The organism is Synechococcus sp. BMK-MC-1, assembly GCF_014279955.1.
GTDB lineage: Bacteria > Cyanobacteriota > Cyanobacteriia > PCC-6307 > Cyanobiaceae > Synechococcus_C.
Window position 1 is genome coordinate 916450 of the sequence record NZ_CP047939.1, and the last position, 100498, is coordinate 1016947.

A 100498-nucleotide genomic window follows, 5' to 3' on the forward strand; every position below is an offset into this window, starting at 1 on the left:
TGGTTGCTTCAAGGAAGCCTTGAGACTAGACAAGGATCAGTTCATGCAGCCTGAAGGGATAACATTTCTGTCTACCGGGGAACTTGTGATTTCCAGTGAAGGGAAAAAGGGCAAAAAGGCTGAGATCCTGACCTTTGCTCTATCTCAACAATCCTGATCCGACTGATGCAACTCCATCGATCCAGATCCATGGATGATCAAGGCCACTCAAGATCGTGACAGCATTCATCCATCGCCACTGGCTCAGTCTCAGCATCATCCTGCTTGGATGCATCACCGCTCTATCGCTGAACCCACTCAGCACTCTTCCAGAGGCTCCAGGCTCCGATAAAACCCATCATTTGATTGCCTACGCAGTGCTTGCTTTGCCGACGGCACTGCGAAGGCCAAAGCGCTGGCCATTGATCATCCTCTGTTTTGCGCTTTACAGCGGACTGATTGAACTGATTCAGCCTCGCGTCAATCGCTACGGTGAATGGATGGATTTCATGGCCAATGTTGTCGGCCTGCTGATTGGCGTTTGCCTGTCTTTTCTGATCAACAAGCTACGGTTAAACCAGAGGATTCATTGATTGCTTCAGAACCTGTGCAGTCCCATCGTTGCCTGAAGAACTCGCTTCGAGGCTGACCAGGCTGATAGAAGAAGGCGAATTAATCCAATCGAAATTTTTATGCCGGCACTATGCTTGATCGCAGATATTCATTAATGCCACCCCAGCATCAAGGAACTTTTGACGATATTTTGATCCTTTTCCTAAGAGAAGAAAAGCAAGCAGATCAATGAATGAACAAGTGCTTTTCCTCTCGAAGATTCCTGATATTTTGGGTGAATGACCTTCCATGAGAGCTGAAAGATGAGTAGCTTTCATCTTGCAATATCAAATCACTTTGGACTGATTGATTCGCTCTGGTCCTCAATCCGTGGAGTTTTGAGCGCTTTCTGATCCATCCACCAAAGCAGACCATACCCCGGCAAAAGCATCAGAAACGACCATTCCCACCAAGCGGGAGACAGGAAGAGAGACACACCAACACTCAACAGGCAAACCCCTGGCTCAAGAGCCAGTTCAAACAACAGATGCCATCGATGCTGGACCTGCAATGGTTCAGCCAACAACTCGGGTCGACGCCATCCATGCACAAGAGTCAGAAGATCGAAGAAGCCGATCTGGACCAGAACCAGGCTGTAAGCCACCTGGATCGATGACTGCAATGGCATTAATTCCAGAAGGTCATTCACAAAGGGAAGCAATGCCACCCCCATCAGACCACCCAATTGCAACCATCGGTGCGTTGCATCGGAGCGCACGAAACGGCTCGCCATGAAGAGGTGCGATTGCCAATAAAAGCCCACTAAGACAAAAGTTGTTAGATAAATTCCGAGCGATGGCAACTGATCATTGAGATAGCGATTAAGGGATTCAGAAGAGAGCAACACGGCCGGATCAGGCCGGTCGATCTGCAGCAAAATCAACAGAAAACTAAGGCCATAAATAACATCTGTGAGGCGTTCGATACGAGCAAGAGATCGGACTGCTGGATCCATCGTTTGACGCTCAAAAGTTTCGACGTTCGGCATCGCTCATCAGATTCATCTCTGCTGATTGTGGAGCGGATGCCCACAGGGCACAAGCCTCAGTCCCTTTTCCTGAGAGGGATGCCAAGGTGGGATTTAAAAATTGATCTTGTATGTCATCAAACAGAAGACAAGTATTGCAGATAATTGCAGGAAGCCTTGGGGCATGCACGGCACTGCTGCTGCGTGATTTCACCTCTGCATTAGCTGGATCGAATTCTGCAGTTGCCAGGCCCTTATCTCTTGATAGAGGTGGATTGATTGACGCATCAACATCTGATCTTCTCGAGCATTTTCAACGTCGTGAGCTTTCGCCAGTTGAGGTTCTTGAGGCTCAGGTCGAGCGCTACAGCCATAGTGAGCCACTCATCAATGCTCGCACCGAGACACACGTTGACTCAGCACGAAAGGCAGCCAAAGAGTCTGAAGAAAGAGATCAAAACAGAACCGCTCGTCCACTGGAAGGAATCACAGTGGTGCTGAAAGATGAATATGACGTTAAGGGCTGACTCACGACAGCAGGCTCAAAAGTCTTGAAGGCCAACGTGGCCAGCAGCAATCACCCTGCAGTAGACAAGTTGATGAAAGCCGGTGCCGTTCTGCACCTGCAGACAACCATTCCAGAGATGTCTTTGGCGGGTGTGGCCTGGACTGATCTCTGATAGGTCACACGAAATCCATGGCATTTCAAGTACACAGTTGGCGGATCTTCGGGAGGTTCAGGCGCAGAACTTGCGGCAGTGATGACGACTCCTGCCACCGGGTCAGACAAGGGATGCGAATCGCTTTCGGCATGAACCAAAGATGGGCTTAAATCGATGTGAATACGCCAGCGAACACCCCGGAGGCATTACGGGTGTTGGAGCGTCAGGGAGCTGTAATTGAGGAGGGTGACCTGAATCTCGGGGTGGACGGCCCCGCACTTCGCACCGCCCTCGTCAAGGCTCTGCTGAGCGGGGGCCTTCGGGGAGGATTTGAAGCAGCTCGACGTCTACAGCGACCAGCTCACCAGCTACGGCCGGTACTTCTCCGAGATTGCCATGACAGCTCATGGCAGCGCCGAAGCCAAGCAAGCAGAAAACATGATCAATGCGCTCTACAAACGGATTCAGGATGCTGTTTCCCTGAATGGGTACAGCGCTGTGCTGATGCCGACACCGGCTACCAGCGATCTCGCAGCCGACTTCAACCCAAACCCAACGTGGGCTGGGTCTTCACAGCTCGTTGGAATCTCCTGAATTAGAACCCGGTTGCGTCTTCAGATCTGCACAACCACCTATGACAATGCAACCGCGATGCGAATTGCTTCGGCCTTTGGCTCGGAGACTCCACCATTCTTCACGGGAAGACGATTGCCTGAATTCCTGAACCAATTGGCCGTCATCTGAATGCGACTCACCACAAGGACACACGTTCAGCGACTGTCGTGATCTGAACTGCCATGTCCCCGTAGGTCGCTGAAGCGCAACAACGTGAGGAGAACAGCCGCCAGGGCCAGCAGCACATACCAACCTCCCGGTCCCAAAAGGCCGCCAACCGGTCGCAAGCCAAGGTCAATGACCACCAAGAACACAATTGCCAGCACTGCGGCACCGGCCCACAGCGCCAGCGCACGCTGCTTGCGCCGATGAGCGACTCGCTGCAAACGCGGAAGCCCACCGCACATCAGAGGCAGAAGCAGCAGCAGAAGGGGCAAGCAGGAGCGGTTCTCCGCCGCACCGACCAGAGGTGCCAACCAAAGCAGAGCCATCACGCCACGGTGGAGATTGATCACCCAGCTCATCGCCATGCAGTCACAATTTCAAGCTTCTCGGGAATGGAAGCAGCGAGGTTAAAGCCACATCTGCGTGGCCTGTTGGGACGATCACTGGTTGTTGTGAGCCTGAACTGATCTCTCTGCTACACGACCACAACATGAGGTTCAACTCGCGGATGGCCAGAGCAGCACAATGGAGAAGTTGAGAACTGCCGGAATCGTTCCTTGGACTCGGGTGTGGACCTAGGGGGCGATCAGCCATTGGCAACTTATACAGAAAACGCTGAACTCGCAGCAGCTTCTGCGGTCCGCCTGAATCCTGTTCCGATGGCCCATAGGGTGCCGAGGCGCGAGGCTTTCTGGTTCATCTCGTTGTGATCCTGCAAATTTCAATCGTCGAGACGCAGCGGATCCATGCATTAGTTGAAATCTTTCATGCCCGGCCGACCCGCTCAGCATGTTCTCAATGACCGCCTTCGCGAAACGACAAGCGTTGGTTGAACACGTCACTGGGAACATTCCAGAGCCGATGACCAGCGATCAGCCAATCAAAAGACTGGTGGGTTTCGATAGCGCACCGGTGTGGATGTCACCTGAATCGATTCCCATGTCGGTGGATGGCATCGCCACAAAGTGATGAACTGAGTGGCTTTGGCTCTGCTGCGGGGAACCCTCAAACAGAACCAAAAACCACATGCATGAGCGGTTCAGAGCGATCGCCAAGGCTGATTGAGCGCTACCGGCAGGAACTGCAGGTGCGCCATTACGCCCGACGCACGGTGAGCACCTACACGCAGTGGATCAGACGTTTTCTGCGCTTTCACCGCTTACGGCATCCAAGGGACATGGGCAGTGATGAGGTGAACACCTTTCTGAGCCATCTCGCCACGACCGAACAGGTGAGCGCGTCCACTCAGAACCAGGCTTTGGCCGCAGTGCTGTTTCTGTATCGCGAACTGCTGGGGCAACCCTTGGCGCTCGATTCCGTCGTCCGGGCTCGAACACGGAAACGTCTGCCTGTGGTTTTGAGTGTGGCTGAAGTGCGTGCCGTGCGAGAGCAACTGGAGGGTTCACCAGCACTGGTGGTGGGATTGCTGTACGGCAGTGGGTTGCGCTTGATGGAGGCCTTGAGGCTGCGCGTCAAGGACATCGACATCGGGCGGCGAGAGCTCTGCGTGCGCGATGGCAAAGGGGGGAAGGATCGACTGACGCTCTTGCCACAAAGCCTGATTCCTGCCCTGGAACAGCATCTGATTGATGTTCGCCAGGTGCACCAGCGTGATCTGGAGGTCGGCTGGGGAAGGGTGCTGATGCCCTATGCGTTAGGTCGCAAATACCCCAATGCCGAGCGCGAATGGGGCTGGCAGTGGGTGTTTCCGCAACAGCATCGTTGGACCGATACCAGCAACGGCTGCCAGGGGCGGCATCATCTGGATCCCAGCGTGGTTCAAAAATCGGTGAAACGCGCTGTGGCGGCAGCTGGCATCGCCAAGGCAGCCAGCTGCCACACCTTCCGGCACTCCTTCGCAACGCACCTGTTGGAACGGGGGCAGGACATCCGCACGATTCAGGAACTGCTCGGTCACAAGGATGTGAGCACCACCATGATCTATACCCACGTCCTGAATTCAGGCCCCCTCGGCGTACGCAGCCCCGCAGACATTGATTAGTGCTGTTCAACAACAAAAAATGCATCGATTTGGTCGATATACATTTATTGCCGGCAATCTTTTTACCCCGCATTAGCATTCTGCACTAGAAAGCAGCCCCAAGGTGGTCATAAGTCTCGTGACGGCTCATGCATCCGAAATGCTGTTCGCCATTCGACATGACTCAAACCCATGGGAAGGCCAATCAGCTGCCGCCAAAAGGTCTCAGCACAGCAGGGCGGGTTATCGGACCCGTGAACCATGGCTAGCATCGTGGCAGGATTCTGCAAAAGCTATGTCATCCAAGCGATCTGAGCAGCGCCAGACCATGAAGGCTTTGTGGTTCACGGAAAGCAAAGCCTGCTCAGAGGTGGTTATCGGAACCGTCCAATAAATAGTTAGATAAGAAAAAGGAAGCGGTATGGCATCAATTTCGTTAATGGAAATTCGAATTTCGAATTATCGAAGCATTAAGGATGAGCAAATTCTGCAATTGGGAGGGGAAGCCACCCTAATCGGACCAAACAATTCCGGAAAAACCAATGCATTACGAGCGATTTTTACGCTTTTTGGCGGTTATGAAAATAGTTTTGGATACGATATAGAAGCAGATCTTCCATTTGATCGACAATCCAAGAAAACATCTATAATTGGTTTATTTGAAATCGATGAAACTGAGAGTTGGTTTTGGGAGTCTCTCGATAAATTACACCAAATGCAGGGAACGACAAGGTCAGACAACAAGATTTCACTATACCTATACTTCACTGGAACGAATACGCCCGTATACAGCTTCTTTGCCAATGTCAAAAGACCACAAGACAAAAAGGCAGACTACAGTCGAATCCTTCGCGGCCTAATTTCCGAGTTTATTTCTCGCTTCCAGATTATCTATATCCCAAGTGAAAAGGGCATTACAGAACTTTACAGTCAACTTCTTGCCCCAAGAGTGAGCCAAAAAGCAGCGGCCATCCTGAGTTCCGCAATGGGTAATCTTGAGGATGAACTGAAGAAAATCAATTCATCTATAAACGATACCTTGAAGGAGTGTCATATCGCTGGCGCAGAAGTACAGATCGAAGTTCCTGGTGGAAAGCTAGAGAATATTATCGGTCAGTTTAGTCTCGCCGTTACGGACGAAGTTAAAACCTCTTATATGAGTAAAGGGCGAGGCCTTCAAGCAGCTATTTTTTATGCGAGCTTGCATTGGGTGGATGAGCGAATCAAGGAAGCCGGGCAACACCCTGTATGGCTAATCGAAGAGCCAGAAAGTTATATGCATCCTGAGCTTGCGAAAAACAGCAAGGACATGGTTCGAAAACTTGCTCAAAAAAGCATCGCAGTAATCAGCACCCATTCTATGCAATTCATGCCGCGAGCAACTGAAGGAATTCACGGATTCACGATAGAGTCCGGTGCGACGATTATCAATCGTTACATTAAATACGAGGACGCTTGTAATTCATTGAAGAGGTCACTGGGGTTGAGGTTTAGTGATTACTACAGCTTGGCCGACTGCAATGTGTTCGTGGAAGGAAAATGGGATGTCTATGTTCTTCGGGAATGTTTACCAAAGGTCCAAGAGCTTACTGGAAGCGAGCTAAAGCATCTGAGAGATTCTCTAATCATCGACAAGGAAGGTGTAACTGGGTTGGCGGGATTCATCAAGGCGGTTTACGAACATGTGAGAAAAGAAGTGGCTGCCGTTACGGTAATTGATGGAGACCCAGCGGGCGTAAAAATTCGGAAAGAGCTGCAAGGCTTCTTTTCTGGTAGAGGAGAGTTTCAAGCTAACCGAGATTTTGTTTCCGTTAGAACCGGGCATGAAATGGAGGGAATGTTCCCCGATGCCTGGATCGCTGAATGCCAGGGAGTCCATCCCGGATGGTTTGATGGGTGGAGTGTCGATTCCATGAACAATGTTGAGCCATTTTCGATAAGAGATGATAAGAAAGAAAGTTATGCCAAACATATGCATGGCAAGCTTCAAGAAATACCATCCGCTGCAGAAGTACCAGAGGAATTATCAAGTCGCCTATTTAATCTTTTTATAGTTATAGATCATGCGCTAGAGTCGCAGTTAGAAAAATTGATAGAGAATGGAAATATCTAACAAGGCAAATAACCGGACGCAAAAACGCATAGCGGTTTTGCGTCCGGTTATTTGCGTCGTTAGGCGAATTTTGAAGGCCGCTTTCAGATGCAAGCAACGTTCGGACAGCATGGAGCGCGGTTCTCAACTTTGTGCACTAGTGATCAGTTGGTTATCGGACCCGTAAACCATGGCTACCATCGGATCAGGATTCTGCAAAAGCCATGCCACCAAAGCAATTTGAGCAGCGCAAGGCCGTGAGGGTCTCGTGGTTCACGGAAAGCGAGGCCTGCTCAGAGGTGGTTATCGGAACCGCCCAATAACTAGTTAAGCAGTTGAACGATTATGAACGACTTCATTGATCAGGTTGAACGCTCTCTTGACCAAGGCACCTATTACCTATCCTTAATGGGCGCACTGGCCATGCCAGATATTGCAGGTGCTGTTCAATCCACAAATGGCGAAGCTAGCAGTCAGAAGTATATTGACTGGTATGAAACGTGGGCCCGCCCTCAGTTCGCCAAGCGAATGAAGCAAGCTCTGCCACCAGGCATGCGAGAATTTGCACAGCCGGAAAATCCTTTATCTGGCGACGCTTGTTATCGTTTTCGTTGCTCAATGCTACACCAGGGGACAACGCAACACCCCAGAAGCCCATTTACACGGATTATATTCATAGAGCCCGGCGCTTGTGATTCAGTCTTGCACTACAATATTCTCAATGATGCCTTAAATATCGACCTTCCACAGTTTGTAGGCGAAATGGTGAGCGGAGCGCGTGAGTGGTTGGCTCATATTGAACATGATGCAACTTTCATTGCCAACTCTGAGAGGTCGGCAAGGCGTTATGAGAATGGGTTGCCGCCCTACATATCAGGAGTAGCAGTTATTTCATGACTACACTGCTTAACAACCAGATGCAGAAGACGGGGGCAGGTGGGAGATGCTTCCACGCCGGACCGTTTTCGCCCCGCTTCTGATCTGGAGCGTTAAATGGAGCAATGCATTCCTGATCCGAGACTCCCAAGACAATGCCTTCAAAATAGTGTTAGTATAACTCTATGAATTTCAGTCGCGCCCTCCATGCTAAATAATATCGTCTTTATCAATAGGCTGCCTGCTGGTTCGCAGGAGATAGATATTTTTCGTGGAGAGTCTCGGCAAATCATTCAAGAAGCGATACGAGATAATAAATGGCGCTTTGGAAGTGCCGCACACTTTGAAAAGGATGGCGAAGGTCTTCTATATCCTGGGGAATCGCAAGCGGTGGATGAGTTCTTTCAGCTCGACACCGATTCGTCAAGAGCTGACGCACTTGCATCTCACCAGATACACGATTCAATAAATGATTCTCTCAAGGATCAATATAATTCTTGTTGGAGCACCTCTTTGGAAATCGCACGCCAATTCGGGCAAAAACACAGCGACGGGGTTGTCATTAGCGTAAAGGCGAAAGCGTTTGCCGACAGGTTTAGTGCTCTAGCTCAAGAATGGACTATCAGCGCCAATCAAGCTCGCACAGATGACCTTTGCTCTTTATTAGCTGCGAATCAAGCTGAAATGCCAGGCACTGGGTGGGGACGAATCCATGCTAGTGCGACATTCATCGATTACATACCTAGTGATTACCATCATCCTGGGACCCGCGACACAAACGTAGGCAATAGGTTCATAAGCCAAGTTTATCGGAACATGCGACTTCCTGAAAGCTATCGCGGGAAAGATCTGCAAGCTGAGAAAGAACTAAGATTCTGTTTAGACCTTTCAAATTCTGATGGATGTAGCATACGCAATCCAGAGGGGGTAGCCAATTCACTTGCACCCATGATTACTGAGGCCTTTGAAGCAGAAGGAAGAAAGATCGGTATATGGCTTCACAACTTTTGCATAACTTCAATAGGAGGCTATACGCTGACTAACGCATGGGAGTAACCTGCCGGCTACTTATCCATTTTGGAATGATGCGATCCGGGTGAATAAGGCAACCATCGGAATACAACTTAATAATCGCATAAACCCCATCTAACATTGCCATTCACCTGAGCCGCCCCCTAATGATCATTGTTCACCTTGCTGGCACTTTGCGGCCAGGTGATGACAAGCGTTAGGCGTAGAACCAATGAAGCACATCAAACTTAAGACCATTAATCTACGCGGGAATCCGGCACTTGATGAGCGCTGGCTGCAGGACGTTATCGCCGACGACCCAACGATCCTTGGCCTTGGCGACGTCGTGCTCAAGGATAAGGAGCGTATTCACCGTGGTCTCGGTCGACTCGACTTACTTCTTCAGGACGCTGACGGTCACGGTCGATATGAGGTCGAAATACAGCTAGGGGCGACAGATGAATCGCACATTATTCGGACACTTGAGTATTGGGATGTCGAGAAGCGCAAGTATCCGCAGTATGACCATGTTGCCGTGATCGTCGCGGAGGATATTACCAGCCGCTTCCTCAACGTGATCAGCCTTTTTAATGGGTTTATCCCGTTGATGGCAATACAGGTTACTGCAATTGAGACATCTGAGGGTGTAGGGCTACAGTTTACGAAAGTGTTGGATACCGTGCGGCTTGGCTTTCTTGATGACGACGAAGAGACAAGCGAGCCAACTGATCGGAACTATTGGGAGACTAAACGAGGAACAAAGCAGACTGTTGCCTTGGCTGATCGAGTTTGTGAACTGGCCAAGACCTTTGCGCCTTCAGCCGAGCTCAACTACAATAAGCATTACGTCGGGTTCACAATCGACGGACGATCGTTGAACTTCGCTGTGCTTCGCCCTCGAAAAGGCGCTCTGAACGTCGACGTTAAGCATTCTCAAACCGAGGAACTCGACACCGCACTTTCAGAGTCGAATCTCGACATCTTGGATTACGACAAGCGGTGGGGCGCTTATCGGATTAAGTTAAGTAAGAAAGACATCGAAGACCAGAAAGAATTTATTACTAGCCTCTTAAGCAAGGCTTTCGAGCAAAGGAAGAGCGGCTAACAAAGCCGTGAACCGGAGCACTCATTCACGCGGCAATTGAAATCAAAGTCTTCCGTTCGTGCCCGGTTACGGCAGACGTTGAGCGCAGACCTGGAGCACATCCGTTCAGCCAAGGAGGCATTGAGCCAGCGGACTGCTGAGGTCTCAGAGATGTTGCGGTCACAGGAAAGCCAGACCCAGTTCCTCGAGCAGGCCCGCACGGATCTGCTCATCCAGTTCCGCTCGCTGAGTGGGCAGATGCTGGATGGCTCCCGCGAAGCGCTGCTCAAGAGCACCAAGGAAACGGTGAGTGAGCCGTTTGCCAAGGAGGTGCTGCAGTTGCGCCAGCAGGTGGAGGCCTTGCAGAAGGACTCCAACGCCAAGCTCACGGTGCTGGCGGAAACCACCCGCGATCTGCGCCAGCGCAGTGAAGACGTGCAGGGGGCAGCCCAGCAGCTCACCTCCGCCCTGCGTTCCCCGAATGTGAAAGGCCAGTGGGGGGAGGTGAACCTGCGCCGGATCCTGGAGTTTGTGGGCTTGATCGCCTACTGCGACTTCGACGAGCAGGTGCATGTGGGCACCGATGAGGGTGCTTATCGGCCGGACTGTGTGATCACGATTCCCGGCTCACGCCGCTTGATCGTGGATTCCAAGGCACCGATCGAGAGCTATCTCGATGCCCTGCGGGCCACTGATCAAGCCCAGCGGGAAGCAGCGCTCAATGAGCACCTGAAGAAGGTGTGGAGCCACATCGATCTGCTGAGCAAGAAGGATGACGCCGGCAAGCTCAGTGCCCTGTCGATGGCACTGGAGCGGGATCCGCAGCTGCTGGAGTACGCCTTCAGCAAGAACATCATCCTCACCTTCCCCACCAGCCTGCTGGCGATCCTGAAGGGATTGGCGATGACAATCCAGCAGGCGGAGATCGCCAAAAATATCGATGAGATTCAGGCGCAGGCGGTGAAGCTGCACAAGCGCTTTTCCACCTTCATCGACAAGTTCAACGACATCGGCAACAACCTCACGCGCCTGAACAAGAGCTTCAATGCGGCGGTGGGATCAGCGCAGAGCCTGCTCCGGCTTTGTCGGGCCAGAGCGATCCGAAAGCCTTGCTTGGACCAGGCAGTTTCAAACAGCAGACCGTGGCCACGCTCAAGAAACTGTGTAAACAGCACGGCATCAAGGCCTTTTCCAAGCTCAAAAAGCTGGAGCTCTGCAAAGCCCTGGAGGCAGAAGGCGTTCAACCACCGCCACCACTCTTGGAGAGCTTCAGCAAGAAGGAGCTGGTGGCGATGCTGAAACAGGTGCAGGGAATGAATTGAATCACCCTGGCTGATCCTTACCCCCTTCGCCGCTTCTCAACGATCTGAAGGCTTTGGTTGATTTTGGCTGACTTGTTTCTGGCGCAATAACGATTCAGCAGACACTCCGTCCCGCTTGCGGAGGCAGGAGTGGTGGTCATGGCAACACTTCAAGTTGAAGCAGCTGGGCAGCCTGATTCAGTCGACGGTCGTAGCAGGCAAATGTCAGCGGAAGCTTTAACTGTTCATGCAAATTGTGAGCTGCTGCCAGTTGAACGCTGTCATAGCCACGTAGTGCGAATGCCTCGGCATACACCCCAGCTTTTTCGACCAGTGGCTGGGTGATTTCAGCGATCGCAAAGTCAGGCCAGGCCTGCTCGAACATTGATCTGGCCTGTGTCAGTCCAGGTTGGTTTGCACCCTTGACCCGACTGCGCTGAGCGAATGCGGCCATCGATTCCGCCCAGGTGATCCTGCAAACCGCAATGCCTGTGCAGTCAGCGTGTTGCCTGAGCATGACGTCGCTGTCTTCCTCGCTGATGAACAGTTTGAGAAGTGCGGATGTGTCGCAGAAAAGAATCACTGCGTGGATTCACGCCCCTCAATCACGAGGTCACTGATCAGTGGCCCTCCATCGTTGAGCTTCACGGGCGGAGGCATCACTGGCTTCTTTCCATTCCAGCTGATCAACCCTGCATCAATCGCTTGTTGCGTCGGGTTGCTGATCTCCGAGTCCGCCGGCTTCACAGCAGTGATGCGGGCGATCGGTTTTCGATGGGAGGTGACTTCCACTACCTCGCCGCACTGGGCACGGGCCAGCCATTCGGAGAGGTGGGTCTTGAGATCCCGCACCGAAACCTGGCTTGCGACTACTTTTGGCACGGCTAACTCCTCTGATGCGACCACACTAGGCCCGATTTCGGCGCTCATGCCTCTCCTCCCACCACGGTGCGGCGTTGGGCGATCACGCGATCGTTGCCATCGACCAAAGCGGCCGCCACAGCTGCTTCACTGAATCCTGGGGCCGGCACCCGCTGGTTGTTGACTTCCAGCGTCGATAGGCTGAGTCAACCGCCTGGGCCCGGATGTCATATCGCATAAGCCTTTTGGAAACCAGCGAGGGGTGGTCGGTGAGTTGCCTTGATCTACCCGGTTGCCATTCCCAGGGCGAGTCGCGCGACGAGGCTCTGGCGAACATCCGGGAGGCCATCCAGCTCTGGTTGGAGGTGGAGGCGGAGGAAGCTGGTGTGAAAACCGTGGAAACCCTGGAACTAGGTTCCTGTTCGCTCCTGCCAGCGTGGTTGTGGCCAGCCGCCCTCACGGTTTGATGTCGGTGGCTTCGAGCCGTTCCAGCAACCTTGCTCGAAGGCCAGCCGCCACCGACTGAAGGAGAGGTAGATCGATGATTGGTGCTGGTTCGCTGGGATCGGGGTAGCGGAAATCAACGGCCGCTAACGACAACCGGTTGAGATCGATCGATGAAGCACTCCAGCTTTCATCGGCCTGATGCAACAGATCAGACAACTCACGCAGGTTGTGGACTTTGGGGACAGGTTGTTCCATTCGCATCAGTTCAGCCTTGAACAGCTTCTCGAGGCATTGCTGCAGGTGAAAGCAGACATTGCGTTGATGACCACCTGCATTGATCAGGATCAGGCTGTCGCTCCAGTCATCCTCCGCGTAGCGGATCCAGGCCGTCACCAATGGGGTGCATTCAGCCATGCAGGACTTCGCCGTGATCCAGTGCTTCTCGGATGAACGGATCTCCCCATCCATACCGCTGCACGGCTGCTTCCGGTTTGCAGAGCAGCAGGTCCACGGGGAACGACGGCGCTGCCAGCTCCAACATGCTGAGACGCTGCTCAAGCGAGCTCCCCTCAAACGGCATCACCACCAAGATGTCTGCGTCGGAATCCCAGCGCGCCTCACCCCTGGCCTGCGACCCAAACAGGATCACCTTCTCAGGCGCGAAATGATCCACCAGTCTGTTGGTGAAGGCCAAGAGGGCTTCACGGGTCACCAGAGGTCTGGGTGTGGCTGCCATGGCTCCATCATCGCTCGCCTTGTGGGATTTTCACGCAAGCGGTAACCGCTGGAACCATTCGCCCTTACGGCTTGATATCGGTTGCCTCCAGCCGTTCCAGCAGCAGGTCGAGCTTGCGGTCCTGGAGCTCCAGCTGGTGCAGAAATCCAGCACTGATCAGTGGAAGGTGCCCTGTCGATGGCACTGGAGCGGGATCCGCAACTACTGGAGTACGCCTTCAGCAAGAACATCATCCTCACCTTCCCCACCAGCCTGCTGGCGATCTTGAAGGGATTGGCGATGACGATTCAGCAGGCGGAGATCGCCAAAAACATCGATGAGATTCAGGCGCAGGCGGTGGAGCTGCACAAGCGCTTTTCGATCTTCATCGACAAGTTCAACGACATCGGTAGCAACCTCACCCGCTTGAACAAGAGCTTCAATGCAGCAGTAGGTTCAGCGCAGAGCCGGTTGTTGCCGCAGGGCCGCCGTTTTGCGGAGCTGGCCGGGCAAAGCGGAGAGATTGATGTGAGTGATCAGATCGATGAAGTCGTGCGGGAGATTGAGGTTGGGGAGTAACAAGTTTGTCTTTTGAATTTTCTCTCGGCTGAATCGATTGATTGACTACTGAATTCATCTTTCATCTTTACTGTCCTGCCTGCCCAAATCAGAACCATCGTTTGTATTCAGGGAAATCGCTTGAGGTGATAACCATTGTGTTGGCGTCTTTCAGCTCGTGACGAGCGGCCTGACTCTTTTCAGACTTGGTTCAGCTGCTGTGGCTGATGGAGCCCACTCGATCAAGTGCCTACGCCCGTCTCGCCGAATACATCAACCGGCGGATGCGGATGTCGCACATTGATCAGCCGCTGATGCTGATGGAGCTGTTGGGAAGACGCAGTCCGGCTCCGGCGGAAGACATCGCCCGCCGCATCCTCGGGGAGGACGTGACCCAGATCGAGTACTACACCGAAAGGGTGAAACGGATGGTGGGGAGGGTGCTGACCTCCAACGGCATCACGTCTCATGCCGAAGGCGTCTACAGCCTGATCGGCGCGGACGACCTCAGCGAGATCGAGCGGGATGCACTGCTGCAGCTCTGCCGAGAGAAACTCGATGCCTTCCGGGCCAAGCGCGGTGATGAGGTCTTCGCCCATCGCTCACGCCATCGCACGGCCATCAGCGGATCGATCCGCTACCGGGTGTTCAGCCGCGCGAAGGGACGCTGTGAATGCTGCGGGGCCCATGAGCATCAGGCAGCGCTTGAGGTTGATCACATCATCCCGAAGAACCAAGGTGGTTCCGATGACATCTCCAACTTCCAGGCGCTCTGCTTCCGTTGCAACGCCGGCAAGCGGGACAGCGACAGCACCGACTTCCGCGGGGTGCTGCAGAGCTATGGCCACAGGCAGGAGGGATGTCTGTTCTGTGACTTGCAGTCTTCAGATCGTGTGCTGATCAGGAACGAACTGGCGGTCTGCATCGCCGATGCCTACCCCGTCAGCGAAGGCCACAGCCTGGTGATTCCCTGCCGGCATGTGGCGGATGGGACGGAGCTGCATCAGCCCGAGTGGAATGCCGTCAGTGCACTCCTGAAGCAGCGAAGGCAGGATCTTGAGCTGGCGGATGCCTCCATCAGCGGTTTCAACATCGGCCTGAACAGTGGTGAGACGGCCGGGCAGACGGTGATGCATGCCCACTGGCATCTGATCCCAAGGCGCAAGGGTGACGTGTCTGATCCGCGGGGTGGGGTGAGAGGTGTGATCGCGCATAAGCAAAGGTATTGATCGCAGATCAGCTGACCAGTCATCCAGCCCACAATCCTGAAGCTCATCTGCACCCAGCTTCGAACTGCATTCCCAACAAGCAGACGCAGCCAGAATTCCTTCAGGTGGGTCCATTCAGCCCTTGCTTTCATGATCATTTATCTCGCAACTCGAGAAGAGTTCCTGAAACACGTGCGCGAGCAGCGCATTGAGGAGGAGGTGCGAGAGCGCTTCATAGCGATTACAGGCCACAAAGTCACCGCAAGCGAGTTTCGAGCTTGGAAGAATTCACTTCAGTGCGTTGGAAACGTATTGCAGTTCGAAGAGATCCCCTCAGAGCTAGGTGTGGCGATCGAATACCGCATTCACAACACTGCGAAGCGCATCGACCTGCTGCTTTCAGGCTGTGATGCTGTTGGCGACCCAGCTGCGGTGATCGTTGAGCTGAAGCAGTGGGAATCAGTCCAGTCCACTGAGCTGGATGGGGTGGTACGAACCTTCATCGGGAAGGGGCCACGCGAGACCACTCATCCTTCGTACCAGGCCATGAGCTACGGGCAGCTCCTGCGTGGGTTCAATACAGCGGTGGTTGAGTACAGGATTGCTCTGCAACCCTGCGCATACCTCCACAACTGCACAGATGGCAGCGGCATCACCGATGCCCGCTATCGCCCGTACCTCGATCAGGCACCAGTGTTTCTCCGCCACGACAACGCAGCCATGGCGGCCTTCTTGCAGCGCTGTCTGCAGGTTGGCGATCGGGGTCGCACGATCGAGAGGATCCGCGATGGCAAGGCCAAGCCCAGCCGTCAGCTTGCGGACGCTGTTGAGCGAATGTTGAAGGGCAATGCCGAGTTCGTGCTGATTGACGAACAGAAGGTGGTGTACGAAAAGGCGCTAGGCCTTGCACGACGGCTACGAGAAGGGAGGCACTGTGTGCTGCTGGTGCAGGGCGGGCCTGGAACGGGGAAATCGGTGGTGGCGGTGAACTTGCTGGCTCGGTTGCTGAGCATGGGCCTCAATGCCCGCTACGTGAGCAAGAACGCAGCGCCGCGGGCTGTATATCGCGCCAAGCTCACCGGTTCTCTCCAGAAAGGGGAATACGACAACCTCTTCTGTGGTTCGGCCTGTTTTGTTGGATGTCCGGAGGGCTTTTATGACGCCCTGATCGTGGATGAAAGCCACCGGCTGATGACCAAGACCATCTACGACAAGGAGGGAGAGAACCAAGTCAAGGAGATCATCCACGCCAGCAAGCTGGCGGTGTTTTTCCTTGATGAAGACCAGCGCGTCACCTTCGACGACATTGGGAGTACGGCCGAGATCGAAAAGTGGAGCCAATTCCACGAGGCCGAGTTACATCGTGACGTGCTGCCGTCGCAGTTCCGTTGCAGCGGCTCTGACGGCTACCTGGCCTGGCTGGATTCCACCCTCGGGATACGGGCCACGGCCAATGAGCAGTTGGACCCAGCCGCCAGCTACGACTTCAGGGTTTTTGATGATCCAGTTGAGCTGCATGATGCGATTCGCAAGGCCAATCACGACAACCAGGCACGGATGGTGGCGGGCTATTGCTGGAACTGGGATTCAAAAAAATATTCCAGCGCCTGGGACATCACGATCGAGCCCTGGGGCTACCGGGCCCGCTGGAACCTGAGCAAGGACGGCAGTGTGTGGATCATGAAGGCAGGCACTGTGGAGGAGGTTGGCTGCATCCATACCTGCCAGGGCCTGGAGCTGGAGACGATCGGTGTGATTATCGGGCCGGATCTTGCCTACAGGGATGGCCAGGTTGTGACGGTTCCTTCGGCCCGGGCGCGCACGGATCAGTCGTTGAAGGGATACAAGGTGGGCCTGAAACGGGACCCCCAGGCGATCCGCATAAAGGCAGACGCGATCATCCGCAACACATACCGAACGTTGATGAGCCGAGGGACAAAAGCCTGCTGGGTTTTTGCGTGTGACCCTGAACTAAGTGCCTGGCTCAAGCAGATCTCAGAGAAGACCACTGATCTCTGATGCCTGAGCAAAATTTCATACCCGGGCTCTACGACCACCCGCTCAGTGCCGCGATTGACCAGCTCCTGGCCGGTCAGGAGGAATCCTTACATCACCTCCAACCCCTGGATCCCGCCGAGGCGCCCCAGCGCCTGGCCCGCTACTTGCGCCAGCTAAGTGAGATAGCTCTGGCGACATTGCCGGAGCCCAAGCGGCAACAGCAGCAATTGGCTCTGGTTAACCAGATCGTTGGGTTACTCCAGCAGTACAGCTCTGTCATTGACGCGGGAGATCTGCTGCATCCCAGCGCTCGTCTGCTTCAGGAGCTGCGGGATGCGCCGTTGCTACCGAACGAGACCCCCGTGGACCGGCCCCTCATCTCCCTGGCCGATGGCACCCTGCTGATCAATGCCCCCAGCGAGCCCAGTGTGGGGCTGGCCTTGCAGGCAGAAGTGCCCTCTGCAGACCGCATCGATTTGCTCTGCGCCTTCATCAAGTGGAGTGGCCTGCGGTTGCTGCAGCCGGTGCTCGCCCAGTACCTGGCGTCCGGGCGTTCCCTACGAGTGCTCACGACCACGTATCTCGGCGCCACCGATCGCAAAGCTCTCGACTGGCTTGTGGAGCATGGCGCCGATGTGCGGGTCAGTACCGACACGCGCCGCACCCGGCTCCATGCCAAGGCTTGGCACTTTCATCGCGCGAGTGGAACCAGCACGGCCTACATCGGCTCATCGAATCTCTCCTCTGCAGCCCTGCTCGACGGGCTGGAGTGGAACGTGCGCCTGGCAGCCCTGGAGACTCCGGCAATGGTGGCCAAGTTTCAGTCCACCTTTGACGCTTACTGGGAGGAGGGCGAGTTCGAGTGCTATGCCGCCACGCCTGATCAACAGGATCGAATCGATCACCAGCTCGCTGTAGCCCGGGGCGTGGATGACGCCAGGGGCGATTCGGCGCTGGCGTGGTTCAACCTGCTGCCCTACGCCTACCAGCGCGAGATGCTCGAAGCCCTGGGGGCCGAGCGCATGGTCCATAACCGCTGGCATAACCTGGTGGTGGCTGCCACGGGTACGGGCAAGACGGTGCTGGCCGCGTTCGACGTGGCCCGCCTGCACAGTGATTTCCCTGAGTGGTTCCCCGCACCCGAGCCGCCGCCGCTGCTGTTGATCGCTCACCGCAAGGAAATCCTGCACCAGGCCCTGGCCACATTCCGCCAGGTGTTGCGTGACCCAGCCTTCGGTGAGCTCTATGTGGATGGCGAACTGCCGCGCCAGTGGCGACATGTGTTTGCCTCGGTCCAGTCACTCGCCCAGCTCGATCTTGCCGAGATCCCTCCTGATCGCTTCGCCGTGGTGATCGTGGATGAGTTCCACCACGCGGCAGCCTCGAGCTATCGCCGCTGGCTCGACCACTTGCGCCCCCAGCTTCTGCTTGGCCTCACCGCTACCCCCGAGCGCGCCGATGGGCTCGACGTCCTCCATTGGTTTGGCGGACGTATCGCTGCGGAGCTGCGACTCTGGACCGCCCTCGATCAGGGCTTGCTCGCGCCTTTTCACTACTTCGCTGTCGCTGACGCCACGGACCTCTCCTCCCTGGAGTGGCGCCGGGGTGGTTATGTGCCCGCTGAGCTCAGCAATGTTTACACAGGCGACCATCGTCGCGTCGCGCTGATCCTCAGCGAACTGGAGAAGGCGGTGGCTGAACCGCGACGAATGCGCGCCCTGGGCTTTTGCGTGAGCGTGGAGCACGCCCGCTTCATGGCCGAGCGATTCCGCGCCGTTGGCCTCAAGGCCAAAGCCCTCGACGCGACCACCCCCGGTGATGAGCGCCGGGATGCCCTGCGCCGCCTACAAGTTGGCGAGCTGCAGATCCTCTTTGCCGTGGACCTGTTCAACGAGGGTCTCGACATCCCCTCGATCGACACCGTGCTTTTGCTTCGCCCCACCGAGAGCGCCGTGGTCTTCCTGCAGCAACTTGGCCGTGGGCTGCGCCTTTCGCCCGACACCGGCAAGAGTTGCCTCACGGTGCTCGATTTCATAGGCCAGCAACACCGACGCTTTCGCTTCGACCAGCGCTATCGCGCTCTGCTCGGCTGCACCCGCCGCCAACTGAAGGAGCAGCTTGAGCAGGGCTTTCCGTTCGTGCCTCCGGGCTGTCGGTTGGTCCTTGATCGGGTGGCGAGTGAGCGAGTCCTCTCCAATCTGCGCCAGTGCCTGCCTAGCCGGCGCCCACAGCTGTTGGAGGAGCTCCAGACGCTTGCTGCTGAAGGAGTTATCAATGCCGCTAGTGGGCTCGCCGATTGGCTTGAGGCGCTCACGATGGACCCCGTCGATTTCTACGGCATTCGCGGCGTCTCATTCACAGCCCTTCGCCGTGAGCTGGGATGGCTTTGCGATGAGCCCCATCCGGAGGAAGAGCGGCTAAGCCGCTCCATCGGTTCTGGATTGCTCCACGGCGACGATCCTGATCGCCTGCGTGCCCTCGGCGCCGCTATGTCAGAGCCTGCGCCGCCGGATCCGCTCACCATGGGAGTCCGCGAACGCCGACAGTGGTTGATGCTCACGGCCCAGCTATTCGGCACAGGCCGCCAGTGGCGTTCGCTTCCCGATGCCCTGGATGTGCTTTGGCAGGCCGGCGCATGGCGCGACGAACTGCGCCAGCTGCTTGTCTTCCTAGCTGCCAGGGCCGATCATCTCCTGCACCCACTCCCTTGGGCGCTACCAGTGCCGCTTCGCGTGCACGGCCACTACAGCCGCGCCGAAATCGAAGCGGCGTTTGGTGTCCTCGGTGATGACGCACCGTGGATTCACCGTGAAGGCGTGCTCTGGCATGAACCCAGCCGGTGTGACCTGCTGTTCGTGACCCTCAAAAAGAGCGAGGCCCTTTTCTCCCCGTCCACCCGTTACCGCGACCTGGCCCTCGGCCCACGCCTTTTCCACTGGGAAAGCCAAAGCACTACCACGGCTTCCTCCCCTACAGGCCAGCGTTACGTGAGTGGTGGTTCACGGGTGTTGCTCTTTGTCCGGGAGCAACGAAAACAGGGTTCTATTACCGAGCCTTTTGCGTGCCTGGGCTTTGCTGGCTACGAGAGTCACGAGGGTGAGCGCCCGATGGCAATTCGCTGGCGGTTGGAGCGCGAGATCCCGGCGGCGTGGTTGCCGGTTATGGGTGTGGCGGTTTGAGCAGAGCAGGCTGCTCACGAAATGCTTTATCGCCTGCTCAATCGCCTGGACTGCCGCGCATCTCCTCATTGCAGATCGTGGCTTGGTGGATGAACTCCACCCCCTCTGCAATCGCCTCACGGGTGGCGGCGTAATCGGCGTCGCTTTGCTTCCCAGGTAAGCGGGCAATTCGGCGCCCTTCCTTCTCCAGCTTGTTGAGCAACACCTGCTCATGGCGCAGGCCATCGGCAAACAGTTGGTGATCTAGCTCACTCACCGCTGGCTTGCTGCCATCAAACAGCTTGTGTGCTTCCAGCTCCTGCCACCACGCCCCGATCACCGGGCTGATCGAGAACAGCGACAGCTGGCTGGGGGTGATCAGGCGGGTGGGCATGGCTGCTTGTTGGCCCTTCCATTTTTTTGCATTGGTCCATTTCTCGCATCACCCAAATGGGTGAGTGCAGGGAGGCCCTATCTCCCCTAATTGGGGGATGTTTGTTGGCTGTGCTTCGGTAAGTCTGGAGGCGGAGTTCATTCCTCTTTCCCCAATCACGATTGAGGCCATGCGTGAGATTCCAAACCATGAGCTCATTGCTAAGCGCATTCCGGCTGCTGATGGCAATCGGCGCAGCTTGATTGGCTTCGCGCATACGTTCAATGGCTATGCGTTCTTGGCTGGTGAGGAGCCTTCAGAGCGCCTGTCTGGTGATTGGTCTGATCTGAGCCTGAGTGAGCTGCGCTGTCTGCTGTTTTGGCAGGTGCGCAGTGATCGTTGGAGCGGAGGCCTCTCCACAGATTGGCCGTCGCTGTGGAGTCTCTTGGCTGTGATTCGAAGCAGGGTTGAAGCTGGCGCGTTGGAGTGACCCTGGAGTCACGGCGCATGGCGCTCGGGATAGTGACTGGCCCATGCTTGGCTGCTTTGCCCTTTTGGCACGAGGGCCTCATAAGCGGGGCTTTGCAGAATTTCATTCACCGCTTCCCCCAGGCGCTCCACTGAGCGGCTTTCAGGCAGGCGACCCACCAGCTCCTGATGCATGCGCAGCAGATACCAGGCACTGCCATCGAGGCCGGCGTTGAACTTGCGCCACATGTCTGGATCCCGAGGGCAGCCATCAACTCGGCGATCTCCGCCAGGACGAGCTCGAGGCGATGTATGCCCCTCTGCGCACCGAGCGCAATGGCCTGCGTATTGCCCTGCTGGCCTCGGACCCGGAGCTTTACAGCAACCGCCGTCTTCTGGAGGCCGGCGAGGAACGGGGCCACCGCATGGAGTTCCTCAATGTCAAGCAGTGCTACATGCGCTTGGATCCACAGAATCCTGAGATGCATTACCGGGGTGGCAATGTGCTGGAGCGCATCGATGCGGTGATTCCGCGGATTCGCCCCAGTGTCACCTTCTACGGCTGTGCGATCACACGACAGTTCGAGGCGATGGGCATCCGCGTGCTCAATGCCGCAGAACCGATCAAGCGCTCTCGCGACAAGCTTCTGGCGTCCCAGTTGTTTGTGCGGCACGGCCTGAACATGCCGGTCACCGGCTTTGCCAGCTCACCTCTCGACACCAAAGACCTGATCAAGATGGTGGGTGGTGCCCCGTTGATCCTCAAGTTGCTGGAGGGAGCTCAGGGGCGTGGTGTTGTGTTGGCTGAGACCCAGAAAGCGGCAGAAAGTGTGATCAACGCCATGAAAAGCCTGAACGCCAACCTTCTGGTGCAGGAATTCATCAAGGAAGCAGGTGGAAAAGATCTGCGTTGTTTCGTGATCGGCGGCAAAGTTGTTTCCGCGATTGAACGCACGGCTGCGGTCGGAGATTTTCGCTCCAATATTCATCAAGGTGGGTCGGCCCAGGCCGTGCGTATCCGCCCGGAAGAACGCAAGTTGGCTGTTTCGGCGACCCGTGCCCTCGGGTTGGATGTTGCCGGAGTTGACATCATTCGCTCTGAGCGAGGCCCTCTGCTGTTGGAGGTGAATTCAAGTCCTGACTTGGAGGGCATTGAAACGGCCACAGGCAAGGATCTGGCCGGCTTGATGATTCAAGACATCGAGCGAAAACTGGGCTGGGTCCGCACACGCTTATCGGAACCTCTGGTCGCTTGTTGATCTGGATCCTGCTGGATTCGTCTCGGCCCTTTCTCAAGCAGAGTATCGATGCTCTGTTTTAAAAGCCCTTCGATGCTGGCACTGCTGGTGTTGGTGATTTGGATGAGTTCGATTTCATGGCGTCTATCGCGAAAGGCGTTGTAAGTGGCGGCCAGGGCGAGTCATTGCCATTCCCTTTGTTTATCATCACTGAAGTGTTGATCTGGCTCATCGCTGGCTTCAACCTCAGCCGGGTGTTCAGCAAGAGCCGCAGAACCAGGAACTGAGAGGTCAGGGAGAGCTGTTAGCTGGATCCAGCAAAAAGTCAATGAGGCATGAGAACAGAATGAAAGCCTTGTTCATATCATTCCCCGCATCCGACTATGCCGCCAGCAAACGATTTTATGAAAGGGCGATTGGTCTGCGGTTGCTGAGGGAGTTCGACGGTGAACCGCACAGGTTCACGAACTACGATCTCGGCGGCATGATGTTAAAAGTGTATGAGTGGCAAGAGAAGTACTACGGAGTCGGCCACTCGGGTTTGTTTGTCGAGACAGACGATCTCGACGAAGTGGTGAATCGGATTCGCAGCCTCGGCGGGAAGACCACAGACATCGTTGTGCACGCATGGGGTGGCCGAAGTTGCTCTGTTACCGATCCTTTCGGGAATATCTTTGATCTGATCGATTCGAATCAGAAAGGAAATGCTTAACCAGTTGGATGCACCGTTGTATCCGGAAGAAGCTTGTCTCTCGTTGTGGTGGAGTATGAATCGACGTAAAACCCAGCGGTATTCGAGGGCCAAGCACGCGTGCGCCCGACGCTAATGAGATGAACTTGAGAGTGCTCTCAAGAAAGCCGTTGACCGCTGTATGTTTGCTGCTTGAATCAAAAGATGCCGGTGAAAATATTGCCATTTCTTTTCTGGCAATTCGCTTTGATTCCTAACTGATAGCAACGACTGCCTTAACAAGCTGCCGAGCGCAATGATTGTGTCAAGTCAACATGAGTTGGCTCAACGCAAGAGGCGTTGCGTCAACCCAGTGTCTATACCGCTGCGGATGGACGGGATCTCGGCAGAGGTGAGGCCTACTTGTTAAGGAATGGTTCTTGCGCCCTGTGAAATCTGCTCGAGCAGAGTTTGAAGCAAAGGCTGAAAACCAAGCGCCAGGGTTGCCGACCCTCCTCAGGGGCTGCTCACTGTGATGCGGTTGCCGTACCCGCCGATCTCCTCCAGTTCAAAGGAGTGATGGCCGCTCATCGCCCAGCGCTGCCCGGAGCTGTCGACCATCTCCCGGCGATCGGTCGTGGGCGCACCGACCGGCGTGAAGGTGAAGATCGGCTGCTCGGCGTGGGAGAAGTAAATCGTGAAGCCGTCCTTCGCGGCAGGCTCTGTACGGCAGGTGGACGCAATCTCGTTGAGCGTGCATTGCAGTGGCCACTCAGGCTTGCTGGCCTGCTCCTCGCTCAGTGCCGTGAGGTCTGGATACTTGCCGCGAACGGCCCCTTGGGCGTCGTAGGTCACCACCTTGAGGGTCTTTGACCCATCCAGCGGCTTGGCCAGCTGGATCACGGCCACACCGGTTGGGCAGGGCTCTGGCTGAAGCGAGAGCCTCACGACGGCATAGGCCAGCTCCGTCGGCTCAGTGGGCGCAATCAGCTGATCGGGGAAGCGACCGTTCTCGCCATTGGGCAGGGTCTCAGCGCTGTACTCGCTGTCGCAGACACCATTCAGGTCATTGCCCCATCGCACCCGCTTGGGCTCGACGCTGAGCACATCCAACACGGCGCGCCCAGCGGTGCTGTTGCCTTGCCAGCGCCCCAGGAACACGCTGTTCAAGTCCGGTGTTGGCTCCGGTGCCGCACGGTCGGGCTTGGGCTGACGGCAGGCGCCGAGCAGAACGGCCGCCGCCAGCGGGGCCATCAGTTGGCGGGTGATCCTGTGCATCGCAGCCAAGCCTTGGGCTTTCACAGTCTGATGATTCCCTGATGGCAATGACATCGTGGAACCAGCCCTCCGCTTGATGTCCCTTGGCCAGCCCCGCCGATGCCGACGCCAACCTCAAGCGGGCCCTCGAGCAGCTCAATGAAAACGAAGCGGCGGTGGCCGAGGCGATCAATGAGGCCCGGGCTGAACACTCCCGCAGCGAACCGCCGCTCACCGGCCCGGAGTTGCTCGAACGCATCGATGACCTGGCGGCGCAGCGCTCGCTCGACAGCCAGGACGCCGCGATCCTCTGCCATTGGCCCGATGCCGCCTCGATCGGCCAGGCCTGGTTTGCGCTCAAACACCCCGGCCAGAGCGTGCCCAGCCCGATGCTGGTGCTCGATGCTTACCTGGTGGGGGCGCCGCCGTTTCTGAGCAAGGCTCAGCGGGATCAGGTGAGCGACTGGTACCGCAGCCAGGTGTCGGCCAATCCTGAGTACACCGACGCGGTGACCGGTGCGGCCAAAGCCTTTGTGCTCATCGGAGATCTCAACGCCAGTGCCGCCGGCATGGCCTGGCAGACGATCATTCCCGATCTGCTCGCCAAGGGCCACAACCTGGCGTTCAACGTCACCAAGGAACAGGTGACGGCGGCGGCCGCCCGCTGGATCGTGGCGGTGGCTGATACCTTCACGCCACCCTCGCTCACTGGCCAATGAGGTTGTTGATGCGGAATCCACCCACGCTCGTTGTTGCTCTGGGGCTTGCCGCTGCATGGCTCCCAAGCGCCCTGGCCCAGCAACCGGTGCGTCCGTTGCCCAAGGTTGGCTCCTGTCCGATTGGGTATTACACCTCCAGCAGTTACTGCGTACCCAGCAAAAACGGCAACGTCAGAGGGGCGATTGAAAAAGTCGGCAATGGCTGCCCCATCGGGTTTTACGCATCGGGTAGCTACTGCCTGAGCAGCCCCAGCAACCAACGCCAGGCGATTGAGAAAACGGGCAATGGCTGTCCGATTGGTTGGTTCAGCTCAGGGCGCTATTGCGTTCAAAGCCGCTGAAGCATCCCTGAATGGGGGACGTGGCTAGCAAGAAGGAGTCATCTTCAGACCCATGACGTTCGGCGACCTCCTTCGCATCATCCTGGCCTTCTTCTTGCCGCCGCTGGCGGTGGCCACCCAGGTGGGTCTCACCGGTGCGTTCTGGCTCAATCTGCTCTTCTGGTTGCTCAGCTTCGGAGGGCTGGGGCTGCCATTCATGGCCATCATGTGGCCTGTGGCTGTGATCCACGCGATCTACATCTGCGTGACCCGCAAGTGAGGGCTGGTGGTCCACGCTGATGTTGCGTGCATAAGGTCAAGAAATGGCACGGTTCCCTTCATCAGCATCAAAAGGGCTCGAAGCTGCATCCATGGGATTGATGCACTGCCCCCTCTGTGTTGGCCTGGCCGTTGTTTCGGCCGCTCGCTTCTCGGCCTACGTTGTGATGCTCCTGCAGCTGGAGCTGATGCGCACGGATGGCTCTGAGCATCCGGCCGATCTGCTGGGAACCCTTCTGGAGCTCTGAAGCGCACGTGGTGGAGAGACCCTGGCGATCCTTGCCGGTGTTCGATGAGAAATCGCCCGCGTTTCTCGATGCTGTGGCCGCCTATGGGCATGCGCTGAACGCTCTGAGCCTCCAGCAGCGCAGGGATCTGGCGGTGTTCAAAGCGGCTGAGCTCCTCAATGCGTTGATTCAGATCCGTGAGCGCAGGCAGGCACCTGATCGCCTTGGAGACGCCGTCGCGAAAGCCTCCTTCCAACGCGTGCGCCAAGTGATCCGGGATCGGCGCATCGTGTTGCAGGGGGGCGAGGTGATCGATCTGCGCGATCCTGCGCTCCGAGACCTGATTGATGAAGGCTGCCGCCTGTTCCATGCCGGCCGCAAGGATGCCGAGGTGTATCAACAGGCCCTGGCCCTGTCGACGGCCCAGTGTCTGGCGCTCAACGATCAGCTCGATGAAGGAATCGCCCGCTACGTCGAAGGCAGCGGATTGTCGTTTCCAGACTCCCTGCTGCAGGCGGTGCGCACCGCCTTCATCGAGGCCTATCGAACGGCCTGAATCAGGTCTGCGCCCGGCACAGCCAGAGGCGGATGAACAATCCCTGGTACAGCTGCAGCGGAGAAGGCCAGCCGGCTTGCGCCAGCACCGTTGAGAGCTGGCTTGGATCCATTGAGAACACCACCTTGTTGCGGCTCTCCACGATCGCTTCCACCGTGTCCGGCGGGACGCCGCGATCCAGGAGCCGTTGACGCGCCACGTTGAACACCAGGCGTTGGCTCTCGGGCTCCTCCGCTTCGCTGTAGGCGCTCAACAGCAGAACGCCGCCATCCGCTGTGCACTGCGTCAGTTGCTGCAGCATCACGGTCTGTTCGTCGCTGCCCAGGAGATGAAGCACGTTGTGGCACACCACCAGATCAAAGCGGGCGCCTGACAGCTCGCCCTCGAGGGCTTCGTTCAGGCTCTGCTGCAACAGGCGGCAGCGCGCGCTGCCGGGGTGATCGGCCAGCGTGTGGCGGCATTGCTCCAGCATCTGAGCACTGGGCTCGAGCACGGTGAGCGCAGCATCCGCGCAGGCGTTGAGCAGAGGCAGGAGCTCATCGCCTGGGCCGGGGCCCACCACCAGCACCTGCTGGGCATCGCTGGCCAGGCTCCGCACCGCTGCAGCGGCGATCTCGTGGAGAACGTCGTGGCCGGGAATGGAGTTCTGGATGCTCTGGCGATAGCTGCGTCCGTAGTCGCCGTCGAAATCAAGCGAGGGCATCAAGGCACCGCAATGGAGCAATCCCGATCATCATCGGCAACGGGCGGCTGGAGCGCTGCAGGAACCATCCACCAAGCAACGGTCCACGAAGGGAGAGGTCATGGCCCGGAGCAGGGCGCTGTAGCTGAGCTGGTAGCGCTGTTCATCACCCACAGCCAAACGCTGCCCAGGGCTTTCCACCACCAGGTGGTCGCTGGAGGCGCCCCGGATCACCGTGCCCCGGGGGGGAGTGAGGCCAGCCGGATCCACATCCTGTTCTCCCAACGCCAACAGGGCCCGCTGAACAGGCTGGGACGATCCCTCGCGATGCGGAGCCCTCGGCGATCCCTCGAAGCTGGTGCGGCCGCGTTCGCCCCAGGGTTGGCTGGGCTTGTGTTTGGCTTCAATCACCTCGGCCACCAGGCTGATGGCATCGGTGTGCAGGCCAGGGATCGCCGTGCGATGGAGGGGGTCGCGGCCCAGCAGCAGGGCTTCCCCCAGGCGCAGGTGATTGATCCTGGCTGGATCACCGCCGGCGGCCAGCCAGGGGAGATTGGCGGAATTGCCGCCGGAGCACCAGGGCAAGGTGAGGTGGAAGCGTTGCTCCAGGGCTGTTGTGAGCCGGGAGAGATCGCCCATGTTCTGCGCATCGGGTGCGATGCCGTTCTGGCAGCCCAGGTTGGTGCCGATGCCCATCAGCTGCAGATTGGCCATGGCCAGGATCTGCTGAGCCACCGATTCCAGGTCTGCCGGCAGGATTCCCTCCCGCAGATCGCCGAGTTCCACCATCAGCAGCACCCCGTGGCGTCGACCCTGCTGCTTCGCTGCGGCGGCCAGGGCGTTGAGCACGCCGAGGTCTGTGTTGCAACTGATCGAGGCACTGGCCACCACCCGATCCACCTGGCTGAGCATCGGCGAGCGCACCAACAGCAGCGGCACGGTGATGCCGCTGCGCACCAGGGCTTCGATGGCTTCAATGCGCGATTCACCGATGGAGCCCACACCTGCGCCCAGCCAGGTGTGCACGATTTCAACCATTCCGAGCGTGGCCTTGCTCACGCCGGTCACCGCGATCCCCTTGCCGGCCAGTCGCTTCACCAGGGTTCGGGCGTTGTGATGCAGTTTTTCGAGGTTGATCTCGAGGCGAGGAGCACTCAAAGGGCCAGCGGCTTCCGCACGCCACTGAGTTCTGGGAAGGCGCGCACCACCATGGCCACCAGATTCGCCGCGGGCCGGCTGATGGCATCGGTCACCGGGATGGAGAGTTCAGCCTCATAGAGGGCGATCGCCGCGGTGAGCTGGGCTTCATTCATGCCTTCGTGGTTGATCGTGAGACCGATCACCCGCGTTGGGGCGAAGGACTCGATCAGCCGAATCTCACTGGCTGGCGTGGGGATCGGCGCAAAGGGAAAATCGCTCAGACAACGCCGTGCCGGCGCATGCTGCAGGATCACGGCCTGGGGCTGGCTCCCTCGCAGAATGAAACTGGAGGAGAGGTAGGCGGGATGGCTGAGGGCTCCTTGGCCTTCAATCACGATCACCTGCGGACATTCGGCCTCGTAGGCCGCGACCACGGCTGCCTCAACCTCTCCGGAGCCGAACTGGGAGGGGATCGCATCGAGAGGCACCCCGAATCGGCCCCCCTGGATCAGGCCGGTCTGGCCCGTGCTTACCAACACAGCGCTGATGCCATGGGCCCGCAGGGCCTGAACCAGCAGTGTGGCCGTGGTGCGCTTGCCGATGGCACCGTCCGTGCCGAGCACGGCGATGCGGGCGCAGCGAACACGGCTGATGCTGCCGCTGAACAGCTTGAGATCCTTGAGGGCTGAGGGCCGACGCACGTCGCGGATCGTCACGCCATGGTGCTGGGCCGCGGCCTGGAAGGCGGCCTCATCACCGAGGAATTCGCGCATGCCGCTCACCAGATTGAGCCCGGCGGCCATCGCCGTCAGCAGCATGTGGCGGTCCTCGTCGCTGAACAGCCCGCTGGCTGGCGCCATGCCGTAGATCAGGGTTCCCTTCGACCCTCCCAGCAAGGCCGTGGCCGCTGCTAGGTCGGCCACGATGGGGATGCCGTTGGCGATGCCATCGAGCACGAATCCGGCGTCGAGGCCTGCGCATTGGCTGTCGATCACAGCGCGGATGCTGTATCCGTCGCAGGACCGAACCAGACCGTGGGCCGTTTTGCCATCGAGTCCGGAGAAGTGACCTTCGCAGTAAACAACTGCTGGTGTTGTTCTGTCTGAAATGGCCTCGCTGGTGGCGAGGGTCCGATTGGAGTCTTGAACGGGTTGAGGAATCAAAGGAGCCAGGCCGTGCCTGCTGCGCGCTTCAAAAGCGCAAGCCGGGTGGCGGCACGGAGGTGGCCGCCTGGTGGCGTGGATCGCTTCATCTTAGGTGGGTTTGACCGCTCGGCTTTCTGAATGCACCGGCACCACCGTCATGCCCACGGGTGCCAGAGCGATTAGCGCCAGCTTGATGTGCTGGATCCCGAAGGGAATGCCCACGATGGTGATGAAGCAGGCCAGGGCAGAGCTGAGATGGCCGATCGCCAGCCACCAGCCCGCCACCAGAAACCAAAGCACGTTGCCGATCAGCCCCAGCGCACCAGTGCCCAGATCACCCCGGCCGCTCAGGTCTCTGCGGTTCACGGCTTTCTGACCGAACGGCCATAGGGAGAACCTGCCGACCACAAAGCAGGAGCGCGCCCAGGGCAGCCCAATGATGGTGATTGCGCACAGCAGACCTGCCAGCCACCAGCCCACGGCCATCACGAAGCCGCCGAGCACGACCCAGAGGACGTTGAACAGTGCGCTGATCATGGCTGCATCATCACCTCGTCCTCACGGCTCAGCTTCCCTGTTGATGGGAATCGGGAGCTGGATCCACGACCAGTTGGTAGTCATCGCTGGGAATCCGGATCGGGATCAGCTCATAGGGCACTGCATCCGCTGCTCCATCGGGTTGCCGCCAGGTCTGAATGGCTTGCATCCAGCGGACCAGGAAGATGCGCACACAGAGTTCCGCAAGGGGAATGCCTGGGCAGCCGTGATTGCCGGTGCCCCCAGGGAACCAGGCGCCTTTGGGAAGGCGCTGGGCTGTGCCAGCCACCGGGCAGCGGCTGGTGGCTGGACGGCGCGATGGAACCCAGCGATCCGGCGAAAAGCGATCCGGTTCGGGAAAGATCGAGGCCATCAGGTTGCCAATCCGTGGGTCAACGGTCACCACCATTCCTGCCGGGATGTGGAATCCTGCAATCGAGATGTCCGCGGATGTCAGGCGGAAGCCGCCACCCCCGGGAGGCATCAGCCGCAGCGACTCACGCAGCACTCCCTGCGTGTACGGGAGGTCCCAGGCCTCGAGGGTTCCAGGCCAGTCACGGTGATCCAGATGGTGCTGCCGGGCCTCGTCAAGGATCTCCGCCCGCACGCCTGGTTGCTTTGCGCAGAGGATGAGGCAACAGCTCATCAGCGAGGCCACTTCGATGAAAGCTCCCCAGATCATCAGCACGGTGGCCGTGACGATCCGCTCATCGCTCCAGGGCTCTCCGGTCTCGTCGTGATTGTTGCTGAACACCTTGAATGCCGTTCCGTTCAGCTCGCCCCGGCGATTACGAGCAAGCCGTTGCTGCATGGAGCAACGCAACTGTGCAAGGGCCGCTTCCCCGCGCCGAAAGGACGGAAGCAGGGTGCTGAGACTGAGAAGCGCGTTGTTGTAGGTGATGAAGGCTTCCGCTTCAGATTGCGTGAGTGGTTCGCCGGCAAAGATCTCGGCGAACAGATCCAGGCAGATCCGTTTGCTGTCGAAAGCGATTCTCGTTTCTCCTCTCTGCACCACCTGATCCACGAAGGCGGTGATGCCGCGATTCAACGTCGGCAGGAACGTTTCAAAGGCTGCGTTGTTGAAGAGTGGGGCGTAACCGGCGCGGGTGGATCGATGCCTGGGCCCTTCCTGGTTCAGGGCTCCATCGGGGGTGTGCAGGGCTGTGAAGGCCGCTGGCAGGGCGCTTGCGGAAATGCTGCGCTCCTTCTGCAGGAAGTCCGTGACGGCTTCCGTTCCGCCGACCACAACGGTGGGACGAAAAAAAAGCGTGGTGCTGAACACAGGGCCGAATTGACGGCGACGCTCTGCGATGAACTGATCCGGGTTCTTCAGGTAGGCCAGTGTTTCCCTGAGGCCGATCAGCATCCCTCGGCGGCCGGGAAGCGGTTTCAATGTGCCAGCTGCCGTCATCCCACCCGATTCCGCTGCTTGCAGAGTTAGCAACGTGGGGTGCCGGACGCCGTGCTCGAAGCTGATGCCACATCCTCTCGTTTTTATTACCACTTGGATGACGGGACCGGCTGACGCACGATGCAATCAGAAACGACAAGCCCTGCAGGCATCGCGTCGGGACGGCGGATTCCGACGTTGTCGCAGGCGCCGGTGTTGCAGATGCTGGAAGCGATCCTGCGGCCGATTGCCTACTACCGCCGCTGCTTGAGCGGGACGCTCGGCGTGATGCGGGTGCGGATGTCACCGACGTTGCCGCCGCAGCAGGTGTTGATCAGTGATCCCGCGGTGATCAAGGATCTGATCAATGAAGACGGAGGCCCCTGTGTGACTGCGCCGGGGGCGCTCAACGGCTTGCTGTCCCAGGTGGTTGGCAAGCATTCGATCATTCTTCTGGCTCCGGCTCCCCATCGTCAGCGGCGCAAACTGCTGACGCCGCCGTTTCATGGAGAACGGCTGAAGGCCTACGGGCAGCTGATCGGCTCTCTGGCGGAGCAGTCTCTGCAGGATCTCCAGGTGGGTGAGGTGGTGGATGTCCGCGAGCAGATGCAGGCCATCACCATGCGGGTGATTCTCACGGCTGTCTTCGGGTTTCACGAAGGCGCGGCGTACCGGCAGATTGAGCACTCGCTCGCTGAGGGGATCCGGCTGCGCAGCGGTCCCTTGGGATCGCTGCTTCTGTTCTTTCCCTTTCTGCGCCGCGATCTCGGCCCTTGGAGTCCAGGCGGACGGATCAAGGCCGCTGATGCCACCATCCGGCGGCTGTTGCTGAAGCAGATCGCATCACGGCGCCAGGCGCAGAAGCAGCGCCATGGGCATGAGCGGGAGGCTGACATTCTCAGCCTCCTGTTGGCCTGCACTGACGAGCAAGGCCGGGGACTGAGCGACGATGAGCTCCACGACGAATTGCTGACGCTGCTGTTCGCCGGCCATGAGACCACGGCCACCGCACTGACCTGGGCGCTCTACTGGATCCATCGTGATCCTTCGGTGTGTCAACGACTGCTCGATGAGCTGGCGACCTTGCCCGAGCCGTTGGATCCGGAAGCGATCGCAAAGCTGCCTTATCTATCGGCCGTGGTCAACGAAGTGCTGCGCATTCATCCGGTGGCGATGCTGATGTTTCCGCGTCGCATTGACGCAGCCGTCAGCCTTGGAGGGTTTGCTTTCGAGCCTGGCGATGTGGCGCTGGGCTGCATTCAGGCCGTGCATGAGCGTTCTGATCTGTATCCCGAGCCGGATCAGTTCAGGCCCGATCGTTTTCTCGAGCGCACCTTCGGATCCTATGAATTCATCCCCTTTGGCGGTGGCTCCAGGCGCTGTATCGGCGCTGCCTTGGCCCTCTACGAGCTGAAGCTGATTCTGACCGTCCTGTTCAAGGGAGCCCAGTTCCGACTCACTACAGCCAGCGATCGACCGAACCCACCCCGACGTCGCGGTTTCACCCTCGGTCCCTCCATTCCTGTGCAGCTTGAGGTTGTCTCAAAGCAACGATGAACAGGCTCATCAACATCCTGCACCGGGGCGTGTTCGCACAGCTGGGGTGGGTGCCCTTACCGGGCGACACCTGCCAACGTCTCTGTTGACTCTTCAATGATGGATCCTGAAAGCCGTTCTCTGATTCGCATCGAGCGCCTCACCGATAGCGTGTACGGACTCTGTTTTCTGTTGATTCTGTTTCAGATTGATCGCCCTGATCCGAGTGATTTGTTGAATGCTCAGGCACTTAATCGCTACCTCAGTGATCAATTGCCGTCGCTTGGGATTTACATCACCACGTTTGTTTTGGTGGGCTTTTATTGGCAGTCTCATCTGTCGATGGCGAGTCGCTTCAAACGCTCGGATGCAACGCACCGATGGTTGCAATTGGGGAGTCTGATGGGTGTGGCTCTGCTCCCCTTCGTGAATGACCTTCTGGAATTGATGCCCTTGCAGGCCACGATTCAAATCGCTTACAGCCTCGTTCTGGTGCAGATCGGTTTCTTCGATCTTCTGACGCTTCTGCATGGATGGCGTCGACCCGAACTTCTGGTTGACCCCCCGCAAGCGCAACACCGATGGCATCAGCTGTGTGAAACAGCCCTCGAGCCTGGGGTCTGTCTGTTGAGCATCGGAGTGGCCATCGTCTTGACTCCGGCCTGGTGGGAATGGTCGTTCCTGATGCTTCTTCCTGGATACGCGCTGCTCTGGTGGGCGGACCGTTAGATCCGTGCGATCAGCGTCGCGCCGATGCATGCGGTTGGCCCTGGGCTGATGCGGGCACGAGGGTCTGCAGCCTGGCTTCCAGGGTCTGCCGCAGCCGTTGGCTGACGAGCGCGCAGAGGTCATCCACCAGTGGGTCATCGGCGTGAAAGATCAGCCGTTGCCCCTGGCGTTCGCTGCGCACCAGCCGGGCCTGGCTCAACTGGCTGAGCTGCCGGCTGATGTGCGACTGGGAAAAGCCGGTGCGCTCCATCAGCGTCTGCACGTCGCTGGGTGAGTCGCGCAGTTCGCAGAGCAGCTGCAGACGGGCCGGCTCACTCAGCAGCCGGAAGAAGCGGCTGATTTCGGCGAGTTGCTCAGCTCCTGGTTTGGCCTCAGCCATGGCGGTGCGGCATCTGCACTGATTATGGCGTTATGTAGTTATGCGTGTAAAGTCATAAATGAAGTTGGAGGGTCTGATGGCTGAGTCTTTGGCCAAGCTCGCCGCCGGGGTTGGATCCCTGTTGTTTCGCCAGCTCCAGGATGCCGACACCGGCACCTTCACCTATCTGCTAGCGGATCCAGCGACCGCCGAGGCGGTGCTGATCGATCCGGTGTTTGAGCGCCAGCACCGTGATCTGGCCTTGATCCGAGAGCTGGGTCTTCAGCTGGTGGCCTCGCTCGATACCCACGTGCACGCCGATCACGTCACCGCCAGCTGGTGCCTCCATGCCGCTAGCGGCTGTGCCATCGGCTTGTCGGCCACTGCCGGGGCTGACTTCGTCACCCGGCCGCTCGCCCATGGCGACCGCATCCCTTTCGGCACCCGTTCACTGCTGGTGCGGGCGACACCGGGGCATACCGATGGCTGCCTCACCTATGTGCTCGACGACGCCTCGATGGCCTTCACCGGTGATGCCCTGCTGATCCGCGGCTGCGGCCGCTGCGATTTTCAGCAGGGCAGTGCCCGCAAGCTCTGGCAATCGATCCAGGGCCAGATCCTCACCCTGCCGGACACCTGCCTGCTCTATCCCGGCCACGACTACAGCGGCCGTTCCGTCACCAGCGTGGCGGAGGAGCGTCGCTTCAACCCGCGCTTCGGCGGGGCCGCACGCGAGCAGGACTTCGTGCTGCACATGGACCATCTGCGCTTGCCCCACCCTCACCGGATCGATGAAGCGGTGCCAGGCAACCTGCGCAGTGGTCGCCCCCAGCAGACGAGCGAGCCCCAGGAGCCCTGGGCTCCGCTGCAGCGCACCTATGCCGGCCTCGATGAAGTCCTCCCCGACTGGGTGAGTGCCCATCGCGATCAGGTCACCCTGCTCGATGTGCGCTCCCTCGAGGAATGGCAGGGCCCTGATGGCCGGGTGCCGGGAAGCCTTCACCTGCCGCTCTCGGAGCTCAGTGAGCGCCAGGCGGAGTTGCCTCGGGATCGCCCGCTGGTGGTGGTCTGTTACGCCGGCAGTCGTTCGGCGCTCGCCACCCAGCAGCTGCAGCGCAACGGCTGGTCACGCGTCGCCAATCTGCACGGCGGCCTGCATCGCTGGGCGGATGAGGGCTATCCGCTCGCGTGCCCTTGAGCCCCCATGTCTCTCTTCTCTCTTTGTTTCTGTGATGTCTGAACGTTTGTCTCCCCTTGCTCTGCATGCCCGTCTGGCGTCCGTGACGGTGGTGGATGTGCGTCAGCCGATGGAGGTGGCCGGCGGCCGCATCCCTGGCAGCCGTTGCATTGCCCTCGACAGAATCGAGCGCGCAGAGGTGCCGGAGGGTGATCTGGTGCTGGTGTGCCACAGCGGCAATCGCAGCGCCCAGGCGGCAACGCTGGTGGAGCGGCGCTGGCCAGGCCGCAAGGTGATGGATCTCGAGGGTGGCCTGGAGGCTTGGCAGCAGGCGGGCTTGCCTGTGGAGCGTCAGGCCCGTGCTCCCTTGCCGCTGATGCGCCAGGTGCAGATCGCGGCCGGCAGTCTGGTGCTGTTGGGGTTGATCGGCAGCCAGGTCCTGTCCCCTGCCTGGATCGCATTGAGCTGGTTTGTGGGCGCGGGATTGGTGTTCGCCGGCGTCAGCGGCTTCTGCGGGATGGCTCGGCTGCTGGCGGTGATGCCCTGGAACCGGGTGCGGCTTTGAGTGTGCTGTTGCTTCTCGGCGGCGGTGTTCTGATCGGCGCCCTGCTGGCCTTGCTCGGTGCCGGCGGCTCGATTCTGCTGCTGCCGTTGTTGGTGACGGGTCTGGCCTTGCCGCTGCGCGAGGCCGTGCCGCTGTCGCTGCTGGTGGTGCTGCTGCTGGCCCTGGCCAATCTGATCTCGGCCTTGCGGCAGCGGCGGGTGGCCTGGCGGCCGGCCCTGTGGCTGGGCATTCCCGCTCTGGCCGGGAGCTGGGTGGGTGCGGGCTGGGTGCGCAGCGGTGTGATCGCCACTTCCATGCAGCTGATGTTGTTTGCCTTGGCGGCCCTGGCCGCGGCCTGGTTGATGCTGCGGCAGTCCCAGGCGCAGGCGTCTGCGCGTCAAGGGGAGGGCCGGATTCAGCTGCTGGTTCAGGGTTTGGGGGTGGGCCTGCTCACGGGAATCGCCGGAGTGGGTGGGGGCTTCGCCATTGTTCCCGCCCTGGTGCTGCTGGCCCGCCTGCCCATGACCCAGGCCTCCGGCACCAGCCTGTTGGTGATCTGCGCCAGTTCCCTGATGGCCCTGGTCCGCCATGGCCATTGGCCAGCAGCCAGTCTGCCCCTGTTGCTGCCCTTGCTCCTCGGTGGTGGCATCGGCATCCTCCTCGGCCAGCGTTGGGTGTCCCGCGTGTCTGAGCGCAGGCTGCGCCAGGGGTTTGCCGCCCTGCTGCTGGTGTCAGCCATCAGCACCGGTCTGGAAGCCCTGCAACCGCAGAGGCCCTCAACCGAGGCGGGCTTGCGCATTTCGACACGTTGGCCTGAAGCCTGATGACAGCGGGGTTGTTGATGCTGTAGCTGTAAAGACGGTGTGCAGCGCAACGCGCATGGTGGCGACTCCCTTGGCATCCGTGCCAGCAGAAGAAACCCTGATCAATGCCCTCCGCGGCTGCCGCGATCAGCAGGAACTCAAAGACCTCGAACAACGGCTCGCTTCGGTGGAGGGTGCCCCGCCCCTGTTCGACTGGATCTGCGATCTGCTGGTGAAGCGCCGCCTGTCCAGCATCCTTGCCGCGAAGCTGCTCCGGCAACTGCATCAGTCTTGAGATGCCTTGGCGTTGCCGTCTGCGGTTTGTGTGCGCCCTGTTGTTGGCGTCGATCCTCGCCTCCCCCCTGCCAGTGCGAGCTGAGGCCGAGGGCCCGCTGATCACGGTGGTGCGCTCGGCCAGTTGTGAGTGCTGCCGGCAGTGGGAACGGCATCTCGAAGCAGCGGGCTTTCGCATCAACGATCAGATCAGCGACAGCATCGATCCCACCCAGGCTTACTGCCACACCGCCAGCGTTGCGGGCTACAGGATCGACGGCCATGTGCCAGCGGCGTCGGTGCAGCGACTGCTCGCCGAACGACCTGACATCCGCGGCCTGGGCGTGCCGGGCATGCCGATCGGCTCTCCCGGGATGGAGATGGAAGGGGTCGAAGCGGATCCCTACGTGGTGGTGGCTATCGCCCACGACGGCAGCACCCGGGTGCTGGAGCGTTATTAACGGGTCAGGTTGCCCAGGCAAAACCCCCGCAAGTCCCTGTTGGTGGGAGACCTGCGGGGGTTGCAATCAGCATTGGGCTGATTTGTGGAGGCCGTCGTCCCAAGGCGGGACAGGCGGCCTAACGCGCTCGTTTGTGCATCACGACCTTGCGATTTTCAGTGTTGCCATACGGTTGTTCAACCTCCAGCAAGTGGACTGAAAGAAAGGGTCGAAGCGACTGGCTGTGGCGCCTGGGGCCAGGTTCCTAGGTGGGAGGGTTGTGAACTCCTTGGGGCACCTGGAACGGTGCAGATGGAGTGCCGATCGACGTGGCGAACCTCAGTGCCTGCCGAAGGGCGATCCCTCTCTGATGCGTGAAAACTGTTGGAGCAGGGGCCAGAAAGTCAGCGAGCTTCTTGTGTTGGCTCGGGTGGAGTGTCGGCCGTCATCGGTGCCTCCGATCTCGATGCACACAGTGTTGGTGTTCCAGGCGACAAGTGCAATCAGTGAAATCGCGCATTGCCGATCGGTCGCAGACCGCTGAGAGTGAAAACGGCGTGCCTAATGCGAGGGGAACCGACAGCAGATTGCTGCAGGTCTCTCCCTCAACTGAGGGATGTGCAACCCGTTGATCTCTGCCTCAATGAAGGGGCTGCACGATCCGGCGCGATGTCCCCCGCCTACGACCTCATCCTTGAGCGCGATGGTCAGCTGACCACCCACACCGTGGAGGTGGCCGATGCGCTCGAGGCCTGGCGGCTGGCTCGTGCGCGCTATCCATCCCGCATTCGCGGCGTGGTGTGGCGTGATCCCCAGCAGGTGCGTGCCGACCATCCGCGCTGAAACCGGGTATCCGTGTGGCGACCATGGAGCTTCGGCTCGACTCCCGTGCCAATCAGGAGGCGATCGCTCAGGCTTCTGAGTTGTTGAAGGAGCGCCGCATTGTTGTGGTGTTCGGCGATCGCCTGGCACTGGTTGCGTTTGTGCTAGTCGATGCGATTGCCTCGAGCCTGGTGGGTGCGGCCACCACCGAAGACGAGGGCTTTGAGCTGGTGTTGCGCACCCAGCCGGATCTGCTGATCTGCAGCTCTGATCTCGAATCCGGCTATGGCATCAACCTGATTCGCCGGGTGAAGGCAGAGTGCCCACCTGCCAGCTCATGATTGTGCTGGTGCGCGAAACCCAGGCGGTGGTGCAGGAGGCAATGGAGGCCTTCGCGGATGGCGTGGTCTTCAAATCCAGCCTGGGCACCGGTCGCGGTGATCTGATCAATGTCCTGCGCACCCTCGCTGATGGCGGTGTGTACTTTCCTGAGCAGATCCGCCGCATCGCCGCCTCCACACCGCAACCCGATCTGCCTCCATTGGTGGAGGAACTCACCCCACGCGAACTGGAGGTGACCGCCGGCGTGGCGCGCGGTCTTAAGAACAACGCCATTGCCACCCTGCTCGGCCTCTCGGTGGAAACGGTGAAGAGCCACGTGGGGAACGCCATGGACAAACTCGGTGCTCGTGATCGCCCCAGATGGCGGTCACGGCCCTGCTATATGGCCTCATCGATCCCCTGCAGTGAGCAGCGTCAGCTGCAGCGTTTAAAGATCACGATGCTGCGGGTCGGGCCCTGTTTCGGCCAGTTGGGCATCACCCGCCATGGCGTTCGCACCGTGAGCTGGTCAGCGTCAATCGAGAAGTGGCGCATCTGTTCGGTACCCACCCATTCCGGCTTCCAGGCCACATCAACCGCAGTGATCCAGCGGTCGTCCTCCAGCCTGTAGGTTCCGGAGTAGGCCACCAGGCTGCTGAGCAGAGCCGCGTCGCCTTCGCGGTCGGTTGTGGGTGTGCGGCCTTCAGCAGTGAGCGTGAACGAAACCCGTCCTTCCGGGGTGAACAGCGCATAACCCGTTGGGTGGTCACCCATCGGCCTGAAGGTGTCGCCGCTGGTTTTCTCCTCCACCAGGTAGCTCACCAGTCGCCAGGCGCCATGGATGCAGGGAGCGGCGATGGCATCCAGTGACTGCAGACGCGTTGTGTTCAAGGCCGCATTGCGGGGCGCCCGGAACCTACCCGTGGTCACACAGGCGTCATTGAGGCCGGGGGGGCTGCATGAGGAGATCGAGATCCTTTCCTTTTGGGCTGGTAACAACCGCCACCGGATCGCCCTGCTCAGTCCGCGCGCTCGCAGTGCTCGTCGTCGCAGCGCACTGTGCAGCTGGGGGCTTTCTCGCCGTAGCTCTGCGGTTCGCGCATGGTCCAGTACTCATCCACCAGGCCCATCAGATAGGAGCCGAGCCGCTGCAGCAGGGAGCGATGTTTCATGTGTTCAAGATGCCATCGCTCCAGGCCGGCTGTCAGCAGGTGGTCCCGCAAGAGCATCAAAAAAGCCCTGCCGGAGCAGGGCGTCAGCACCGCCGGCTGGCGGTGGCCATTCACTTGGTCAACTGTCGACCGCGATACACCAGAACCACAGGCTGCCGGGTGGCAGCCGTGTGATTCGGCACGTACGTCTGGCCGCGATAGGTGAGCGTCATGATGGTTCCTCGAAGCAAGCTCAGGTCCCCGTTCCATGGCCTGAGTCGAACTGCGCCTCACCGGAGGTGAGGTGAACGTGTTCTTGTAGCTGTTGCTACAGACTCTTCATAGCGAAGCCGTCAACCACCGTGTCGTTCATTCGGATACACAGTGATGAATGGGCGGTGATCAACCCGCTTCCGGCAACGGACATGGCATCAGAGGCAAGCAATCCCCGGTGGGGTTAAGCCATTCATCGAATTCTCGGCGGATGGCCTCGGCGTCGGAGAGACGCTCGGTGCTGGCGAGCAGCTTGCTGCGTTGTTGGCTGTAGTCCACAGCGGAGCCGATCAATTCAATGGCCTGTTCGCTGGTCATGGCTGAACATGTCGATGAGGTCATGGTTGGGGGGACAGGGCAAGCCGGCCGTGACAACGGCGACAACTTTGCAAGTACGGCCTGGAAGATTTTCTGAACATGGCTCGTCAAGAGCCCTTGAATCCGCGAGGCTGCGTGAAGGAATCAAGGCGACGCAGATTCCGTTACACAACCGGTTTGACGATGAAGCTCAATCTTGCCCACTCCCATCCAATGGGAACGTTGATTGTGGAGGGCGTGCATCAGCCGTTCCGCGCCCTGGCCTGTGCTCTGAGGCCGACATCGATCAAGATTCAACCGAAAACCAATTCAGTGCAATCCTCAGTTGAAAAGCATGCGTTCAGCCTGGGCTGACTTCAAAACATGGCCATGGCTTTGATTTTGCTGAGTTTGGTTTGTTCAAGGCCTTCAAGGTCTTCGTAACTTATTAAATTTTGTTTGATCATGTCAGCCAGATTGAACAAAATATTGGCTGTGTCAAATTCAGCTCGTCCTTCATATTGATAACGTTCACTGCTGAGAAAATCGTGATATTTCCAGATTGATTCGGGTGTGTCGAGCAGAGCACTTTGCTCTCTCAAAATCACAATCAATGCTTCAATTGAGCGTTGTTTGCCAGTTTCGAAGGCGTTCCTGGCAATGGATTGTTCCTGGTGTGTCCAGTCAGCTGCTGACATGGTTTTGTCGAGGTGTGAGGTCGGGGCAGAGGTGCTGAACTGGGTTCAGATTTGAGCGTAAGCAGTGCGGGCTTCGGGGAGTTGATGCCAGGGCACTGTTGGATAACTGTGATGTTCGCGATGATAGCCAAAGTGGTAACAAGCTGCGAACGACAGTATCGGATGAAGATCGAGGCTGATTGGTTGATGGAAACCATCAGCTTGATGGGGGTTTTTGCGATGGGGCAGAAACGTTCCCACCACAAAAAGTTGCCAGGAGCTGATGATCAAAGGAATCACATAGATCAACGCCAGCGTGAGCAAAGGCTGATCCTGATTGGAGGGCATGATCAGCAGCAAAAGCCCCAAGCAGACCGCCAACCTCAGCAGCTGCATCGGATTCAGATAGTGACTGAGAAAGCGTGCATACCAGGCCAAGGGTGAAGGATCAGCCGCACTGCAGTAGTCGGGATCAGTGGCCGATCCAGGCGAGTGGTGATGCTGAATGTGATGGCTCAGGCACCTCTGGTAGTTCAGGCCGGCGTAAGCCCAGAGGCAACCTTGACCGATCCTTCGATTCAGCTTGCGGTGGCTTGCTGGAGCAAGGGTGCCATGCATGGCGTCGTGAGCCACGATGAACAGCCCGGTGTGCAGAAAGCTGCGCAGCATCACGAAGGCCATGAGGGCCAAAGGGTGGAGCTGCTGGAAGGGAAGGCGAAGACCCACCGCGAGGGTGAGCAACCAGGCGCAGCCGATCAGCCCCGCCAGTTGCAATCCCCTCCAGTGATTGGTCCCCGAGGGATCACTTGCCACCAAGCTTCAGCAGCTCGGCGGGGGAAGCGAGCAGGTCGATCGCCACGAAGTAGATCTTGTTGTTGTCGTCGAGCAGGAAGCGCCAGGCCACATTCATGCCCACTTCCCGGCCGAACCAAGGGGTTTGCACCTTGCCGGTGACCTTGATCTGGGTGAAGCCACCGTCGGCAGGTTCGCCGAAACCACCCTGGGGAATCAGCTTGAGGTTCTGACAGTCACGCTTGAAGAACTTGAGAATGGCCTCACGCCCCACGATCGGACGTTGGAAGGGAGGTTGCAGAGCACCGTCGTCGAGGAAGAGATCGATGAGGGTGTCGAAGTCGTTGGCGTTGAGCAGCTGCATGTAGCTGAGGATTGTCTGATTCAGCACACCGGGAATGAAGATCTCTTCACGCTGATCTTCAGGAGTCGGCGCCACGATCGGCTCAGCCACCACCTTGCTGTCGTCCACATCGGGGTCGTAGCCCATGTCGACGACGAAATTGCGCAGCAGGGTGATCTGTTGGCCCTGCTCCACCTTCTTCACCGCTTCCAGCACCGAGTTGGCGTTGGCAGAAAGCTTGTAGCCCTGGGGGATCGGGGCCACCTTGCCCTGACGCATGAGCTCTCCAAGCTCGTACCAGAAGCAGAGCTTCACGTTCACCGACCAGAAGGCATACCGGCAGGAGATCGGGCTGTTGATCTTGGCCGCCAGGTCGCACATCACCTTGGTTTGCTCGTCGAAGCTCATCGCCACGATTTCATCGAGGGTGGGCTTCGCCAGGGCCATGCGCGCGGCGCCGGGTGCAGCCACGGTGATGGTTTGTCCCATCTCCAGATAAGCGAACCAGATCAGGGCCAGTTGGTCTTCTGGGCTGAGCAGCTTGAAGCGTGCGGTGATGGCCGGAACCGCATCGGCGGTCATGGTCTCCGGGAAAATCTGACGAGCCTTGTCGAGCGTGAACATCCGGAGCGATCGAAGATTGCAAGACTGTAACGCTATGTTGCGATTCTGGCGATGTGCAAAAAAAATTTGTAAGTGGATCGCTGCTCGGGCGTGTTCGGCGCCGTCAGGCTTGCTGTGTCCGTTCTGTGCTGGACAGCAGCTTGGTCAGGAACTGATCCATCGCACGCACCGCCATAGCCCAGTTTGTGGATTCGCTGTGGCCTGAGCTTTTGCGCGGTTTGAAGCTGTGATCCCCGTCCGGCATCCAGGCCAGCTGCAGCTGTTCGGAGAGGGGGTAATGGGTCACCTCGTCGTGTCGACCCATCGCGTCACGTTCCCCTTGAACGATCAGCGTTGGTGTGCGCAGGCCGGCGAGGTGCTCCGTGCGCAGCCGGTCGGGCTTGCCGAGAGGATGAAAGGGGTAGCCAAGGCAGATGCAGGCCTGGATCGCTTGCTCATCGAGCAGCGCATCAGCCAGAAGGCTGGCCATGCGGCCACCCATCGATTTGCCGCCGATCACCAGGGGCTTGTCCTGATCCAGGGCTTCCACCTGCTCGCGAAAGCTGGTCAGCAGAACCTCTGCCTTGTCTGGCGGCCGCTTCTTGCCGCTGCTGCGTTGCCGTTGCATGTAAGGAAACTCGAAGCGCAGCACCTGCCAGCCGTTCTCGGCGAGGCCCAGGGCCATCGCCTCCATGAAGGGGCTGTCCATGCCGGCACCGGCTCCATGGGCCAGCAACACCCTCAGGGGTGCTGAGTCGGCTCCCGATACCAACAGGTTGTCCATCCACTCTCCATTGCCGCTCAGCATGATCTCTCAGTCGGGCGGCGTTAAAGGCCGATGGCCTGAAGCAGTCCTTCTCCTGTGAGCAGTTCCGTGGCGATGGCTGCGGCAAATCCCAGCATGGCCAGGCGTCCATTCAGTCGTTCGGCCCGTTCGTGGAAGCCCCATCCAGCCTCCGGGCTGGTGAGCTGCATCGGTGGTTCCTTGGCGTAAACGTTGTCGCGGCCCTCAGCATCGTGCGTGATCAGTCCGTTGGCTGCCTGCGTTGTGGATGCGGTCATGGTTGTTTCCGAGCGGGATCTGATCGGTCTATCCCTCCTGAAAACGTCACACACAGTGGGAGAGCCGACCGTTGTGGTTCGGTTTCAGGACCTGGCCTGTCGGGCTAGGGGCGGGTCGATGCAGTGAGTGCGCGTGTTCCCAAGGCTTCTTAGGCTGTTCTTCTCTTCCATCTATTCATGAATTCCCGGCAAGTTGGTGCGATCAGGCGTGCGGTGATCTACTTCGTTGTTGGATACGGCGGCTTGGCTGTGATTAACAACAGCGGTTTGGCTCCTGAGCGGATGTGGACTGCTTATCTGCCTCTGTTCGTGGGTGTGTATTTCTTTGCCCGTTGGGCTGACGCCAAGATCGGCGCCATCCAGAACAACGGTGACGACACGAATCAATCCAATTGAGAAGTCGGCTCTTGCAAGAGAACAACCCGTTCTGTCTCGATTTTTTTCTGAAAGGACCGGCGTAGGTCCAAATGATCAATCTTGACGGTATTCATTCATTGGCAGTGATCGCTCTTCCCCAATTGCCTGCTTGTCTTATGAGGCGACGATTGGAAGGATCCACCTTGAAAAACCTTGCTCTTCGATCTGTATATTCTCAAGCTCTTGATTCGTGCTCACTTGCTTGGTGATGAGGGAGGCCATGGCATCACACCTCAAATCAACGAAGTTGTCTGCTAGTGCTGGTGACGCTGAGAGAGGCAAGGCGCCAAGTAGGAGCGGGACTTTCATTGATGGAGTCCGGATCAATGAACCATGTCATCTGCATGGCGAAGAAAAGAGAGGTCTCTGCCAATATAGATTTCAAGATGGTAAAAGAGGACGTAGCCAGTGATGATGGTTGATCATCAGAGCGTTCGTCGTTCAGCCGTCTTGGCAACAAAAAACCCCGCCATCGCTGACGGGGTGAATGTTTTTGTCGATCGATCGACTGTATGACGTGTTGAAGCGTCTGGCTGCATGGCGCCTGGGGCCTGAAGTCCAGGGGTAAGGCTGATGGGGCTCCGGGGCACCTGTGGCTGCTTGCTGCGGCCGGAACGATGCAGTGGAGTGTCGGTCGACGTGGCGTACCAGTGATTGCCTGCCGAGGGACAAAGCCTCACGGATGGGTGGAAACTGTTGGAGCAGGGGCCGTTTGAGTCAGGCTGCTTTGTGATTGGGCTGGGGTGGAGTTTCGGCTGTCATCAGCGCCTCCGATCTCGATGTGCTTAGTTTCGTTGGCTTGAGCCGCTGAGGCAATCGGTGTTAAGGCGCATTGTTGCTCTGGTTAAAAGGAGCGAGAGTTTGGGGGATGTGCCTGCCGCGTCCGGCAGATCAGAGCGGATGGCCCTTCAGCTGCATTCGGCGGATTTCGTTCACGACGACGGCATCACCTACTGCATCCGCCGCAACTCCCTGGAGGAGGATTTCACGATCTTCGAGAAACGTGGCGATGCCTGGGTGGACTGCGGCCTCGATCAGGCCGTTCAAGAGTTGAACTTCTCGGAGTTCAAGCGGTTGGGGTTGTTGATCAAGCGAATCATGGATGCCGATCGTTGGCTGAGCTGAGCGTTTCTTGGGCACAGCTCCTCGCTCTGCTGCTGTTCGCCACGTCCGCGGCATCCTGCGGCGGTCTCCTCCTGCTTCAGCTGGGGTTGATGCGATGCCTGGCCAGCGCTCCTGTGCTGCGCCCGGATGCATCCCCCAGTGCCGGAAGCGCCAGCCTGACCGTGGTGATTCCGGCTTACAACGAGGCCGTCAACATCGGCCCCTGCCTCAGGCATGTGCTTGCCAGTGAGCCTCCATGCCGCGACTGGCGGGTGTTGGTTGTCGATGATGAATCCACCGATGCAACGGCGGAGCTGGCGACTGCCGTGCTGAAGGCTCACGCCACTGCTGGGATCCGTGGCGAGGTGGTGCATGCAGGCCCTCGTCCGGAGGGTGAACACTGGGTTGGCAAGAACTGGGCCTGCACCCGGGCGATGGAGCAGGTGCAGTCCGAGTGGGTGCTGTTCGTGGATGCGGATGTGCGTCTGAAGCCCGATGCCCTGCGCCGAGCCCTCGCGCAGGCGATCGATGAGGAGGCCGATCTGTTCAGCCTTGCTCCGCGCCTGGGCTGCGACTGCCTGGCGGAATGGATGGTTCAGCCAATCATGGCCAGCCTGCTGGGTCTTGGCTTTCCAATCGAGGAAGCCAACGATCCCGCCTCGCCGGTGTCGTTCGCAGCGGGCCCGTTCATGTTGTTTCGGCGTACGGCGTATGAGGCCATCGGTGGGCACCGCGCCCTCGCCGCTGAAGTGGTGGAGGATCTGGCTTTGGCCCGGCGTATCAAGAGCGAAGGCCTGCGTCTGCGTTATGTGCTGGGCCTTGATGCGGTGGATCTGCGCATGTACCCCAACCTTGCCTCCCTCTGGGAAGGCTGGACCAAAAACTGGTGCCTCGGCCTGGGTCGCAACGTGCTGAAAGCCCTAGCCGCTGCAGCCGTTGTGGTGCAGATGTTCAGTGTTCCCTGGATTCTGGCTGGAGCGATCCCCGCTCTGTTCCTGCTTTTCCCAGCTCCGTCGATCTGGTGGACGGGCAGTGTCGTCTTGGCGTTCTTGGCGATTGCTCAGCAATGTCTGCTGAGGCTTTACATCAGCAAAACGTTCGGAATTTCCACAACCCTGTGGTGGTTGATGGGGGTCGGTGGTCTGCTGGTGGGTGCGATCGGACCGGTCTCGGTCTGGCGGACTCTGACCGGTCGGGGATGGACCTGGAAAGGGCGTCAGCTCAGGCCGAGCACACCGAAGGTGATCTGACTGAGGATGCCGTGGCCGGTGAGGGCTTCGGTGAGAACGCCGATCACGAAACCGAGCATGGCCACGCGACCGTTCAGCAGCTCAGCGCTTGCCATGCGCTCGCCTTTGATCTGTGCGGCAGCAGCGTCCTGGAACCAGGCGTCCTGTTTGGTTGAAGTTGAATCCATGAACTTCTGTTCGATTAACAGAACGTTACGACTCTTTGTTAAGGAATGCAACGTCCCGGCGTTACGGCCAGGCCGGGCTCAAGGGCAGCAGGTCTCCCTGGGTGTCGTAGCGGCGCACCATCTGTCGCACGGTTCCACCCGGCAGGGTCCAGCGCAGCCCGCAAGCAGTGGCGTCTCTGCTCTGGCGATCGCGCTGGTCGAGAAGCAGTTCAACGCCGTCTTCAGGTTCCCAGATCACCAGCTCCGCCGCGCTGCGCGTGCGGCACTGAAGACGCTGTACAGGCGCCTCAGGTGTTCTGCTGCCTTCCGTCTCCACCACGTACACCACTTGTTCCAGCCCGCTCACTCCATGACGGACCACGATTCGTCTGCGAGCCTTTTGATGCACCACGCAGAGTTCCGCCACCCAGCTCCTGGGCGTGATGCTTGAGGGGCCAAGGGACCATCCGCCCTGGGAACTCACCTGCATGGCGGGCGGCAGGGTCTGAAAGGTCATCGACCGCTGCTGGCCGGTGTGTTCGTAGGAGAGGCAGGCTTGAATCAGCCCGTCGCACTCCTTCACCGAAAGCGACGTGGGGAAGCGTGCCTGCTCGAAGCCATCCCCATTGAGACGGATGAAGCATCCCGCCCATCGGCCGATGTTGTGCTGCAGCAACGCTGCCCGTTGGTCGTGCATGGCGGCTGGTGAGGAGCTAAGCGCCTTCAGGTTGGCGCGCCGTCAGGGACGATGGAGCCTTCTGCTCCTGCAAGGCGCGATGGACTCCTCCCCAGTGCAGGCGTTTCTGGCCCATCTCGGCCGTGACCCTCGGCTGCAGGCGCAGGTGCAGGCCGCCGTCACAGCCGATGAGGTGGCCCTGCTGGCTCAGGAGCTCGGCTATGCAGTGTCCGGGAGTGATCTGCTGCTGCTCTCTGGCCGCAGTGTTGATGGCGTGCGGGTGACCCGCGTGGATCACCCGGGGGAATACCCCGGCCGGTATTACTGAAACCGGCTCAGCTCACGTGCAGGGCCAGGAAGGCATCGTCGAGGGCGGTCATCTCGGCTTCGTCGTCCTGAAAGCAGCTGCTGTAGAGCAGGTTGAGGATGCGACCCACCTCCAGGTCGCGGTCGGCAACCTCCTGCCACAGGCGCTGGCTGAGCACACCATCGGCCAGAACGAACTGCGCCTGCACAAGCGCGCGCGTGATGGCGAAGTAGCTCTGACGGTCGTTGCGCAGGCGGCACTCAGCGGTTGGCTGGGCAGTCGTCAGCAGAGTCTCCTGCTTCCTAACGTCGGCTGTCTTGGTCGAGAACTGGTTCATGCTGTGCACCGTTGACCATGTTTTCAGTCTTGTGTCCTGTGTCGAAAGGCACAATCAGCGTTCCTACCCATGCCTGAAAGCGAGCTCACTCACGAACTGAACGGCAAGCCCATCAGGATCTCCGTGCCCAGCGATCGCCTTGTGGTGGATCGGGTGGCCCGGCACATGCAGCGCCGTCTCGCTGAGAACGACTGGCGACCCTATGGCTCGCAAGCCGACGCTCTTCAGGCCTGGGCGCGCCTTGGCGGCATCCGCATGGATGTGCTCCGGGCCTTGGATTTGCTGTGAGTCGTCCCGTTGAACGTTTTGATTCCGCCGATCTCGACCGGATCATTGAAATGGCCTGGGAAGACCGCACCACCTTTGAGGCCATCCAGCATCAGTTCGGTCTCGGCGAACCGCAGGTGATCGCCATCATGCGCAGCGCGCTGAAACCCTGCTCCTTCCGGATGTGGCGCAAACGCGTGAGCGGACGTCGCACAAAGCACGGCATCACCAGTCAGTCGTCGCGCTTCCGGGCCAGCGGCCACCGTTAGTGGCACGCTGAAGAGGTTGCTCCCCTCGCCATGAAGCAGCTGCCTGGCCGGGGCCGGCCGAAGTGGATCCAACAACTGGCTGCATTGGGTGCAGCCGTTGTCGGCACGATCTGGCTGGTCACCCTGCTTCCCGTTCTGCTGTTCGTGGGGCTGATTGCGGGATTGCTGCTGATCCCCGTTCTCAGACAGCTGAGGCTTGAGGTGGAGCAGCTGGAGCGGCGTCAGCGTGGTGAGCCTCCTCTCCCTAGAGATGTCACGCCCTGGCACCGCAGGATCTGGAATCAATGGCGCGGCCGCTGAACCGCGTTCAGCATGAAGGCAGAGCCTGTTCTGTCTTGATCGTCCATGGAGTTCACCCTTGAGCAGCTCTCCCCCGACAACGTCACGTCGCTGTTCGATGGAGCCTTCTATAAGGCCGAGACCAACCGGGTTTGCAACCAGGATGATCAAACAGATGTGGCCGTGACCACCACGGTCTGGTCGGATGGACGTCCTGTGCAGGTGTATGCCAGCCCAACCGATCAGGTGTTCGTCTTCCGTTACAGCGCTAATTACGGAGAGGCGGCGGAGGCCCAGGTGCTCAGGGCTTGCAATCTGATCGATGAATTCCCCGTCCACGCCCGTGCCGAGAAGGACGAGGGTGGTGCCTGGGTGATCACCTTTATCTATAAGCACATCGTGCCGGAGGGGGTGGGCCTTGGTGCTCGGGAAATCGTCGGGGTGTTCCGGGTGTTCGAGAAACTGCTCACGGCCCATATGCAGAACTTTCACGCTCTGGTGATGCAGGCGGAGTGATCCAGGGGTAGTCCGCCAGGATCCGCCGCAGTGAACAGAGCATGGCCAGAACGTCGTGTTGCTCAACCCGACGGCTCCGGCCCGTGTCCTGCGGGTGTCCCATCCAATTCCCGAAGGTGCGCACCTGGTGCATGCAGCTCAGCAGCCAGGGGTCCAGCCCCAGGCTGCGCAACTGCTGAATACCGCTGTTGAGGCCTCGCTGCTGCTGGTCTCCGCACTGATGCAGACAGTGCGCCACCAGACGCTCCAGCAGCCGGCGCGAATGCAGCCCCAGGGAGATCGGTGAGACCTGGTCACTCTGGAGAAGCTGGATCAGTTCTGTGAGGTCCGCGGCGACCCGCAGTCGCTTCAGGCTGTCGTCCTCCAGAACGCAGCGGCAGAGATGGCGCAGGCTCTCCAGAGCGTCGAGATCTCGGGGCAGTTCCACCAGGGTGTGGTGGGGATCCTGGCGCTGAATCCTGCGATCGATCGTGGTGCCGAGCGGGCGCAGCACCTGATCATCCCGATCAAACAGGATCAGCCTGTGCAGCTCAGGCAGATGCCGGAAGGCCTGTTTGCAGATGTCCAGCAGGTGGGGGTAATCGGCGGCAGCGTCGGGACCGTTGGGGTGGAGACCAAACAGCGGCGCAGCCACGGTGCGGCAGTGGATCCCCTGCATCGGCAGGATGGCCAGAAGCGAGAACAGGCGGTTGAACGCATTCCAAGGTTGATCCCGCTCCTGTTCATGGCCAAGACCTCCGGCCACCACCGCCACCCGCTGAAAGTGGCTGGTCACCGGGCGTCCTCCCGGCCCTGCGGGGACAGGATGCAAGCTCAGTTCAGCGCTGACCCAGCTGTTCACCAGGCTGCCGCTGAGATCCACGGCACGTTGTGTGCTCTGAAGCCTGAGCCCGTAGTCCCGTTGCAGTCGGGTGAGGAAGGCGTCCGCTGCTCCACCATCTGCCAGGCCATCGGACGACACGGCCAGGAGATCGGCCTCGATTCCCAGACCGGCAAACGCACCGGCGCGGAGCTCCAGGTTGCGCGTGCCGCTACTGGTCTCCAGATCGAAGGCATTCAGCAGCATCGCTGCGTTCCACACATCTCGCTTCAGGATGGCGACCAAGGCGGATCGACGCCCGCAGCGCGCTCCTGGCAAAGTGATGCAGTGCATGCGGCAGTGCCATGGATGCCACCACCCCCCTCGACCAGGCCAAGGCCATCGCTGAGGCCATCGAACGCATCGCCAACCAGCTCACCCCAGCTGTGATCCGCGCCGCGCGCAACGATGGCGGGGGACGAAACGATCTCGATCGGATCGAATATGCCCTCGGCACCATCGGCAAGGCGTTGATCCTCACCGACTACACGATCGATGAGGAGAAAGACATGGACAAGCTTCAGGCCTTTCGGGACTCCCAACAGACCTGAGGGGCGCAGCGGGTGTAGACCAGAAACAGACGAGGAGGAACGATGAACAATCTCTTCAAACGCCCGCAGGCTCTCAACACCAAGCCCATCTCCCGCCCGCCCCTCGACCACCGCGGCGAGGATCTGGAGTATTGGAGCCGTCGTTGCGCTGCTGATCCAACGGCGCCCGGGTGCAAGTTGTACGACGTCTGAATCGACCATGCCCTTAATCAACGTGCGCACGTCGTTGGCCTCTGTCGACGATGGCGATGGATTGCTGCAGCAGCTGTCGTCGTTGCTGGCAGAGCAGACCGGCAAGCCCGAGGCTTATGTGATGGCGCTGCTGGAGAGCGCTGTGCCGATGACCTTCGCCGGCAGCTCAGAACCCTGCGCCTATGTGGAGGTGAAGTCCATTGGTGCCCTCCGTCCCCCAGCCATGACCGCGGCCTTTTGCGATCTGATCAGTGCGCGAACGGGGATTGCTGCAAACCGCATCTACATCGGTTTTGAGGATGTGCCGGCGAGCTGCTGGGGCTGGAACGGCTCCACATTCGGTTGAGCGCGTCAGTCGCCCTGAGGGACAAGGTCGATCACCACCGCGGTCGCCTTGGTGCTACTGGTGTTGCGCCAGCCATGCAGAACGCCGCTGGATTCAAACACTGCGTCTCCAGCGCGTCGCTCGATCGCACGCACTCCGGCGTTGTCCTCCCTGTATTCCACGAGTGTGCCGCTCAGCATGTAAGCAACTCCAGGCCTCTGATGATGTTCGTGCCATGCAACCGATCCGCCAGGCAGGATTGTGATGCGCCTGGCGCGAAGTTCCCTGCCTTTCAGTGCCTTGAATTCCTTGGCAAGGCCGAGGGCGCCGAGTGATTCCACCCGAACCTGCCGGGTCTTCGCTGGCGCACCTCCGATGGCTGGTCGCAGCTCCGCACTGGGAGTGACGGGATGGGCCATTGATCCCGTGGCCCATCCCGCCAGAAGGAGGACCTTGGCGAGTTGCCTGCGCATCCGCATCAGCGTTGACCCAGCAACTCGTCCCAGCTGATCAACTGAGATGACTGGATTCGGTGGACGTCTTCTTTTGCCGGGCGGCAACGGGCGGGCTGATCGGTCGAAACAGGATTGGTCCGAAAGGGTTCAGACAACAAAAAATGCTGTCTCCCTTGATGGGCAAGGTTTTTCATTGTGGGCTCTTAATCGAGGTATTTGGATCGCGCTGAAGGTTTGTTTCAGGCTCTCTTGGCGTGCAGCTGACAACTGTCAAAACTGCTTCACCTTTCAATATTGCCACGAATCAGAGTTTTTGTCCTGTTCAGGTCATACTTTGACCCCCTTGCACAAGCCCCATGGCAGTTCTGGGACGGCAGGCCATTCTTCAGGCGATTGACTCCGGGGCGATCACAATCACACCCTTCAGCCCTGAGCTTGTGGGTCCCGCTTCCGTGGATCTCACCCTGGCCGGCAGCTTCCGGGTGTTCCGCAAGGTGCATGAGGTGATCGCCGTGTGTGAAGACACCGATTACCGGGAGTTCACCGAGAAGGTGGACGTGCCGGAGGAGGGGCACATCCTGATCATGCCCGGCGAAACAATCCTGGGGATCACCCGGGAGCGCCTCAGGCTTGGACCGGGATTGTGCGGTTGGTTGGAGGGGCGCAGCCGATTCGCCCGTTTGGGATTGATGGTGCACATCAGTGCTCCCTTCATGGGACCCGGGATCGACAGTCAGCAGGTGCTGGAGATGAGCAACTTCGGCCCGGCACCGTTGGCCGTGGTTCCTGGTACCGCCATCTGCCAGTTCATCTTTCAGGAGCTGGATGGTGAGGAGCACTACGAAGGTCGTTTTGCTGGCCAGACCCAGCAGAGCTTCTGATCGCGCGTTGCTTCAGCCGCCGATCATCTGACGGCGCACCAGGGAGTCCCAGAGACGGGTGGGGATGAACCGTTGGATCAAGGCTGATTCCGACGAGCTGCCGCAGCGGTAGCGCGGGCTTGGATCAGCATCCGTGAGAGCGCGCTCGATGCAGGCGGCCACCACCTCAGGATCGGATCCTTGTCGGAAGCCTTCGCCCCACGCTTTCGCGACGTTGCGCATCATCGATCCCCACACCGGATCATCGCCGCCGGCCTCGAGTGATGGCTTGCTCACGGCTTCAAACCCTGTGCGGATCAATCCTGGCTCGATCACCACCACCTTCACGCCGAAGCTCTGAAGTTCCATGCGCAGGGCGTCGCTGATGGCTTCGACAGCGAATTTGCTGGCGCCATACCAGCCGGCCCCCGGCGTCACGAATTGTCCTGCGATGGAGGAGATGTTCACAATCCGGCCCTGACCGCGCTTGCGCATCGCCGGCAGCAGCGCCTGGGTCAGGCCCATGAGCCCGAACACATTCACGTCAAACATCGCCCGTGCCGCATCAAGCGGCATGGTTTCCATTGGACCGATGGATCCATATCCAGCGTTGTTCACCAGGGCATCCAGGCCTTCGTGCTGGTCTGCAACTGCATCACTCAGTGCTTGTCGTGATCCCGGGTCCGTGATGTCGAGCGCATGCACGAAGGCACCGCGGCTGCGCAGGTCCTCCATGGCATCGACCCGTCTCGCGGCTGCATGCACAGTCCAACCCCTCCTCAGCAGACGCAGTGCTGTGGCGCGACCGATGCCGCTGGAAGCGCCGGTGATCAGAACGGTTCCAGGAGTTGTCATTCCTCAGCCCACGCCGCAGGCAATGCGCGCTCCACCACCACCCAGGGGTGGTGTGTCGCTGTAGGTGTCACCACCGGCGTGCACCACCAGGGCCCGTCCACGCAGATCGGCGGTGCTCAGGCGCGGGGCGACCACGGTGGTTGTGGTGTTGCCATCGGCATCCACCACAAGCCTGCTCAGGTCGCCGCGGTGACCATTCCCGAATGGCCCGAGATGGGTGTTGGTTTCGTCGGGGTCCCAATGCCCTTTCGCCGCGAGGCCCGCCACCATCACGCCTTCGGCATTCAGAGCTGCATCGCAGGAGTCGCCGGCGTGCAGGTGGAATCCGTGCTCACCCTCGCTCAATCCCTGGAGTGATGGCGTGATCACCAGACCCTGGTCGCTGTCATGGGCCTTCACGCTGCCGATGGGGTCTCCAACCCCCTCAGCGCTGATGGCGTGGAGTGTCACCTCCAGCGAACCGGCCGAGGCCTGGCCTGGCACGCACAACACCAGGATCAACGCGATCAGGGGTACGAGACGCGGCATGGAGAACGTCCAAGTTCTCTCATTGTCGTTCAAACGGCGCTAGCGCTGTGTCGGCAGCGGTACCGCTTGGAAGTCAGCCACCAGAGCTGGGCAGGTTCTATTGGCAATCCGTTGCGCCTGTCCCTTGCGGTCGTTCTGGATCGGCTGCCGGCGGAGGCCATCGCCTTCGATGTCGAAGCTGCGGTTCACACAATCGAGGCTGAGTTGGCGCAGGCGATACCAACCATCGGGCCTGGCTTTGCCGACCTGCTGCAAAGAGTTCGCACAGCGGTCGGCTGAGCCCAGCGCACAGCTGGCAGCTCCAAACAATCCGGAGAGGATGTTGCCGGCGATCTGCCCTCCCCGCTCGATTTCAAAGCGATACACGCGCGCTTGAACCCGTTTTGAGGGCGCGTCTGGGTTCGCTGCCCGCACTTTGGAAAAGGTTTCGGCCGTGTCCATCACCCAACCTTTCTGGCGTTCGGGAGAAACCCCTTCGGCTTCCACTCCGGCAATGAACGCGGTGTAACGCGCTTTCGGATTGTTGTGCGGAGATTGCAGATGAAAGTCGCCAATGCTGAAAAACAGATTGGCTGCATCAGTGAAGTCCTTCACCGAGAGCGCTCCGTTGTCCATCAGCCAGGCCAGATAACGACCCGCTCTCCAGTCGGCAGCATTTTCTTCGCGATTGCTGAAGGCCCCACGCGAGGAGCTGTGATTCACATGGTGCCCCCATTCATGGGCAAGGATCGTGAGTGCGACGAGGCGTTGACGCACATTGCGGCTCAGCGTCTGACGTTTGCCGATGATCCGTGGCTCAAGAATGATCTCCGACGATTCGGGGCAGTAGGCATTGCGGGCTCGGGCTCGGCCGCAAGCTGAAAAGCGAGAGCCTCGAGGAAGCAGCGTCACGCGCTGCATCTCCGGAGCTGCGTCGCTGGCCAGATGCCGCCAGTACAAATCGAGCAGCTCATGGTGGGTCTGGACGTAGGCGGCCTGCGTTTGCCCTTCGGTGATGTCCACACGGAAATCACGCACGAAACCGAGACGTTCCTGAATGGCTGGGGAGTCGACCGTGATGGGGGCCGGCGGGCTTGTGGCGGCAGCCAGAACTAGAGCAGCAGAAAGAATGGTCATGGGATGGCAACGGCGTAACGATCCTCGCGTCCGGCCTTGATGGCCATGGAGCGATCGGCCACGCTGGAGATGACCCATCAGGTCGCACCATGAAACGCTGGTTTCTCAAGGTTGCCTTTCGCATCGGTATGCCGCTTGCGCTCTGGCCACTGAAGCTTCTGGATACACCGCGCTCGAAAGCCCTGCGCTAAGCACCTTGGTGTTCCGCATCAACCAGCGCTGCATCAACTGCGGCACGTGCTGGCAATTCGATCCCGATCATTTCGCCCCTGAGGGTGAAAGGGCATGCGTGCACGCGCAGCCCGTTGGCCAGGAGGCCACAGAGCAGGCGCTTCTGGCTTTGCAGGCCTGCCCTGTGGCAGCGATCGAAACCGAGCGCCGCCTGCTCCAGACCACGCCGGTGGATGGCTTTCCTGCTCTGATCAAGGAGCATCCCGAGGGAACGATCTACTACTGCGGCTGGGCGTCGCGGCACAGTTTCGGCGCCTGCAGTTGGTTGATCACCCGGCCTTCCGGAAACGTGATGGTGGATGTTCCGCGTTGGAGCGCGGCTCTGGCCCGGCGGATCCAGGCCCTGGGTGGCTTGCGCTTCATCGTGCTCACCCACCGCGATGATGTGGCAGACCACGCGCGTTGGGTCAGCGCGTTGGGTTGTGAACGCTGGATTCATGCGGCGGATGCGCAGGCGGCCTCGGAGGCGGAACACCTGATCACAGGCGGCGATGCGCTGGCGATTGCCGAAGGCTTCCAGCTCATCCCCACGCCAGGGCACACCGAGGGATCGCTCTGCGCATTGCTGGGGGACGCACGCGCTGTGCTCTTCAGTGGCGATCACCTCTGGTGGAACCCCGAGCATGCGGTGGTGGTGGCTTCAGAGCGCTACTGCTGGTGGGATTTTGCAACCCAGCTTGCGTCTGTGGAGCGGCTGCTGAACCTTGATGTGGCCTTGCTGCTGCCTGGGCATGGCCGCCGGCATGCTTTTGCACCGGGAGCCTGGCGGACCGCTCTTGAACAGACCCTGCGCTGGAATCGGCGCCATCATGAAACCTGATCAGGACCAAGCGATGCAGGCTGTTTTCAACGGCACGGTGATTGCCGAGAGCGACGACATCGTGATGGTGGATGGCAATCCCTATTTCCCTCGCGCGTCGATGCACGCCGACTACTTCCGCGACTCCAGTCACATCACGGTGTGCGGTTGGAAAGGCACCGCCCGCTACTGGGATGTGGTGGTTGGTGATCAGGTGATCAGCAATGCGGTTTGGAGTTATGAGTCTCCCAAGCCCGAAGCAGAACAGATTCGCGAGCGTTTCGCTTTTTATCGCGGCAAGGGTGTGGAGCTGAGCTGAGAATTCAGCATTTTCGCTGCCGGCGGCTTGCCTTGCGCGTGCCCCCGTACTGGTATCCGGGTTGGCGTTCAACCCGCAACCAGCACTGCGGGCAGATCAAGGTCCAGTTTTTGATCAGATTGCTGCGCACGCGGTAGTGCACCGGGCCAGGGCTCTGGCACAAGGCGCAGGCAATCATCTGTGTCTTGTGTTGGCTCTGGCTCACCGCAGGCGTGTCGTTGGGGTGGGGCATGCACGGCATGGCTACCTTGCAGAAGCATGCATCGACCCATGAGCAAGGCCACAAAACTGCTGATGGCGCTGGATCGAGTTCTGCTCGCGATCGACGACTTCGGCGACGAGCCTCTGAGCGAGATTGACGCTGTGCTGACCCGGCTTGAACCCGAAATTGAGCAAGTGGAGAGCAGGGGCCGTGACAAACACCAGGCTGAGATTTACGTGGCCAGGGATCGCGCCTCCGTCAAGGTTGAGGTTCTCAATCGGGTGATGGAGCGATGCCATCAAAACCGTTGATGGCTGGGCTGATTTGTGCGTGATTGCTGAAGAGCGCGTTCGTTGTCTTGGGGATCTCGACAGGATTCGATCATGTGGACCTCCCATCCCGATCGACGCCAGAAACCACGGATTTCCGGCGCTCAGGGCTGGTTGATGAACCGGCAGGAGGGACTTGTCGTGCGCTTTCAGCAAGCCATGCCCACGTCCCATGCCGAGTGGGTCTGGGTGGAAACGGGGCGTCTGATTGCACCAGGCCAGGCCACGCCTGAGCACCGCAGACGCATGTTGCTCGTCAACGCCATCAAAGCTTTCGAAACGATGCGTCTGACGGGTTGGGAGCGCACCATCGCCCATTGGTAATCAGACCAACAGCAGACCTCCCATCCGTCCGCAACCTAAATGAGAATCATTCCCGCCGATTCTTCATGTTTTGTTTGTTCGAACACTGTTCTTTTGGATACACATCGATCGGATGATTGGTTAAAAAGTGAATGTGGAAGTGAAACACCTTCCAATGCGTCGAGCGGGTGAGCTGAGGGGCTTGCCCATTTTTTTGCTCACTGATCGCGCCAGGGATACCGCCCTTCCTGAAGCAGCACCTTGAGATTGCGCTGGGCGATGGCTGCCGTGGCAGGGTCTGCCCAGCGTTCGAGCAGGGGGATCGCACTCTCAACGGTGGCGGTCTCCTCGCTGTGCAGCAGTGGCATCAACCAGAACTGACGCCGGGCGCGTTCCGGTTCGCTTTGAATCCAACCCCGCCGCAGTGCCTCGCGGCTGAGGGTCACGGCGCGTGCATCCCCTGCAAAGGCTTGGGCCTGTCCGCGCCAGACATGACGGCTGAACTGATCCAGCAGCAGAACCAGCGCGAGTGCGGAACACGCGTCTTGCTCCCAGGCGATCAGACCGCCTGCTTGCGCCGATAGGCACAGAGCGCCGAAGCGATCTCTGATGCGTTGATCGAAGCTTGGATTGCGCTTGAACCACTGACAAGGGCGACAGTCTTCAAACCAGAATCGGAGAATCGCGTCGGAATCTCGCTCCGGTTCAGTCAGAGCCACGCACCCGCTTCACGGCCAGGCCTGCTTCGCTGGCTGTCACTGCCGACAGCAGCACAAGTCCGAGAAGCCCGATCAACTGATTCTGGGGATCGGCGTCTGGCTCAGCGTTCAATCCCAGAGCTGCACCGGCAACAAACCAGGCGGTGGCCACTGCCGAGGTGAGCCAATAAGCCTTCCAGCGGCGTTGGTAGAGATACCCCGCACCCAGGCCTGGAACCACGTTCAACACCACGGCGACCCATCCGGCGGATGCCGCAAGGATTTGCTCCGGGCTGGGACCTGCGTTCGATTCCGGTGTTGTCATGCCTTGCTCCGGCTGGCAGCGGCATAGGCCACGGCGCCACCGGCAACGAGGGTGAGAACGCCGGTGCTCAGGAGAAACCCGGTCAACATGATCAAGCCGAGAAAGGAGCCGAGCAGCGACATCTTCACGCGCAGAAGCTTGGACTTGATCAGAAGCACCAGCAGCAGCGTCACTGTTGCCTTGAGGCCTGCGATCTTCGCGGCGCTGATCGGGCAGAGGGGAAAGAAGGGGGGGAGCATCGACGGAGGGTGCACAGGGGTGCGACTCTTTCACTCTGACGTGTTCGCTCGTTCGCTGTGGCTCAATGTCTGCGATGGCTTGTCTTGAACGTCGTGCTTCTGGTTGGCCTGGCTGTTGCCTCAACACCGGTCTCAGCGGCCTGGATCTGTGATGGCGATCGACTCACGGCGGAACCACTCACCCTCGGACAGGACGCCATTGGTGTGACGGAGTCTCCGCTGCCCAATAGCGCCGCAGGCACCGTGCCGGGTGATGGGGTGTTGCTCCACTGGCGCGGCGTCACCCTTCAGCTTCCCCGCACCAACAATGCAGGGACTCCGAGTTACACCGATGGGCGTTGGTGGTGGCAGGTGGAGGATCCGCTGCACCCCGACTTTCGCGAGCGGCGCGGTGCCGTGATCAGCTACGCCTGCGACGCCTCGGAATGAGCTCAGGCTGCAGGAGCCAAACCCTGAAGCAGCAGGTATTCGTACACCGTCACAGCCAGCACCACGAGTCCGATTCCACTGAGAAGTAGTCGTCCATCCATGGTGGTGTCGGCTCAGCCGCAGTGGGCTCAAGATCGCTTCATGATGGTGTTTTGCGCAGCTGCGTGCACGACCCCCGTTGGATTCTTGTTGCTTGGGGGGTCGTGGCTTTGGCGGCGGCCCTGCGTTTCTGGCGCATGACGCAGCCTTTCCGGGCCGGATTGTCGGCGCAGAATCGCTTGGGGGCTACCGATCTCGATCAAGCACGGGCGTCGTTGGAGCGCTCCTGGCGACAAGGAGAGCGTCACGGCTCCAGCTGAGCATCGCTTTCAGCGCCATTACATTGAAGGAATGAATCCATCGATGTCACGCCAGCAGATCGAAGAGGAGCTTGAGCAGGCCCGGGCGATGGGGCGCTGGCTCAGCGACGAGGAACGCGATCAGCTGGCTGCGCAGAAGCAAGGTGAACGCCTCGCTCTCGAGCGCGATCAGCACTTGCGCAAGCGCCTCATGGTGTTGACAGGTGTGTTCCTGCTGATCCCACCGTTGTGGCCCGCTGCTGCTGGCCTTGCGGTGTATCTGCTCTTCCCGCAGTCATTCCGTCGGCTGATGTTGTTGGCGGGTGGAAGTCTTCTGGTGCTCCTCGCCCTGGGCGTGGGCACTGTTGGGATCGCTCTGGCGCTTCTCTGGGCCGTTCTGAACTGACGCTCACAGCAGCGTCAGGATCTGTAGACATTGTGTTGTTCGGCACAGACGGCTGTGCGTTGCATCATTATCAGCTGGTCCGCGCGTGTGGTGACGCAGACCGCGGACGAGGGCTCACCTCTCGGATGCATCCGGGGGCGGAGTCTTCATGGTTGGAGCATCCGGGTCAAAGTCGACCGGTTCAGTATCCTGGTTTTGGATCATGTCCTCGTCGTCCAACGTGGCCGCAGCAGGGATGGCGCCCGTGATGAGCACAAGGCAGGCCGTGATGATCAGAGCTGCAGGATGACCCAGGCGAGTGAGCAGCCCACGACGAGGGATAGGACCCCCAGGAGTGCCCTCCAGAACCTGGGATCGTTGGGTTGAAACACCAAGCACGTCAGGCGCAGCTGTGAATCAGTTTGATCGAGCCGTTGTCCACCTGGCGGAGAAGATCCGTGCGCAGGCGTTGGTCCTGGTCGTCGAGTTCTTGAAGCATCAACACCGAGCGATAGCTGTCGACGCTGATGCGACTGTGCAGCTTGGCCTTCAAGTACAGCTCAACCATGGTTGAAACCTTTCGGCATCAACGCTAGTCAACGCCAACTGGGCGGCGTGATGGAACGAGCGGGCTCCTTCGGCCTGTCTTCCTGTCTTCAGCGCATCAAGGGGGGCGGTCCCTGGCGCATGATCCAGCTGGTGGCCGCTTTCTGGGTCTGCCAGGCCTGCATCAGTTGCTTGGCAAGCTGCCGAAGTTGATCCGGATCCTGAGTGGTGTCGAGAGCTCGGTTGAACTGCTCGATCTGAAACCGTTGTTCGGTGCTGAGTTGAATGCTGCCGTTCATCGCGATCTCCGGTTGCGGATGCACGCAAGGTACGGGTCTTAATCAAACGATTTGTTGCAAATCACACGCTTGCACCCGTCTGTCAGCAGTCGCGCACCTGCAATTTGTTAAAGCTCAAAGGAGGCCGCGGTGTTGCACAAAGCGCTGGATCATCGCCCAGGAGCCCAGGGTCACCTTCAGGGCCACCAGCAGATTCAGCAGCGGAATCCAGCCTCCGCTCAGCAGGCTTCCGAACTCACCAGCTCCTGGCGATAGTCCTTCGAGGGCCAGAAAGGAGAGAACCACAAAACCCATCACCGCCGCCTTTTCCCAAAGATCTGCATGCCAGCGTTCGTGGAGCCGGCGACTGCGTTCACTTCCGCCGCTGATCAGCACCAGACCGATGGCGGTGCCGCCGGCAACCCCTGCGGCGAATCCACCGCCCGGGCTCAGGTGGCCTCGCACGGCCAGCTCAATTGCCACGAGGGCGGCCAGCGTTGCCACCTGTTCGCAGACCACGCGCGAGGGAATGTCGCTCAGGCTCCTGATCCGTCTCCGAAGAGGTTCGTCATGCAGCAGCATGCGCACACCGATGGACGCCAAGGTGAACACCACCACTTCGCCGATGGTGTCGAACAAGCGGATGTGCAAGATCACCCCCGACACCAGATTGGGCACGTCCCCCTCGGCCGCCAGCCCACGGATCAGCTCACCCATGCCCCCCACCTGAGGTAATGGTCCCGTCAGCGGTGCCGCGAAGAGGGCGATGGCAGCCAGCACATAAAGCCAGATCATGGGATCTGCTCCTCTGGTGTGATCAGCACCCCACCGCTCTTGCGCCAATGCTCGAAGCCGGGGGTGTTCTGGAGGCGTTGCTTCAGGGATGGCTGCAGGATTGTGAGTCGACCTTGATCCTCCAGCCATCCGTGGGGGGCTGCGCCCTGCCGAACCAGCCTCAGTCGCAGGTGCATGGGCTGAATCCATTGGTTCAGAACCTGGGCTTCAGCGTCGGCTGATGGCTCCATTTCGGTGCTGCGCCGATCCTCGAGGCGGAGGGTCATCGACGAGCGCAGAGCAATCACATAAAGGGTGGTGGACAGCAGGGTTCCCACCATCGCCTCGGTGAGAGCCACATCCGGTGCACCCAGGAGCACATACAGCAGTGTGGCCACTGATCCAAAGACGCCCCGCAGCATCAGGGCCTGATAGGGGTTGTCCTGGCAGACCATCAGCACGGACACCAGCGGAAGCAACGCGGTGATCGGCAACAGCAGCCCGAGGGAGCCTTGAAGACTCAACAGGGAGAGATCGAAATCAGGAAGCATCACCCAGCTCCTGCGCTTTGGCATTCAGCCGTCGGCTCTGGTGAACCCCCCGGGCGACCACGTACCCAAAGATCGTGTTCCAGAGCATCAGTCCCAGCATGGCCAGGCCGTAGAGAGGCCACCAGTCGGGACGTCGAATCAGAAGCCCCAACAGCATCAGCAGCGACCCGAGGGAGTCGGAAACCGTGAGCTTGTGCAACCGGTCGAGCAGGGGACGCACCTCCAGCAGAGGCCAACTGCCCCAGAACCAGAGAAACAGTCCCGCAAACAGCAACAGCAGGCTTGCAGCCTCCTTCAGAAGCACAACACTCATGGTTATCTCTCCTCCAGAAGCCTGGCCAGCAAAAGCATTCCGGCGTCACCGGCGCTGAGCATCAAGGCGCCAACCAAGGCGATCATGCGATCGCCGCGCATCACGGCCACCACCATGGCCAGCATCGCCACTTTGGTGCCGATGCTTCCAAACGCCGCCAGGCGGTCCCACACACTGCCGTTGCGGCAGAGAAGCGCGATCGGAATCAACAGGGCGATCACCATGCCCCAGAGCAACAAGGTCATTGCGGTGTTCTCCCGCCAGTCGGCGTCTGCCCCCGGCATGGTGCAGGGCGTAAGCGGTGAATCCTGTAGCGATGGTGCGATCCCTTCTCGGCATCCTCAACGCGCACCAGGTCGAGCACCAGGGTGAAGGGTGTGAGCGTGATCGCCAGCAGTTCCAGAAACACCACCAGCGGTGTGGCGGTACCACTGGCGCGATGCTCGGTTTCATCGCAGTGTTCGCGCCCACCGGCAACGATCAACGCCACTGCTTCGCCGTAGGCCTGGGGAATGGCCACCAGGCTCTGGCCGATTGCCTTGAGCAGCGGTGCCACCCGTCCGCCGTGGTGGTGCGCTCGTGGCAGAAGAATCGCCACCAGCAGGCCAAACAGCAGGTTGGTTCTGTTGGTTTCCCCTGTGAGCAACACCCACAGCAGCAACCGGAACCCCAGGCTGAACACCACGGTCATCCCCATCCCTCCATGACATGAAGGCTCAGGAGCATTCCGGCTCCAACCACAGCCAGGCTGCCGATCAGATCCTGGAGTGATTCCAGATCCGGCCAGCGACGTTCCAGTGCAGGCCGCCACCGCTGCAGACCCCGGTCCAACAGCAGGCCGAGGGCGAAGATCAGTCCGGTCACGGCGAGCTTCTCAGCGTCGTGGCTGGGAGCAACGGCGAGGCTGATCAGAGCCGATGCACTGATCAGCACCACCACGAGCAGGGTGATGCTGCCCCCTGACGGTGACAGGACAGCGTGGCTGCCTTTGTTGCTCCCGTTGGGGGCACACCACGGAGCACCCCAGAGCCTGGCGTACACCGCCACACTTCCGATGGACGCCAAGAGCACGGCCGCGGCCCAGAACGGTGGCAACGCAGACTCCAGCTCCGATTTGGCGATGGACCCTATCAACCAGGGGAAGCCGGCGATGGAGAGGGATCCGATCCAGAGGGGAACCTGCAATCTGGCCGGCAGGGGACGCTGACGCCAGCTGTTGAGGTCGGTGGAGTCGACGCCTCCGCTCATCAGAAACAACAGGGCTTTGCCGAGTCCATGCGCGAAGGCCATCAGTCCTCCGGCCATCGGTGAGAGGGCCACAAGCCCCATCTGGGACAGCGTGCTCCAGGCCAGCAGTCGGCGCAGGTCGGTTTCGGTGAGCGCCCGCAACAGGCCGAGCACCGCACTGGCGATGCCGATCCAGCGAACGAGGGGAGTCAGTCCTGGGTCGATCTGCATCAGTCGCAACAGAGGCAGAACCCCGGCGGTGACCACAACCCCTGAATGCAATGCGGCCACTTCCGGTCTGGCGGCTGCATGACTGCGAGGCAGCCAGAGCCCTGGCAGGAACAGTCCGCCCTTGCTGAAGAGGCCGAGAAGAATCAGCACCTGGGCGCTGCCCAATTCCAGGCCTGCCAAAGCCTCCATGCTGAAGCTGCCAGTGCGCACATACACCAGTCCGGTGCCGATCAGATACAGGGTCATGGCCGTGCTCGCGACCAGCAGATACCGGAGCGCGATCCAGAACGAACGCGGTGCCTCCCGGCGCAGTTGCAGCAGGAACGCTGCAATGCCCACCACTTCCAGGGCGACATAAAGACTGATGAGGTCTGTCACCACGAAGCAGGTGTTCAGTCCTCCGAGCATCACGGCAGGCACCAGGGGGCCACTGGCACCCTCGAGGTTGCGGCTGGCCAGTCGGGTGGCGCCCAGCACCACGCCATTGAGCAGCAGAAACCAGGCCGCTGTGGCATCGATGCTCAAACTGATGCCGTTGCTGCCGATCAGGTTGAGGCTGATGCTCTCGCCAAGCAGCAGAGAGGGCAGGGCCATCAGCACCGTGGCCAGACAGCAGAGCAGCAGGGGCCATTCTCCCAGCTCTGGTACGAGAGCACCGAAAAAGGCCAGCAGATAAGGCGCCAGCAGCCAGCCCACCACCACCGCTGGGGTGAGCAAGGACACCAGAATCGCCTCAGGGGTCATCAGCACGGGTCCTCACTGTCAAAGGTGCGCACGTCCAGCAGTGGGTCGCGCACGGAGAGGCGGCTGATCACCACCAGCAGCAGGGCTTGGCTGGAGAGCCCGATCACGATGGCTGTGAGAATCACGGCCTGGGGAATCGGGTCTGCGACAGCGGCCAGGGCCTGATCGGTCTCGCCGTTGGAGAGAATTGGACTGCGCAGACCCGTGCGGGCCGCGAAAAGAACAAACAACGACACCACCGATCCGCCCATCACATCCATGGCCAGAACCTTCAGGTAGAGGTTGCGGCGGAGCAGCAGTCCGAGAAATCCACTCAGCAGGCTGAGCAGGATCAGCAGCTCCAGGAGGCGGATGGTGGCCACTTAATGATTAACCGCTAACGGCTCGGGGTACTGGGGGCTGCGACCCCTTGCAGGGATTGCAAATCGATCCCTCACCACCGCGAGCGGGTCACTGAAGTGATCCCAGGGATCGATGTCGCGAATCAGGTCGGTGTTCACATGACTTCCGTGCTCGAGGCCTGCAAAGACCCTGTCGGGATCCAGTTGTTTCCATTCCCCCGGGATGAACGGAGAGACGCCGATGCCGAGTTCAAACTCAGCCATCACAAACATGATCACATCGAAGGGATCGAGGCGCTCAAAACCGGCCTGGAAGCCCACCACACCGCCTTCCTCGGCGGCCGTCGTTCCATACCCTCCGAGCACATGGCAGCAGTCATGGCGAAACACCGGTGGTGGAGGTCCTCCCGTTGCTCCAGGGAATGCGAAGTCGTTGCGCTCGATGAAGTCGGCATAGGCTTTGCCGAAGCTTCCGGGTGGATAGCCGCGGAGGGTTTTGAAGCGCTCGAGCATGCTGCGGTCCTCATGGCCGCTGAGAACCTTGAGGGTTGATGCAAACGCGGGAAGCCCACCATCACGCACCGTGGCTTCAATGGCCTGCCGCAAAAAACCACGTCGGACGATGTCAAAGCGAACGATCATCTGGCGATCCAGCATCACGTTCCTGTAGGTCTTCACCGGTCGGGCATCGACCCCGAACGCCTCGGCAGCAGCATCCAGCAGGGAGAGGATCTCGGAGTCAGGCTCACCATCGAACATGGCGACGAGCGTCATCCCCCGCAGGATCCGTTCTTTCCATTCAGGATCGGGATCACAGGCACTGACCGCCTGCGCCATGGCCGCGGGCGTGAGGCTTTGGCGCTGTTGTAGATCGCAGTCCACCTGAAGAAGGTGGTCGCGGATGGCGCAGATCCCAGCCAAAGCACGTTGAGACGGCTCACCCCGCAGGCGCGCCACTGTCATCAGACATGACAATCCGCTCTCCGCCAGACAACGCCGAAGCTCGCTGCTGAGGGGACGTCCGGGATGAATGACCATGGCGATCACCGGCGCTCATCCACCAGTGATAGCCATGGGGTGAGAAACAGCCTCAGATGCTGTAGCGGTAGCCGCGATACCGCAGCTCAGTGGTTTTGCGTTCAGCCTTTTCGGGCTGATTGGCATCCAGTGATTCAGCGTCGCGCTGATCTTTTGCCATCAGCTGTTGGGCCTTTCTAAGGGCCTCAGCTTTGACAAGGCGAGATTTCGTCAGTTGAAGAGTGTTCATCGCTGAACTCCACAGTGTTCACACCCCCGTTGCTTGGTGTGAAACGAACTGCAGCCCGAAGGCTCAACGTGTCTTGACTTTAATCGGATCGGCATGGAATTGTCACGCGGTGGCTGGTTTGTATTCCCTACTCCTGTCGGTTGCCGTGGCTTCAGGGGCAATGCTGATCGAACGCCCCTTCTGTGATGGGGTGAAAAAGGCTGGCCAGTATTTCACCGGCTCCAATGTGTTCTGTTTATCCACCGCTCTTGTGAACACCGAGGCTCGGGCTGTGGAAACCCTTGCCCATGAAATGGTTCACCTAGCCCAGGATTGTGCCGGGGGTGGATTGCAGACCGACGCCTATGCCCTGCTTCTTTCAGAGCAGCCACCCAGCGTGGCCGCGGCTGAAGAAGAGGCCTATCAGCTAGAACGCGATCCCCGGCATGTGGTGGAGCTGGTGCGCCTGCACTGCTACTGATCACGATCCAGCGTTTTTGATCAACAGATGACCCGTCCCCGCGATCGCCCCAGCAAGATCTGTCCTGTGTGCGGGCGCCCTTTCCAGTGGCGGCGCAAGTGGAAGGATGTGTGGGACGACGTGAAGTACTGCTCGGAGCGCTGCAGACGGCATAAAAAATCCTCCGCCATGACGTCGGAGGATTCTTCGCCGGCTTCGTGAAACCCATCACCCGGCCGTCGAATGAACGCTAGAGAGAAGTGTCTCCAGTGCCAATCTTGCAGTTATCAGTAGGCCTGGCGTGAGGATTTGCGCAAGCCCCAGATCTGGTGTGGACAAGGGGGTCAATGAATAAATTTGCAGTTGCTCTGGCGCTTGGTTTCTTGAATGCCCCATATGTGGTGTTCGGTGCACCTCAATGAAAGAACGCTGCCCAGTCGCAACAAAAAAACCCCGCCGAAAGGCAGGGTTTAGGGCCGGCAACACAAAGACGTCTGACCTTGTTTCGACTCTTTGGGGTTGCCGGTTCCTCACACAAATGCACTCTCCCGCCTGAACTGTCACTGTGCCAGTTGTCGAGGGCCGGTTGCTGGTCTGTCCTTGCTCGCAGGGCCTGGGTGAAGAGATGTGAAGTGCCGGTTCTCTGCTCTTGTGCCGATTCTGCAGGTGGCGGTTGAATGGGCTTGCGGGGTTCGGAAGATTGCAGATGTCAACCAACATTTCACAGCTTTTTGTGCAAGCGATCGCTCACGTTGACTGGGTGGGATCTCTTGCTGTTGTGCTGTTGATGGTGGCGATCACCATGGTTGGCTATCGCATCAATCATCCGATTCTCTGAAACGACTGAGCGAGGGCGATTGGCTTCAAGGGTGGCGTGATGTTTGAGATCCTCTGTGTGCTGATGCTTCCGCTGATGTTGATTGTTTACTACGCGATCCAGCGCTTGGTTGTGCATCACAGCGGAATGGAAACCCAGCTTTTGATTCATGATCTGGTGATTGAAGCGATGAACAAACACGACAACGACTTCAATGATTAATTGGCTGGGTGGAGATCCCCACCTCTCGGACTGTTTGGTGTGAAGCGCGAGGGGCTACAACAACGATTAGTTGCAGTGAATGAGATGACAGTGACCTCCTCCCATGGCTTCACATTGGAATCGGTGGATGTGGCCCATGGATCCGTGATCACCGTGTTTGCCCGGGGCCGCCTCAGTCATCAGGACTATCAGGAGTTCATCCCCCAGCTCGAGGCCGCCATCGCCGAACAGACAGGTGATCGCTTGCGGCTCGTTTTCGATGCCCGTGAACTGGTGGGATGGGAACCGCAGGCCGCTGTGGATGATCTTCGTCTCGGACTCCGCCACGGGCGCCATGTGGAGCGTGTGGCGCTGATCACAGAAGCGCGATGGCTGACGTTGCTGAGCTCAGTGGTCGGTCTGCTGATGCCAGGCGAGTTGCGTCATTTCGAGGATCGGGCATCGGCGGATGCCTGGATCCGTGCGTAGGTTTCGCCCCCTTAAATTCAAGAACAATCTTCAGTCGCCCTTGCCGAGTCGCGTTCTGCGTAGCGCCCTGATGCGTTGCACCATCGTGTCTTCTCTGGTCGGTTGTTGCCTGCTGGCAGCCTGTGCAACGCCTCGTGAGCCGCAACGATCTCTGAAGGACCCGGATCAGCGTCCCAGGGTTCTGGCCACCTTCACTGTGCTGGCTGATCTGGCCAGAAACGTGGCGGGTGATCGCTTGAAAGTGGAATCCATCACCAAGCCCGGTGCAGAGATCCATGGCTACGAGTTCACGCCCAGTGATATCGAACGGGCGTCTGGCGCTGATCTGATTGTGGAGAACGGCTTGGGGCTTGAGCTCTGGGCGCGCCGCTTCACGGCCGCGGCTGGCGATGTTCCCTCAGTCACGCTCACGGAAGGGATTCAGCCGCTCTTGATCGAGGACGATGCCTATGCCGGCCGTCCCAATCCCCATGCCTGGATGTCGCCGCAGCGCACCGAGCACTACGTGGATCAACTCGTGAAAGTCTTTTCCTCCCTTGATCCAGACGGTGCGCCGACCTACCGGGCCAATGGCGAGGCGTACAAGCTCAAACTCCAAAAGCTTGATGGCGAACTGCGGCAAGCCCTGCAATCACTTCCGAAGCAACAGCGCCTGCTGGTGACCTGTGAGGGGGCCTTGAGTTACCTGGCACGCGATTACGGGCTGGAGGAGGCCTATCTGTGGCCGGTGAATGCTGAAAGTCAGATCACGCCGCGTCGCATGGCCCGGCTGATTGAACGGGTCAAGCGTGACCAGGTTCCGGCGGTGTTCTGTGAAACCACGGTGAGTGATCGGGCCCAACGGGAGGTGGCCCGTGCCGCTGGCAGTCGCTTTGGCGGCAGTTTTTACGTGGATTCCTTATCGGATCGCAACGGTCCTGCCTCCTCCCTCCTCGATCTGCAGCGCCACAATGTGAAACTCATCCGAGAAGGACTGGGGACATCCGTCGATCCAACGCCATGACGATGCGCATCGCTGCTGAGCAGCTCTGTGTGGATTACAACGGCACGGTGGCGCTGTACGACGCCTCGCTGAAGCTTCCCTCTGGATGCATCTGCGGACTAGTGGGCATGAATGGTGCCGGTAAGTCCACGCTGTTCAAGGCCCTCACCGGGTTCATTCGTCCATCGCGGGGACGGATCCGGATCAACGGCTGCAGCATCGCTGAGGCTCAGCGCCAGCAGTCCGTGGCCTACGTGCCCCAGAGCGAAGAAGTCGACTGCCAATTCCCAGTATCGGTTTGGGATGTGGTGATGATGGGCCGCTATGGATCGATGAACGCCCTGCGCATCCCCCGCAGTTCCGATCGGGTGGCCGTTCGCGATGCTCTCGAACGGGTGGATCTTCTGGAGCTTAGTCGACGCCCGATCGGCACGCTCTCCGGTGGCCAGCGCAAACGTGCCTTCATCGCCCGTGCCATCGCGCAGCGTGCTGATGTGCTGCTTCTCGACGAACCGTTCAACGGCGTGGATGTGCGCACCGAGAAATTGATGGCCGACCTCTTTCTGCAGTTCCGCCGGGAGGGATGCACGATTCTGATTTCCACCCACGATCTCACCCACGTGCGGGATTTCTGTGATCTCGTGGTGCTCATCAACAAAACCGTGTTGGCCTATGGCGAAACATCGGAAGTGTTCACACCCGAAAATCTGTCCCTGACTTTCGGCGGCGTGCCCCCAGATCTGCTCACAGGGAACAGCTCTCCCTGAGACTGGGTCGATGGATCTTCTCCTGGAACCCCTCAGCCACGCCTTCATGCTCAAGGCGCTGTTGATCAGCGCCCTGGTGGGAGGGGTTTGCGGTCTGCTCTCCTGCTACATGACCCTCAAGGGCTGGGCTCTGATGGGCGATGCCGTCTCCCATGCGGTGCTGCCGGGAGTGGTGCTCGCTTATGCGCTGGGGCTTCCCTTCTCTCTCGGTGCCTTCGTGTTCGGCGTGGGGTCGGTGGCCACCATCGGCTTCGTGAAGCAGAAGTCGCGGATCAAGGAAGACACAGTGATCGGATTGGTGTTCACGGGCTTCTTCGCCCTGGGGCTGGTGCTGGTGTCGAAGACGCGCAGCAACATCGACCTCACCCACATCCTCTTCGGCAATGTGCTGGGGATCTCCTCCGCCGACATCCTCCAAACCGTGCTGATCTCCAGCGTGGTGATCGTGTTGCTGCTGCTCTTCCGCAGGGATCTGCTGCTTTTCTGTTTTGATCCCACCCATGCCCGTTCGATCGGGATCAACACGGGTGCCCTGCACTACCTGCTTCTCTCGGTGCTGTCGTTGGCGGCGGTGGCCGGACTGCAGACGGTGGGCATCATTCTTGTGGTGGCCATGCTTGTCACCCCCGGAGCCACGGCCTATCTGCTCACGGATCGCTTTGATCGCATGACCTGGCTGGCGATCGGCAGCAGTGTGCTGTCGAGTCTGTTGGGGGTTTATGTGAGCTACTGGACCGACAGCTCCACGGCGGGATGCATCGTTCTTGTGCAAACCGGTCTTTTCCTGTTGGCCTTCCTTCTGGCACCGCGTCATGGCGTGTTGCGCCGTGGAAACCCTCAGGCCTGAGGCGGTTCTGAAGGGTCGTGGTCATGGCGGTGGTGGAGGTCGCTCACGTGTGGATGGGTGTGCTGCATCGCTTCATGCGCGTGTTCATGGGCATGCCACAGCGGCGCTCCACCGGGATGTTGATGCTGGTGATGGGGATCGGGATCCTCCGCACTGTGTTGATGGCGGTGGTTGTGATGCATCGCCGCGTGGTGATGCCGGTGGCTGTGGTGATCACCGATCAGCAGGACCACGCCAGCGGCCATCAGTGCCGCTGCGAGGACCAGGGCGCTGCTCACGGCACTGCCCAGCACCGCCACGGCAAACACGGCTCCAACAAAGGGCGCTGTGGCAAACAGCACGGCTTCCCGTGCCGCCCCAAGCTGCCGCAGCGCGATCAGATCCAGCCAGATCGAGATGCCGTAGCCCAGGGCTCCAATCACCAGCAACGTCAGGCTGCTCCGCATCGGAGGGAAGGCTTGCTGGAACAGGGCTGACATCACCAGCAATGGCAGGGAGGCTCCCAAGGCTTTGATGCAGGCGATCTGCAGGGGATCACGCAGGCTGAGGGCCTGGCTGAGATTGTTGTCCACCCCCCAGGCCAGGCAGGCCAGGGCGATCAACCCCACCCCGCCAAGCGATCCGCCATCCAGGTGGCCTCCGCTCAGGATCAAGGCTCCGCCCAGGGTGAGTGCGGCTGCGCCGACTCCGCGCCGACCCAGGTGCTCGCGGCCGATCAGCACGGCAACGATCAATGTGAACAACGCTTCCAGATTCAGCATCAGCGACCCTGTGGCGGGGGAGAGCCGTTCCAGCCCCAGCACCAGACAGAGGGGGCCGACCACTCCCCCCAGGAGCGTGAGCAGGGCCAGGCTCGGCCAGTCGGAAGCCTGAACCGGTGTTTCTTCCGCTGCGTTCTCTGTGCTCCCTGTTGCCTTTGCGCGGGAACGCAGGTGGTGCAGGGGCAGCAGAACGGCACTGGCACCGAGGTAAAGCAGGGCGGTGACGGCCAGGGGGCCACCCTCAGAGGCCAGCTCCGCGATCAATGGAGCACTGCAGCCGAACAACACGGCGGCTAGGAGACCGGTCCAGTAGCGACGCATGTCCGTTGGGTGACGTCAACACCATGCCAAGAGTTGCGCAATCAGGGAGTGGTGGATTTGGGGAATTGCGGGCGTTGTGGAGAAAACGTGGACCTTCGTGCGCGAGATGAATGGCACGCTGCGGATCGTTCTCCACCACTCTTCGGCACCGTTCGATGCGCGCTGATTGGTGACAGGGATCCTCGTTCCTGTCGTTCCTGATGGAGAATGGGGGCCTTCAACCTTTCATTGCAGCCGATGCAATTCAAGTCCACCCGTTTCAGGCTCAAAAGTGCAATGGCGCTCCTGGGCTTGCTCACCCTGGTGGGTGTTGCATCGGCTCGTGCCCATCACGTGCCCGGTGATGATCACAGCGGCATGGTGTTGTCGGGTCAACCACAAGACCCCGATCAGAGTGCAGGCGGCAAGAAAGCCATGTTTGATACCCGGGAGGAAGCCGAGGCCGCTGCCCCCGGTTTTGGATGCAAGGGTGCCCATGCCATGGGCAGCAAGTGGATGCCCTGCGAGAGTCATGGTCACGGCATGGGTGGCTGACCCAGGCGTGTCATTGCATGACGATCATCTGATCGCGTCGTGAATCCTTCCCAGAGGCTCTGAACAATCAGTTCAGTCGTCTGCCCCGTCATGCGCTTCGTTGCTTCGTTCGTTCTGGCTTTGTTGATTGGCTTGGTTGCGCCTCTTGCCGCCGATGCCACCGATACCGTGCGTGGCGGTCAGATCTTCACAACCAACTGCGCCGCTTGCCATGCAGGCGGCGGCAACATCATCAAGGCGGAGCGCACCCTGCAGGAAGCTGATCTCAAGGCCCACCTTCCCAATTATCTCGGCGCCCATGAATCAGCGATCGTGGCCCAGGTCACCTACGGCCGCAACGCCATGCCCGCTTTCGTGGATGTGCTCAGTGAGTCGGAAATCGCCGACGTTGCTGCCTACGTGGAAGAGCAATCGTCTCAAGGTTGGAGCTGACACCAGGAGCTGGGAATGACACGTGCCTCCACGGCCTGGGCCATCTTCCAAGGTCTGCTGATTGAGGCCCTTCCCTTCCTTCTCCTGGGAGTGGCGATTGCCGGGATCGCCCGGTGGCTCGTTCCCCAGTCGGCCTGGGTGCGCCGGCTTCCGCGCCATCCCGTTCTCGCACCGATTGTGGGGGCTCTCCTCGGCTTCGCTCTGCCGGCCTGCGAATGCGGCAATGTGCCTGTGGCCAGGCGGCTCCTGGCCAGCGGAGCGCCCCTGGGAACGGGATTTGGATTTCTTTTCGCAGCGCCAGTGCTCAATCCGATCGTGCTGGCCAGCACCTGGGCTGCGTTTCCCGATAAAACCTGGCTGCTCTGGGCCCGGCCTCTGGGTGCGTTCCTGATCGCCCTGGCCCTCAGCATGCTGCTGGGAATGCTGGCTGAATCCCAACTCCTGGAGCCGGCTCTGCTGGAGGAGAGGCGCCTCACCCAACCGCTGTCGCGGGTGGGATTGCTCGAGCGTGGCAGTGGTCTGGTGGGGGGCAGCGCAGCGATGCCTGAGGCGTCAACAGCTGCCGAGCGGCTGGGAGCCGGAGCCTTGCTCGGCCACAGCACCCGGGAATTTCTCAGTCTTCTCACCCTGCTTGTGCTGGGTAGTGCCTTGGCCGCGGTGGTTCAAACCTGGTTGCCCCGCAGCTGGCTACTGGCCCTTGGCAGTGCCCCCACCCTGTCGGTGATCGCCCTGATGCTGCTCGCCCTGGTGCTGTCGGTGTGCTCCAGTGTGGATGCTTTCCTCGCCCTGGGATTTGCCGCCCAGGTCACCCCTGGAGCCCTGCTGGCGTTTCTGCTTCTCGGTCCTGTCGTTGACCTCAAACTGGCTGGACTGTTCACTGTGCTGCTCACGCCCAGAGCGATTGCCATCACTGCAGTGGCGGCGTCATTGCTGGTGTTGCTGATCGGTCAGTGGGTCAATTTTCTTCAGCTCTGAGTTGGTTGCCGTTTGATGTCTCTCCTGCAACGCCTGCGCCGGTCTCCCTGGATGACGCCTCTGGCCTTGGGGCTCTGGGGCTGGCTGTTGCTCTGGAGCAGTGCCTCCGGACGTTTGGATCTGCTTCTCAATGCGGCCTTTCACCCTGTGGTGACGGCAGCCGGGGCTGTTCTGCTGCTGCTGGCGCTGATCCAGATGGGCAGGGCCCGAACCCGCCCGGTTGGTCCAGTTCCACTGGGCGTGCTGCTGTCACTGGGCGTGGCCCTGCTGATGCTGGCGGTCCCCCCGGCCCCCTCCTTCAGTGATCTGGCAGCTAACCGCCAGGACAGCCTTCCTGAAGCGCCCCAGCTCAGTTTTTTCCTGCCCCCCGAGCAACGCACCCTGACGGAATGGGTGCGCTTGCTGCGCAGTCAGCCTGATCCGGATCTGCATGCTGGAGATCCACTGCGCATCAGTGGCTTCGTGTTGGCGCGGCCTGGGGAACCTCCCCAGCTGGCCCGTCTCACCGTGCGTTGCTGCCTTGCGGACGCCACGCCCGCCGGCCTGCCTGTGGACTGGCCTGAGGGAACGGATCCAAAGCCGGATCAATGGCTAGAGATCGAGGGAACAATGACGGTTCAGGACCGCAACGGCGTGCCGACGAATGTGGTGAAACCCACCAGCATCAAGTCGATTCCCCGGCCGGCACGCCCCCTGGAGCCATGACAGGCCGATTCGCTCAATCCAAAGGGCGCTGGCTCGCGGCCAGCCTGACGCTGCTGGCCGGAGTGGCGCTGCTGCAGCAACAGCTGCTGGCGCGGAGGCCGCCCCGTTTGCTGGCGGTGGCGGTGCAACCGCTCCGCTCCGGTGCCGCCGCTCTGGATGTGACCTTCAGCCGCCCGATGGATCGCGCCACGGTGGCCGAGAGTCCTCTTGTACCCGAGTCTCCCCATCGCTGGCTCGGCCGGCAGACCCGGATGCGGCTGCTTCTGAAGTCTGGCGACCCTGTGTCAGGGCCTCTGCGGCTCGATCTGCGTGGCCGGGATCTGCGCCGTCTGCCGATGAAGCCGCAATCGTTGTGGTGGGATCCCCGGCCGTTTCTGCTGGCCGTGGCACCCGGGGACGACGGTGAGCGGCTGCTGATGCGTGAACGTGATGGTCGCTGGCGTGCCCTGATGCCTGCGCAGCAGCGCATCCTCCAGGTGGAGCCCCTGGGTGATGGCAGTGGTGTGGCAGTGGTGGGCGATGACGCCGAGACCACCCAGCAGGTGCTGTTCCGCAGGATCGATCAGCGCTCTCTCAGTGCCGTGCCATCAGGGCTGGGCGACCCTGACCTGGGCCAGCTGCAGACCCTGGAATCAGGTTCATTGCTGTTCGCGCATCTCAGCGCCAATCAGCGCGGTGATCTCTTGATTCAGCTCGGGGGATTTGAACCCGGGAGCGACCGGATCTGGATCCTTGAGCAAGGCTCCGATCGTCGTCGCCTTGCGCTTGAGGCCAGTGGCGCCTTGCGCTTGCTCCCCGATGGCACGGGCCTGGTGCTTCCTTCCTTCGATGGACTTGCGCTGTTGCCTCTGGAGTCCAAGCAAGGAGCTACCCCTTTGCAGACGCTGCCCGGCAGCCGTGAGGTGAAAGCGTTCTGTTCCGGGTCTGGCCGTGCCGTATTGGTCAGGCACTGGCCTGATTACCGCCGTTCGGTTGAGCTGGTGATTCCCGGGCGTCCGCCACGGCAGGTGTGGATTGGCGAAGCCGGTGTGATGGCTGCCGCCTGCGATAACGGTGGCGAGCGGTTGTGGCTCGTGCTTCGCGAGGCGGGACAGCAGGCCCGAGACCGGATTCTGCTGCTTGATGCCGAAGGCAGCATCCTTCTGAATCGATCCCTCGACAACTGGCGCCTCAGCTCCGGAGCTGAACTCGACTTTGATCCGGTGAGCGACCAGTTGCTCACGGTGCTGCGCCGCCCCGGGGACGATGATGCCGGGCGGGTGGCCCTGATCAGCGGACGCACGTTGGATCTGACCGTTCTGGACCAGCCTGGGGTGCTGGCCCGTTGGCTCCCTGCAGGTGGGGCCTGGACTGGCAGATCCTGAAGGCCTCGATAGGTTGAATGGGAATCGTTCTCATGATGGATGGGGAGCGCTCCCCTGGTTGCCGAGTCGTTGTCGGCTGCTTTTGACAATCGCGTCGTTCTGCAAGATGTGTCTTTGACACTCCAACCAGGCACGCTCACGGCCCTGGTGGGTGCGAATGGCGCCGGGAAATCCACCCTCCTGCATCTGTTGCAGGGGCAGCTCTCCCCCACGGGCGGTCAGGTGCTCTGCGATGGCGTTCCTGTGCAGATGTGCCGCGATCAAGTGGTGCTCATGCCCCAGCGGGGACGGATTGACTGGTCGTTTCCGATCACGGTGCGGGAGTTCGTGGATCTTGGATCGGTGCGATCCAGGTCCTATGGCTGTTGTGACAGAGATGCGGCACTGCAACGGGTCGGTCTCACAGCCCTGGCCGGTCGTCGCCTGGATGCCCTGTCCGGAGGTCAGCAGCAGAGAGCTCTGCTGGCGCGAGCGCTTGTGCAGCCATCCCGGGTGCTGCTGCTCGATGAACCCTGTGCCGCCATTGATCCCCCCTCGCGAGCGCAGTTGCTCCAGCTGATGCGGCAACTGGCTGATGCAGGCCAGACCTTGCTGGTGAGCAGTCACGACTGGGGCTCGGCTCTCGATCAGTACGACCGGGTGATCGTGCTCGATGGACGTGTGCTGGCCGACGGATCGCCTGATCAGATTCGGCACCGGCTCGGCGATCAACTCGATCCGGGAGCCCACTGCCATGACTGAGATCGATCTCTGGCTTGTTCCCCTGTTGATGGCCCTGCTCGTCGGCGTTCTCTGTCCGGTGACCGGCACCCTGCTGGTGACGCAGAGGCGGGTGTTGCAGGCGAATCTCATCTCCCATGCCGTTCTGCCTGGCGTTGCAGTGGCCGTGGCGTTCGGCTTGGATCCTGCGATCGGTGGAGTGCTGAGCGGTCTACTGGGATCCCTTCTGGCGGAACGGTTGCAGCGGGGTCAGTCGGCTGGCCAGGAAGCGGTGATCAACACCGTGCTGGCTGGATTTCTCGGGCTGGGCGTGCTGCTGATTCCTCTCCTCAATCTGCGCCTGGATCTGGAGGGCTTGCTGTTCGGCGATCTACTGATCGTGGACTGGTCGGATCTGACCCGGGTGCTGGTGGCGGCCGCGGCCATGGGGTTGCTGTTGCTAACGCGCTACCGCCAGCTCGTGTTTCTTGGCGTGGATCCTGAAGGTGCGCAAGCCTCTGGTTTGCCGGTGCGCAGTTTGCAATTGATGCAGGCTCTGGTGACCTCGATGGTGATTGTCAGTGCGATGGCAGCGGTCGGGGTGATCCTGGTGATTGGCCTTCTCTGTGCACCTGTGCTGCCCGGCTTGCGTCGGGTGGGCAGTCTGAGAGCGGCCATGGTGCAGTCCGCCTGCATGGGACTGGCCGTCAGTGCCATTGGTTTTTTGCTGGCGGTGCCTCTGAACCTGCCTCCCGGTCCCCTGATCGGGGTGGTGTGCATGGCGCTTTTGTGCCTGCCTCGGCTGAAGTTCGCCATGTGAAGCGCATGTGGACAGAAGAATGAGAATGATTATCATTTTTGTAGAACTCACTCGGTCTTCTTGTTCGTCCCTCTTCTCCCGTCTGCCTCAGGGGTCCTGGTCGCTGCTGCTGCTTCGGTGCCCACCGTGGTGGCTGCGGATGGAGTGCTCTGTGACATCACCAAAACGTTGGTGGCTGATCAGGCCAAGGTGGTCTGTCTGATTCCTGCTGGCGCGGATCCCCACACCCTGGCGTTGCGTCCTGCCGATCGCACCAATCTCAGTAAGGCCAATCTGGTGCTTCTCAACGGCTACAACCTCACGCCAGCGCTCAATGGCGTCAAGGCAGGTGGCCCTGTGCTGTCGATCGGTGAGATCGCTGTACCGAAGAATCCGGTGAAGGATCCGCACCTGTGGCACGACGCGTCGAATACGGCGGCCATGGTCAACACCACAGCATCAAGGTTGAAGCCGTTGTTTCAAGGGCAGCAGGACAGCGCCATCAATCGCAGGCGGGCCGCGATGGACTCTGTGTTGAAAGCCTTGGGAACCTGGACTGGAGCTCAGATCCGTACGGTTCCTGAAGCGCAGCGCGTTCTGGTAACCGGCCATCGCGGCTTTTCGTTTCTGGCCAAGCGCTACGGAATCCGTGAACTTCCGGTGATTGACGAGTACGCCACTGGTGGTCGGATGCGTCCTTCCAGCCTGCGTGCCATCAGCAAAGCCATCAAGGCTTCTGGCACCAAGGTGATCTTTCCCGACGCGCTACCTCCTGCGAAGACGATGCGCCGGATCAGTCGCTCCAGCGGTGTGCCATTGGCCAAGCAACCGTTGTTCGGTGAAGGTCAGGCACCTGGGAAAAGTTTGATTCAGACAGCCACCGGCAATGTGTGCAATTTCGTTGTGTCTCAAGGAGGGACGTGCGATCAGAAGGCGGCTGATCAGTTGCAGAAGCGCTGGGCTGCGATCAATTGATCGAGTTCATCTTTGATCCCTTTCATCACTTTCTCTTTAAGTCCTCTTTTTCCATTTCTCGATTTCCCCAATGGCTCGTTTTCGCTCCGTTGCACTCAACACCATCTCAACCCTTGCTCTGTTGATGGCTGGCGATGCTTCCGTTCGCGGTGCACAGGCCCATGGTGGTCATGGAGGAGGTGGTGAAGAACTGCCTGCTGGTGAATTCCGCACCACTCCGATCATCACGATTGAAGGTCATGGAGGATTTGAGAACAATCTGGATGGCCGCCCTCAGCACTACGCGATTGATGGCCAATTCGGGGTTGTTCTGGAATGGGGACTTCCCAATAACGGCAGCTTCGCGATCGAAGCCTCCATGGGCCCATCGTTGGTGTGGGGTGAAGCTGAACACTTCTACGGCCGTGTTCACGTTGAACAGGGCCACGATGATCATGGGGATGAGGATCATCACGATGATGACCATGGCGACCATGCAGAGGGTCACCATGACGAGGATCATCACGATGATGACCATGGCGACCATGCTGAGGGTCACCATGATGAGGATCATCACGATGATGACCATGGCGACCACGCAGAGGGTCACCATGACGAGGATCATCACGATGATGATCATTCCGATCATGCCCACCATGGGCATGCCCATGGTTCAGGTGCGCCATTCCGTCGGACGGATATCAAGGGATATCTGGAGGCCCGCTATCAACCGAACGAGCGTCTTGCGTTCTCTGTGGCTTGGATGCCCTACTACGTCACTGGAGATGAGGGTGAGGATTTTGGTACTGGCCTGAAAAATGAAGTGGGTGCTCAGGTGATTTATGCCTTTGGCGATGGCGATGTGAATTTCGCTCTTGGTGATGGTCTGGAAGATATGGTTGACGGAATCTTTGTTTCCGTTGAAAACCGTACGGGATGGGAAAGCGACGGCACCTTTATCGGTAATTACACCGACCCCTGGCTCGGCTTCGGCTTCAATGTCGACCTCCTCAACATCACTCTGTCTGGCGGTCCACGTTTCTACACTCCAGGCAGTTACTCAGGCCTGTCTCAGCGGACGGACTGGGGCGGTGAGATCGAACTGGAATACCCAGTTGCTGAGAATGTGGTGTTGTTTGCCCATTGGGAACCTGTCTACAGCACCGAAGGTGGGAATGGCTGGGGAGTGGGATTCCAGCACCACGTGGGCACTGGACTGACGCTTAGCTTCTGATCCTGTTTCATTCCAATGAGAGGGTGCTGTCTCATGCCAACACCCTCTTTTTTTGTGCATTAAACAGGCTCTTTGCTTAGAAACTGAACGTGGTTTTGACTAAACCTCCAAGCTGGTTGAATGTTGTATCGGATGGGGTTTCCTGTCCAAATGGACGGCTTAAGTAGAACAAGGCTGGGGTGACGCTGATGTTGTCGGTCACCTGGAATTGATACCACCACTCCCAGATGTAATTCCCATCTCTGGGTGTGTCACCACTTTCAAGTTCAGTGGCAAACATTGGCTGGCCAACGGCCATTCCTGCATTGTTTCCTTTCAGAACAACGTCATTCCATTCCAGAGCAACCGTCCATGATTGGCTGGCCGTTACCAGCGTGGATTGATCCACGCTCCTGAGAACAGTCGAGTCGTAGCTCGTTGCGTTGTAGCCCCACCCGGCACTGATGGATGGAATCCAGCCACTGGTTTCCGGTTGCCAGTAACCACTGAGGCCAAAGGCTGATGTGGTTCCGGGGTTGTCGTAGCTGTCGAGCACAAATTGTGTGCCAAAGGCCATCAACCCATTTGGTTCACCATTCTGATTGGTGTTCTGCACGGATGTGTAAATCGCTGCTAGACCCCATTGCTCCTGCTGGTAGCCGATCTGCAGGGTTCCTGTGCTGCCAGCTCCGGCTGTGCCAACGCCACCTTTGGATGGGGTGGAGATGTTGGCAGACGCCGCAACGTAATTAGCCGTAGCGCTGAAGCCGTTGGCGCTCCAGGTCACACCCGCGCCGGCACCAAGATTTTTGTTGTAGGCCCCGGGTGCGCCGTTGAGGGTTGTGACATCAAGAATGGCATCGGAGGGATACGCACTGGGCCAGATTCCAAGCATGTCTTCCTGGCCCACCAATCCGCCGAACGTCAACACAATGTTGTCGCCAACTGGGAATGAATAGTACAAACGATCGAGCCCAATGATATTGGGCTCATCACCTTCTTGAAAGGCTGTTTCTAATGTGGATAGAGGAAGGAACGAACCTCCGAAGACGTTCTTGCCGCCATCAAAATTGCCAACGCGCAGGATCGTAATCAGATTGTCTTTTCCCGTGAAACTTGTGTTGAGCGTTAATTGTGTGTCGTAGTTAAACGATGTCGCTCCGAACTCACGGTTGGCCCGCTTCTGGTTGGCCACCGGTTGATCGCCTGTTGCATTCGCATCACCTCCGAAGACATTGGCTCCAACCACAAAGGTGGTGAGTCCTTCAAGTTTGGTGGTGGTGGTGAACTGGGTGGCCTCCAGTTCGCCCACGCGGGCTTCCAGACCGTCCACGCGGCCCTTGAGGATGGCGAGTTCCTTCTCGAACTCCTTCATCAGACGCTTGAGCTCGTCGGTCACTTCGGTGACGCGGTCGAGACAGGCGTTCAGCAGGGCAGCCGCTTCAAAGCGGGTCATGGCCCGATTGCCGCGGTAGGTGCCGTTGGGATAGCCAGCGACGCAGCCGTAGCGCTCGATCAGGTTGCTCAGTGCCTGGTAGGCCCAGTCGGTGGGAACCACATCAGAGAACTGAGTGATGCTGGTGACCTGCTCACGGCTGTTGGCTGATGCACTGGCGGCGTAGTCGGACACACCGTTGATGTTCAGTTCAGTGGCCTGAACACTCCAGCAGGAGCCAAGCAAAGCAACGCTCAGTGCATTGCAGGATGCGAACCAATTTTTTTTCATAACAAAAGGGCCGACATCAACAATGTCGGCCGGAAAGAGATCAGTACTTCAAACGTCCGCGCGCTGAATCGTGATTCAGTCGATCAAGGCAACCCAGGCAAAAGCCAGGCCGATGCCCATCCAGATGCCAGCGCTGAGACGGCGGCCTTGCTCCCCAAGCTTGGCGACAACGCCCTTGGAGCAGGCTGTGACCAGCAGCAGCAAGGCGCCCTGACCGATCAGCAGGCCGAGGAAATAAGTGGCCAGAGGTGTGGGCTCGGCTCCCACGATGGTGCTGCCCAGCAGGAATCCATGAAGACCGATCAGTGGCAGAAGCCACTGCGCCGGCAACAGGGTGAGCGCGATCAGCCCTTCGGCTACCAGGGACAGGGACACCAGAGCTTCGGCCCACGGTGCGATGGCATCGGAAAGGGGAATGAACTGCGAGAGGGCGCTTCCGCCGAGACCCACAGCCAGGAGTGGAATCACCCAGGCCATCGGGCGCCGCAAGCCGATGAAGGCAATGGCCAGGAGGAACAGGAGATGGTCAGGGCCAAGAAGCGGATGGCCGATTCCGCTCAGCAGTCCTTGCCAGGCCGTTAAGCCAGTGCTGTCACCCATGCCGAAGGGGTGGTGGGCACTGGCGGGTGCTGCCAGTGATGCAGCCAGGAGCAGGGGGGCTGCCGCCAGGGCTGCCTTCCGTGCAGTGGCTCCATGGGTGGAAAAAGTCAAGGTCGATCCTCGTCGAGACATGGCCTGGCGGGCGTTCTGACTGACTTCGCGCGTGGCGAAGTTTCACAGCTGCGGGACAGCGACGGATTTGCACCGTTCTTTCCCCGTTTCCATCAGCGGCTGTTCCCCGCTGAAACCAGCACACCAACTTACCTGCTATCTCAGATTCGAACTTTGCCGACCTCCGCTCGCAAAGGTGCCCGTCCCGTTCCCACAAGGATGGGTTGGCGGGTGTAGATCTCAACCCTGATCCCATGGCGGGCCACGCTGATCAAGGCCCGGCTCACAGCCAGTGCGATCAAAACCGAGGCGCCAGGCCAGCGCCAGGCCACGAGCAGGTTGATCAAATCCGCCATAGTCCCATTCACATCTTGTTTTCACTTAGCAAGGGCATGGCCGGATCAAGGGGTGACAGCTGAGCGCCAAGCGGGCACCATGGGTCACTCACGCTGAAACGCATGCGTCGCATCGCTCTGGCTCTTGTGGGTGTTCTCGCCGTACCGCTCGCTGCGGAGGCCGGGCTGATGGACATTCTCGAGAGCATGAAGCCTGCGCCGCCTTTGCGCAAGGAACCTCAATTGCCGCCGCTGCCTCCCACGCCTGGGCGAGGCAAAAACTGGGTCGGCGATCGCATGCCCAAGAAGGACATGCCGATTCTGGTGCTCGCCGGCCATGCGGATTCCCAGCGGATGTATGGGTCAGGGACGCCTGGCCGTGCCGTTGATATCGGTGGTGCAGCGCCAATGCAAGCCGGCATGACCGATGAGCTCTACTGGAACCTGCGCACAGCGAAGGCTGTTGTGGCGGAGGGTCAACGCCAAGGGCTGGAGATCACCTTCTACGACCCGGGCGTGCGCACGATTCGCAATGGCGAGGATCCCCGTACCAACTGGAGTGTTGGCGCTGAACATGCTGCCAAGGGCGGCTATGTGGTGGAGATCCATTACGACGCCTATGCGCCCCATGGCATCGGCGCTGGAATCATTCCCGCTGTGGCCTTTGGGTTCTCGGTGATGGATGAAGCGCTGGCCAAGGAATTCGGCGCTTACCCCTACGACTATCGCGGCATGTTGGGCGCTCCTCGCAAGGGAGTCTCGATGCTCGAGATCGGCATGCTGGAGGGGGCGCTGGAGGCCGGTCTGCGTGATCCCTCTCAGAGGGAGGCCACGCTCAATCAAATCGCCAAGAGAGTGGTGACAGCTCTTCAGGAAGGACTCGAACAGGGACAGCCGCTCGACATGGTGTGCCGGATGCGGGGAAGGGTTGCTGCGGATTGCAGCTGAGCCGTTGCCACCTCTGCGGTTGCCGCAGGTCATGATTGAGCTTCATGAACCTGATCCTGCTCAACAGCAACGACCACTGGATTGACGCTCAGCGCGTCCGCCTCAGCGATCGCCGTGCTGAGCACATCCGCAAGGTTCTGCGCTCCCAGCAAGGGGACACCCTGCGGCTTGGAATGCTGGGTGGCCAGCAGGGCACTGGACGCATCGAGGCCATCGATGCCCAGGCCGTGCTGATCACTGTGCAGCTGGTGGATCCGCCACCAGCGCGCCATCGTTTCGACCTGGTGCTCGCCTTGCCTCGCCCCAAGATGCTGCGGCGGATCCTGCGCGCCGTGGCTGAGTTCGGTGTGGGATCTCTCCATCTGGTTCAGACGGCTCGGGTGGACAAGAGCTACTGGCAGAGCCCACTGCTTGCCGATGCCAAGGTGGATGAGGCCTTGCGCATGGGAATGGAGCGCTCCAGCGACACAATCATTCCCCAGGTGCACCGCCACCGGCTGTTCCGCCCTTTTGTTGAGGACCGGTTGCCTGAGATCTGCCAGGGCCGGCCTTGCTGGATTGCTCACCAGGACGCCGACGTTCGCTTGTCGGCTGTTGCGGTGCAGCCCGCCGTGGTGATGATCGGGCCAGAGGGTGGTTTTGTGCCCTTCGAGCTGACGCTGGCCGAGCAAATGGGTGCGCAAAGAGTTCACCTCGGCGGTCGAATTCTGAGTGTGGACACTGCATTAACAACTGTTCTGGCGCAGGCGTTGTGACTGCGGGGATCGGGATCATGCCCAGTGGATTTCGGCGTTGATCAAAGGAACGATGCTGCGTTTCACAGGGCACTGTTCGGCGACCCGTTGCAGCAGTGCATGCTGGTCGTGATCGAGTTGCTCTGGGAGCTGAAGGGTGACGCGCAGGGTGTCGATGCGTCTTGGCCCGTCGTTGCTCATCACTTTGTCCACACTGGCGCTTGCTCCCTCAAGCGACCAGCCCCGGCTGCGGGCGGTGATTCCCATGATTGTGAGCATGCAGGTGCCCAACGAAGTGGCCAGGAGATCAGTGGGGGAGAACGCTTCTCCCTTGCCTTCGTTATCCAGGGGCGCGTCGGTGCTCAGCCTGGCTCCAGATCCCGAATGAGTGGCCTCGCAATGGAGATCACCGGTGTAGGTGCAGGTGATGTTGGTCATGTTGTGAGGGATTCGACTGCAACGACTACCAAACCCAGGGAATTAATCGGGTTGTGCGCTGACGATAGGCCGCGAAATCGGGATATTTTGCGCCCATCGACGTCTCTTTCTCACCAATGCGTTGGAGGTAGAGAGCTGCGATCGACAGGGGGACAAGAAAGGCCCAGGCCGAACCTGCAACTACAGCGAAACTGAGATAGCGCATCAGATCTCCGCTGTAGTTCACGTGGCGGATCTTGCTCCAGATTCCATCACTCACCAGATCGCGGCCCAATGTTTTCGCCGTCATTTTCTGGACGTCGGCAGACGTGTTGATCAAGCTGCCGAAGTAAAACAGTGGGATCGCCGTTGCTGTGGCAGCAATGGTGAGTGGATTTGGGTTGAAAAAAGCAAGAAAGGCCGGAAGTGAATAAAACACACCGATGATCAAGATGGCGCTGATCAGTCCTATAGGGCCAACCTTTTCCTGGAATAAAAACGTTCTTCGTTCCGGATAGATCCGTTGCTCAACGAGCCACCACACGCAGTAGCTGATGTGCATGCAGGCATAAAGAATCTGTCGCTGGTCTGAAATGCCCACGATCGCAATCAAGCCAATCACAATCGCGATGGTGATCATCTTGGCAATGTTGATTGCCGTGAGCTGGCTGACCATAACGACTTATTAATTCGTGGAACTTTCCAATGAACCCTGATCGGGAAAACGCACAACAAGTAGATCGTCTTTGGTGAGTTCGCCTTGTTCGTTGAGCAACTCAGGGTGAGTTGTGACCAGCCCGGTGCGATCACTGCGTTGCATGGCGCGAGCCATTACAGCTTTGCCCGGACGCATCATTTTGAAAGCCTGGAGAAGCAGAAAAAGTAGGCAAGCTGCGTAAACCAGGGGAAACAAAGAACCAGCCATCGAAATTAATCCTTTTTCTTGAGTGAAGGCAGGTCGGTTGGCTGAGACAGCACGTAAACGACAGCGGCCGTGATGACGACTCCAAAAACCACCATGCCGATGATGAATGGGGTGTAATCGGTCATGGCTGACTCCGCGAGATACAAACCTTAACAATGCCCATCGCTCTCCGCGTGCTTAGCGTCTAGAAGAACGCCTGAGCAATGCATGCGCTGGGGTCAGGCACTGAATCAACGCGACCGTCAGCCCGAAGTGATGGACCAGCCAGGGCTGGATCCCGCAGAGCATGCCCGTGCCCTTCGCGGTCTGCGCCGGATCAACGCGATCAGCCGCTGTTCTTCCGGATTGCTGCGTTCGCTGCAGGAGCTGCATGCATCGGTTTCAAAACCGATCAGCGTTCTGGAGCTGGCCTGCGGCGGCGGTGACATCGCCATTGATCTCGATCGGATGGCCAGGCGTTCAGGATTGGCGCTGGAGATCCGTGCCTGTGATCTCAATCCCGAAGCGATCCGTCTGGCCCGCGGCAATGCCCAACGCAGGGGCGGACATGTGGAGTTCAGCGTGGCCGATGCCCTCGCGGAGCCCGCTCAGGATCAAGTGGATGTTGTGTATTGCACGCTGTTCGCCCACCATCTCGACGATGACGCTGTGGTGACACTGTTTCGGGTGATGGCAGCGCGCGCCAAGCATCTGGTGATCGTTGACGATCTAATCCGCAGTCGACTCGGTTATGCCCTGGCCTGGGGGGGGACGCGCTTGCTCAGCCGTTCATGGGTGGTGCATACCGATGGCCCGTTGTCGGTGCGAGCAGCATTCACTCCCCAGGAACTTGTGAGGCTGGCCGAGCGCGCGGGACTCTTCGGGGCAACGCTTCAGCGCTTCTGGCCTCAGCGCCAAAGGCTGATCTGGAGTCCACCGTTGTGATCGGCCCGATCTGGGATGTGGTGGTGATCGGCGGCGGTGTCGCTGGAGGGATCGCTGCTCTCGACTGCGCCCGAAGGGGACTGAAGGTGCTCGTGGTGGAAAGGCGCGCCTTTCCCCGTTGGAAGGTGTGCGGATGTTGTTTCAACGCGCAGGCCCAAGGGGTGCTGGAGGCGGTTGGTCAGGGAGATCTGATGGCGCGTTGCGGTGCCCAGCCGCTGCAGCAGTTGCGTATTGGCTTCCACGGCCTGGCTGCGGCTCTTTCCCTGCCCGGTGGGTGGGTGCTCTCCCGGGAACGTTTTGATCAGGCCCTGCTGGAGGCAGCCGCTGCGGCTGGTGCCACGATTCGCTTTCAGACGCGGGGACAGCTGGGTCCGGCGTGTTCCGCGACGCGGAGCGTGCTGCTCAAATCAGCTGCTGGAGGGCCACAGGCGGAGGTGAAAGCGAGGGTTGTGCTCGTGGCGGCCGGTCTGGTGAACCACTGCAGCCCCGAGCACTCCAGCGTTGAAACCGTCGCCACATCCCGGGTGGGGGCTGGCTGTGTGCTGCCGTCCATGGCCCATGGTTACGCCAACAACGTGATCCATATGGCCCTGGGAAACGGGGGATATGTGGGATTGGTGCAACGGGAGGATGGAGCATTGAACCTGGCGGCGGCTTTCGATCGCTCCTGCGTCGCGGCTGCAGGAGGTCCCGCTGGAGCCGCAAGATCCGTTCTCCTGTCCGCGGGATTTGACCTGCCTGCCGATCTCATGGCCGGGCAGTGGCAGTTGACGCCAGCCTTGACCCGCCGCCCTCCAGCGGTTGCCGGCAGCCGCTGTCTACTGATCGGTGACGCTGCCGGTTATGTGGAACCATTCACCGGCGAGGGGATGGCCTGGGCACTCACTGCTGGGGCTGCTGCCGCTCCATTTGTCGTTGCGGGGCTGGCTGACTGGAGCCCAGGCCTGGAGCATCGCTGGCTTCAGACCCTGGAGTCCCTGGTTGTGCGGCGTCAGAGGGTTTGCAGGGCTCTGGCCACAGTGCTGCAGCGCCCGATGCTCACCTCAAGCCTGTTCGGCCTCTGCAGGGTCTGGCCGGCACTCCCGGAGCGAATCGTGCGCCGCGTGAACCGCGTGCAGGTGCCCCCAGCGGAGATCGGTTGATGGCGCTCACGCTGCATGGCATCGGCACGGCCGTTCCCCACGGTTCCATCACCCGAGATGAGGCGGTTGCCTTGGCCGAGCATGTCAGTGGTGGCGACAGCCGGCAGACAGCGCTGCTGCAACGCATCCATCAGCGCAGCGGCGTGCGTCGCCGCGGCAGTGTGTTGATCGCTGATCACGGTGACGACGACTCGTTTCTGGAGAGGGTGCCCTTCTACGGCAGCACAAGCCCCTCCACAGAGGAGCGCATGGATGTGTTTCAGCGCCATGCCGCTGCGCTGGCGCTGAAAGCCAGCTCAGCAGCCCTTTCTGAGTCTGGGGTCGCGGTTGAGGCGATCACCCATCTGATCACGGTCTGCTGCACTGGCTTCGAGGCTCCGGGGGTGGACCTGGCTCTGATCGAACGGCTTGGGTTGCGTGCCGATGTTGCGCGAACTCACGTGGGCTTCATGGGCTGCCATGCAGCGCTCAATGGCCTGCGGGTGGCTCGGGCGTTTGCTGAAGCCGATGCCGACGCCGTGGTTCTGATCTGCTGCGTGGAGCTTTGCAGCCTGCATCTGCAGTACGGCGGTGATCCCGAACAGGTGGTGGCCAATGCCCTATTCGCCGATGGTGCCGCTGCCGTGGTGGCCTCGGCGCAACGTTCCACATCGCTGCCGGCTCTTGTGCTGGAGACCAATGGGTCCACCGTGATCCCCAGATCTGCTGGCTTGATGCACTGGAGAATCACTGATCACGGCTTTTCCATGGGCCTGTCGCCGCAGGTGCCGCAGACCGTGGCGCAGGCCTTGCGCCCCTGGTTGGATGATTGGTTGGGCGCTTTGGATCTCTCTCCCGCGTCCATCACCAGCTGGGCAATGCATCCCGGCGGGCCAAGGATTCTCACGGCTTGTGGTGAGGTGCTGGAACTGAGCCCTGAGCAACTGCAAACGTCACGGGCCGTGCTGCACGACCACGGAAATATGTCTAGCGCCACGGTGCTGTTCATCCTGCAGCGGTTGCGCCACTCAGCGAACCCTGGCCCCTGCCTGGCCCTGGCCTTTGGCCCCGGCCTCTGCGCCGAAGCGGCCTTGTTCCGGCTCATCCATGGCTGACCTGCGGCCCCCCGCAGTTGCCTCTCTTTTTCGACAGGATTGAGTTTTGTTGCAGAGCCCGTGATCGCCCTCGTTCGTCGCCTGGCCGGGCCTGCCGCCGCTGCCACTGGTGTTCTGGGCCTTGCCGTTTCCGGCACAGTCTGGAATTTCTATGGACGCCTGCCAGGCCTGAGCGGAACCATTGCCTCGCTGCTCGTTCTGGCGGTGGGACTGGTGCTTCTGCGGCCACTCCCCGCACCGACGCTGCCCGAGCCGTCCAGCGCCGAGAAGCCCGCCGCCGCTTCTGAGCTTGCAGCTGCAGAAGATTCACTTGCCTCCGGTGAATCGCTCACCACCGCTGAGGCCATCGCTCGTGAACTGGCTGAAGAGGAGAGCCGCAAGCCTGAGGTGGTTCTGGTGACCTACGCACCCGAGAATCTCCTCCCCGGCACCACTCTTCCGGTTCGCAAGCGTCGCCCTGGAGTGTCGTTCAATCCTTATCGGGAGATGACCGACGAGCTCTTCAAGAGTTCATAACCCCTGATTGATTCATGACAGGAAATCTGCAGGCCATTGGCTTTCTCTTCGCCTGGGTTCTTGGTTGGGGCGTTGGAGGATCGTTGATCGACGCCGGATTGATTGAGTTCGGCGTTTATTCGCTTGAAACAGGCCAGATCGGCACAGCCATCACCTTTTTTCTTTGGTCTCTGCTGTGGGGCTGGGGTGGATTCAGGCTTTACCAGACCCTCACCGACTCCAGCCCGTCACAGGACGATCCCTGAGCGGTTCCCTTTGGCTTCCTCACGACTTATTGCGGGCGGATGCTGTCACCAGCAACCCTCCCCGGGGTGAGGGACTGGGGATCTGCTGAAGCGTCAAGTCTTGATCCGGTGCCAACTCCAGCCGCACGCGCTGCAGCAGCCCAATGGCCATCAGACGGATCTCCAGCTCAGCCAACGCCTTGCCCAGGCAAACGCGGCCGCCGCCGCCGAAGGGCAACAGGGTTTGGTTGAACGATCCATCCAGGTGCCGTTGCGGCCTGATCTCTGCCAGGTCGCTGGATCCATCGCCAAGGTCGGCTACAAGCGCCACCTGAATCACCCGATCCGGTGGGACCGCCACACCACCTAATTCAACGGTTTGCTTGGTTCTGCGGAAGAACCCACCCACTGGCGGCGTCAGCCGCATCACTTCCAGCACGGTGGCGTCCAGGCGCGGGCAGCTACGGGTCGTCAGGTTGGGCCAGGGCTGATCCAGCAGTTCCGGCAACAACCATTGCTCCACATCGGGGTTAAGCAACAGGGCGCGCATCAGACAGCTCAACGACGACGCGGTTGTTTCGTAACCGGCGAACGGCAGCAGGAGCAGTTGTTCCACCAGATCGTCATCGGTGAGTGGAATCCCTGCTTCATCCAGGCCTCCCCGCTCCGCGGATGTCTGGGCCACAACCTGTTTCAGGCGACCCAGCAGGCGCTTCTTGGCCTCCAGGGCCTTGGCGAAGGGAGTGCCAGGAATGGCGACGGGAATAGAGAACAGGGCCCGGGTCCAGATTTCGAAGTCGGCGAACAGGGCCTGCCGGTCGCTGGCATCCAGGCCCAGCACGGTGGTGGCGATCACCGCAAAGGCGAAACGCCGCATGCAGGGCACGAGCTGAACCGGGGCCTTGGCTTGGATCAGCTCGTCTGCCAGCTCCTCCACCAGAGCGGCGATCGAGGGGATGTAGCGACTCAGAGCTGCTGCGGAAAACAGCTGTCCGACCACGCGGCGGCGCCCCATATGACCGTCTCCGCTGCGATTGGCCAACGAGCGGCTGCCAACCCTCGAGGGCGTCACCCTGGGCGAATAGATCAGCCATGGTCTGCTCACCACGGATGAACACAAGGCGCTGGTTGAGCAGCCGCGTTTCAAACACGTCGCCATGGGCCTTGAAACGCTTCTGCGCGAACTGAGGGTCACCGAAGAAGTCGAGGGTTTCCTTGAGGCCGGTCACGGCACCCGTGCTCGGGAGGGTCTTGGCCGCCATCACGCACGGGATAACGAGGGCCACCACGCTATCGACAACGGAGAGGTGCTTTGATCGGCCTGTTGATCTGAACTTGACGATGGCCGAATCGGGCATGAATGACGGTCTGGCTGCGCTGGTCGCCGATGTGGGGATGGGCAACGTGATCGATGCAGAGCTGCTCGAGGGCTGCCCGGTTGCTGCCCACGAGCTCGACGAGATGGATGCTGATCAGGCGGCGCGGGTGGCAGCCCACTGTTTTCAGACGCTCTTTGATCACAGCGTGGAAGCGCCTGTGGGCCTGGAAGCCGATGCCTCCGCTGGGGTGTGGAGCGGCACGTTGGATGGCTTCCGCTTCAGCATCAGCCGCGACGATCTCGGCGATCTGGTGTTGGACTTCAGCAGTGCCCAGGCATGACCATCGAGGAGCTCCGCGGAGATCTTGGTCAACGGATCGGCAAGAGAGTGGAGGTGCTGTTCACCCGCGATGGAGAGCCTGCGCTGGAGATCAGCGATCTCTATCAGCCATCGCCAGCGGGCTTTGGGGGGCAACTGCAGCTTCGCGATGGATCCCGTCTGGCCTGGGAGCTGTGGCTTGAAGATGGGGAGCGCTGGAACTTCCACGCATCCCCCATTCACTCATGAATGGCCTGGATGATGCAGGTGGGCGATTTCAGGATTCGCAGTGATGGCGGTAGTGGCTGTCTGCACTTGAGTTGGTTGTTCAGATGAAACCGGTCAGCACGGGTTGTTCAGGTTGTGCATCTGCCTTTTCGCGAGAAGACACTGGGTCGAGGCTGATCAGCAGCTTCGTGGCTGATCCAGTGGGTTGAGGAGGGATGGTCATCACGACGGTTCCGCTTGGGTCAGGCAGGAAGTGAACGCAACCCTGCAGGCCGGATGGAGTGATGGCCCAGAGCCGATAGACCATTCCTGCAGGGGCTTGGGGTAAATGATGCAGCACAAGTCGATTGTTTTGTTGTCCTGGGCGGATTGTGACTTCTCCACGTGCCTTTCCTGTTGTTCCACTCGGGTTGCCCTGCAGCGCGATGGTGTAGTCGCCAGGGTGAAGATCTGCTGGGACTGTTGAATTGGTTTGTTTCGCAATTTGCAGTTTCGAACGATAAAGTTCTCCGGTTGTGAAAGTCAGAGCCAGCAGTAATCCTGCGATCAGCCAGTTCTGAGGGGTGGAGTGCCTTCTTTTCGAGGTCGCGCTTAACAGACGTTGTTTGACAGCTGCAGATAGTGGAGGGGGTGATTGCATGGCCATGCTCTGATGCACGATCTTCAGTTCATTGATCAGCGCCTGCTCTTCTGCTGAGCTGGGTGGGTGCTCGTTCAGCAATTGCACTTCATCAGTGCTGAGGTTGCCAAGAATGTGGCCAGCGAGAAGTTCAGCCCTTGGGTTGCATGGATCTTGTGAATGGTTTTGCGTGGTCATGATCGGATTTGTCCTTTCGTTGTTAAGGCATGGCGGAGTTTGAGTAAGGCCCGGCGACTAATGGTTTTGACTGTTCCTAGGGGCAAGTTCAATGTGGCTGCAATGGTGCTCTGACTGATTTCTTCTCTGTAGTTCATGGCGAGAATCTGTTGTTCCCGCTGTGAAAGTTGGGTCATTGCTTCTTCGAGATTGATCTGTGCCTCAATGGCGTGGAGGTCGATCGGCTCATGCTGTTGCCGACTCGGTAGAAACCACTGAAGGATGCGTCGGCGATTGTTGTGTTGGTTGAGCCTGTTGAGGCTCATGGACCTGGTGAGCAATAAAAGATAGTTGCGAATTGAACCACGGTCTGAGTTGTAACCGCCGCGCTGCAATCGTAAAAACACATCATGGGTGAGATCTTCGGCTTCTTGTTGTTGAGCTAGAAGACTGAAAGCGAGTCGATGAACTGCAGCTGCATGTTCGTCATAAAGACGACCAAGCTCCTCGGGGCTGATGGCATCTGTTGCGCTCACATCTGAACTTGCAGCTGCAAATCCTGAACACCTGTCCAGAGATAGATCACCCCAAAGACGATGAGAACCATGGCACTGATTGCCGAGATCTGTTCACCCCGTTGAAGCAAATGCTGACGCAGACCACCGAGTTCAACGCCTAGGCCAGCGAGCAGAATCACCATGCTGTAGCCGATGGAATACAGCACCATGGACGTGACCGCTAAAACGGGCGATCCGGCGGCGGCCGCTGCGCTGAGCACAGCAGCAAGCACAGGGCTTGCACAGGGCGATGTCACCAGCGCGAACGTTAGTCCAATCAGAAATGCTCCGGCAGAGTGGTTCTTGATCCGGTTTGGATTCGGGGAGGCTCGGATGGTGAGACGATGCCATGGAATCTGTGGTCCCCATCCTTGCAGTTGTAGAGCCATGGCAATCACAACGACTCCAGCAGTGATCAATAAGATGCCGCGATAATCAATGATTAGGGCTCCGGCTAAGGACGTGAATAAGCCGAGAACGCTGTATGCAACGACGATGCCAAGACTGAATTGCAACACGTTGCCGGGATTCGGCCGTTTGTTTTTTTGTGCTCCGAGATAGGACAGTTGAACGGGAAGAAGAGCGAGGACGCACGGGGACACACTCGCGATCAGGCCGCCTCCGAAAGCCATCACGGGTAACCCTAAAGCAGTCCAGTCATGTCGTTCGCTCCACGTGCTCAGCCAGTTGGCGTAATCCTGACTGATTGACAAAACTGTCTGTTCAATCTGCTGTGCATAATTCGCAATAAAGGCTGCGGTGCAAACAAGAAGAATCAGTTGAATCCACCGCCAACGAATAGGGGGTTTTCTTGTGATGGTCATGTGGACTCAGCGTTGGAGCAGCGAGCGTGTTGTCTGGATGGCCTTGAGGTACGGATCCAGTTTGGGTTGGGCGCGAAATGTGTTCACGACGGTGCCGGTTTCTGGATTGATGATGCTCACCAGGCTGGTTTGGCCGCGATTGCGCTTGAAGAATTCTGCGAGTCCCAGTTTTTTCGCTTGAGCCGCAGACGACTTTGCGCTGGCGGTGTTGGACACATCAAATTGGATCCAATGAATGGCGCTGCCTTCCTTCTTACGGAGTGTTTCCAAAACTGGCTTGATGCTCTGGCAAGCACTGCACCAGGAGGCGTAGATCTCCACCACAACAGGTTTTCCCTGAAGCGAAGGGGCCAGTGGAGATGCCGCGTTGGCTGGGGCTGCGGCGAGTGGCGCCAGCATCAACGATGCTGGTGCTGGCGCTAAGGAGGCTGTGAGTGGACCGCCGGCTCCGACGATCAGGCCAAGGATGAGAGCACTGTTGGGCAAGGGGCTTGAGCAGAACTGATGCTTATACCCACGAGCTGCCGGATCGGATTCAAAGGTTAAGCATTAACGTGATGTCCGTCTTGAGACCGCTGGCTCCTGTGATTCCTGTGATGCCCTGTTTGCTTGATGTCTCGCCTCTGGATTGATTCCATCTTTGCTTGCGACGAGGCGTGTTCCGACAGATTGCGGTTAGGACCATGGGGTCATCGCTGAGGCTTCAAGAGCATCAGCGCACCTGACACCGTGACAAGGATGGTGAGCACACCCAAGAGCAGTGAGTAGATGGGCTGAAGGTTCACAACGCCAAAGTACCCGGTGTGGATCTTGAGGAGCCAGAAGGCATCTTTGCGCTCCGGTGAGTGCTTTGCTGATCCATTCGAGTGCAGAATCACTGCATTGATGGCGAGTGTGGTGGCTGGAGTTGGTGTGAGTCCTGCTGATCAGCGCTGGGGTTTCTGGCCGCTGCTGCCACTTGGCTCTCAGTTGCTGCACCAGCGCTAGGGGTCTTGTCCCTGAGTTGCCCCTGGGATTTTGTGCAATTGGGCCGGATGGTGTGCAACTACAACCTTCTCCTTAGCTGAAAAATGCCTCTGGATTAAAAACGTGAATCTCGGGTAGCAGCAGAGTCCCTTGCATGGACTGAGAAGGAAGCCTCTTTAAAGCGTTTCGGGCTTCAATCGGCTTGGTCTGTAAGAGATCAGAAAAGCCTGTTTACTGTCACTCTCTGTCTTCACGGCTGTGATCAGGTCTTCACCTGTGTTCCAGACCCAGACCTGGTCGTTGTGGCTGTCGTACTCAAGGCTTGTGCTCAGGGGTGGGCCGTGTCGAGCGCGCAGGCCTGCAAGCACCTCAGTCATGTCATCGATGGCGAACTCGTAAGCCAGGTTCGTTAGCCCTTTTTCGGGATCGACTTCAAAGGTGGCCTGAGAGACGGGCAGCCGATCCAGAAACACATCGCGAGTCACGTAGCGACCGGACCGCTGTTCGTTCACGGTTTGCCCTTCACCCATATGGGTGGTCACCTGCTCCAACGGCATGCCCCAAGCCAACCCTTCGACGCAGGCCTCCACGCGGCCAGCGCTGCACATCAACATCAGCCCTAAACACGCAGTGATCAGAAGGTTCTGGAGTTGGGGCAGCACCTTCATGCGGCGATCAATAGCTGTTCAGATTTTGTTGGTTCGTGGCCCTGTTGCCTACGACCTGTTGTGAGGCAAGCACTGAATCACCAGTTCAATCTTGTGTCGCTGCCGCTTGAGCTGTCTTGATACCGATCCGCTCTGGAGAGGGAATCTATGGAGATGGCGCCTGGAAAAAGTTCGTCGGATTGGGATGTGACCAACCGCGCTGCTTAGTGACTCACCCCAGCTTCGGGTGAATTCCAAACCACTCGCAGCAGTAGCCCAGCCTCAAGACCAAAGCGATCAAGACAGCCGAGGCTGCTGCCACAAAGGCGATTCCCAGACAGAGCTGCCGGTTTTTCTCGTCTTGCGCCGATCGGACCATTAAGAGGGAGAGGGTGTCAGTACTTACACATGCATCTTCCGCTTTTGCAAGGTCTACCCCAATTCAGCAGCCAGTCCCGCCTTTTCTCTGTAGACGGCTATGAAGCGCGACTGATGCGGGGACGTTCAGCAATCAAGCGTTGGCAGCGGCGCTGCAGCGATGACCACGACCCAGCGATGGATGGGGTTACCTAAGTCTGCTTCGAGGCGGGTGTTCTCCATTCCTCAGGCCATGGTGATCAGTGATGTCCATGCTGCTCCGCTTCCCCGTGTTTGGCGCACACCATCCAGATGGATCCCATGTGGTGTGCCCCCTTGCAGTCGAACTCTGGCGCTGCTGCTTCTGCCTCCTGCTGGGTCTTGAACATCGCCTGCTTCGGCTGATCACCGTGGGAGTTGGCGAAGGCTGAACCTGCGGACATCACCAAGATGGAACTGAACAACAGAGCTGCGCGCTTCATCGGTTGATTGGATTCAACCCTCACGATGCAATTGACGACAGCAGTGCGCCGCAGATGTTGTTGTGCCTCCAGCAACGGAGCAAAAGGGATGCCGTGTCTCGTTTAATCCAGGGCCACCATTTAGCTCCGGCCGCTGCCATGGCCTGATTCGAGATTTCTTGAAGAATCTTTTCTTCTTCTGAAGGTCGCGGAGCTTCAGTTGAATAATGCATGAGTTAAAAGACCTACGAATGCGTCACTTTCTGTCTCTCGCGCTGGCGGCTATGGTCGCTCTGCTCTCCCCTTCCGTGGTTTCCGCTGCTGACGCAGCGCATGGCGAGCAGATTTTCTCTGCCAACTGCGCTGCATGTCATATGGGTGGAGGCAACGTTGTTAACGGTCAACGCACTCTCCAACAGGACGATCTCAAGGCTTATCTGGCTAACTACAACGAAGGCCATGAAGAGGCCATCGCTTACCAGGTGACCAATGGCAAAAACGGCATGCCTGCTTTCGGCGGGAAGCTTGGTCCAGACGACATCGCTGATGTTGCCGCTTACGTGGAATCCCAATCGATCAACGGCTGGACCTGAGCTGTCAACTCTCCAGATTTGAGAGTTTGCGGTTTCTAATAGAGCCCCTGATTGGTCAAACAACCAGGGGCTTTTTTGAGTAGAAGTAAAAAAGGGTATTTCCTTTGAAACTGATTCTTTCGGCTTTCCTGATTCAGTTGCTGACAGCAAAGGATGGAAGACCTCTCGTTTTTAGTTGATCCCCCCATTCAGCAAGTGTTCAGGGCATTCAATTGGGGCACTCATAGCCCTGTTGAGTGCCGGTGTTCGAGGGTGTCCCCTGGCCTGCTCCATCGCTCTGCAGAATCACTGCATTGATGGGGAGCATGGTGGCTGGAGCTGGCGTAAATCCTGCTGATCAGCGCTGGGGTTTCTGGCCGCTGCTGCCTCTTAGCTCTCAATCGCAGGAAATGGTCTGAGGGGCTTGTCCCTGAGTTGTCCCTGGAATTTTGTGCCACTGGGCTGAATGGTGTGCAACTCCCAGGGAGCTGGCCTCGCTCGAATCCTGCTCTACGAGAGATGGTCCAAGACCACCTGCCTGACAGCCATGAGCTATAGCGGCAGGTTTACGCGGCGGAGGAAGAGCTCTATGGCATCCGTTTTACGTTGCTGGATACCGCGGAACGTTCTTGCCTGCCGGGATCGCCGCGGCCACCTACTGCTTTGAGTCGAATAATCACTCTCGATGCTTAGCAGAAGGGATTCCGCAGTAACCGGATCTACGAGAACCACCGCCAAGACGCAACCACCACAACGCGAGTTAAGGCGGGGTTGCGGTTTCCTTTGACTCAATGCGCCAGACAGGCCTGGAGTTGTTTCCGCAGGGTGGTGTGGTCGATGTCGCGGCCGATCAGCACCAATTGATTCTTGCGATCACCGCTCCAGTCGGTGTCGTCAATGGAAAAGCGTTTGCCTGCCAGATGGAACACATGGCGGCGTTCGCTTTCGTTGAACCAGAGGATTCCCTTGGCCCGGAACACCTCCTGGGGCATCTTGTTGTCCAGAAAGTTCTGGAACTTGCGCAATGCGAAGGGCCCATCACTCTGGAACGACAGGGAGGTGAATCCCTCGATGTCCTGATGGTCACCGTGGTTGTGGCTGTGGTGATGGTGGCCATGGTCATGACCGTTCTCATGGCTGTGGGCATGACCGTGATCGTGCCCATGGCTGTGATCGTGTTCATGCTCATGGCTGTGATCGTGTTCATGCTCATGGCTGTGATCCAGGTTCGGATCGTCGGCAGGGGAACTTACCTTGTCGGATTCGAACAGTCCGACACTGAGCAACAGGGCAAGAGGCACCTCCCCTTTCACCGACCGCAGGATCCGAGCGTCGTTCTTGACGTCCCTGAGTTGCTGCTCGACAGCCTCAAGCCGCTCCTTGGAGACGAGGTCGCATTTGTTCAGCAAAAGGATGTCGCCGTAAATCACTTGGGCCCTGCCAACTTCCGTGTCGAGCACGACGTTGTCGAAGTTTTCTGCATCGATCAAGGTGATGATCGAATCGAGGCGGGTTTGATCCCGCAGCTCACTGCCAAGGAAGGTCATGGCCACCGGCAGGGGATCGGCCAGATCGGTGGTTTCGACGACGATGTAATCGAGCGGTTCTGGGCGTTCAATCACCCGTTCCACCGCCTCCATTAGCTCGTCGTTGATCGAGCAGCAGATGCAACCGTTGCTCAGCTCGACCATGTCTTCATCGGTGGTGACGACCAGATCGTTGTCGATCCCGATTTCACCGAACTCGTTCACCAGCACCGCGGTCTTCACCCCCTGCTGATTGCTCAGGATGTGATTCAGCAGCGTGGTTTTTCCCGCTCCGAGGAATCCGCTGAGAATGGTGACGGGAACGTTGGTGCTGGTTGGTGCAGTGGTCATTGGGTCAGAAAAACAGAGGTGATCTTTGGGATCAAAGGTTGTGAAACGACGTTCCTGTGATCAGGCGAGCAACTCACTCAGCAGTTGTTGCGACAGAACATCTCGAGACGTGGCAGTCAGCCAAAGCCCCGCCCCGAAGCGTTGGAAGGTTCCCCCGCAATTCGAAATTCGATGTGATCTGTGGCGGGGTCGTAGAGGGTGTAATTCCTCCCTCCGCCAATGCCGATCACGCTTCGTTTGGGCACAGCCTGTTCGCTCTGCTGTTCACCGGCATGGTCTTTGACGTGGGATTGGATGGATCCACCGGAAAGCTCCAGTCGGAACTGACGCTGACAGCGCGCCGTAAACAGCCGGTTCACATCCAGCCGCGTCAGCCGATCCAGAAGTACCAAGGCTGAAGTGTCTTCCGTCAGTCGGTCGCCGATGTCAGCGGAGCTGCCATGAATCAGAGCGCAGTCGAGTTCGATGAAGCCGAACTGCAGCGATGCCAGCCAGTTGAGATGGTCAGCGTCCACCGCAGCGAGAAGTTCTCCGACCGCCGCCTCGCCCTGCTCGGCTCTGAGCCCTTCAGCCTTGCGTTCGCCGCGGTAGCCACACTCCGCCAGAAGCTGTTCTTCCCACCAGCCATAGATGCAGTCGGGCTGAAGATCAGCGCGCTTCGGCTGCCTCAGCCGCTCGAGCAGAGCATTGCACTTGCGTTGTGATCCGATCAGATCACCGAGAACGAAGAGATTGGCAACACCCCGTTGTTGCTTTAGATCCTTCTGAATCTGTTCGTACAGATCCAGGTCTCCTTGGAGACCACTCACCAGGGCCCAGCGTTCCATCAGCGCTCACACACATGGCTGGCGTCTTCAGCCCGCTCGGCATATTCGAAGCCGTGGCTGAGCCTCCAGGCAAACACCTCCGGTAAGCCCGCATCAACAATTGCTCGACAGGTTTTGGCGACGTCGTAGTCGACCTCCCGAATCGTCACCTCTCCGGTGTTGTCGTTATGGATCACATAGGTGGCCTTGGTGCTGCCATGACGCGGTTCCCCCACAGAACCAGCGTTAACGATCCGCCGCATCGGCAGTTCCAGCTCCTGCTCTGTTGGTGCGCCTTGATCGCGTTGTTGCACCTTCACTCGAATGGATCCGTGGCGTAGTTCGCGCACATAGGGCTGGTGGGTGTGGCCGCAGAACAAGGTTTCCGCCCCTGCTGTTTCCACCCGTTCAAGGGCCGCAAAGGCATTCATGTCGGGCAACAGATATTCGTGCTGACTGTTCGGACTGCCATGCACAAACAACAACTTGTCGCGCCGCAGTGTCATCGGAAGTTCAGCCAGAAAGGCCTTGTTCTCCTCCGTCAGCTGATCGGCTGTCCAGTGATGGGCGCGATGACCTCGTCGTTCCGCCAGCTGGGAGGGATAGCTGCATTCACAGGCATTCAGACCGTCAATGATGTCCTCATCCCAGCAGCCCTGGCAGGTGGGAATCTCGCGCTGACGCACCAGTTCCACCACTTCATTGGGCTGGGGTCCGTAGCCCACAAGATCGCCAAGGCAGGTGATGGTTTGGATGCCCTGGGAGTCGATGTCCTCGAGCACCGCCTCCACGGCGGCAAGGTTGGCGTGCAAACAGGAGATGACGGCGTGGTTCATGTCAATCAGCCTTGCGAGGTGTGTTGTTGAAGCTGTTGTTGCTGCATGGCGAGCACGTCATCCGCGAGCAGACAGTCGTTGATGGTGGCTTGCATGCCTTCAGGGTTGAGTGCCTTGCCCTGAACAACGAGCTCTGAGGTTCGACTGGGGCGACCCTGCGGTGGTGCTGTGGCGTCCAGGGGAAGGAACTGGGATGACTCCTGGCTCACCATCCAATTGCAGAAAAATGCGCGCCCGTCCGGAAGATTCATCAGGCCTTTGGCGCGGTACACATCGCCGTAGGCACCGTTGACGAGTTCAAACCAAAAGCTGCTCAGGCTGTTGGGATCCCAAACACAACCCGAAAGAGAGGTGTGCCAGGCCTCGAGCTTGCTGAACTCCAGGGTGTCCTTTGCAGGCAATTCACGATCTCGCCCGAAGTGCAGGAGTTGGTCGGGGTGCAGCTGCAAGGCCTCCAGCTTGGAGCGAACGTTGTCTCCGAGCGCTTCAATTCCCTCCTGGCTGGGGGGATGGAACTGCTGAACTTCGATCAGGCTCAGCCCTTCGTTGTCCTGCTTCAGATCCGCCGCGTTGGCTGTCGCCAGTTCCTCAAGCCTGGGTACCTGGTCCTTGAGCCAAGCCAGGTCGATTCCGCTGTCTTCCCCCTGTTGAAGCCCGTCTGCCTTCTCTCCCTCCAGCCGCAGGTAGGCGCAGGGGCCTTGATGTTGCTGGAGCCTTTGGAGCGCCCAGGTTGTTTTCCCGCACCCCGGGGGGCCTGAAATCAGGCACACCTGGCCCATCGCAACCTCCTCGAAATCCGAGAATCATTCTCATTATGATTCTTCGTCGCTGGCTTGTCTCGACCTTTCCATGCCCCCGGCCTGCTCCATCCCTCTGCAGTATTACTGCACTGACGGGGAGCGTGGTGGCTGGAGCTGATGTGAATCCTGCAGATCAGCGCTGGGGTTTCTGGCCGCTGCTGCCACTTAGCTCCTTATTACAGGAATAGGTCTGAGGGGCTTGTCCCTGAGTTGTCCCTCGTTTTTTGTGCAAGTAGGCTGAATTGTGGGCAACTACAACCTTCTCCTTAGCTGAAAATGTCTCTGGATTGAAAACGTGAATCTCGGGAAGCAGCAGAGTCCTTTGCACGGACTGAGAAGGAAACCTCTTTAAAGCGTTTCGGGCTTCAATCGGCTTGGCCGGTAAGAGATCAGAAAAGCCTGTTGGCTGTCACTCTCTGTCTTCACGGCTGTGATCAGGTCTTCACCTGTGTTCCAAACCCAGACCTGG

General features: G+C 59.4%; 146 protein-coding genes, 3 pseudogenes and 1 riboswitch (2 of these 150 running past the window's edge). Of the genes and pseudogenes, 84 read left to right on the top strand and 65 right to left on the bottom strand.

The annotated features are described in order from the left end of the window. Together SynBMKMC1_RS05090 and SynBMKMC1_RS05095 are read left to right on the top strand one after the other, a co-directional pair. Positions 1 to 157: the end of an SdiA-regulated domain-containing protein gene (locus SynBMKMC1_RS05090; RefSeq protein ID WP_186472932.1), read on the top strand. It extends 614 nt beyond the left edge of the window; the window shows 157 of its 771 coding nt (coding positions 615-771); its start codon lies beyond the left edge, outside the window; the stop codon is at positions 155 to 157. A 58-nt stretch (positions 158 to 215) separates the two neighbouring features. Further along, complete coding sequence (locus SynBMKMC1_RS05095) at positions 216 to 572, top strand: VanZ family protein (RefSeq protein WP_186472933.1); 357 nt, start codon at positions 216 to 218, stop codon at positions 570 to 572. 311 nt (positions 573 to 883) lie between these two features. On the opposite strand, the gene SynBMKMC1_RS05100 is transcribed toward SynBMKMC1_RS05095, so the two are convergent. Further along, entirely contained in the window at positions 884 to 1579 is a 696-nt protein-coding gene (locus SynBMKMC1_RS05100) for a TMEM175 family protein (RefSeq protein ID WP_370593939.1), read from the bottom strand. Positions 1580 to 1689: 110 nt separating this feature from the next. On the opposite strand from SynBMKMC1_RS05100, the gene SynBMKMC1_RS05105 reads away from it, so the two are divergent. From SynBMKMC1_RS05105 to SynBMKMC1_RS05115, 4 genes and pseudogenes are all read left to right on the top strand, one after another. Next, positions 1690 to 2085 (top strand): amidase family protein, encoded by a 396-nt coding sequence (locus SynBMKMC1_RS05105; protein WP_186472935.1) that lies wholly within the window; start codon positions 1690 to 1692, stop codon positions 2083 to 2085. 24 nt (positions 2086 to 2109) lie between these two features. After that, positions 2110 to 2238 (top strand): hypothetical protein, encoded by a 129-nt coding sequence (locus tag SynBMKMC1_RS14640; RefSeq protein ID WP_255486323.1) that lies wholly within the window; start codon positions 2110 to 2112, stop codon positions 2236 to 2238. 18 nt (positions 2239 to 2256) lie between these two features. Continuing rightward, positions 2257 to 2373, top strand: a pseudogene (locus tag SynBMKMC1_RS14830) (amidase family protein); the annotation flags it as partial. Between the two features lie 177 nt (positions 2374 to 2550). Next, positions 2551 to 2814 carry a hypothetical protein gene (locus SynBMKMC1_RS05115; RefSeq protein WP_186472936.1) on the top strand — a complete coding sequence of 88 codons (264 nt, stop codon included), beginning with the start codon at positions 2551 to 2553 and terminating at the stop codon, positions 2812 to 2814. A gap of 176 nt (positions 2815 to 2990) precedes the next feature. Here SynBMKMC1_RS05115 and SynBMKMC1_RS05120 read toward each other — a convergent pair whose 3' ends face one another. Beyond that, entirely contained in the window at positions 2991 to 3365 is a 375-nt protein-coding gene (locus SynBMKMC1_RS05120) for a hypothetical protein (protein WP_186472937.1), read from the bottom strand. A gap of 433 nt (positions 3366 to 3798) precedes the next feature. Between SynBMKMC1_RS05120 and SynBMKMC1_RS14520 the strand changes: the two genes are divergently transcribed. The 7 genes from SynBMKMC1_RS14520 (at position 3799) to SynBMKMC1_RS05150 (ending at position 11343) form a co-directional block, all read left to right on the top strand. Continuing rightward, positions 3799 to 3969: a hypothetical protein gene (locus tag SynBMKMC1_RS14520; RefSeq protein ID WP_222930383.1), complete on the top strand. Its 171-nt coding sequence runs from the start codon at positions 3799 to 3801 to the stop codon at positions 3967 to 3969. Positions 3970 to 4030: 61 nt separating this feature from the next. Beyond that, entirely contained in the window at positions 4031 to 5002 is a 972-nt protein-coding gene (locus SynBMKMC1_RS05125; RefSeq protein WP_186472938.1) for an integron integrase, read from the top strand. Positions 5003 to 5402: 400 nt separating this feature from the next. Continuing rightward, a complete protein-coding gene (locus SynBMKMC1_RS05130; RefSeq protein ID WP_186472939.1) occupies positions 5403 to 7094 on the top strand; it encodes an ATP-dependent endonuclease in 1692 nt (563 codons plus the stop codon). 324 nt (positions 7095 to 7418) lie between these two features. Next, positions 7419 to 7970: a hypothetical protein gene (locus SynBMKMC1_RS05135; protein ID WP_186472940.1), complete on the top strand. Its 552-nt coding sequence runs from the start codon at positions 7419 to 7421 to the stop codon at positions 7968 to 7970. Between the two features lie 186 nt (positions 7971 to 8156). Continuing rightward, positions 8157 to 9005 (top strand): hypothetical protein, encoded by an 849-nt coding sequence (locus SynBMKMC1_RS05140; RefSeq protein WP_186472941.1) that lies wholly within the window; start codon positions 8157 to 8159, stop codon positions 9003 to 9005. A 187-nt stretch (positions 9006 to 9192) separates the two neighbouring features. Further along, on the top strand, positions 9193 to 10065 hold the full coding sequence (locus tag SynBMKMC1_RS05145; protein WP_186472942.1) for a DUF5655 domain-containing protein: 873 nt from the start codon (positions 9193 to 9195) through the stop codon (positions 10063 to 10065). A gap of 150 nt (positions 10066 to 10215) precedes the next feature. Then, complete coding sequence (locus SynBMKMC1_RS05150; RefSeq protein WP_370593941.1) at positions 10216 to 11343, top strand: DNA recombination protein RmuC; 1128 nt, start codon at positions 10216 to 10218, stop codon at positions 11341 to 11343. A 159-nt stretch (positions 11344 to 11502) separates the two neighbouring features. Here the strand turns inward: SynBMKMC1_RS05150 and SynBMKMC1_RS05155 are convergent, their stop codons facing one another. Both SynBMKMC1_RS05155 and SynBMKMC1_RS05160 read right to left on the bottom strand, forming a co-directional pair. Further along, complete coding sequence (locus tag SynBMKMC1_RS05155) at positions 11503 to 11928, bottom strand: type II toxin-antitoxin system VapC family toxin (RefSeq protein WP_186472943.1); 426 nt, start codon at positions 11926 to 11928, stop codon at positions 11503 to 11505. Next, positions 11925 to 12227 carry a type II toxin-antitoxin system Phd/YefM family antitoxin gene (locus SynBMKMC1_RS05160; protein WP_255486324.1) on the bottom strand — a complete coding sequence of 101 codons (303 nt, stop codon included), beginning with the start codon at positions 12225 to 12227 and terminating at the stop codon, positions 11925 to 11927. The genes SynBMKMC1_RS05155 and SynBMKMC1_RS05160 overlap by 4 nt, the downstream gene beginning before the upstream one ends. Before the next feature lie 203 nt (positions 12228 to 12430). Between SynBMKMC1_RS05160 and SynBMKMC1_RS05165 the strand changes: the two genes are divergently transcribed. Further along, complete coding sequence (locus tag SynBMKMC1_RS05165; protein ID WP_186472944.1) at positions 12431 to 12673, top strand: type II toxin-antitoxin system HicB family antitoxin; 243 nt, start codon at positions 12431 to 12433, stop codon at positions 12671 to 12673. Here the strand turns inward: SynBMKMC1_RS05165 and SynBMKMC1_RS05170 are convergent. Next, on the bottom strand, positions 12663 to 13067 hold the full coding sequence (locus SynBMKMC1_RS05170) for a HEPN domain-containing protein (protein ID WP_186472945.1): 405 nt from the start codon (positions 13065 to 13067) through the stop codon (positions 12663 to 12665). The genes SynBMKMC1_RS05165 and SynBMKMC1_RS05170 overlap by 11 nt on opposite strands. After that, the gene (locus tag SynBMKMC1_RS05175; protein WP_222930384.1) at positions 13060 to 13389 is read right to left on the bottom strand and encodes a nucleotidyltransferase domain-containing protein; all 330 of its coding nucleotides are present in this window, start codon (positions 13387 to 13389) and stop codon (positions 13060 to 13062) included. Before SynBMKMC1_RS05175 ends, SynBMKMC1_RS05170 begins: the two co-directional genes overlap by 8 nt. A gap of 177 nt (positions 13390 to 13566) precedes the next feature. Between SynBMKMC1_RS05175 and rmuC the strand changes: the two genes are divergently transcribed. The 4 genes from rmuC (at position 13567) to SynBMKMC1_RS05195 (ending at position 20311) form a co-directional block, all read left to right on the top strand. After that, positions 13567 to 13947, top strand: a complete 381-nt coding sequence (gene rmuC, locus SynBMKMC1_RS05180; protein ID WP_255486325.1) for a DNA recombination protein RmuC — start codon at positions 13567 to 13569, stop codon at positions 13945 to 13947. 185 nt (positions 13948 to 14132) lie between these two features. Further along, positions 14133 to 15155: an HIT domain-containing protein gene (locus SynBMKMC1_RS05185; RefSeq protein ID WP_255486326.1), complete on the top strand. Its 1023-nt coding sequence runs from the start codon at positions 14133 to 14135 to the stop codon at positions 15153 to 15155. A gap of 129 nt (positions 15156 to 15284) precedes the next feature. After that, the gene (locus tag SynBMKMC1_RS05190; protein WP_186472946.1) at positions 15285 to 17153 is read left to right on the top strand and encodes a DUF2075 domain-containing protein; all 1869 of its coding nucleotides are present in this window, start codon (positions 15285 to 15287) and stop codon (positions 17151 to 17153) included. After that, positions 17153 to 20311 (top strand): DEAD/DEAH box helicase, encoded by a 3159-nt coding sequence (locus SynBMKMC1_RS05195; RefSeq protein ID WP_186472947.1) that lies wholly within the window; start codon positions 17153 to 17155, stop codon positions 20309 to 20311. Before SynBMKMC1_RS05190 ends, SynBMKMC1_RS05195 begins: the two co-directional genes overlap by 1 nt. 37 nt (positions 20312 to 20348) lie before the next feature. Here SynBMKMC1_RS05195 and SynBMKMC1_RS05200 read toward each other — a convergent pair whose 3' ends face one another. After that, complete coding sequence (locus tag SynBMKMC1_RS05200; protein WP_255486327.1) at positions 20349 to 20684, bottom strand: hypothetical protein; 336 nt, start codon at positions 20682 to 20684, stop codon at positions 20349 to 20351. A gap of 169 nt (positions 20685 to 20853) precedes the next feature. Here SynBMKMC1_RS05200 and SynBMKMC1_RS05205 point away from each other — a divergent pair, with 169 nt between their 5' ends. Then, positions 20854 to 21153 (top strand): hypothetical protein, encoded by a 300-nt coding sequence (locus SynBMKMC1_RS05205; protein ID WP_186472948.1) that lies wholly within the window; start codon positions 20854 to 20856, stop codon positions 21151 to 21153. An 8-nt stretch (positions 21154 to 21161) separates the two neighbouring features. Here SynBMKMC1_RS05205 and SynBMKMC1_RS05210 read toward each other — a convergent pair whose 3' ends face one another. Continuing rightward, on the bottom strand, positions 21162 to 21380 hold the full coding sequence (locus tag SynBMKMC1_RS05210; RefSeq protein WP_370593942.1) for a hypothetical protein: 219 nt from the start codon (positions 21378 to 21380) through the stop codon (positions 21162 to 21164). 92 nt (positions 21381 to 21472) lie between these two features. Here SynBMKMC1_RS05210 and rimK point away from each other — a divergent pair, with 92 nt between their 5' ends. From rimK to SynBMKMC1_RS05225, 3 genes are all read left to right on the top strand, one after another. Next, entirely contained in the window at positions 21473 to 22390 is a 918-nt protein-coding gene (gene rimK / locus SynBMKMC1_RS05215) for a 30S ribosomal protein S6--L-glutamate ligase (protein WP_222930392.1), read from the top strand. Positions 22391 to 22488: 98 nt separating this feature from the next. Then, positions 22489 to 22656, top strand: a complete 168-nt coding sequence (locus SynBMKMC1_RS05220) for a hypothetical protein (protein WP_186472949.1) — start codon at positions 22489 to 22491, stop codon at positions 22654 to 22656. Between the two features lie 59 nt (positions 22657 to 22715). Next, entirely contained in the window at positions 22716 to 23081 is a 366-nt protein-coding gene (locus SynBMKMC1_RS05225) for a VOC family protein (protein ID WP_186472950.1), read from the top strand. 474 nt (positions 23082 to 23555) lie between these two features. On the opposite strand, the gene SynBMKMC1_RS05230 is transcribed toward SynBMKMC1_RS05225, so the two are convergent. Beyond that, the gene (locus SynBMKMC1_RS05230; RefSeq protein ID WP_186472951.1) at positions 23556 to 24317 is read right to left on the bottom strand and encodes a hypothetical protein; all 762 of its coding nucleotides are present in this window, start codon (positions 24315 to 24317) and stop codon (positions 23556 to 23558) included. 83 nt (positions 24318 to 24400) lie between these two features. Here SynBMKMC1_RS05230 and SynBMKMC1_RS05235 point away from each other — a divergent pair, with 83 nt between their 5' ends. From SynBMKMC1_RS05235 to SynBMKMC1_RS05255, 5 genes are read left to right on the top strand one after another with little or no spacing between them, the layout of a single operon-like run. Beyond that, entirely contained in the window at positions 24401 to 25015 is a 615-nt protein-coding gene (locus SynBMKMC1_RS05235) for a hypothetical protein (protein ID WP_186472952.1), read from the top strand. 8 nt (positions 25016 to 25023) lie between these two features. After that, positions 25024 to 25356, top strand: coding sequence for a hypothetical protein (locus SynBMKMC1_RS05240; protein ID WP_255442396.1), 333 nt, complete (start codon positions 25024 to 25026; stop codon positions 25354 to 25356). A 52-nt stretch (positions 25357 to 25408) separates the two neighbouring features. Continuing rightward, positions 25409 to 25615, top strand: coding sequence for a YqaE/Pmp3 family membrane protein (locus tag SynBMKMC1_RS05245; RefSeq protein WP_186472954.1), 207 nt, complete (start codon positions 25409 to 25411; stop codon positions 25613 to 25615). 43 nt (positions 25616 to 25658) lie between these two features. Then, positions 25659 to 25862, top strand: coding sequence for a hypothetical protein (locus tag SynBMKMC1_RS05250; protein ID WP_186473509.1), 204 nt, complete (start codon positions 25659 to 25661; stop codon positions 25860 to 25862). Then, positions 25813 to 26397: a hypothetical protein gene (locus tag SynBMKMC1_RS05255; RefSeq protein WP_255486329.1), complete on the top strand. Its 585-nt coding sequence runs from the start codon at positions 25813 to 25815 to the stop codon at positions 26395 to 26397. The genes SynBMKMC1_RS05250 and SynBMKMC1_RS05255 overlap by 50 nt, the downstream gene beginning before the upstream one ends. Position 26398: 1 nt before the next feature. Here the strand turns inward: SynBMKMC1_RS05255 and SynBMKMC1_RS05260 are convergent, their stop codons facing one another. The 5 genes from SynBMKMC1_RS05260 to SynBMKMC1_RS05280 form a co-directional block, all read right to left on the bottom strand. After that, positions 26399 to 27100, bottom strand: a complete 702-nt coding sequence (locus SynBMKMC1_RS05260) for a bifunctional 2-polyprenyl-6-hydroxyphenol methylase/3-demethylubiquinol 3-O-methyltransferase UbiG (protein ID WP_186472955.1) — start codon at positions 27098 to 27100, stop codon at positions 26399 to 26401. Positions 27101 to 27130: 30 nt separating this feature from the next. Further along, the gene (locus SynBMKMC1_RS05265; RefSeq protein ID WP_186472956.1) at positions 27131 to 28237 is read right to left on the bottom strand and encodes an alanine/ornithine racemase family PLP-dependent enzyme; all 1107 of its coding nucleotides are present in this window, start codon (positions 28235 to 28237) and stop codon (positions 27131 to 27133) included. Further along, entirely contained in the window at positions 28234 to 29382 is a 1149-nt protein-coding gene (locus tag SynBMKMC1_RS05270; RefSeq protein WP_186472957.1) for a DUF1611 domain-containing protein, read from the bottom strand. Before SynBMKMC1_RS05270 ends, SynBMKMC1_RS05265 begins: the two co-directional genes overlap by 4 nt. A 90-nt stretch (positions 29383 to 29472) precedes the next feature. Beyond that, positions 29473 to 29901 carry a YccF domain-containing protein gene (locus tag SynBMKMC1_RS05275; RefSeq protein WP_186472958.1) on the bottom strand — a complete coding sequence of 143 codons (429 nt, stop codon included), beginning with the start codon at positions 29899 to 29901 and terminating at the stop codon, positions 29473 to 29475. A 28-nt stretch (positions 29902 to 29929) separates the two neighbouring features. Continuing rightward, complete coding sequence (locus tag SynBMKMC1_RS05280) at positions 29930 to 31312, bottom strand: cytochrome P450 (RefSeq protein ID WP_186472959.1); 1383 nt, start codon at positions 31310 to 31312, stop codon at positions 29930 to 29932. Positions 31313 to 31432: 120 nt separating this feature from the next. Here SynBMKMC1_RS05280 and SynBMKMC1_RS05285 point away from each other — a divergent pair, with 120 nt between their 5' ends. After that, the gene (locus SynBMKMC1_RS05285) at positions 31433 to 32848 is read left to right on the top strand and encodes a cytochrome P450 (protein WP_186472960.1); all 1416 of its coding nucleotides are present in this window, start codon (positions 31433 to 31435) and stop codon (positions 32846 to 32848) included. Between the two features lie 99 nt (positions 32849 to 32947). Continuing rightward, positions 32948 to 33556, top strand: coding sequence for a TMEM175 family protein (locus SynBMKMC1_RS05290; RefSeq protein ID WP_186472961.1), 609 nt, complete (start codon positions 32948 to 32950; stop codon positions 33554 to 33556). Positions 33557 to 33566: 10 nt separating this feature from the next. Here SynBMKMC1_RS05290 and SynBMKMC1_RS05295 read toward each other — a convergent pair whose 3' ends face one another. Beyond that, complete coding sequence (locus tag SynBMKMC1_RS05295; protein ID WP_186472962.1) at positions 33567 to 33935, bottom strand: metalloregulator ArsR/SmtB family transcription factor; 369 nt, start codon at positions 33933 to 33935, stop codon at positions 33567 to 33569. 76 nt (positions 33936 to 34011) lie between these two features. Between SynBMKMC1_RS05295 and SynBMKMC1_RS05300 the strand changes: the two genes are divergently transcribed. The 8 genes and pseudogenes from SynBMKMC1_RS05300 to SynBMKMC1_RS14655 form a co-directional block, all read left to right on the top strand. After that, a complete protein-coding gene (locus SynBMKMC1_RS05300; RefSeq protein WP_186472963.1) occupies positions 34012 to 35112 on the top strand; it encodes a rhodanese-like domain-containing protein in 1101 nt (366 codons plus the stop codon). A 34-nt stretch (positions 35113 to 35146) separates the two neighbouring features. After that, complete coding sequence (locus tag SynBMKMC1_RS05305; protein WP_186472964.1) at positions 35147 to 35656, top strand: rhodanese-like domain-containing protein; 510 nt, start codon at positions 35147 to 35149, stop codon at positions 35654 to 35656. Between the two features lie 2 nt (positions 35657 to 35658). Then, positions 35659 to 36459, top strand: a complete 801-nt coding sequence (locus SynBMKMC1_RS05310) for a sulfite exporter TauE/SafE family protein (protein WP_370593950.1) — start codon at positions 35659 to 35661, stop codon at positions 36457 to 36459. Positions 36460 to 36514: 55 nt separating this feature from the next. After that, positions 36515 to 36733: a hypothetical protein gene (locus SynBMKMC1_RS05315; protein ID WP_186472966.1), complete on the top strand. Its 219-nt coding sequence runs from the start codon at positions 36515 to 36517 to the stop codon at positions 36731 to 36733. Position 36734: 1 nt separating this feature from the next. Continuing rightward, positions 36735 to 37172 (top strand): DUF411 domain-containing protein, encoded by a 438-nt coding sequence (locus SynBMKMC1_RS05320; protein ID WP_186472967.1) that lies wholly within the window; start codon positions 36735 to 36737, stop codon positions 37170 to 37172. 597 nt (positions 37173 to 37769) lie between these two features. After that, positions 37770 to 37994 carry a hypothetical protein gene (locus SynBMKMC1_RS05325; RefSeq protein ID WP_186473510.1) on the top strand — a complete coding sequence of 75 codons (225 nt, stop codon included), beginning with the start codon at positions 37770 to 37772 and terminating at the stop codon, positions 37992 to 37994. A 23-nt stretch (positions 37995 to 38017) separates the two neighbouring features. Next, positions 38018 to 38314 carry a hypothetical protein gene (locus SynBMKMC1_RS14650; protein ID WP_255486331.1) on the top strand — a complete coding sequence of 99 codons (297 nt, stop codon included), beginning with the start codon at positions 38018 to 38020 and terminating at the stop codon, positions 38312 to 38314. 41 nt (positions 38315 to 38355) lie between these two features. After that, positions 38356 to 38613: pseudogene (locus SynBMKMC1_RS14655) on the top strand (DNA-binding response regulator); the annotation flags it as partial. A 116-nt stretch (positions 38614 to 38729) separates the two neighbouring features. Here SynBMKMC1_RS14655 and SynBMKMC1_RS05335 read toward each other — a convergent pair. From SynBMKMC1_RS05335 to SynBMKMC1_RS05375, 9 genes are all read right to left on the bottom strand, one after another. Further along, positions 38730 to 39224 (bottom strand): lipocalin-like domain-containing protein, encoded by a 495-nt coding sequence (locus SynBMKMC1_RS05335; RefSeq protein WP_370593943.1) that lies wholly within the window; start codon positions 39222 to 39224, stop codon positions 38730 to 38732. An 89-nt stretch (positions 39225 to 39313) separates the two neighbouring features. Then, positions 39314 to 39466 (bottom strand): hypothetical protein, encoded by a 153-nt coding sequence (locus tag SynBMKMC1_RS14525; protein WP_222930385.1) that lies wholly within the window; start codon positions 39464 to 39466, stop codon positions 39314 to 39316. 110 nt (positions 39467 to 39576) lie between these two features. Further along, positions 39577 to 39678 (bottom strand): DUF4278 domain-containing protein, encoded by a 102-nt coding sequence (locus SynBMKMC1_RS05345; RefSeq protein ID WP_186472969.1) that lies wholly within the window; start codon positions 39676 to 39678, stop codon positions 39577 to 39579. A 169-nt stretch (positions 39679 to 39847) separates the two neighbouring features. Continuing rightward, positions 39848 to 40036, bottom strand: coding sequence for a hypothetical protein (locus tag SynBMKMC1_RS05350; RefSeq protein ID WP_186472970.1), 189 nt, complete (start codon positions 40034 to 40036; stop codon positions 39848 to 39850). A gap of 356 nt (positions 40037 to 40392) precedes the next feature. Continuing rightward, positions 40393 to 40713, bottom strand: coding sequence for a hypothetical protein (locus SynBMKMC1_RS05355; protein WP_186472971.1), 321 nt, complete (start codon positions 40711 to 40713; stop codon positions 40393 to 40395). A gap of 45 nt (positions 40714 to 40758) precedes the next feature. Next, a complete protein-coding gene (locus tag SynBMKMC1_RS05360) occupies positions 40759 to 41505 on the bottom strand; it encodes a fatty acid desaturase (protein WP_186472972.1) in 747 nt (248 codons plus the stop codon). After that, positions 41495 to 42451 (bottom strand): orange carotenoid-binding protein, encoded by a 957-nt coding sequence (locus SynBMKMC1_RS05365; protein ID WP_186472973.1) that lies wholly within the window; start codon positions 42449 to 42451, stop codon positions 41495 to 41497. Before SynBMKMC1_RS05365 ends, SynBMKMC1_RS05360 begins: the two co-directional genes overlap by 11 nt. A 103-nt stretch (positions 42452 to 42554) precedes the next feature. Further along, on the bottom strand, positions 42555 to 43238 hold the full coding sequence (locus tag SynBMKMC1_RS05370; RefSeq protein WP_186472974.1) for an alpha/beta fold hydrolase: 684 nt from the start codon (positions 43236 to 43238) through the stop codon (positions 42555 to 42557). Positions 43239 to 43258: 20 nt separating this feature from the next. After that, positions 43259 to 43492, bottom strand: coding sequence for a chlorophyll a/b-binding protein (locus SynBMKMC1_RS05375; RefSeq protein WP_186472975.1), 234 nt, complete (start codon positions 43490 to 43492; stop codon positions 43259 to 43261). 177 nt (positions 43493 to 43669) lie between these two features. Here SynBMKMC1_RS05375 and SynBMKMC1_RS05380 point away from each other — a divergent pair, with 177 nt between their 5' ends. From SynBMKMC1_RS05380 to SynBMKMC1_RS05390, 3 genes are all read left to right on the top strand, one after another. Beyond that, positions 43670 to 43888, top strand: coding sequence for a hypothetical protein (locus SynBMKMC1_RS05380; RefSeq protein ID WP_011932840.1), 219 nt, complete (start codon positions 43670 to 43672; stop codon positions 43886 to 43888). Positions 43889 to 44809: 921 nt separating this feature from the next. Further along, complete coding sequence (locus SynBMKMC1_RS05385; protein ID WP_186472976.1) at positions 44810 to 45034, top strand: hypothetical protein; 225 nt, start codon at positions 44810 to 44812, stop codon at positions 45032 to 45034. Further along, entirely contained in the window at positions 45022 to 46263 is a 1242-nt protein-coding gene (locus tag SynBMKMC1_RS05390; protein WP_186472977.1) for a glycosyltransferase family 2 protein, read from the top strand. The genes SynBMKMC1_RS05385 and SynBMKMC1_RS05390 overlap by 13 nt, the downstream gene beginning before the upstream one ends. Here SynBMKMC1_RS05390 and SynBMKMC1_RS05395 read toward each other — a convergent pair. Both SynBMKMC1_RS05395 and SynBMKMC1_RS05400 read right to left on the bottom strand, forming a co-directional pair. Then, entirely contained in the window at positions 46230 to 46430 is a 201-nt protein-coding gene (locus SynBMKMC1_RS05395) for a chlorophyll a/b-binding protein (RefSeq protein WP_186472978.1), read from the bottom strand. The two genes, SynBMKMC1_RS05390 and SynBMKMC1_RS05395, sit on opposite strands and share 34 nt — an antisense overlap. A gap of 61 nt (positions 46431 to 46491) precedes the next feature. Then, positions 46492 to 47106: a DUF3598 family protein gene (locus tag SynBMKMC1_RS05400; RefSeq protein ID WP_186472979.1), complete on the bottom strand. Its 615-nt coding sequence runs from the start codon at positions 47104 to 47106 to the stop codon at positions 46492 to 46494. Positions 47107 to 47185: 79 nt separating this feature from the next. Between SynBMKMC1_RS05400 and SynBMKMC1_RS05405 the strand changes: the two genes are divergently transcribed. Further along, a complete protein-coding gene (locus SynBMKMC1_RS05405) occupies positions 47186 to 47413 on the top strand; it encodes a Nif11-like leader peptide family natural product precursor (protein ID WP_186472980.1) in 228 nt (75 codons plus the stop codon). Positions 47414 to 47420: 7 nt separating this feature from the next. Here the strand turns inward: SynBMKMC1_RS05405 and SynBMKMC1_RS05410 are convergent, their stop codons facing one another. Next, positions 47421 to 47729 (bottom strand): hypothetical protein, encoded by a 309-nt coding sequence (locus SynBMKMC1_RS05410; RefSeq protein ID WP_186472981.1) that lies wholly within the window; start codon positions 47727 to 47729, stop codon positions 47421 to 47423. 69 nt (positions 47730 to 47798) lie between these two features. On the opposite strand from SynBMKMC1_RS05410, the gene SynBMKMC1_RS05415 reads away from it, so the two are divergent. The 4 genes from SynBMKMC1_RS05415 to SynBMKMC1_RS05430 are packed head-to-tail and all read left to right on the top strand — an operon-like array spanning position 47799 to position 49060. Continuing rightward, positions 47799 to 48017, top strand: a complete 219-nt coding sequence (locus SynBMKMC1_RS05415) for a hypothetical protein (RefSeq protein WP_186472982.1) — start codon at positions 47799 to 47801, stop codon at positions 48015 to 48017. Beyond that, positions 48014 to 48265 carry a TIGR03643 family protein gene (locus SynBMKMC1_RS05420; protein ID WP_186472983.1) on the top strand — a complete coding sequence of 84 codons (252 nt, stop codon included), beginning with the start codon at positions 48014 to 48016 and terminating at the stop codon, positions 48263 to 48265. Before SynBMKMC1_RS05415 ends, SynBMKMC1_RS05420 begins: the two co-directional genes overlap by 4 nt. A gap of 30 nt (positions 48266 to 48295) precedes the next feature. Continuing rightward, entirely contained in the window at positions 48296 to 48565 is a 270-nt protein-coding gene (locus SynBMKMC1_RS05425; protein ID WP_186472984.1) for a hypothetical protein, read from the top strand. Between the two features lie 45 nt (positions 48566 to 48610). Beyond that, on the top strand, positions 48611 to 49060 hold the full coding sequence (locus SynBMKMC1_RS05430; protein ID WP_186472985.1) for a hypothetical protein: 450 nt from the start codon (positions 48611 to 48613) through the stop codon (positions 49058 to 49060). On the opposite strand, the gene SynBMKMC1_RS05435 is transcribed toward SynBMKMC1_RS05430, so the two are convergent. Beyond that, on the bottom strand, positions 49011 to 50213 hold the full coding sequence (locus SynBMKMC1_RS05435) for a DUF4145 domain-containing protein (RefSeq protein WP_186472986.1): 1203 nt from the start codon (positions 50211 to 50213) through the stop codon (positions 49011 to 49013). The two genes, SynBMKMC1_RS05430 and SynBMKMC1_RS05435, sit on opposite strands and share 50 nt — an antisense overlap. 11 nt (positions 50214 to 50224) lie before the next feature. Between SynBMKMC1_RS05435 and SynBMKMC1_RS05440 the strand changes: the two genes are divergently transcribed. The 3 genes from SynBMKMC1_RS05440 to SynBMKMC1_RS05450 are packed head-to-tail and all read left to right on the top strand — an operon-like array spanning position 50225 to position 51008. Further along, positions 50225 to 50470 carry a hypothetical protein gene (locus SynBMKMC1_RS05440; protein ID WP_186472987.1) on the top strand — a complete coding sequence of 82 codons (246 nt, stop codon included), beginning with the start codon at positions 50225 to 50227 and terminating at the stop codon, positions 50468 to 50470. Between the two features lie 42 nt (positions 50471 to 50512). After that, on the top strand, positions 50513 to 50662 hold the full coding sequence (locus SynBMKMC1_RS05445) for a hypothetical protein (RefSeq protein ID WP_186472988.1): 150 nt from the start codon (positions 50513 to 50515) through the stop codon (positions 50660 to 50662). Between the two features lie 7 nt (positions 50663 to 50669). Then, positions 50670 to 51008, top strand: a complete 339-nt coding sequence (locus SynBMKMC1_RS05450) for a phenylpyruvate tautomerase MIF-related protein (RefSeq protein ID WP_186472989.1) — start codon at positions 50670 to 50672, stop codon at positions 51006 to 51008. Positions 51009 to 51013: 5 nt separating this feature from the next. Here the strand turns inward: SynBMKMC1_RS05450 and SynBMKMC1_RS05455 are convergent, their stop codons facing one another. Beyond that, positions 51014 to 51460: a cupin domain-containing protein gene (locus SynBMKMC1_RS05455; RefSeq protein ID WP_186472990.1), complete on the bottom strand. Its 447-nt coding sequence runs from the start codon at positions 51458 to 51460 to the stop codon at positions 51014 to 51016. A 338-nt stretch (positions 51461 to 51798) separates the two neighbouring features. Between SynBMKMC1_RS05455 and dcd the strand changes: the two genes are divergently transcribed. Continuing rightward, complete coding sequence (dcd, locus tag SynBMKMC1_RS05460; protein ID WP_186472991.1) at positions 51799 to 52323, top strand: dCTP deaminase; 525 nt, start codon at positions 51799 to 51801, stop codon at positions 52321 to 52323. 12 nt (positions 52324 to 52335) lie between these two features. On the opposite strand, the gene SynBMKMC1_RS05465 is transcribed toward dcd, so the two are convergent. Genes SynBMKMC1_RS05465 through SynBMKMC1_RS05475 form a run of 3 tightly spaced genes read right to left on the bottom strand, consistent with a single transcriptional unit; the run spans position 52336 to position 54801 of the window. Then, positions 52336 to 53157 carry an SDR family NAD(P)-dependent oxidoreductase gene (locus SynBMKMC1_RS05465; RefSeq protein ID WP_186472992.1) on the bottom strand — a complete coding sequence of 274 codons (822 nt, stop codon included), beginning with the start codon at positions 53155 to 53157 and terminating at the stop codon, positions 52336 to 52338. Positions 53158 to 53160: 3 nt separating this feature from the next. Continuing rightward, a complete protein-coding gene (gene sodC / locus SynBMKMC1_RS05470; RefSeq protein WP_186472993.1) occupies positions 53161 to 53685 on the bottom strand; it encodes a superoxide dismutase family protein in 525 nt (174 codons plus the stop codon). Between the two features lie 39 nt (positions 53686 to 53724). After that, a complete protein-coding gene (locus tag SynBMKMC1_RS05475; RefSeq protein ID WP_186472994.1) occupies positions 53725 to 54801 on the bottom strand; it encodes a Zn peptidase in 1077 nt (358 codons plus the stop codon). Between the two features lie 199 nt (positions 54802 to 55000). Between SynBMKMC1_RS05475 and SynBMKMC1_RS05480 the strand changes: the two genes are divergently transcribed. Together SynBMKMC1_RS05480 and SynBMKMC1_RS05485 are read left to right on the top strand one after the other, a co-directional pair. Then, a complete protein-coding gene (locus SynBMKMC1_RS05480) occupies positions 55001 to 55852 on the top strand; it encodes an MBL fold metallo-hydrolase (protein WP_186473341.1) in 852 nt (283 codons plus the stop codon). Positions 55853 to 55865: 13 nt separating this feature from the next. Beyond that, positions 55866 to 56150, top strand: a complete 285-nt coding sequence (locus SynBMKMC1_RS05485) for a DUF427 domain-containing protein (RefSeq protein WP_186473342.1) — start codon at positions 55866 to 55868, stop codon at positions 56148 to 56150. 4 nt (positions 56151 to 56154) lie between these two features. Here SynBMKMC1_RS05485 and SynBMKMC1_RS05490 read toward each other — a convergent pair whose 3' ends face one another. Continuing rightward, the gene (locus SynBMKMC1_RS05490) at positions 56155 to 56382 is read right to left on the bottom strand and encodes a hypothetical protein (protein ID WP_186472995.1); all 228 of its coding nucleotides are present in this window, start codon (positions 56380 to 56382) and stop codon (positions 56155 to 56157) included. A 38-nt stretch (positions 56383 to 56420) separates the two neighbouring features. On the opposite strand from SynBMKMC1_RS05490, the gene SynBMKMC1_RS05495 reads away from it, so the two are divergent. Continuing rightward, on the top strand, positions 56421 to 56663 hold the full coding sequence (locus tag SynBMKMC1_RS05495; RefSeq protein ID WP_186472996.1) for a hypothetical protein: 243 nt from the start codon (positions 56421 to 56423) through the stop codon (positions 56661 to 56663). A 72-nt stretch (positions 56664 to 56735) separates the two neighbouring features. Next, complete coding sequence (locus SynBMKMC1_RS05500; protein WP_186472997.1) at positions 56736 to 57005, top strand: DUF1651 domain-containing protein; 270 nt, start codon at positions 56736 to 56738, stop codon at positions 57003 to 57005. A gap of 197 nt (positions 57006 to 57202) precedes the next feature. Here SynBMKMC1_RS05500 and SynBMKMC1_RS05505 read toward each other — a convergent pair whose 3' ends face one another. From SynBMKMC1_RS05505 to SynBMKMC1_RS05515, 3 genes are read right to left on the bottom strand one after another with little or no spacing between them, the layout of a single operon-like run. Next, a complete protein-coding gene (locus tag SynBMKMC1_RS05505) occupies positions 57203 to 57703 on the bottom strand; it encodes a DUF924 family protein (RefSeq protein ID WP_186472998.1) in 501 nt (166 codons plus the stop codon). Further along, complete coding sequence (locus tag SynBMKMC1_RS05510; protein ID WP_186472999.1) at positions 57690 to 58007, bottom strand: hypothetical protein; 318 nt, start codon at positions 58005 to 58007, stop codon at positions 57690 to 57692. Before SynBMKMC1_RS05510 ends, SynBMKMC1_RS05505 begins: the two co-directional genes overlap by 14 nt. Then, positions 58004 to 58246, bottom strand: coding sequence for a hypothetical protein (locus tag SynBMKMC1_RS05515; protein WP_011932867.1), 243 nt, complete (start codon positions 58244 to 58246; stop codon positions 58004 to 58006). The genes SynBMKMC1_RS05510 and SynBMKMC1_RS05515 overlap by 4 nt, the downstream gene beginning before the upstream one ends. A gap of 93 nt (positions 58247 to 58339) precedes the next feature. Here SynBMKMC1_RS05515 and SynBMKMC1_RS05520 point away from each other — a divergent pair, with 93 nt between their 5' ends. The 3 genes from SynBMKMC1_RS05520 (at position 58340) to SynBMKMC1_RS05530 (ending at position 59419) form a co-directional block, all read left to right on the top strand. Continuing rightward, positions 58340 to 58675, top strand: coding sequence for a hypothetical protein (locus SynBMKMC1_RS05520; RefSeq protein ID WP_011932868.1), 336 nt, complete (start codon positions 58340 to 58342; stop codon positions 58673 to 58675). A 164-nt stretch (positions 58676 to 58839) separates the two neighbouring features. Further along, positions 58840 to 59034, top strand: coding sequence for a hypothetical protein (locus tag SynBMKMC1_RS05525; RefSeq protein ID WP_186473000.1), 195 nt, complete (start codon positions 58840 to 58842; stop codon positions 59032 to 59034). 43 nt (positions 59035 to 59077) lie between these two features. Continuing rightward, positions 59078 to 59419 carry a hypothetical protein gene (locus SynBMKMC1_RS05530; RefSeq protein WP_011932870.1) on the top strand — a complete coding sequence of 114 codons (342 nt, stop codon included), beginning with the start codon at positions 59078 to 59080 and terminating at the stop codon, positions 59417 to 59419. A 379-nt stretch (positions 59420 to 59798) separates the two neighbouring features. Here the strand turns inward: SynBMKMC1_RS05530 and SynBMKMC1_RS05535 are convergent, their stop codons facing one another. The 10 genes from SynBMKMC1_RS05535 to SynBMKMC1_RS05580 all read right to left on the bottom strand — a co-directional run bounded on the left by SynBMKMC1_RS05535 (position 59799) and on the right by SynBMKMC1_RS05580 (position 65441). Beyond that, the gene (locus tag SynBMKMC1_RS05535) at positions 59799 to 59966 is read right to left on the bottom strand and encodes a hypothetical protein (protein ID WP_011932872.1); all 168 of its coding nucleotides are present in this window, start codon (positions 59964 to 59966) and stop codon (positions 59799 to 59801) included. 88 nt (positions 59967 to 60054) lie between these two features. Beyond that, positions 60055 to 60243 carry a hypothetical protein gene (locus tag SynBMKMC1_RS05540; protein WP_041428805.1) on the bottom strand — a complete coding sequence of 63 codons (189 nt, stop codon included), beginning with the start codon at positions 60241 to 60243 and terminating at the stop codon, positions 60055 to 60057. Between the two features lie 114 nt (positions 60244 to 60357). Then, positions 60358 to 61017 carry a Na(+)/H(+) antiporter subunit B gene (locus SynBMKMC1_RS05545; RefSeq protein WP_186473001.1) on the bottom strand — a complete coding sequence of 220 codons (660 nt, stop codon included), beginning with the start codon at positions 61015 to 61017 and terminating at the stop codon, positions 60358 to 60360. Beyond that, positions 61014 to 61547 (bottom strand): hydrogenase subunit MbhD domain-containing protein, encoded by a 534-nt coding sequence (locus SynBMKMC1_RS05550; RefSeq protein WP_186473002.1) that lies wholly within the window; start codon positions 61545 to 61547, stop codon positions 61014 to 61016. Before SynBMKMC1_RS05550 ends, SynBMKMC1_RS05545 begins: the two co-directional genes overlap by 4 nt. Further along, positions 61537 to 61860, bottom strand: a complete 324-nt coding sequence (locus SynBMKMC1_RS05555; RefSeq protein ID WP_186473003.1) for a monovalent cation/H(+) antiporter subunit G — start codon at positions 61858 to 61860, stop codon at positions 61537 to 61539. Before SynBMKMC1_RS05555 ends, SynBMKMC1_RS05550 begins: the two co-directional genes overlap by 11 nt. A 2-nt stretch (positions 61861 to 61862) precedes the next feature. Continuing rightward, complete coding sequence (locus tag SynBMKMC1_RS05560) at positions 61863 to 62144, bottom strand: hypothetical protein (RefSeq protein ID WP_370593944.1); 282 nt, start codon at positions 62142 to 62144, stop codon at positions 61863 to 61865. Further along, positions 62102 to 62551 (bottom strand): Na+/H+ antiporter subunit E, encoded by a 450-nt coding sequence (locus SynBMKMC1_RS05565; RefSeq protein WP_186473005.1) that lies wholly within the window; start codon positions 62549 to 62551, stop codon positions 62102 to 62104. Before SynBMKMC1_RS05565 ends, SynBMKMC1_RS05560 begins: the two co-directional genes overlap by 43 nt. Further along, positions 62548 to 64062 carry a proton-conducting transporter membrane subunit gene (locus SynBMKMC1_RS05570; protein WP_186473006.1) on the bottom strand — a complete coding sequence of 505 codons (1515 nt, stop codon included), beginning with the start codon at positions 64060 to 64062 and terminating at the stop codon, positions 62548 to 62550. The genes SynBMKMC1_RS05565 and SynBMKMC1_RS05570 overlap by 4 nt, the downstream gene beginning before the upstream one ends. Beyond that, a complete protein-coding gene (locus SynBMKMC1_RS05575; RefSeq protein ID WP_186473007.1) occupies positions 64062 to 64424 on the bottom strand; it encodes a cation:proton antiporter subunit C in 363 nt (120 codons plus the stop codon). Before SynBMKMC1_RS05575 ends, SynBMKMC1_RS05570 begins: the two co-directional genes overlap by 1 nt. Continuing rightward, positions 64425 to 65441 carry a TerB family tellurite resistance protein gene (locus SynBMKMC1_RS05580; RefSeq protein ID WP_186473008.1) on the bottom strand — a complete coding sequence of 339 codons (1017 nt, stop codon included), beginning with the start codon at positions 65439 to 65441 and terminating at the stop codon, positions 64425 to 64427. Positions 65442 to 65779: 338 nt separating this feature from the next. Between SynBMKMC1_RS05580 and SynBMKMC1_RS05585 the strand changes: the two genes are divergently transcribed. From SynBMKMC1_RS05585 to SynBMKMC1_RS05615, 8 genes are all read left to right on the top strand, one after another. Next, positions 65780 to 66130, top strand: coding sequence for a hypothetical protein (locus tag SynBMKMC1_RS05585; protein ID WP_222930386.1), 351 nt, complete (start codon positions 65780 to 65782; stop codon positions 66128 to 66130). 27 nt (positions 66131 to 66157) lie between these two features. After that, the gene (locus SynBMKMC1_RS05590; protein ID WP_186473010.1) at positions 66158 to 66331 is read left to right on the top strand and encodes a DUF2256 domain-containing protein; all 174 of its coding nucleotides are present in this window, start codon (positions 66158 to 66160) and stop codon (positions 66329 to 66331) included. Positions 66332 to 66815: 484 nt separating this feature from the next. Next, positions 66816 to 66947: a hypothetical protein gene (locus tag SynBMKMC1_RS14660; protein ID WP_255486337.1), complete on the top strand. Its 132-nt coding sequence runs from the start codon at positions 66816 to 66818 to the stop codon at positions 66945 to 66947. A 39-nt stretch (positions 66948 to 66986) separates the two neighbouring features. Then, complete coding sequence (locus SynBMKMC1_RS05595) at positions 66987 to 67148, top strand: hypothetical protein (protein ID WP_186473011.1); 162 nt, start codon at positions 66987 to 66989, stop codon at positions 67146 to 67148. Between the two features lie 84 nt (positions 67149 to 67232). Beyond that, positions 67233 to 67616, top strand: coding sequence for an STAS/SEC14 domain-containing protein (locus SynBMKMC1_RS05600; RefSeq protein ID WP_011932885.1), 384 nt, complete (start codon positions 67233 to 67235; stop codon positions 67614 to 67616). 70 nt (positions 67617 to 67686) lie between these two features. Next, entirely contained in the window at positions 67687 to 68619 is a 933-nt protein-coding gene (locus SynBMKMC1_RS05605; RefSeq protein ID WP_186473343.1) for a metal ABC transporter substrate-binding protein, read from the top strand. Between the two features lie 2 nt (positions 68620 to 68621). Beyond that, complete coding sequence (locus SynBMKMC1_RS05610) at positions 68622 to 69365, top strand: metal ABC transporter ATP-binding protein (protein WP_186473344.1); 744 nt, start codon at positions 68622 to 68624, stop codon at positions 69363 to 69365. 10 nt (positions 69366 to 69375) lie between these two features. After that, complete coding sequence (locus SynBMKMC1_RS05615) at positions 69376 to 70212, top strand: metal ABC transporter permease (protein ID WP_186473012.1); 837 nt, start codon at positions 69376 to 69378, stop codon at positions 70210 to 70212. On the opposite strand, the gene SynBMKMC1_RS05620 is transcribed toward SynBMKMC1_RS05615, so the two are convergent. Then, entirely contained in the window at positions 70203 to 71294 is a 1092-nt protein-coding gene (locus SynBMKMC1_RS05620; RefSeq protein ID WP_186473013.1) for a DMT family transporter, read from the bottom strand. The genes SynBMKMC1_RS05615 and SynBMKMC1_RS05620 overlap by 10 nt on opposite strands. Before the next feature lie 237 nt (positions 71295 to 71531). Here SynBMKMC1_RS05620 and SynBMKMC1_RS05625 point away from each other — a divergent pair, with 237 nt between their 5' ends. The 9 genes from SynBMKMC1_RS05625 (at position 71532) to SynBMKMC1_RS05665 (ending at position 78990) form a co-directional block, all read left to right on the top strand. After that, on the top strand, positions 71532 to 71828 hold the full coding sequence (locus tag SynBMKMC1_RS05625) for a DUF3721 domain-containing protein (protein ID WP_255486339.1): 297 nt from the start codon (positions 71532 to 71534) through the stop codon (positions 71826 to 71828). A 90-nt stretch (positions 71829 to 71918) separates the two neighbouring features. After that, positions 71919 to 72260, top strand: a complete 342-nt coding sequence (locus tag SynBMKMC1_RS05630; protein ID WP_186473014.1) for a c-type cytochrome — start codon at positions 71919 to 71921, stop codon at positions 72258 to 72260. Positions 72261 to 72275: 15 nt separating this feature from the next. Next, positions 72276 to 73235, top strand: coding sequence for a permease (locus tag SynBMKMC1_RS05635; RefSeq protein ID WP_186473015.1), 960 nt, complete (start codon positions 72276 to 72278; stop codon positions 73233 to 73235). Between the two features lie 15 nt (positions 73236 to 73250). Continuing rightward, complete coding sequence (locus tag SynBMKMC1_RS05640) at positions 73251 to 73940, top strand: TIGR03943 family protein (protein ID WP_186473016.1); 690 nt, start codon at positions 73251 to 73253, stop codon at positions 73938 to 73940. Beyond that, the gene (locus SynBMKMC1_RS05645) at positions 73937 to 75304 is read left to right on the top strand and encodes a hypothetical protein (protein WP_186473017.1); all 1368 of its coding nucleotides are present in this window, start codon (positions 73937 to 73939) and stop codon (positions 75302 to 75304) included. Before SynBMKMC1_RS05640 ends, SynBMKMC1_RS05645 begins: the two co-directional genes overlap by 4 nt. Positions 75305 to 75343: 39 nt before the next feature. Next, on the top strand, positions 75344 to 76045 hold the full coding sequence (locus SynBMKMC1_RS05650) for a metal ABC transporter ATP-binding protein (protein ID WP_011932896.1): 702 nt from the start codon (positions 75344 to 75346) through the stop codon (positions 76043 to 76045). Beyond that, positions 76038 to 76823, top strand: coding sequence for a metal ABC transporter permease (locus SynBMKMC1_RS05655; protein WP_011932897.1), 786 nt, complete (start codon positions 76038 to 76040; stop codon positions 76821 to 76823). The genes SynBMKMC1_RS05650 and SynBMKMC1_RS05655 overlap by 8 nt, the downstream gene beginning before the upstream one ends. A gap of 60 nt (positions 76824 to 76883) precedes the next feature. Beyond that, a complete protein-coding gene (locus SynBMKMC1_RS05660) occupies positions 76884 to 77777 on the top strand; it encodes a metal ABC transporter substrate-binding protein (protein WP_186473018.1) in 894 nt (297 codons plus the stop codon). Between the two features lie 124 nt (positions 77778 to 77901). After that, complete coding sequence (locus tag SynBMKMC1_RS05665; RefSeq protein ID WP_255486373.1) at positions 77902 to 78990, top strand: hypothetical protein; 1089 nt, start codon at positions 77902 to 77904, stop codon at positions 78988 to 78990. A gap of 76 nt (positions 78991 to 79066) precedes the next feature. Here SynBMKMC1_RS05665 and SynBMKMC1_RS05670 read toward each other — a convergent pair whose 3' ends face one another. The 3 genes from SynBMKMC1_RS05670 to SynBMKMC1_RS05680 form a co-directional block, all read right to left on the bottom strand. Continuing rightward, positions 79067 to 80695, bottom strand: a complete 1629-nt coding sequence (locus SynBMKMC1_RS05670) for an iron uptake porin (RefSeq protein WP_186473020.1) — start codon at positions 80693 to 80695, stop codon at positions 79067 to 79069. Positions 80696 to 80770: 75 nt separating this feature from the next. After that, positions 80771 to 81427, bottom strand: a complete 657-nt coding sequence (locus SynBMKMC1_RS05675; protein WP_186473021.1) for a HupE/UreJ family protein — start codon at positions 81425 to 81427, stop codon at positions 80771 to 80773. Beyond that, positions 81415 to 81562: riboswitch (cobalamin riboswitch) on the bottom strand. It overlaps the preceding gene by 13 nt. 5 nt (positions 81563 to 81567) lie before the next feature. Beyond that, positions 81568 to 81762, bottom strand: a complete 195-nt coding sequence (locus tag SynBMKMC1_RS05680; protein WP_011932903.1) for a hypothetical protein — start codon at positions 81760 to 81762, stop codon at positions 81568 to 81570. Positions 81763 to 81864: 102 nt separating this feature from the next. Between SynBMKMC1_RS05680 and SynBMKMC1_RS05685 the strand changes: the two genes are divergently transcribed. Next, positions 81865 to 82689, top strand: a complete 825-nt coding sequence (locus SynBMKMC1_RS05685; RefSeq protein WP_186473022.1) for a dehydrogenase — start codon at positions 81865 to 81867, stop codon at positions 82687 to 82689. Positions 82690 to 82733: 44 nt separating this feature from the next. After that, positions 82734 to 83444, top strand: coding sequence for a 16S rRNA (uracil(1498)-N(3))-methyltransferase (locus tag SynBMKMC1_RS05690; RefSeq protein WP_186473023.1), 711 nt, complete (start codon positions 82734 to 82736; stop codon positions 83442 to 83444). A gap of 15 nt (positions 83445 to 83459) precedes the next feature. On the opposite strand, the gene SynBMKMC1_RS05695 is transcribed toward SynBMKMC1_RS05690, so the two are convergent. The 3 genes from SynBMKMC1_RS05695 to SynBMKMC1_RS05705 are packed head-to-tail and all read right to left on the bottom strand — an operon-like array spanning position 83460 to position 84765. After that, a complete protein-coding gene (locus SynBMKMC1_RS05695; RefSeq protein ID WP_186473024.1) occupies positions 83460 to 83861 on the bottom strand; it encodes an OsmC family protein in 402 nt (133 codons plus the stop codon). Between the two features lie 25 nt (positions 83862 to 83886). Continuing rightward, on the bottom strand, positions 83887 to 84516 hold the full coding sequence (locus SynBMKMC1_RS05700; RefSeq protein WP_186473025.1) for an isoprenylcysteine carboxylmethyltransferase family protein: 630 nt from the start codon (positions 84514 to 84516) through the stop codon (positions 83887 to 83889). 9 nt (positions 84517 to 84525) lie between these two features. Then, a complete protein-coding gene (locus tag SynBMKMC1_RS05705) occupies positions 84526 to 84765 on the bottom strand; it encodes a DUF2973 domain-containing protein (protein ID WP_186473026.1) in 240 nt (79 codons plus the stop codon). 207 nt (positions 84766 to 84972) lie between these two features. On the opposite strand from SynBMKMC1_RS05705, the gene SynBMKMC1_RS05710 reads away from it, so the two are divergent. From SynBMKMC1_RS05710 to SynBMKMC1_RS05730, 5 genes are read left to right on the top strand one after another with little or no spacing between them, the layout of a single operon-like run. After that, positions 84973 to 85689, top strand: coding sequence for a class I SAM-dependent methyltransferase (locus SynBMKMC1_RS05710; protein WP_186473027.1), 717 nt, complete (start codon positions 84973 to 84975; stop codon positions 85687 to 85689). After that, the gene (locus SynBMKMC1_RS05715; protein WP_186473346.1) at positions 85689 to 86831 is read left to right on the top strand and encodes an NAD(P)/FAD-dependent oxidoreductase; all 1143 of its coding nucleotides are present in this window, start codon (positions 85689 to 85691) and stop codon (positions 86829 to 86831) included. The genes SynBMKMC1_RS05710 and SynBMKMC1_RS05715 overlap by 1 nt, the downstream gene beginning before the upstream one ends. Then, complete coding sequence (locus SynBMKMC1_RS05720; protein WP_186473028.1) at positions 86831 to 87925, top strand: type III polyketide synthase; 1095 nt, start codon at positions 86831 to 86833, stop codon at positions 87923 to 87925. Before SynBMKMC1_RS05715 ends, SynBMKMC1_RS05720 begins: the two co-directional genes overlap by 1 nt. Positions 87926 to 87985: 60 nt before the next feature. Next, positions 87986 to 88441 (top strand): hypothetical protein, encoded by a 456-nt coding sequence (locus SynBMKMC1_RS05725; RefSeq protein WP_186473029.1) that lies wholly within the window; start codon positions 87986 to 87988, stop codon positions 88439 to 88441. Between the two features lie 14 nt (positions 88442 to 88455). Beyond that, positions 88456 to 88686, top strand: a complete 231-nt coding sequence (locus tag SynBMKMC1_RS05730) for a hypothetical protein (RefSeq protein WP_186473030.1) — start codon at positions 88456 to 88458, stop codon at positions 88684 to 88686. Between the two features lie 19 nt (positions 88687 to 88705). On the opposite strand, the pseudogene SynBMKMC1_RS05735 reads toward SynBMKMC1_RS05730, so the two are convergent. Then, positions 88706 to 89894: pseudogene (locus SynBMKMC1_RS05735) on the bottom strand (cytochrome P450). Here SynBMKMC1_RS05735 and SynBMKMC1_RS14665 point away from each other — a divergent pair. From SynBMKMC1_RS14665 to SynBMKMC1_RS05745, 3 genes are read left to right on the top strand one after another with little or no spacing between them, the layout of a single operon-like run. Continuing rightward, positions 89823 to 89981: a hypothetical protein gene (locus tag SynBMKMC1_RS14665; protein ID WP_255486416.1), complete on the top strand. Its 159-nt coding sequence runs from the start codon at positions 89823 to 89825 to the stop codon at positions 89979 to 89981. The pseudogene SynBMKMC1_RS05735 and the gene SynBMKMC1_RS14665 sit on opposite strands and share 72 nt — an antisense overlap. 25 nt (positions 89982 to 90006) lie before the next feature. Beyond that, a complete protein-coding gene (locus SynBMKMC1_RS05740) occupies positions 90007 to 90324 on the top strand; it encodes a hypothetical protein (RefSeq protein ID WP_186473031.1) in 318 nt (105 codons plus the stop codon). Further along, on the top strand, positions 90321 to 90551 hold the full coding sequence (locus tag SynBMKMC1_RS05745) for a hypothetical protein (protein WP_186473032.1): 231 nt from the start codon (positions 90321 to 90323) through the stop codon (positions 90549 to 90551). The genes SynBMKMC1_RS05740 and SynBMKMC1_RS05745 overlap by 4 nt, the downstream gene beginning before the upstream one ends. Before the next feature lie 79 nt (positions 90552 to 90630). Here SynBMKMC1_RS05745 and SynBMKMC1_RS05750 read toward each other — a convergent pair whose 3' ends face one another. The 6 genes from SynBMKMC1_RS05750 to SynBMKMC1_RS14835 form a co-directional block, all read right to left on the bottom strand. Next, entirely contained in the window at positions 90631 to 91347 is a 717-nt protein-coding gene (locus tag SynBMKMC1_RS05750) for an anti-sigma factor (RefSeq protein WP_186473033.1), read from the bottom strand. Continuing rightward, positions 91344 to 91862: a sigma-70 family RNA polymerase sigma factor gene (locus SynBMKMC1_RS05755; protein WP_186473034.1), complete on the bottom strand. Its 519-nt coding sequence runs from the start codon at positions 91860 to 91862 to the stop codon at positions 91344 to 91346. The genes SynBMKMC1_RS05750 and SynBMKMC1_RS05755 overlap by 4 nt, the downstream gene beginning before the upstream one ends. Then, positions 91859 to 92515 carry a cytochrome c biogenesis CcdA family protein gene (locus SynBMKMC1_RS05760; RefSeq protein WP_186473035.1) on the bottom strand — a complete coding sequence of 219 codons (657 nt, stop codon included), beginning with the start codon at positions 92513 to 92515 and terminating at the stop codon, positions 91859 to 91861. Before SynBMKMC1_RS05760 ends, SynBMKMC1_RS05755 begins: the two co-directional genes overlap by 4 nt. Positions 92516 to 92713: 198 nt before the next feature. Beyond that, positions 92714 to 93193 carry a thioredoxin family protein gene (locus tag SynBMKMC1_RS05765; RefSeq protein WP_186473036.1) on the bottom strand — a complete coding sequence of 160 codons (480 nt, stop codon included), beginning with the start codon at positions 93191 to 93193 and terminating at the stop codon, positions 92714 to 92716. 656 nt (positions 93194 to 93849) lie between these two features. Continuing rightward, the gene (locus SynBMKMC1_RS05770) at positions 93850 to 94341 is read right to left on the bottom strand and encodes a hypothetical protein (protein WP_186473037.1); all 492 of its coding nucleotides are present in this window, start codon (positions 94339 to 94341) and stop codon (positions 93850 to 93852) included. Between the two features lie 596 nt (positions 94342 to 94937). Continuing rightward, positions 94938 to 95159: a DUF3721 domain-containing protein gene (locus SynBMKMC1_RS14835; RefSeq protein WP_186473038.1), complete on the bottom strand. Its 222-nt coding sequence runs from the start codon at positions 95157 to 95159 to the stop codon at positions 94938 to 94940. 230 nt (positions 95160 to 95389) lie between these two features. Here SynBMKMC1_RS14835 and SynBMKMC1_RS05780 point away from each other — a divergent pair, with 230 nt between their 5' ends. Continuing rightward, positions 95390 to 95731 carry a c-type cytochrome gene (locus SynBMKMC1_RS05780; RefSeq protein WP_186473039.1) on the top strand — a complete coding sequence of 114 codons (342 nt, stop codon included), beginning with the start codon at positions 95390 to 95392 and terminating at the stop codon, positions 95729 to 95731. Positions 95732 to 96498: 767 nt separating this feature from the next. On the opposite strand, the gene SynBMKMC1_RS05785 is transcribed toward SynBMKMC1_RS05780, so the two are convergent. From SynBMKMC1_RS05785 to SynBMKMC1_RS05805, 5 genes are all read right to left on the bottom strand, one after another. After that, the gene (locus SynBMKMC1_RS05785) at positions 96499 to 97587 is read right to left on the bottom strand and encodes a GTP-binding protein (RefSeq protein ID WP_186473040.1); all 1089 of its coding nucleotides are present in this window, start codon (positions 97585 to 97587) and stop codon (positions 96499 to 96501) included. 116 nt (positions 97588 to 97703) lie between these two features. Further along, on the bottom strand, positions 97704 to 98414 hold the full coding sequence (locus SynBMKMC1_RS05790) for a phosphoesterase (RefSeq protein WP_186473041.1): 711 nt from the start codon (positions 98412 to 98414) through the stop codon (positions 97704 to 97706). Continuing rightward, positions 98414 to 99229 carry a metallophosphoesterase gene (locus SynBMKMC1_RS05795; protein WP_186473042.1) on the bottom strand — a complete coding sequence of 272 codons (816 nt, stop codon included), beginning with the start codon at positions 99227 to 99229 and terminating at the stop codon, positions 98414 to 98416. Before SynBMKMC1_RS05795 ends, SynBMKMC1_RS05790 begins: the two co-directional genes overlap by 1 nt. Before the next feature lie 5 nt (positions 99230 to 99234). Next, a complete protein-coding gene (locus tag SynBMKMC1_RS05800) occupies positions 99235 to 100008 on the bottom strand; it encodes a GTP-binding protein (RefSeq protein WP_186473043.1) in 774 nt (257 codons plus the stop codon). Positions 100009 to 100377: 369 nt separating this feature from the next. Continuing rightward, positions 100378 to 100498, bottom strand: the end of a protein-coding gene (locus SynBMKMC1_RS05805) for a hypothetical protein (RefSeq protein ID WP_006041169.1). It continues 371 nt past the right edge of the window; 121 of the gene's 492 nt are visible here — the last part of the coding sequence; the start codon falls outside the window, past its right edge; it ends in the stop codon at positions 100378 to 100380.

Bases quoted from the DNA above. Each gene is read 5' to 3' on its own strand.
- SynBMKMC1_RS05100 (WP_370593939.1), bottom strand. From the start codon at position 1,579: ATGCCGAACGTCGAAACTTTTGAGCGTCAAACGATGGATCCAGCAGTC.
- SynBMKMC1_RS05105 (WP_186472935.1), top strand. From the start codon at position 1,690: ATGTCATCAAACAGAAGACAAGTATTGCAGATAATTGCAGGAAGCCTT.
- SynBMKMC1_RS05120 (WP_186472937.1), bottom strand. From the start codon at position 3,365: ATGGCGATGAGCTGGGTGATCAATCTCCACCGTGGCGTGATGGCTCTG.
- SynBMKMC1_RS14520 (WP_222930383.1), top strand. From the start codon at position 3,799: ATGACCGCCTTCGCGAAACGACAAGCGTTGGTTGAACACGTCACTGGG.
- SynBMKMC1_RS05125 (WP_186472938.1), top strand. From the start codon at position 4,031: ATGAGCGGTTCAGAGCGATCGCCAAGGCTGATTGAGCGCTACCGGCAG.
- SynBMKMC1_RS05130 (WP_186472939.1), top strand. From the start codon at position 5,403: ATGGCATCAATTTCGTTAATGGAAATTCGAATTTCGAATTATCGAAGC.
- SynBMKMC1_RS05135 (WP_186472940.1), top strand. From the start codon at position 7,419: ATGAACGACTTCATTGATCAGGTTGAACGCTCTCTTGACCAAGGCACC.
- SynBMKMC1_RS05140 (WP_186472941.1), top strand. From the start codon at position 8,157: ATGCTAAATAATATCGTCTTTATCAATAGGCTGCCTGCTGGTTCGCAG.
- SynBMKMC1_RS05145 (WP_186472942.1), top strand. From the start codon at position 9,193: ATGAAGCACATCAAACTTAAGACCATTAATCTACGCGGGAATCCGGCA.
- SynBMKMC1_RS05150 (WP_370593941.1), top strand. From the start codon at position 10,216: ATGTTGCGGTCACAGGAAAGCCAGACCCAGTTCCTCGAGCAGGCCCGC.
- SynBMKMC1_RS05165 (WP_186472944.1), top strand. From the start codon at position 12,431: ATGTCATATCGCATAAGCCTTTTGGAAACCAGCGAGGGGTGGTCGGTG.
- SynBMKMC1_RS05170 (WP_186472945.1), bottom strand. From the start codon at position 13,067: ATGGCTGAATGCACCCCATTGGTGACGGCCTGGATCCGCTACGCGGAG.
- SynBMKMC1_RS05175 (WP_222930384.1), bottom strand. From the start codon at position 13,389: ATGGCAGCCACACCCAGACCTCTGGTGACCCGTGAAGCCCTCTTGGCC.
- rmuC (WP_255486325.1), top strand. From the start codon at position 13,567: ATGGCACTGGAGCGGGATCCGCAACTACTGGAGTACGCCTTCAGCAAG.
- SynBMKMC1_RS05190 (WP_186472946.1), top strand. From the start codon at position 15,285: ATGATCATTTATCTCGCAACTCGAGAAGAGTTCCTGAAACACGTGCGC.
- SynBMKMC1_RS05195 (WP_186472947.1), top strand. From the start codon at position 17,153: ATGCCTGAGCAAAATTTCATACCCGGGCTCTACGACCACCCGCTCAGT.
- SynBMKMC1_RS05200 (WP_255486327.1), bottom strand. From the start codon at position 20,684: ATGCCCACCCGCCTGATCACCCCCAGCCAGCTGTCGCTGTTCTCGATC.
- SynBMKMC1_RS05205 (WP_186472948.1), top strand. From the start codon at position 20,854: ATGCGTGAGATTCCAAACCATGAGCTCATTGCTAAGCGCATTCCGGCT.
- SynBMKMC1_RS05210 (WP_370593942.1), bottom strand. From the start codon at position 21,380: ATGTGGCGCAAGTTCAACGCCGGCCTCGATGGCAGTGCCTGGTATCTG.
- SynBMKMC1_RS05225 (WP_186472950.1), top strand. From the start codon at position 22,716: ATGAAAGCCTTGTTCATATCATTCCCCGCATCCGACTATGCCGCCAGC.
- SynBMKMC1_RS05230 (WP_186472951.1), bottom strand. From the start codon at position 24,317: ATGCACAGGATCACCCGCCAACTGATGGCCCCGCTGGCGGCGGCCGTT.
- SynBMKMC1_RS05240 (WP_255442396.1), top strand. From the start codon at position 25,024: ATGCGGAATCCACCCACGCTCGTTGTTGCTCTGGGGCTTGCCGCTGCA.
- SynBMKMC1_RS05245 (WP_186472954.1), top strand. From the start codon at position 25,409: ATGACGTTCGGCGACCTCCTTCGCATCATCCTGGCCTTCTTCTTGCCG.
- SynBMKMC1_RS05250 (WP_186473509.1), top strand. From the start codon at position 25,659: ATGGCACGGTTCCCTTCATCAGCATCAAAAGGGCTCGAAGCTGCATCC.
- SynBMKMC1_RS05255 (WP_255486329.1), top strand. From the start codon at position 25,813: ATGGCTCTGAGCATCCGGCCGATCTGCTGGGAACCCTTCTGGAGCTCT.
- SynBMKMC1_RS05260 (WP_186472955.1), bottom strand. From the start codon at position 27,100: ATGCCCTCGCTTGATTTCGACGGCGACTACGGACGCAGCTATCGCCAG.
- SynBMKMC1_RS05275 (WP_186472958.1), bottom strand. From the start codon at position 29,901: ATGATCAGCGCACTGTTCAACGTCCTCTGGGTCGTGCTCGGCGGCTTC.
- SynBMKMC1_RS05280 (WP_186472959.1), bottom strand. From the start codon at position 31,312: ATGACGGCAGCTGGCACATTGAAACCGCTTCCCGGCCGCCGAGGGATG.
- SynBMKMC1_RS05285 (WP_186472960.1), top strand. From the start codon at position 31,433: ATGCAATCAGAAACGACAAGCCCTGCAGGCATCGCGTCGGGACGGCGG.
- SynBMKMC1_RS05290 (WP_186472961.1), top strand. From the start codon at position 32,948: ATGGATCCTGAAAGCCGTTCTCTGATTCGCATCGAGCGCCTCACCGAT.
- SynBMKMC1_RS05295 (WP_186472962.1), bottom strand. From the start codon at position 33,935: ATGGCTGAGGCCAAACCAGGAGCTGAGCAACTCGCCGAAATCAGCCGC.
- SynBMKMC1_RS05300 (WP_186472963.1), top strand. From the start codon at position 34,012: ATGGCTGAGTCTTTGGCCAAGCTCGCCGCCGGGGTTGGATCCCTGTTG.
- SynBMKMC1_RS05305 (WP_186472964.1), top strand. From the start codon at position 35,147: ATGTCTGAACGTTTGTCTCCCCTTGCTCTGCATGCCCGTCTGGCGTCC.
- SynBMKMC1_RS05315 (WP_186472966.1), top strand. From the start codon at position 36,515: ATGGTGGCGACTCCCTTGGCATCCGTGCCAGCAGAAGAAACCCTGATC.
- SynBMKMC1_RS05320 (WP_186472967.1), top strand. From the start codon at position 36,735: ATGCCTTGGCGTTGCCGTCTGCGGTTTGTGTGCGCCCTGTTGTTGGCG.
- SynBMKMC1_RS14650 (WP_255486331.1), top strand. From the start codon at position 38,018: ATGGAGCTTCGGCTCGACTCCCGTGCCAATCAGGAGGCGATCGCTCAG.
- SynBMKMC1_RS14525 (WP_222930385.1), bottom strand. From the start codon at position 39,466: ATGAAACATCGCTCCCTGCTGCAGCGGCTCGGCTCCTATCTGATGGGC.
- SynBMKMC1_RS05345 (WP_186472969.1), bottom strand. From the start codon at position 39,678: ATGACGCTCACCTATCGCGGCCAGACGTACGTGCCGAATCACACGGCT.
- SynBMKMC1_RS05350 (WP_186472970.1), bottom strand. From the start codon at position 40,036: ATGACCAGCGAACAGGCCATTGAATTGATCGGCTCCGCTGTGGACTAC.
- SynBMKMC1_RS05355 (WP_186472971.1), bottom strand. From the start codon at position 40,713: ATGTCAGCAGCTGACTGGACACACCAGGAACAATCCATTGCCAGGAAC.
- SynBMKMC1_RS05365 (WP_186472973.1), bottom strand. From the start codon at position 42,451: ATGTTCACGCTCGACAAGGCTCGTCAGATTTTCCCGGAGACCATGACC.
- SynBMKMC1_RS05370 (WP_186472974.1), bottom strand. From the start codon at position 43,238: ATGCTGAGCGGCAATGGAGAGTGGATGGACAACCTGTTGGTATCGGGA.
- SynBMKMC1_RS05375 (WP_186472975.1), bottom strand. From the start codon at position 43,492: ATGACCGCATCCACAACGCAGGCAGCCAACGGACTGATCACGCACGAT.
- SynBMKMC1_RS05380 (WP_011932840.1), top strand. From the start codon at position 43,670: ATGAATTCCCGGCAAGTTGGTGCGATCAGGCGTGCGGTGATCTACTTC.
- SynBMKMC1_RS05385 (WP_186472976.1), top strand. From the start codon at position 44,810: ATGGCCCTTCAGCTGCATTCGGCGGATTTCGTTCACGACGACGGCATC.
- SynBMKMC1_RS05395 (WP_186472978.1), bottom strand. From the start codon at position 46,430: ATGGATTCAACTTCAACCAAACAGGACGCCTGGTTCCAGGACGCTGCT.
- SynBMKMC1_RS05400 (WP_186472979.1), bottom strand. From the start codon at position 47,106: ATGCACGACCAACGGGCAGCGTTGCTGCAGCACAACATCGGCCGATGG.
- SynBMKMC1_RS05405 (WP_186472980.1), top strand. From the start codon at position 47,186: ATGGACTCCTCCCCAGTGCAGGCGTTTCTGGCCCATCTCGGCCGTGAC.
- SynBMKMC1_RS05410 (WP_186472981.1), bottom strand. From the start codon at position 47,729: ATGAACCAGTTCTCGACCAAGACAGCCGACGTTAGGAAGCAGGAGACT.
- SynBMKMC1_RS05415 (WP_186472982.1), top strand. From the start codon at position 47,799: ATGCCTGAAAGCGAGCTCACTCACGAACTGAACGGCAAGCCCATCAGG.
- SynBMKMC1_RS05425 (WP_186472984.1), top strand. From the start codon at position 48,296: ATGAAGCAGCTGCCTGGCCGGGGCCGGCCGAAGTGGATCCAACAACTG.
- SynBMKMC1_RS05430 (WP_186472985.1), top strand. From the start codon at position 48,611: ATGGAGTTCACCCTTGAGCAGCTCTCCCCCGACAACGTCACGTCGCTG.
- SynBMKMC1_RS05435 (WP_186472986.1), bottom strand. From the start codon at position 50,213: ATGCACTGCATCACTTTGCCAGGAGCGCGCTGCGGGCGTCGATCCGCC.
- SynBMKMC1_RS05440 (WP_186472987.1), top strand. From the start codon at position 50,225: ATGGATGCCACCACCCCCCTCGACCAGGCCAAGGCCATCGCTGAGGCC.
- SynBMKMC1_RS05445 (WP_186472988.1), top strand. From the start codon at position 50,513: ATGAACAATCTCTTCAAACGCCCGCAGGCTCTCAACACCAAGCCCATC.
- SynBMKMC1_RS05450 (WP_186472989.1), top strand. From the start codon at position 50,670: ATGCCCTTAATCAACGTGCGCACGTCGTTGGCCTCTGTCGACGATGGC.
- SynBMKMC1_RS05455 (WP_186472990.1), bottom strand. From the start codon at position 51,460: ATGCGCAGGCAACTCGCCAAGGTCCTCCTTCTGGCGGGATGGGCCACG.
- dcd (WP_186472991.1), top strand. From the start codon at position 51,799: ATGGCAGTTCTGGGACGGCAGGCCATTCTTCAGGCGATTGACTCCGGG.
- SynBMKMC1_RS05465 (WP_186472992.1), bottom strand. From the start codon at position 53,157: ATGACAACTCCTGGAACCGTTCTGATCACCGGCGCTTCCAGCGGCATC.
- sodC (WP_186472993.1), bottom strand. From the start codon at position 53,685: ATGCCGCGTCTCGTACCCCTGATCGCGTTGATCCTGGTGTTGTGCGTG.
- SynBMKMC1_RS05475 (WP_186472994.1), bottom strand. From the start codon at position 54,801: ATGACCATTCTTTCTGCTGCTCTAGTTCTGGCTGCCGCCACAAGCCCG.
- SynBMKMC1_RS05485 (WP_186473342.1), top strand. From the start codon at position 55,866: ATGCAGGCTGTTTTCAACGGCACGGTGATTGCCGAGAGCGACGACATC.
- SynBMKMC1_RS05490 (WP_186472995.1), bottom strand. From the start codon at position 56,382: ATGCCCCACCCCAACGACACGCCTGCGGTGAGCCAGAGCCAACACAAG.
- SynBMKMC1_RS05495 (WP_186472996.1), top strand. From the start codon at position 56,421: ATGAGCAAGGCCACAAAACTGCTGATGGCGCTGGATCGAGTTCTGCTC.
- SynBMKMC1_RS05500 (WP_186472997.1), top strand. From the start codon at position 56,736: ATGTGGACCTCCCATCCCGATCGACGCCAGAAACCACGGATTTCCGGC.
- SynBMKMC1_RS05510 (WP_186472999.1), bottom strand. From the start codon at position 58,007: ATGACAACACCGGAATCGAACGCAGGTCCCAGCCCGGAGCAAATCCTT.
- SynBMKMC1_RS05515 (WP_011932867.1), bottom strand. From the start codon at position 58,246: ATGCTCCCCCCCTTCTTTCCCCTCTGCCCGATCAGCGCCGCGAAGATC.
- SynBMKMC1_RS05530 (WP_011932870.1), top strand. From the start codon at position 59,078: ATGTCACGCCAGCAGATCGAAGAGGAGCTTGAGCAGGCCCGGGCGATG.
- SynBMKMC1_RS05535 (WP_011932872.1), bottom strand. From the start codon at position 59,966: ATGGTTGAGCTGTACTTGAAGGCCAAGCTGCACAGTCGCATCAGCGTC.
- SynBMKMC1_RS05540 (WP_041428805.1), bottom strand. From the start codon at position 60,243: ATGAACGGCAGCATTCAACTCAGCACCGAACAACGGTTTCAGATCGAG.
- SynBMKMC1_RS05545 (WP_186473001.1), bottom strand. From the start codon at position 61,017: ATGATCTGGCTTTATGTGCTGGCTGCCATCGCCCTCTTCGCGGCACCG.
- SynBMKMC1_RS05550 (WP_186473002.1), bottom strand. From the start codon at position 61,547: ATGCTTCCTGATTTCGATCTCTCCCTGTTGAGTCTTCAAGGCTCCCTC.
- SynBMKMC1_RS05555 (WP_186473003.1), bottom strand. From the start codon at position 61,860: ATGAGTGTTGTGCTTCTGAAGGAGGCTGCAAGCCTGCTGTTGCTGTTT.
- SynBMKMC1_RS05560 (WP_370593944.1), bottom strand. From the start codon at position 62,144: ATGCCGGGGGCAGACGCCGACTGGCGGGAGAACACCGCAATGACCTTG.
- SynBMKMC1_RS05565 (WP_186473005.1), bottom strand. From the start codon at position 62,551: ATGACCGTGGTGTTCAGCCTGGGGTTCCGGTTGCTGCTGTGGGTGTTG.
- SynBMKMC1_RS05570 (WP_186473006.1), bottom strand. From the start codon at position 64,062: ATGACCCCTGAGGCGATTCTGGTGTCCTTGCTCACCCCAGCGGTGGTG.
- SynBMKMC1_RS05580 (WP_186473008.1), bottom strand. From the start codon at position 65,441: ATGGTCATTCATCCCGGACGTCCCCTCAGCAGCGAGCTTCGGCGTTGT.
- SynBMKMC1_RS05590 (WP_186473010.1), top strand. From the start codon at position 66,158: ATGACCCGTCCCCGCGATCGCCCCAGCAAGATCTGTCCTGTGTGCGGG.
- SynBMKMC1_RS14660 (WP_255486337.1), top strand. From the start codon at position 66,816: ATGTCAACCAACATTTCACAGCTTTTTGTGCAAGCGATCGCTCACGTT.
- SynBMKMC1_RS05595 (WP_186473011.1), top strand. From the start codon at position 66,987: ATGTTTGAGATCCTCTGTGTGCTGATGCTTCCGCTGATGTTGATTGTT.
- SynBMKMC1_RS05600 (WP_011932885.1), top strand. From the start codon at position 67,233: ATGACAGTGACCTCCTCCCATGGCTTCACATTGGAATCGGTGGATGTG.
- SynBMKMC1_RS05605 (WP_186473343.1), top strand. From the start codon at position 67,687: ATGCGTTGCACCATCGTGTCTTCTCTGGTCGGTTGTTGCCTGCTGGCA.
- SynBMKMC1_RS05610 (WP_186473344.1), top strand. From the start codon at position 68,622: ATGCGCATCGCTGCTGAGCAGCTCTGTGTGGATTACAACGGCACGGTG.
- SynBMKMC1_RS05615 (WP_186473012.1), top strand. From the start codon at position 69,376: ATGGATCTTCTCCTGGAACCCCTCAGCCACGCCTTCATGCTCAAGGCG.
- SynBMKMC1_RS05620 (WP_186473013.1), bottom strand. From the start codon at position 71,294: ATGCGTCGCTACTGGACCGGTCTCCTAGCCGCCGTGTTGTTCGGCTGC.
- SynBMKMC1_RS05625 (WP_255486339.1), top strand. From the start codon at position 71,532: ATGCAATTCAAGTCCACCCGTTTCAGGCTCAAAAGTGCAATGGCGCTC.
- SynBMKMC1_RS05630 (WP_186473014.1), top strand. From the start codon at position 71,919: ATGCGCTTCGTTGCTTCGTTCGTTCTGGCTTTGTTGATTGGCTTGGTT.
- SynBMKMC1_RS05635 (WP_186473015.1), top strand. From the start codon at position 72,276: ATGACACGTGCCTCCACGGCCTGGGCCATCTTCCAAGGTCTGCTGATT.
- SynBMKMC1_RS05640 (WP_186473016.1), top strand. From the start codon at position 73,251: ATGTCTCTCCTGCAACGCCTGCGCCGGTCTCCCTGGATGACGCCTCTG.
- SynBMKMC1_RS05645 (WP_186473017.1), top strand. From the start codon at position 73,937: ATGACAGGCCGATTCGCTCAATCCAAAGGGCGCTGGCTCGCGGCCAGC.
- SynBMKMC1_RS05650 (WP_011932896.1), top strand. From the start codon at position 75,344: ATGGGGAGCGCTCCCCTGGTTGCCGAGTCGTTGTCGGCTGCTTTTGAC.
- SynBMKMC1_RS05655 (WP_011932897.1), top strand. From the start codon at position 76,038: ATGACTGAGATCGATCTCTGGCTTGTTCCCCTGTTGATGGCCCTGCTC.
- SynBMKMC1_RS05665 (WP_255486373.1), top strand. From the start codon at position 77,902: ATGGCTGGCGATGCTTCCGTTCGCGGTGCACAGGCCCATGGTGGTCAT.
- SynBMKMC1_RS05670 (WP_186473020.1), bottom strand. From the start codon at position 80,695: ATGAAAAAAAATTGGTTCGCATCCTGCAATGCACTGAGCGTTGCTTTG.
- SynBMKMC1_RS05675 (WP_186473021.1), bottom strand. From the start codon at position 81,427: ATGTCTCGACGAGGATCGACCTTGACTTTTTCCACCCATGGAGCCACT.
- SynBMKMC1_RS05680 (WP_011932903.1), bottom strand. From the start codon at position 81,762: ATGGCGGATTTGATCAACCTGCTCGTGGCCTGGCGCTGGCCTGGCGCC.
- SynBMKMC1_RS05685 (WP_186473022.1), top strand. From the start codon at position 81,865: ATGCGTCGCATCGCTCTGGCTCTTGTGGGTGTTCTCGCCGTACCGCTC.
- SynBMKMC1_RS05690 (WP_186473023.1), top strand. From the start codon at position 82,734: ATGAACCTGATCCTGCTCAACAGCAACGACCACTGGATTGACGCTCAG.
- SynBMKMC1_RS05695 (WP_186473024.1), bottom strand. From the start codon at position 83,861: ATGACCAACATCACCTGCACCTACACCGGTGATCTCCATTGCGAGGCC.
- SynBMKMC1_RS05700 (WP_186473025.1), bottom strand. From the start codon at position 84,516: ATGGTCAGCCAGCTCACGGCAATCAACATTGCCAAGATGATCACCATC.
- SynBMKMC1_RS05705 (WP_186473026.1), bottom strand. From the start codon at position 84,765: ATGGCTGGTTCTTTGTTTCCCCTGGTTTACGCAGCTTGCCTACTTTTT.
- SynBMKMC1_RS05710 (WP_186473027.1), top strand. From the start codon at position 84,973: ATGCGCTGGGGTCAGGCACTGAATCAACGCGACCGTCAGCCCGAAGTG.
- SynBMKMC1_RS05720 (WP_186473028.1), top strand. From the start codon at position 86,831: ATGGCGCTCACGCTGCATGGCATCGGCACGGCCGTTCCCCACGGTTCC.
- SynBMKMC1_RS05730 (WP_186473030.1), top strand. From the start codon at position 88,456: ATGACAGGAAATCTGCAGGCCATTGGCTTTCTCTTCGCCTGGGTTCTT.
- SynBMKMC1_RS14665 (WP_255486416.1), top strand. From the start codon at position 89,823: ATGGGCCTTGAAACGCTTCTGCGCGAACTGAGGGTCACCGAAGAAGTC.
- SynBMKMC1_RS05740 (WP_186473031.1), top strand. From the start codon at position 90,007: ATGGCCGAATCGGGCATGAATGACGGTCTGGCTGCGCTGGTCGCCGAT.
- SynBMKMC1_RS05745 (WP_186473032.1), top strand. From the start codon at position 90,321: ATGACCATCGAGGAGCTCCGCGGAGATCTTGGTCAACGGATCGGCAAG.
- SynBMKMC1_RS05750 (WP_186473033.1), bottom strand. From the start codon at position 91,347: ATGACCACGCAAAACCATTCACAAGATCCATGCAACCCAAGGGCTGAA.
- SynBMKMC1_RS05760 (WP_186473035.1), bottom strand. From the start codon at position 92,515: ATGGCTTTCGGAGGCGGCCTGATCGCGAGTGTGTCCCCGTGCGTCCTC.
- SynBMKMC1_RS05770 (WP_186473037.1), bottom strand. From the start codon at position 94,341: ATGAAGGTGCTGCCCCAACTCCAGAACCTTCTGATCACTGCGTGTTTA.
- SynBMKMC1_RS14835 (WP_186473038.1), bottom strand. From the start codon at position 95,159: ATGAAGCGCGCAGCTCTGTTGTTCAGTTCCATCTTGGTGATGTCCGCA.
- SynBMKMC1_RS05780 (WP_186473039.1), top strand. From the start codon at position 95,390: ATGCGTCACTTTCTGTCTCTCGCGCTGGCGGCTATGGTCGCTCTGCTC.
- SynBMKMC1_RS05785 (WP_186473040.1), bottom strand. From the start codon at position 97,587: ATGACCACTGCACCAACCAGCACCAACGTTCCCGTCACCATTCTCAGC.
- SynBMKMC1_RS05790 (WP_186473041.1), bottom strand. From the start codon at position 98,414: ATGGAACGCTGGGCCCTGGTGAGTGGTCTCCAAGGAGACCTGGATCTG.
- SynBMKMC1_RS05795 (WP_186473042.1), bottom strand. From the start codon at position 99,229: ATGAACCACGCCGTCATCTCCTGTTTGCACGCCAACCTTGCCGCCGTG.
- SynBMKMC1_RS05800 (WP_186473043.1), bottom strand. From the start codon at position 100,008: ATGGGCCAGGTGTGCCTGATTTCAGGCCCCCCGGGGTGCGGGAAAACA.